We start from the raw sequence: 115,343 nt of genomic DNA, 5'->3' as shown, positions 1-115,343 counted from the left end.
CTGGCAACATTCAACCAGCGTGTTATAACGCTGCTCTTGGTTGTCATCGTTGGCTTCTTTTAGACCTGCCCATTGCTGACAAAGGGCTTCCAGTTTGGCGCCATAAAGAGGGAAGTACTCGGTTCTACTGAGTTGTTCAAGACTGCAAAGTAGTTCTTCTTTACGCAACAGCCATTGCTCTTTAAGACGGGCTTGCTCCTGCTGTTGCTGCTGTTTATTGCGAATAATCCGATAGACGGTTTTATCCCGTCCTCGGATCGCTTTACCGGCTTGTTCTAATAGTTCTGGAGACTCGAGCTTTTCTGCTGCGAGTTGGCGCAGTTGAGTACAGTTGCCATTAAGAATGACTGAAATCAGACTTTGTTGATCGTTGATGCGACGTATCGCATGTTGCTGGATCTCTGCGTTTTCACTGTGCAGGGCAATATGCGCGAGCATATTCTCATCCTGGAGACAGTTAATGCACTCATGTTGCTGGCTGTAGGTATAGCCGGGGTCTAAGATGATTTCGCAGATCCGTTTAGCGACACTACGACGGATATCGGGGTCCACATCATGGGCTAGAATGTCGGATAATAGATCGGGTGCGGCAATTTTTTCGACAGCCGCTAAACGAACTTCAACACTCTGATCCTGCCGGGCAAGTTGAGCAAGCACTTCACGGTGCTCGGTGTTACCAGGGCTTAATCGGTGCACTGCGCGAATGCGAACAGTGGCTTTATTGTGCTGCCAACGGGGTTTGAAAAACTTTGCAAACATTACATCGATCCTGCAAGGGCCACTTAAAAACAACGGTACTGGTGGCAAAAGGCCGTATTCTACCGGCGTTTAGCGGTGCAGGAAAAGCCTTGACAGAAAAGAAATAACGTCTCTTTACGGCGACGGCGGTGGTTGTTTGCCTGTCTGTGGGGCTTCACAGTGGTTTATCGAGGTAAAATTTATTTACGGTTATTTTATTATTTCGACTTCGCCATCAACGTAAACCCAGTGATTATCCTGTTTTCTAAAGAATGAGCGCTCGTGAAGATCAGCTTTTTGCTCAGAGGTTTCAAAATGGGCTATAAATTCCACGATACCTTCTTGATCATCCGGCTGTCCCGCCTCGGTGTTAAGGATCTTCAGTCCGGTCCAGGTGGTGGCTTTTATTTGTTCTGTAATCAGTGCGGCATCATCGGGGTCGCGGTGTTCAATCGCGGTGGTGCTGATGAGATAATCGACGGCTCCAAGAACGAAAGCAGTATAGCGTGAACGCATCAATGCTTCGGCGGTGGGCGCCGGTTTATGTCCTTCAATGGCCGCTTCACAGCAGAATGAAAATGGCTTATTTGAGCCACAAGGGCAGGCAAGCGTGGTATCTTTATGATCGTGAAGCATATGGGCCCCGGCTAAGATAGAAATCAACTATTGATAGGCTATTATAAGGGGCGCAAAAATTAAACCTATTGATCAAAAGCATTAGCCGGTAATCCGGTATAAAGGCGAATAGAATGGCGGCATCCTCAACACCCACCTTTTTCTGGCATGACTATGAAACGTCCGGCGCGGACACAAAACGTGATAGGCCGCTGCAGTTTGCCGGTATCAGAACCGATCAGGAGCTGAATATCATCGAAGAGCCGGTGATGTTTTATTGTAAGCCAGCAGAAGACCTGTTGCCCCATCCACAAGCCTGTTTGATCACCGGTATTACACCGCAAAAAGCGTTACAAGAAGGTTATTGCGAAGCTGAGTTTATGGCTATGGTACACGAACAGTTAGCCCGCCCTGGCACTTGCGGCGTAGGGTATAACAGTATTCGTTTTGATGATGAAATTACCCGTTATGCACTGTATCGCAATTTTTTCGACCCCTACGGGCGTGAATATCAGAATGGTTGCTCCCGTTGGGATATTATCGATATGTTGCGATTGACCCGGGCACTTCGTCCTGAGGGTATCGAATGGCCGGTATACGAGGATGGACGCCCGAGTATGCGCCTCGAAGATTTAACCAAAGCCAATGGTATCGATCATGGCAATGCCCATGATGCCTTAGCAGATGTGTATGCCACGATTGCGATGGCTCGCTTGGTCAAAGAGCGGCAGCCCAAGTTATACCAATATGCGCTGAATAATCGTGATAAACGGACCATTCAGGGGCTGCTGGATGTTATGACGATGAAGCCGGTACTGCATATCTCATCTATGTATCCTTCTGAGTGGGGTAATGCGGCTGTGGTCGCTCCCCTTGCCCAACATCCGACTAATAAGAACGCGGTGTTAGCCTTTGACCTGCGTTGTGATCCGACCCCCTTGCTAAGCTTGCCAGTAGATGAAGTGCGTCGGTTAATCTACACCCGGGTTGAGGATCTGGCCGAAGGTGAACAGCGTATTCCACTAAAACAGATACATACCAATAAATCGCCAATTATTGCTCCGGCGTCGATGTTAACCGCAGCAGAGGCAGAACGGTTAAATATCTCGGGTGATCTGTGTCGTACGCACCTAGCGATGTTACGTAGCAGCTCTGATTTGAAGCAAAAATTGGCCGAGGTGTTTTCCGCCGCGGATTTTGCAGATGATTTTGACCCAGACCATATGCTTTATAGTGGCGGGTTCTTCGGGGATGCCGATAAGAAGAATATGGAGATCATCAGAAGTACCCCACCGGATCAATTAGCTACGCTGGACTTGGCGTTTCAAGATACCCGGTTGGAAGAGATGTTTCTGCGCTATCGTGCCCGTAACTATCCCTTTAGTTTGCATGAAGAGGAACGGGCCCGTTGGGAAGAGTTCCGCCACCTGCGGCTGCTTGGGCCTGATAATGGCGGCCATCTGACGATGACAGAGCTCTTTAGTCAATTGAATGAGCTATATCAACAGCCGGATCTATCGGCCTCTCATAAAGAGATTCTTGAAGAATTGGCGTTGTATGCTGAAGCGATCTATCCGATGGATGAGGTGTATTGATGAACTCTTCTGTTAGCGCAAAGACATTCGCCCTGTTGACCTTGGTGGTCAGCGCGAGTGTTATGGCTGACAGAAAAGAGGATCTTATCAACCCGATCGCATATGACGTGGTTAAGCCTGACGGCTACATGGACTCGCCAGTGGATCCCGAAAACGTGTATAAGTATCGGCGGCGGGGTTATGTGGATAGTGAGCCGATGTCTGAAATTAAGCCCTACGACATTCCTGAACGACAATTGCCGCCCCCGACAGTGGTGCCCTACAGTGAACCGGCAGAGGTTGAACGGGTGGTTAGCGTAGAGCAAAAACCGCCGCCATTAACCGGCGAAGATAAGGTTTTTGCTCAAATTGCGCGTGATCAGTTAGAGATAAAATGTGCGCTGGATGATTCTTTAGCCGATTGTGAAGGCATTGAAATTGAGGTTAGGCCGGGGCCACAGGAAAAGAAACCCCGCTCGCGCAGGGTTATCGATCGTCAGCTTCAGGCCTCTGGCACAAACTGATGGGTTTGTTTGAGTTTACTAATATCAGCATCACAGATGGTTCTGAGTGCTTGCTGATCAACGCCGTCACGGTGCTGTTCTCCGAAGGAACGTACCGTTAGGCGTCGTAGAGGCAGTTGCTGATAACATTTATCTAAGTCTTCCCGTGTTAGCTCATTAATGGCGCGGGTCAATTGCGCCCGACTATCAAAATTGAGTTCTCCCCGATCAATCTCATGCCAGTAGCGTTCACTGAGCTCCGACATGCGATTTTCTTTCTTGTTGATGCGTGAGATAACACTTCGCTTAAACGCTTCGAGTTGCTGTTCATCCATGGCGGCCAAGGTGGTTGCTGTGGTTTGGATGAACTGGTCGATCTGTTGCTCTAGTCCGATGGGGTTGGTATTGGGTGATTGAATCACAAAGGCTAGTCCGGGGGCTTTACGCATCGGCAGGGATGTCTCGAAGACCACATAACCGAGTTGTTGCTCGGTGCGTAAGCTGCTGTAGAACGGCGCGGATAGCATCTCAGCTAAGAGGGCGTATTCAGCCCGGGTTTTCATATCGCTACTCTCACCTTGGAAATAGACACTGATAGCCGAGTCATTATGCTCTAACGGTAACGTCTGGGTGAGTTGCTGTTCTTGTTGCAACTGAATAACCGGTAGTGCATGACCGCTGGCCGAGGTTTTAGCCGATGGCAGGGCAGTGGTGACGGTATTGGCCATCTGTAAGGCTTCTGCCGCAGTCAGGTTGCCGTGTGCCAACATACGCACTTCAACTTGATCGAGTAGCTGCGGCACAAAGGCTTGTAAACGTTGTAAGGAGACCGTTTTGAGGGCCGCTAGTTTTTTATCGGTGCTCCAGCTTTGCAGCAGTAGGTTATAGATTTCGCCGAGAGTTTGGTTAAAGGGCTTATCTTTACGGCTGTTCTCCAGTTCTTGGGTATATTTCTCTTTCAGCCGAGCAAAGCTAGCGTCAGTAAACTGTGCCTGTTGCAGGCTAGTCATAACCTGTTGCAGCAGCTGTTGCTGTTTATCATCATAGCCAGAGATACGAACACTCAAACCCCGCATATGAGGGTAGATCTGGGTATTTAGGCCCGCCAGCGAAGCATCATAAAAGGTTTCATTTAGCTGATCATTGATGAGCTTGGTAAAGAGTGCGGTCATGACCGCGTTCTCCGGCGTTTGGTTAGCCTGTTCTGAAATAATCGAGAAGAAAAAGTCTACTTTTGGCAGTTTGAAGGTCGCATCCTGTTTATGCCAGAGGGAATAGCCATCTCGTTGCAGAATTCGTTCGGGCCGTGACTGTTCATGCTCGAGGGGTTTAAGAGTGAAATTATCGGCGATAAAGGGGTTAAGCTGACGTACCTGTAAGGCCGGGTCAATAGACGGGTTTTGCCACTGTTGCAGGCGCTCGGGTGAGATTGGCGTAACACTGTACTCAGCCTTAAACCAAGGATCTTGTTGATCGGTTTCGAGGTTTTTAGCTTGCAGAGTGATGAGTAGGTTCTCTGGGGTTAACTGCTCTAGAATTTGATTAATTAAGGCCGGTTCAAACTTTTCCATCAAATAGTCGGCGCTGATAACGGCATCGGCAGGGTAGAGTTGTAAATTGTGTGCCAGCCTGGCGACTTCATGAATCGGCTCTGATTGTTCTTTGAAGCGGAAGCTGATATTGCTGAGTTGTTGCTCTTCTTGATAAAGGGCCGCAGATATTCCCTGCTGTTTTAATAGCTGAATCGCCGCAAAGGTGGTTTCGATAACCTGATTATAGTGGGCAAGGCCTTCGTCTGTGAGTGAAATTGATAATTCGATTGAGGATTGATCTGGTAGATCGGTGCCGCGGTATGCGCTCAGACCATTGACCCAACCTTTCGCTTTAAGGGCAGAAAAAAGGCTGCCTTTGCCTTCATAGCCAAGCATCGAGGTAATAAAGTGGGCGGGCTTTTCGCGATAATAGGCGCGGGTGGCCTGAATCGGAAAGGTTAACGTGAGTTGTTGGATATCTTTCAGCGTTTTAATATTCTGCTGTTCCGGCAGGTTGGTATATAGCGGAACGGCGGATAGAAAGGGGGTGGTATGACGATTTTTAACCGCTGAAAATTTTTCTTCGACGAGCTGCTTTAGTTCTGAAACCGGCGCCTTGCCCAACACCACAACGGACATCATATTGGCAGAATAGTAGCGTTCATAGAAGGCGATAAGATCATCTCTGAGTTTGCCATCCTTATTTGATAGTGTCTCTAGGCTACCCACAGCAAATTGGCTCATACTGTGCTGAGGGTTGATCAGATGTTTGCCAGCCGAGTATCCCCGCCGACCGTCGTCGCGTAATTTTGATTGATATTCGGAGTTCACCGCATGGCGTTCACGGTCGACATATTTTTCAGCAAATAAAGGCTCGACAAAAAAGCGTGAGAAGCGATCCAGTGCCGGGGCTAGCTGATCGGCTTTAATATCAAAAAAATAGTTGGTGTTCTCGAATGCCGTAAAGGCGTTGTGATTGCCACCATGATTACTGATGTATTCCTGATAACTACCCGCCTGCGGATATGTTTTGGTGCCTAGGAAGAGCATATGTTCAAGAAAGTGAGCCAGTCCGAGACGGTTTTTTGGATTCGCATTTGAGCCCACATTAATATTGACGGAAGCGGCCGCTTTATCGGTGGTTGGATCTGAAATGACCAGTACTTTCATCTCATTTGGTAAGGTGAAAGCAAGGTAGTCGCGGTTGTCCGTAGGGCTTTTTTGGATGGCAGCGTAGGCGGTGTTGACGGTAAACAATAGCAGCAAGAAAAGGCTGTAAACGATATTTTTATTATGTCGGGTGTTGCGCATACACTCAGGCCTCTGGATGTTAAAGCGGTCGTTAAAAATACAATCTAAACGTCTATCTAATCATGGCAACCTTACGATGCCTGCAAATGGCATAACAGGGGGGACGCGAAGAGGGTCGCTCGATAGCGTTTGCAGATCTAAAGCTTTATATCGTCTTGCGATACTGCTTTAGTCGATTCGCTATGCGCCTCGCCTCGGTCATAAAAATCATTATCCTTAAGGCCCTGTTATTTATAGCCCTTTCTGTTATATATCATTGTTGTCTGGTTATATATACCAACGGTAACCAAATTGGACAGAGATTTTCTGACTAGGTTCGATTGTTTCTTTATTCGCTTAGGATGTTTTACAATCATCTCAGTAAGTTTTTGTTGTTATAACTGTTTTTTACACGGTGGATGGATTCTATGAATCGCGAAAAGGTGATTTACGCTTTCTTTATAGTGCTTGCCTTAACCATGAACTTCGGTTTTTTTATCGGCGAAATCGATGATCCGGCACATCATAATGTGTTTGAATTTTTTGCCGCTATCGTTATCAGCATCATCTGTACCGTACTGAAGTTTGGTGACCGTACCCATCTGGGCGCACTGATGATGGCGACGAGTTTGGTTGCCGATCTGCAGTTGGTTATTGCTGCCATGATATGGGGTTACGGGTCTCAGTTATCGGCGAACGGCGTTACCCCTGAGATGTTTAGCAGTGTGATTTCGATGTCGGGTGGCGCATTGTTGGCTAACATTGTCTCGGTGATTCTGCTGATGGTTGAGACCATTGTCGTGCGCCGTTAATCGTTCGCCGTTATGAACGATATCTTCTATTTGATGTTACGCCGCTTGCGGCACCCATTGATAACGCTGATTGTTGTCTATTCGGTGTCGATTTTAGGCTTTGTCATGGTGCCCGGTCAGGATGATCAAGGTAACCCTTGGCGCATGGATTTTTTCCACGCGATCTACTTCGTCAGTTTTATGGGGTCTACCATTGGTTTTGGTGAGATCCCCTATGCCTTTACCTCGGGACAACGAGCGTGGACCTTAGTTACCATCTACGGCACGGTGATTGCGTGGTTATACTGTATTGGTTCATTACTGGCTCTGTTTCAAGAGCCGGTATTTCGCCGTATGTTACGACGTCGCTCATTTGCGAATGAAGTGAAGCACTTTAACGAGCCATTCTATCTCGTATGTGGTTATGGTATCACCGGCAGTGCCATTATTAAGAAGCTCTGCGATCGAGGGGTTCGTTCAGTGGTCATCGATATTGATCAAGAACGGATCGATGAGCTGGAAATTGATGGCCTCGTATTAAGGGTGCCAGGGTTATGTGCCGACGCTTCCTTACCCGAAGCGTTGGATGATGCTGGCTTACAGCATCCCGACTGCATCGGTGTGCTAGCATTGACCAATGATGACAATGTTAACCTGTCGATCTCTATTGCGAGCAAGCTGTTAGTGCCGCAGCGGATCGTTGTCAGCCGCACCGAATCAGACGTGAATGCCCGCAATTTAGCCTCGTTCGGCACCGATCATATTATCGATCCTTTTAAGGATTATGCTGAATACCTCTCGCTGGCGGCCCACGCGCCCTATACTCATTTGGTTTATGATTGGCTGGTCAACCCCTTTCATAGACCCTTATCGAGTGTTTATAAGAAAGCCAGTGGTCTGTGGATTATTTGCGGCTTAGGGCGCTTTGGTAAGGCGCTGTACAAAGAGTTTGCTCGGCAGGATGTCGAATTGGTGCTGTTGGATGATGATGCGACCCAGCTCAAAGGTTATAACAATACCGTGATCGGTTTAGGCACGGAGGCGACTACGTTGCAGAGCGCCGGTATTATGGATGCCGTGGGTATTATCGCCGGAACGCACAATGATGCGGATAATCTGTCGATTATTATGACGGCCCGGGAAATGAATCCTAAATTGATTACCGTGGTACGTCAGAATCTAAATAGTAATACCTTGATTTATCAAAATTCCAAAGCTGATTTTATTATGGAGCCGGGAAGGATTATCGCTAACCGGATACTGGCTAAACTGAAAACACCTCTGCTGCCTGCTTTTATTGAACAGATGAAGCAGCAAGATGATGTTTGGGCGCATACCTTGTTAAATCGGATGAGCAGCGTCGCCTCGGATGAAGAGTTAGATAGCTGGTCGATCACGGTAAGCCCGACGACAACCCCGGCGATCTGTGCGATTACCGCGGAAGGGCTCGAAGTGAAGCTGAGTAATCTGATGAAGGATCCTCGCCATCGCAAAGATCAGCTCCCCTGTTTCCCCTTAATGTTTAGCCGTGACGGTGAGCGTAAACTGTTACCGGGTGAATTGATGGTGCTGCAAGAAGGTGATGAGATACTCTTTTGTGGGCTTGCCGAGGCGAGCAACCAGATGAGCTGGAGTATCAATAATTACAATATTCTGTTTTATCTCCAGACCGGTGAAGAGCCGAGTCATAATCTGTTGGCCAAACTGTTGAAGCGAATCTAATGCCATATTTCCTATTGACTATGACGGTGCTTTTTTGGGCCGGTAACTTTGTGACTGCCCGAGGTATTCATGCTGATTTTCCTCCCCTGACAATGTCGTTTATGCGCTGGGGCTTGGCGCTATTAATTATTCTGCCTTTCGTACTGCCACGTTTACGACGTAAGTGGTCAGTTATTATGCCTAACTTGCCGATTCTGGTGGTTTTATCGGTATTGAGTGTGGTTTGTTTTAACTCATTTATCTACCTAGGGGTGCAGACCACTCAGGCGACGAATGCCACCCTAATGCAATCGGCTATTCCGATTATTATTTTGGTGATTACGTCGCTGTTTTTGGGCGAGACGGTGGTGCGTCGCCAGTGGTTAGGCGTCTGTATCTCGCTGGCCGGGGTGATAATGCTGGTGGCCAAAGGCGATCCTGAAGTATTGCTCACGTTCTCGTTTAATACCGGTGATTTATGGATTTTGGCCGGGGTGCTGAGTTGGTCGGCTTATTCGGTGATGTTACGCCTGAAACCGATTGAATTAGATGGCTTCACCTTTTTTGGTTTTACCGTGGTGGTTGGTGTTATCGTGCTCTTCCCGTTTATGTTATGGGAGTATTTTGCCGGTGCTCGACCGAGCTGGAATGAACAGACGGTCTCGGCAATTGTCTACATGGCGATCTGTCCATCGATACTTTCCTATATATTCTGGAATCGCGGGGTTGCTCAGTTAGGGCCTGCCAAAGCGGGGTTGTTTATCCATCTAATGCCGCTGTTCGGTTTAATTCTGTCAGTTATCTTTCTCAATGAAGCCGTGGAACCTTTCCATTTTATAGGTATGGGGCTAATATTCAGCGGCATCTATCTAGCGATCATTACCGGTCGCAACCATAATGATAAAAAGTCACCGGCATAATTGATAACTAGCCGAGTGGTTTATTAAAACGAAACGAAGGAGTTTCTATGCGTACACTGTTGGTTCCATTTTTTGCACTGATTATCAGTTTTGGTCTGATCGTCCCTGATGCTGAAGCGAAACGGTTTGGTGGTGGTTTTAGTTTTGGAAAATCCTATTCAACCCCTAAACGCGTTCAACCTGCAGCACCAACGCAGCAAAAAGCCGCACCAACAGGAAGTAGTGCAAATGCTGCAGGTCAGCCTCGTCGCAGTGGTTTCGGTGGCTTGATGGGTGGTTTGTTAGCCGGTGGCTTACTCGGTGCGCTGTTTATGGGTGGTGCCTTCGATGGCATTCAATTTATGGATATCCTGTTAATCGGTTTGCTGATCTTTGCCGCAGTGAAAATTTTCTCGGCGATGAAAAAACCGGCTCAACCGCAGTATGCCGGTGCTCAGCATCGTCAGGCAGCGCAAGAAGCTGACGCAACTGAGACAGCGGATACATCAGAACCGGCTGCCTACCAAAGCGCGCCTGCGGCCAGCAGTGCTAGCGGTATGGATTTTGCCACAGAGCTGCAGCTGCCCGAATGGTTTAATGAACAGGCATTTTTGGAAGGGGCTAAAGGTCACTTTAGTCATCTGCAGAATGCTTGGGATAATAGCGACTGGGATGATATTAAGACTTACACCACGCCTGAATTGCTGGCAACACTGCAAGCGGAGCGGGCAAAGCAAGCGGATGGTCAGAAGACCGAAGTTGTCTCGGTTATGGCAGAGTTGGCGAACTTTATCGATAACGGTGATCATGTTGTCGCGTCGATTAACTTTTATGGCTGGCTGAAAGAAGACAGTGATGAAACCACCGAGTTTAGCGAAATCTGGCACCTGCGCCGGGATATGGATGGTGCGGATACCAATTGGGTGATTGTTGGTATCCAACAGCCCTGATTGAGTAGGTCAATGCTTTACAATAAGGCTTAACAGCAAGCCTAACTAAAAAACGCAGCCATGAGCTGCGTTTTTTGTTTTGGCGGAAACTAGCGGCTAGGCTTCTTTGCGAGTAAATACCCAGGTATCATTTTTAGATAATGCTTCATCATATTGATAACCGGCTAAATCAAACTGCTTTAGCTGTTCGGCATCGACAAGCTTATTTTTGATCGCGTAACGGCACATCAATCCGCGCGCTTTTTTGGCGTAGAAACTGATGATTTTAAACTGCCCATTCTTCCAATCTTTAAACACCGGCGTAATGATACGAGCCTGTAATGATTTAGGTTTAACGGCTTTAAAATACTCATTAGACGCGAGGTTAACCAGTACCGCTGGTTCGCTAGCGTTAGCGGCTAATGTTTGGTTTAGGTCATCGGTAACGATATCGCCCCAGAAACTATACAGGTCTTTGCCGCGAGGGTTACTTAGCTTAGTCCCCATTTCTAAACGATAAGGCTGCATAAGGTCTAAGGGTTTGAGCACCCCATAGAGCCCGGAGAGAATACGCAGGTGCTGTTGCGTAAAGGTCAGATCATCATCGCTGAAGTCTGCTGCATTCAGGCCGCTATAAACATCCCCGTTAAAAGCTAGCAGTGCCTGTTTGGCGTTCTCTTGGGTGAAGGGTTCGGACCAGCTTTCATAACGAGCCACATTGAGTGCTGAGAGCTTATCGCTGAGCTTCATGAGTTCAGCAATATCCTGTACCGAGTAACCCCGCAGTTGCTCTATCAGTTGTTGAGACTGATCTAGGTGTTGTGGCTGTGTGGCGCGATCGCTGATGGCCGGGGTATCGTAATCAAGATTTTTTGCAGGTGAGATAACCAGTAGCATAGTATTTTCATGTCATTGTCTGATGATGTCTTGATCCTAAACTAAAAAGGCCAGCTCTGGAAAGAGTTGGCCCAATTAGTTCTGTTTATCAGCATGATAGTTTTAGCCGCAGGGTTGGGAATGTAGCCGAGTATTCAGCTCATCTACCACTTCAGTCCAGTCTGAATCGATGTCTAGGCACTCTTTGATAAAGTCAGCCTGACTATCGTTCCAGAAAGTTGCTTCGCTCAGTTTTACATCTTGGCTGAACAGTGTATGCGTGCGAATAAATTGATCGATATAGGCATCATCACTGGGCATTCCCAACTGGGCAAACAGGGCATTCATCGTATGTGTTGATCTGTCCATTGTGACCTCTGTTGTAACATTTCAGTTAACATACCGTTGAAATTCAGTGTCTCAAGTTTTGATCACCATTGTGGCGTTGTCAAAGTCCTTTGGCGGTTATCTCGCTAAGGCTTGATCTAGCCCTTGCCGTCAGGCAACTCCGCAGGATTACTTGGGGCGTTGCGCTTAGGTTGGCTGCGTTTTTGTTTCTCATCCAGTTTGATATAGATGGCTAATGAGCCAAAGGTGCCAATCGCTACGAGAATGGCGATGATGTAAGGATTGGAATTCTCGTTGCCAACCGCACGGGTATACATCGCAGAAACTAACATGCCGCCAACAAAGCACAGTGCGGTCATAATAATGTTATTCACAATCGTGCCCGGTTGGTAATTGGGCGCGCGCTTGAGCATTAGAAACAGTGTTATGAGCAGTGAGCCGAGTACAATCGAGGACGGGATAAGCGATGACATAGTGATTCCTTACATAAGAGATGGCTATTTGTACCACTGATCAGTGTTTGAAAAAACCCTCAGGCGTCATCTCAACCGCGATTACCTAGGCCAGAGGGCGAATTTTCTTGTATTATAGAGCGCAATTTTCGTTAGCTTCAGTATAAAAGATAAGCAGATGACCAAACAGACCGTTCTGACAGGGATTACAACCTCTGGTACTCCACATATTGGTAACTATCTAGGTGCCATTAAGCCAGCCATCGAAGCGAGTTTGAATAGCAATAATAACAGCTATTTTTTTCTCGCCGATTTTCATGCACTGATTAAATGCCACGATCCAGAGCGGGTTGCCCGTTCTACCCGTGAAATTGCCGCGACCTGGCTAGCATTGGGCTTGGATATCGATAAAGCCACGTTCTACCGTCAGACCGATATTCCTGAAATTACCGAGTTGGCTTGGATTCTCACCTGCATGACCTCAAAGGGGTTGATGAACCGAGCGCACGCTTACAAAGGTTCTGTTGATGTAAACCGTGAAGCCGGACGTCAAGATGATGACGATATCACCATGGGGTTGTTCAGTTATCCTATTCTAATGGCCGCCGATATTCTGATGTTTAACGCGGATATTATTCCGGTAGGTAAAGATCAGATCCAACATATTGAGATGGCGCGGGATATTGCTGGCCGTTTTAACCACACCTATGGCACGCTGTTTAACCTGCCGGAAGCTCAGGTTGATGAGCAAACTCAACTGATTCCCGGGTTAGATGGTCGCAAGATGTCTAAGAGTTATGACAACACCATTCCGTTGTTTAGTCACTCGGATGATCTGTATAAATTGATTAAACAGATCAAAACCGATGCCCTGCAACCGGGCGAGCCAAAAGACGCGGATAACAGCACCATCTTTCAGTTATACAGTAACTTTGCATCGCCGGCAGAACAGGCGCAGATGCGGACTAAGTTTGACAACGGTATTGGCTGGGGCGATGCCAAAAAAGAGCTATTCGAATATTTGGACAGCTACCTGAGCCATCCGCGAGAGGAATATAATCGTCTCATGGGCGATCTTGGTTATGTCGAAGAGCAGTTACTGAAGGGCGCGGACAAAGCCCGCCAGTTTGCTTCGCCAATGCTGGAAAAAGCTCGTGTTGCTGTCGGTATTCGACCCTTAAACTGGCAGGGCGCTGCGAATCAGCAACAGGAAGCTAAGCAAGAGAAAGAGCAATCGGCAGAGCAGATCGCCCGTGCTGAAGAGGGGCGTCGTCGCGCGATTCTGATGCAATTGAAACCATTACTGGACCGGGTTGACAACGCTGCTGACAAGGCCCAAGAAGCCGCTTCACTGTTAGCCGAAAAAGAACAGCAAGTCGCTGGTTTGAAAAAGAAAGCCAAACAGAAAGCTCAGAACGAGCTGGACCTGCTGCGCGAAGAACTGGCAGGCTTACTCGGCTAATAACGCTCGTTAGATTGAAAGGAGAAGGTTCCATGTTGACTACCCTGATATCAGTATCAGCGTTGGCTGATCGGCTGGATGGTAACGATATGACAACGGTCGTATTGGATTGTCGTTCATCGCTCATGGACCCTGCTCAAGGTCGACGGTTCTATGGGGAAGGTCATATTCCTTCGGCCGTTTTTATCGACTTAGAAACTGAGCTATCATCCCCCATTACTGCGCAGAGTGGCCGTCATCCATTGCCAGATTTTACCGCGCTAGCAGCGATACTGCGTTGTGCCGGTGTCAATTCAACCACTCAGGTTGTGGTTTATGATGATTGTGGTGGGGCGATGGCCGCGCGTGCATGGTGGTTAATCCGTCTGCTTGGCCATGCGGCGGTAGCGGTATTAGATGGTGGCTATCCCGCGTGGTTGGCTGCAGGTTTTCCAGTGACGGATCAGGTTGCAGAGGTGATACCGGGCGATTTTTCCGGCGTGCCTGATCTAAGTATGATCGAGCCGTTACAACAGGTGGCCGATGTACCCGCGAAAGGGATGCTGATCGATGCCCGTAGTGCCGAGCGTTATCGTGGAGAGCAGGAACCTATTGATCCGGTTGCCGGACATATTCCGGGAGCGGTTAACCGGCCACTGCAGCAAAACTTAACGGCCGATGGGCTGTTTAAGTCGGTGGCGGTATTACAGCAGGAGTGGCGACATTTTATGGGTGATTATCAGCCGCAACAGATCGTTCACTATTGTGGCTCAGGGGTGACGGCCTGTCATAACCTGTTAGCGATGGAACACGCTGGTTTAGTGGGCGCTAAAGTTTACCCTGGTTCTTGGAGTGAGTGGATCCGTGATCCACAGCGGCCGGTGGCAACCGGTGCCGAGCCTCGAAGCTGAATACGCTTAGATGGATTATCAGGCTACCCGTCACTATATGTTAAGTCGTCCCGAGGCTTGGGAGGACTTTCCCTTTTATCCCCATATCGCGGTCATGAAAGTTCGTCATAAAATGTTTGCCACACTGTCGATGGATGGCGATATTGGGCGTATGAATCTTAAGTGTGATCCGGCCGAAGCGCAGATGTTAAGAGATGTCTTTAGTGCTGTTCTGCCGGGTTATCATATGAATAAACGTCATTGGAATACGGTGTTACTCGATGGCAGCATTCCTGCCGGTGAGTTGCAGCGGATGATCGATCGCTCTTATGGTTTGGTGGTGAAGGGGTTGCCCCGTAAAGACCGTTTGCCGCTAGAGCTTCAATATGGCCCTGAACGCTTATATCGCTAACGAGTATGGGGTGTTGGGCCAAGATAAATACCCATAGTCATGTTTTATGGTATCCATTGAAAACCAGTACTTACAATTAGTTAATAGATTTATATACTGAGAGAAAGTTATCCACATAATGGAGTTTTCTATGTCCCGCTTTCAGTCAGGTGTTATTGCTGAGGCAAACAGCGATGCCCAGTTTATTACTCTAAATGTAGTTCGTTCAGCCGATGCGGTGGCGCATGTGCGCAAGGTGCTAGCGGAAATTCCCGCCACGGAAGTTAAATTTAGACAGCAATATCCCGATGCCGATTTACATATCACGGTTGCCATTGGTAGTGAGTATTGGGATCAACTCAGCCCAACGGAGCGCCCGGCTCAATTGACGGCTTTTCCTGCGTTCAGTAATGGGGATATTCATGCCCCTCATACCCCAGTCGATCTGTTATTGCATATCCGTTCTGAACGTCATGATCTTAATTACTTAGCCAGCGTCATGTTGATGCAGCGTTTAGGCGCGGATGCCTCATTGGTAGAAGAGATGCATGGTTTTCGCTATTTAGAGATGCGTGATCTGACCGGTTTCGTTGATGGGACAGAAAATCCGCAAGGGGATGATCGGATCAATGTGGCGGTAGTTGGCGATGAAGACCCCGATTTCAGCGGTGGTAGCTATATTCATCTGCAGCGTTTTGAGCACGATCTTGAAGCTTGGAATAAGATCAGTGTTAAACAGCAGGAAGATATCTTTGGTCGCACCAAAGAGGATAATATTGAGTATGCCAGTGCCGATAAAGCCGCTTTTGCACATACTAAACGTACCTCATTGAAAGATGACGATGGCAACTCGATTGAAATTTTACGCCACAGTATGCCTTATGGCGACCTTAACCAACGCGGGCTGATGTTTATCGCTTACGGCTGTTCTCCGGTGCCTTTCACCAAAATGCTTGAAAGTATGATTATGGGCGACGATGCCGGTCACCATGATCATTTGATGGATTATACTCAAGCATTAACTGGGCAGGCTTTTTTCGCTCCCTCTGTTGATTGGTTAGAACAGTTGGCTTGAGCCATTTTTTGATATCACCTCATCGACCTAAAAGTGTCATCGGTTTGTCAAATTGATTCCATAGACTACACTTAAGGGATAGCAATATTCTGGATTATCTGGAGATAAAAAAGTGGCAGTGCAAACAGTGTAGTCTACGTAGATAGGCACAATGCGCGTGCTGTAAAAAGTAAAGAGCAATGATAAAAGCGGAGCCGACTATGCAAAATGAGGCGATAAAAAGAACGATTGCGGTGCTGGGCGTTGATGGTGAAAACTTTGAAGTGGATGGCCACTTTGATGGTGATGAACGAAAGGCTCGTTGGTATACGGTAAAGAAACTCAGTGATGGTCAGGTCTTTGTTGACCATCTGCCAACCTTCCCAAGTCATGATGAAATTCGCAGAATGGTGTCTTAAATCGGTGTTATTTAGCTGATGAAATGCTAAATATAACCACTAAAAAACCGGGCAATCGCCCGGTTTTTTTTATGATAAAAAAGGTTTACTGTACGGTTTCGTTGTCGCTGAAAGTGCCTTCAAAAAGAACCGTTGAAAGGTAGCGTTCGCCTGAATCTGGCAGGATAACCACGATCATTTTGTCTTCATTGCCCGGCTGCTCTGAAACCTTGAGGGCAGCATTCAGGGCTGCGCCACAAGAGATACCGGCCAAAATACCCTCTTTCAGCATCAATTGACGGGCCGTTTCGATGGCATCTTCGTTGCTAACCTGTTCAACCTGATCAACGATGGACAGGTCAAGGTTCTTCGGCACGAAGCCTGCGCCAATGCCCTGAATTTTATGCGGTGAAGGTTTCAGTTCTTCGCCGTTCATCGCTTGAGTAATAATCGGAGAGGCCGTGGGCTCAACGGCCACACTGGTAATCGCTTTACCCTGCTGCTGTTTAATGTAGCGAGAGATACCGGTGATGGTACCGCCGGTGCCAACGCCCGCGACCAGAATATCGATCTGACCATCGGTATCATTCCAGATCTCCGGGCCTGTGGTTTGCTCATGGATCTGTGGGTTGGCTGGATTTTCAAACTGTTGCAGCATCAGGTGTTTATCCGGATCACTGCTAACAATCTCTTGGGCTTTATCAATGGCGCCTTTCATCCCTTTAGCCGGTTCAGTCAGGACGATCTCGGCACCGAGTGCTTTCATTAACTTACGTCGCTCGATACTCATTGACGAGGGCATAGTGAGTTTTAGTTGATAACCACGAGACGCTGCTACAAAGGCTAGCGCGATACCGGTGTTGCCTGAGGTGGGTTCGACCAGTGTCATCCCCGGCTTGAGCGAACCATCTTTTTCGGCGGCCCAGATCATGTTGGCACCAATACGGCATTTAATTGAACCCGCAGGGTTACGGCTTTCCAGCTTGGCATAGATTTTTTTGCCGGGAGCTAAGCGGTTCAGATGGACCAGTGGGGTTTCACCGATCGTCAGGGAGTTATCTTCAAATATTTTCATATAGGTACCAGTAACGACTCATCATCGGCCGCTGCAGCGCTTAGTCAGTAGGCGCCTGTCGACCGCACGTAAAAGATTATTAATCGGATTAAGCTTATTTCCTTAGGGAATAAAAAAATGTTTTTCTATATCCAAACTGGCACTGATTTAAGCGCAATAATCGATATATATCAAGTATAAGGATTGAGGCTTGTCGTGGGTCTAGGCTTGCTTTGCTGTCTTTGTTTTTCAGCAGGTCGGTAGGGTGATAATTGATGCCCGGTTCATTTAACCTTTGAGTTTATCGGTTTAAATATTAGCAAATTCTGATATGGTGTCGTTTTTATCCTCTACCGCCTAAGGTATTTAGATAAGGTATTCAGATGCGTTTATTGATGACACTGATTGCTCCACTGCTGGGGTGGATCGCTTTCCGCCTATTCCATTTGCGATTTATGAAACGCTCCCGCGCAAAACACCAGTTAGTGATGAAACTGTTTCGCTATGCCGCCGATTATGGCAGCGTGCGCGCTTTATCGGTTTATGGCCATTTACTGTTTTTCCGAGGTGAGGGCATGACCAATCGGATACAGGGGCTGATCTATCTCGAGCGAGCGGCCGACAAAGGCGATAGCAAAGCGGCCTATCAGTTAGCTAAAGTGTTTGAAGAGGGTTATCAAACCTATCCCGTTGATCCGATTAAAGCGGTTAAATATTATCGTCAGGCGGCGCAGAGCGGTCATGTCTTGGCGATTAAGCGCATGGTGGATATCTTCACTCACGGTGAGCTGGAATAGGCTGAGTCAGGCGCTGAAGCGGCTCAGTGGTTGAAGAAACTGGAGACGGGAAGCGCTTAGTAACAATTCGGTGTTTGCTCTATGGCCGGTCATGCTCTGGGGCACAGTATTATGCTAATCATCATTGACCGCGATCCGGCAGACTATCGGATCGCGGTAGGGTTTTGTTGATATGGCTCAGGTTATCGGCTTTAAGGTTTTTTCAGTTCGGTGGTAAATGTGAGGGACGTTTGGCTATCAGCAGGGACGTCGACCTGCCAACGTAACTGGCTAGCATTAACGCGGTCATAGGGGTGATTACTCTCGTTCACCTTCCAGTCATAATGAAAGTTCGCGGTAATCTCAATGGTTTTAGCTTGGTCGCTGCTGTTACTGATTGCCAGTTGGTAACCGGTGAGGTAACTATCATAGGTTTTTTTAAACTGGGTTTGTTGTTGCTTAATACTTAGATCAAAAGCCTTGCCAATCGGCAGATTAATCTTTTGCCCTTGGCTGCTGTTGGCGATGGCGGCACTGCCAATAAAGTGGCGTGCCCCGTCAGCATCGGGACTAAACACGCGAGCGGTGCCCGCAGGAAGAGGAAATCCTAATCCCTCTTTTTGGGTATTTAGAAAGCTAATATTGATATCTGGTTTCTGCTCAAGGATCTGACGATCCAAGGATGGGGATACCTGAAATTGATAGTGATAACTTTTGCTCGCTTTCACATGATCAGCACTGATTAAACTGACCTGCTTGGTTTGTCCATTCAGTAGGCTGGCGCGTTGTGGCAAGCGATATAACTGATAATCTTGAAAAGATTGTGGTGCGCCGCTATCGGCCATTGATTCGGCCATCAGCATCACCGTTTTTTGTCGTATCATCGGCGCTTGAGTCTGATTAACTTGGCCTGCCATCAAGAGAACTTTCGTATTGCGAAAATCGACCCCGGTATGGTTATTGAGGGTAGCAAGGCCATCAAGTTTAAGTCGGTCCCCAGTGCTGTTGAGTATCAGTGCATAATCCATCTGCCAGCTTAGCCCCTGGGTCAAGTAGGTCAGCACGGCATCGCTTGCTTTGGTGGTGCCTGCGGAACGAATCTCTAGGCTTGGGCGAGCCTGCATTCCTTCAGGTAGGGTAGGGAAAATAAAGCGCCAGCCCTGTTGGTTAACCGGCAAGGTTTCGATATGACCGTTTTGTTCGATCAGCGCTTGGTTGCCATCGGCACTTAACAGACGTGCGGCGCTGACGGTTTCGGTGCCGGTAACGCTGTTAAAACGTGCTAATTGAATCATTTTACCGCTATAGGCGTTTAGCAGCGCCGGTACTGAGATTAGATGATTATTGAGGTTCTGTTCGAGAATCTTACCGGCATTTTCAACCTGTAGGGTTTGCCCCATGATCTGGTGGCTAACATCCCGGATATAGAGTATTTGGCCCTCATTAATCGGGGGCAACGCGCGCACGTCCCTGACCAGTCCGAGGTTTTGGTTGTATAGCGTGATCGATAGATCCTGCTGTTTTTGCGCATCAACCGTCAAGGGAGCGGCTGTGGCTTGGGTTAATAGTGTGCTTAGGGTCAGTGTGGCGACCACTCCCGCACTAACGTGTGTTTGGTTAAACATCAACTATTCCTCAGTTGTATTGTTAGGCAGGTCGAGAGCGATGCGGAACCCCCAGCTATTTTTGCTGCTTTCCGGTAAATAACGATAGCGGCTGGATGAACGGATCACTCTGCCAATATCAAACCAGGAGCCGCCGCGCATCACTCGGAAATTACACTCACCATCGATCATGGCTGAGCCGTCATCCGGGGTGCCAAAATAGGAATCTTGATAGCAGTCCTCGACCCATTCGTCGACATTACCGTTCATATCATGAATGCCCCATGAATTGGGTGGGAAAGACGCCACCGGTGCGGTTTTTTTACCATCCCATTCGGTGCCACACTCGCCACACACAGCACGCTGCGGTTCTAATTTGTCACCCCACCAATAGTTGGTGTCGGTATTGGCCCTCGCGACATACTCCCATTCGGCTTCAGTTGGCAGGCGGTAAGGTTGTCCCGTTAACAGGGCCAGCCACTGCACATAGGCTTTGGCATCTTTCCAACTGACATTGATCACTGGGCGGTTACCGCGCCCCCAACCTTCATCGTCGGGCAGTGGGCGCCCCATTGTTCGAGCATAGTAATCGTAATCATTAAAGGTAACTTCATTGCGTGCGAGGGCGAACCGGTGGCTGATGGTCACCTTATGTGCGGGTAGTTCATTATCATCCCCCACCAATTTTTGATCACCCATGGTAAAACTATCTCGGGGGATAATGATCATCTGCGGGCCTTTAAATCCATCCTCTAATTGATCGGTGAAGACGGTTAGCTTATCCGGGTCGGAAAATTTCACGCTCAATAGCTCTTTATGCAGACTGTTAACTTCATTGATTTTCTCATTGAGTTCTGCTTGAAGGGCATCGGTTTCCAGGGAGCGCTGTTCCCGTTCAACACGCAGGGTGCTTTGCAGGTCGGCAATATCGGTTTGGACTTTCTGTAATGCTGCTTGGGTTTGATTCAGTGCTAGCTCGACTTTATGGGTGTTGTTAAGGCCTAAAAAGAAGGCGATGCTGAAACCCAATAAAAAGCCGAACCCGAAAATGAGAACAGGCACTGCCCAACGGGGCATGCTTAAACGCCATCGGCGGCCTTTGCTTTCCTCGGGTTCTAGCAGTGGAGCGGGGGCTTCCTCGTCATCATTGTCTTCTTCTTTGGGTTTGTCGGCGGCATCGAGAATCTGTTTGAGTAATGTACCTGCCTGACTAGGGCGGTTCTCAGGATCGGTAGTTAAGCCTGTTTGTAACAGGGCCCACTGTTCTACATTGAGGGAGGTCGGTTTTTTAAGCTCTTTACGTACCCGAATGGATTCATCATCACTGACGAGAAAGGGCGCTTTACCACTGAGTAGTTGATAGGCGATGCAAGCAAAAGCGTAAATATCCGCTTTCATTGTGACCGGCGTCGGATGAAATGACTCGGGTGCTTGATAGGCTAAATGAGAGGAGGGGGTGTTGCTCATTTCACCGGTAGTGATCATCGCTTCATCAAAGGCAAAATTGGCCAGCTTTACCCCACCTTGCTTGTTGATAAAGATCGACTCAGGGCAGATTGCTTTGTGTGCCTGTCCGGCCCCTGCGTGGGCATTATCAATCGCGGTTGCCAGTTGCTGTAACAGGCCTTTCTTTTGATTATCTTTGAGTTTGCTAATCTGGCCACTGTTAATCAATTTATCCAGTGTCAGGCCATCCATCAGTTCCATGGCAAAAAATAGCAGCACCCCTTTATGACGGAACATACCGTAATATTCTGCCAGATGTGGGTGTCTGAATTTTTTACTGAGGACGATATGCTTTTGTGCTGAGTCGATAAAACCCTGATGTTTCAATAACGAGGGGTCTAAGATCTGCAGTGTGACAGGCACTGAACGGCTGGTGGATAGATCTTCTGCATACCAAAGTTGGCCAAACCGGTTAGGTTGTAACAGGCTGGTCAGTTTGAACTGATGATGATCCGGGCCAATGATCTGATCCGGTTTGAGTCCGTCGTAAATCGGTTCTAGTGAAGTCGCCATTGCATGCACCCGTAATCGAGAATCCTCGCGGTTTTATTCGATAATAGAGTATGACTAACAAAGAGTTAAGTGTCATTGTCATTTAGATACAAGGAACGGGTTGGCGGTTTGCCAGGGTAACGGACTGAGCGGCCCTGAAAAGGCCGCCTTATTGATTACTCAGTAACCAGCGGTGGGAAGCTTTTGATCAGTTCATCAACGGCTTTCATTTGAGCGAGATAAGGCTCTAGTTTGTCTAATGGCAAGGCGCAGGGGCCATCGCACTTAGCCTTAGTTGGATCAGGGTGGGCTTCTAAAAATAGACCCGCAATCCCTTGGGCTAAGCCGGCTCGGGAAAGCTGCGCGACCAGTGCTCGTCGGCCATCGGCGGAGTCACTGCGACCACCGGGCATTTGCAATGCATGGGTGGCGTCAAACATGATGGGATACCCCATCTCTTTCATAATAGAAAAGCCGAGCATATCTACGACCAGATTGTTATAGCCAAAGCTGCTGCCGCGTTCACACAGAATCAGGTTACTGTTGCCGGCCTCTTCACATTTGTTAAGGATGTGACGCATCTCTTGTGGTGCAAGAAATTGAGCTTTTTTGATATTAATCACTGCGCCGGTTTCCGCCATGGCCTGCACTAGATCGGTTTGACGGGATAGAAAGGCGGGCAGTTGAATAATATCGCAGACTTCGGCTACCGGAGCCGCTTGATGGGGTTCGTGAACATCGGTGATCAAAGGAACATTAAAGGTCTCTTTAATCTCCTGTAGGATTTTCAGACCTTCGTCTAGGCCAGGCCCGCGAAAAGAGGTCAGTGATGAGCGATTAGCTTTGTCGAAAGAGGCTTTAAATACATAGGGGATGTTGAGCCGACGGGTGACTTCAACATAATGTTCTGCGATCTGCATCGCTAGATCTCTTGATTCCAATACATTCATGCCGCCAAACAGAACCATCGGCATCTCGTTTGAGATTGAAATATCCCCGGCTTTAACCACTTTCTGTTGCATATTTACAAATCCTGATCAGTTTTTTATACGGGTTTGATTATACGTCAATCTGCTCTGATTGTAGGGTATATTTATAGTCAGTAGGTTTAAACAGATAATTAATGGAGGCGCGTATGGCGCAGTCAGCGGGGCTGAACGATGAGGCGTTTGAGTGGTTAAAGCGTTTGCTTGAATCGAGTCACAGTGTCCAGCTGGCTACGCAGGGGGAGGCCGGACCAGAAGCCAGTTATGCACCCTTTATTTTGTTTGAGGATGAGCTGTATATCTTTATTAGTCAGTTGGCTGGCCATACACAAAATTTAATAGATTCATCGGCAGTGGGGGTTATGTTGATTGAGGATGAAGCTCAAAGTCGTAATCAGTTTGCCCGAAACCGGCTAGCGCTGCACTGTCGCGCTGATGTAGTCGAGGTTACTGCGCCCGAGTATGAACCGATAATGCAGTGGTATCGGCACAGGCATGGCGCCACCGTAGATCTATTACGCAGCTTGCCAGACTTTATGTTATTTCGCTTGAAACCACTAAAAGGACGTTTAGTTATCGGCTTTGGTCGGGCATTTAACGTACAGCTGCCCGGCTTTCAATTACAACCGATCACGGCCAAACAACCCTGAAAATAAGGGCTCGTTGGTGGGGCTTCGATAAGCCGGTGTGGGTGCTTTAGGTTGGCATCGTTTTAGCCTTCCATCATGTAGATAATCACCGTTTTGACCAAAAAGGCCGCCAGCCCTAGCCCTAATGCAAAGAACAGCACGATGGTGCCAAACTTACCAGCATTCGATTTTTTGGCGAGATCATAGATGATAAAAAAGATGTAAGCGGCAAAGATGGTGATGCCGACGTTGAGAGAGATCGCTTCAATTTCTGCCAGGCGCACGCTGAAATCCTTGTGTGATAAATGAGAAAGGCCCCGGATTCTACCGATTCAGGCCGGCAGAGTGCAATCGTATGGGTACAAAAACGTTCGATTGACTGGATATATTCGCTCTAAGCTTATGCGTGCCGTTGTTAGTGAGTGATGTAGCGCTAAAAAATAACGCCTTATGCCCAGCCTACACATCATGCGTGTTTGCTGTGTTACCGTACAGACCTCCTCGCATAATGGCAGGCAGGCTTAGGGTATCCAATAAATATGATTAGTGCTGATGAATAACCCCGTGGTGGGTTATTCATCGGCGCGGTTTATTGTCTAGGTTGGCACAACAATCGGTTAGACTGATTTTTTGTATAAGGTATAGGTAGTGAAAAGGGTGGCAATAATGGCGAATGGGCCAACCACCATTAGTGCTTCAGCCATGGTGATGCCGAATAGTAATTCTGGGGTCCAGCCGCAGAGTTCCCAGGGTTCAAAAACGGCGGGGAACCATTTATCCAGTGCGAACCAGTCGGGCAAGCCCGAGCCCATGGAGCAACTGCCATCAATCAGGTTGCGTTCAATAGCAAAGGTCATCCAAGAACGTTCAGTGAAGCCTATCGACACGATGACGGTTAGCAGGCTGATCAGCAGGCTTAGAGGGCGGCGCTTATGGCACAGTAGCCCCGCAATACCGAGGATAATAAAGGCCATGACCCAGATGCGGATATGGATGCACAGAACACAGGGACCGTAGTTTAGGCCGTATTGGAAATAGAGTGCGACAGCCTCCATGATGAGCCCGCCAAAAATCATGGCTAGCCAGTACCATTGGCTGCGTACAAAACAGCTGAGAGCGTTGAGCATTGAAAATCCTGTTCATAAAAAAGTGAGAGATTATTGGTCTGATGCTAGATTATAAAAGAAGTTCAGCTAGCGGTTTAATATTACCTCGACAACCGATTGCAGCGATAGCGCCAGTTGTTGATGTTGTTCCAGATCGAGGTGAATTCCATCCTTAAGGCTCGCGCTAATAACGCTGCCGGTATCAAAAAAATCACAGTTATGCGTTGCTGCGACCTGTTGTAACGCGTCATTAAACCCAACCCATTTGTGCTCGGCGCCGTTGAATTTAGCTGCGATGCTCCCTTTGGGTTGGATAATGGGCGGTGGCGCTAAGATTAAAATATCTGCTATTGGCATGCCGGGCTCTATCGGAGCTTGACGAATATTCTGCACCAGCGTGGCAACCCCTTGGGCGGCCTCGGCTGCGGTAAAGGTATGAGGGCTCTGAAAGTCATTATTACCGAGCATGATAATGACTAATGCGAGTGGGGTGTTTATTTCGATTGTTTGTTGTATACCGGCGGCACCATTGCGCCCGGGTTTGAATGGATCCTCGAGTACCGTTCGGCGCCCGTTGAGGCAATCTTCGATAACACGGACTGGCTGATGTTCATCATTGAGGCGTTGTTCGAGTTTACCGGGCCAGCGTTGTGAAAAGTCGAACCGATGACGCGTATCAGGAATAATCCCCCAGCTGAGTGAATCGGCGTACACCAGAATCTGCTTCATTGGGGGCTCCTCGATTTTATTCCTGAAAGTGTATCTGGCTATTAAAGGCGATAATCACACGATCTTTCTGGCCGAAATAGGGCATTGCGGCATGTTTGAGGTAGGAGGGGAAAATAACCACTTGGCCTTCAATTGGTGAAAAATCCCAACTGCCAGTGCCGTTGAGATAAGCGGTACCTGCATCAAGGTATTGGTCTGCACCGTGGCGCGGATCATAAAAACGGTTGATACCATTGCGGCTATTGATATCACACTCTCCGGCGTCGATATAATAGATACCACACCAAGAACAGTTAGGGTGTGCGTGGGTGTCGTGGTAGCCACCATCCTCGGTAATATGAAACCAAGATTCGACAATGTCGGCTCTAGCCTGAGCGCCTTCAGGCCAGAAGGATTCATTAACAGCGCTGGCAACAGTCACGAGCATTGCTTCAATAAACTCGCGCAGCTCTGAAATTACCTCATCTGGTCGCTGTAACAGGTCGAGGGTGCTTTCATAAAGAGCGTGTTTTGCCGTGGGTGCAACCTCGCTCTCTATCGCCTGTTGTTGGTTATCCCGCAAGTGGTAGATAAGTTCTAGCAGCGGGGCACGGATATCACTGTGTAATGGGTTCTGCACAGTAAACATCTGGGTTTCCCAGACACTGATATCTTCGATAAGGACATCCGGTTGATGCATAGTGGTCTTATTCAGCTGTATTAAGAATGTTCATGAGTGCATGTGCATGATCTGCTGCTTCATGGCCGAGGGGGGTCAGGTAGCCACCATCAAATAGCGTGATCAGCTTTTTATCAAACAGACGCTGAGTCGCTTCCACTAATGCGGGTGCGGCAACGTCGTGATGCACTTTAAGGCCCTGATGATCACTGCTTTGGCTAAAGCGAATGAGCATGTTAACTTCTTCTAAAATATCGTTTGTATAAGGCATTATGTAAGTCTCCGTGCTATTACATTTTTCCCACACATTGGCACAGGATAACGGTGAGGTACAGAGGGAGAGCTAATTAATCTGTCAGATATTGATTTGAGGTGTTGTTTTAGGGAAGGGGTTGCGTCTTGAATCGCGGTAAATTTTGTTGCGATTGGCTTGTGTTGTCTTGATCGAAAAATCACCAGGTTATTTTCGGGCCGTTGCGCAAAGAGCGCGCAACGTTGTCTTCGTTCGCAAGCTCACTTCGCTCGAACCACATCGGCGGCTCTCACCCACCCCCTAATTCTCATAAATCCTAGACATAAAAAGCCTCGTTATAAACGAGGCTAATTTATTTTTAATGAGATGGTGGTGGGGGGGGATTATTCCCCTTCGGGCCGTTGCGCAAAGAGCGCGCAACGTTGTCTGCGTTCGCAAGCTCACTTCGGCTCGAACCACATCGGCGGCTCTCACCCACCCCCTAATTCTCATAAATCGCAGACATAAAAAGCCTCGCTATAAACGAGGCTAATTTATTTTTAATGAGATGGTGGTGGGGGGTGGATTCGAACCACCGAAGCTCGCGCGTCAGATTTACAGTCTGATCCCTTTGGCCACTCGGGAACCCCACCACAGAGAGCGCGTATACTATTGATTTGTGGGGCTGCTGTAAAGCGAAAAGATGATTCTTTTTTAGATTAGCTAAGGTCTTTTCTGTGATTATTAGAATTAATCAACATGTGCTTTTTAATTAAAATTTTTCTTATTTTAGGGCTGTTTTCTACAATGCCGATGGCACGGGCTTTTGACCTATTTTTACGGGTCGACTACGCCCATGGAAGGCTAAAATCAAGAGTTGTAATTTTGTTGTTTATCACTAGCCTTTATACCAAGGTCTGTAGTGACATAAAGGACTGAGGTGGATACAAAAAACCCTCTTACTCGGGAAAGTAAGAGGGCGGTATCTGAAAAACAACCGAGGTGATCGAAAGTTCTTACAGATGTTTGGCTAAACGAAGTATAGAACTTTGAGCCTCTTTTTCAAGAGGAAATAGCAGATGAAACGCTTATCTAAGTTTTGTGCGCTATACTTGAAAGCTATGTCATTTCTGAGGCTGTTTGGTCTCATGAAAGGTATGGTGCTCTCGCTTATTGATTGGTTCTAATGCGGAAGTCAAAGAGGGGCGTGTGAATCGGCCCCTCTTTTTTATTGGACTTTAGCGGAAGGAAAGGCTGGGGTTAGGCCTACTTATTCAGTACAACAGGTCTTCTAACATAATAGCTTTAGAGCTTTATTGTTTTGTACTGGCAGAGGCATATTCTCTTGTCGGTACTTTTTCCAGTTTCTTCGTTAGCTAATTCTGTGAAAAAAGCCGCGCATACTATTGACTTGAGCGGGTTCTGTAAAGGGTAAAAGTCATAATTTCATGTCTTAAGAGCAGTTTTTTTTGTAATTATTAGAATTTATTAATTTGCCGTTTTTAATTAAAATTTTTCTTATTTTAGGGCTGTTTTCTACAATGCCGATGGCACGGGCTTTTGGCCTGTTTTTACGGGTCGACTACACCCATAAAAGGCCAAAATCAAGAGTTGTAATTTTGTTGTTTATCACTATATTTAGTGGCTGTTATTTAGGTGCGCACTACATGTAGTGTGACAGTGGCCGTGTCAACACAAGCCTTTAGCGCCGTGTTGGGTACATCGCTCAACTCGATATCTTTACTACATTCTTTATTAGAACTCCGCCGCTGGAAAGGTTCAGTGAAGAAAGCTTATTTTTTCATATTTGGGAACGCGAAATGCAAGACATATTGGTAACGAAGCGGGATGGTCGACAGGAAAAGCTGGACCTTGAAAAAATTCACCGAGTCGTTATCTGGGCCGCTCATGGCCTTCAGAATGTCTCAGTTTCACAAGTAGAACTCAAAGCTCACATTCAGTTTTACGATGGTATTAAAACCGCTGATATCCATGAAACCCTGATTAAGTCAGCGGCAGACCTTATCTCAGAGGATGCGCCTGACTATCAGTATCTGGCTGCCCGTCTGGCTATCTTCCATTTGCGTAAGCGTGCCTTTGATAGTTTTGAGCCTCCCCACCTTTTAACCCATGTGGCTAAGATGGTGGATGCCGGTCGTTATGATAAGCACTTACTAGAAGATTACAGCGAAGCAGAATTTAACCTGCTTAACGAATACCTCGATCATGGTCGGGATATGAACTTCAGCTATGTTGCTGTTAAACAGCTGGAAGGTAAGTATCTGGTTCAGAACCGGGTCACCCATGAAATCTATGAGAGCCCTCAGATCCTTTATATGCTGGTGGCCGCTTGCCTGTTTGCTAACTATCCGAAAGATACTCGGTTAGAGTATGTGCGTCGTTTCTATGATGCCTGCTCACTGTTTAAACTGTCGTTGCCAACGCCGATTATGGCTGGGGTGCGTACTCCTACTCGTCAGTTCAGTTCTTGTGTGCTGATCGAATCCGGTGACTCACTCGATTCGATTAATGCCACTGCCAGTGCGATTGTTAAGTATGTTAGCCAGCGGGCTGGGATCGGTATCAACGCCGGCCGTATTCGTGCACTCGGTAGCCCTATCCGTGGTGGTGAAGCATTCCACACCGGTTGTATTCCTTTTTATAAGTATTTCCAAACGGCGGTAAAATCCTGTTCACAGGGTGGTGTTCGTGGTGGTGCGGCAACGCTGTTTTACCCGCTTTGGCATCTCGAAGTTGAATCTCTGCTGGTGTTGAAAAACAATCGGGGTGTAGAAGAGAACAGGGTGCGTCACCTAGATTATGGTGTGCAGCTAAACAAGCTAATGTATACCCGCTTGATTAAGGGGGGCGATATCACCCTCTTTAGTCCCCATGAAGTGCCAGGGCTCTACGATGCCTTCTTTGCCGATCAGGCCGAGTTTGAACGTCTGTATGTGAAGTATGAGCAGGATGAATCTATTCGTAAGAAGACCATTAAAGCGATTGAGCTGTTTGGTATTCTGGCATCAGAACGCGCCTCTACCGGTCGCATCTATATTCAGAACGTGGATCACTGTAATACCCACAGCCCATTTGATGCCAAGGTTGCGCCCGTTAAGCAGTCTAACCTCTGTCTTGAAATTGCGTTGCCAACGAAACCGTTGAACGATATTAATGACCCAGAGGGCGAGATCGCCCTGTGTACACTGTCTGCCTTTAACCTTGGCGCTTTGGATAATCTGGATGAATTGGAAAATCTAGCCGATCTGATTGTACGGGCACTGGATAGTCTGCTGGATTATCAGGACTACCCGATCAAGGCGGCTAAAATTGCCTCGATGAATCGTCGTACGCTAGGCGTAGGTGTTACTAACTTTGCTTACTACCTCGCTAAAAATGGGGTTCGTTACTCTGATGGTTCGGCTAACGGTTTGGTACATAAGACATTTGAAGCTGTGCAGTATTACCTGTTGAAGGCATCGAATCAGTTAGCGAAAGAGCAGGGGCCTTGTAAGTTATTCCACGAGACTAATTACGCTAAAGGGATCTTGCCGACCGATACTTATAAGCGCGAAGTTGATGAGTTCTGTGATGAGCCATTGCACTACTTCTGGGAAACGCTGCGTGAAGATATCCGCGAATTTGGCCTGCGTAACAGTACCTTGACCGCCTTGATGCCTTGCGAAACCTCTTCTCAAATCACTAACTCAACCAACGGTATTGAACCGCCACGTGGTTATGTGAGTGTGAAAGCCAGTAAAGATGGTGTGATGAAGCAGGTTGTGCCGGAATATGCCGAGCTGAAAGATGATTACGAACTTCTGTGGCAAATTCCTAATAACGAAGGTTATCTGCAGCTGGTAGGCATTATGCAAAAGTTTGTCGATCAGTCTATTTCGGCAAATACTAACTACGATCCTGCTAAGTTTCCGGGCGAAAAAGTGCCGATGAAACGGTTACTTCAAGATCTGTTAACCGCTTATAAATACGGTGTTAAAACTCTCTACTACCATAACACCCGTGATGGTGCGACCGACCAACATGATGATATGACCGGTTGTGACAGTGGTGCTTGCAAGCTATAGGCTTGTAAGGCTCCACGTTAATCAATTTCAGGCCCGGTGGTTATCCACCGGCAATCAGTTTTGACCCTGTTAGCAGGGTAAGAGTAATGACGCGACATGCTATATTCAACGTTTGATCCGACTTTCAACGATGCCACTAAAGAGCCGATGTTTTTTGGCCATAACGTTAATGTCGCCCGTTACGACAAACAGAAATACCCAATTATTGAGAAGCTAATCGATAAGCAGCTATCTTTTTTTTGGCGTCCTGAAGAGGTCGATCTTTCGACTGACCGTAAAGACTTTATGGTGATGCCGGATCACGAGAAGCATATCTTTCTTAGTAACCTGAAGTATCAGACGCTGTTGGATTCTGTGCAGGGACGTTCGCCTAACATTGCGTTCCTACCGGTGGTATCGCTGCCTGAGTTAGAAACCTGGCTAGAAACCTGGTCTTTCAGTGAAACGATCCACAGTCGTTCATATACCCATATCATCCGTAATATCCTGACCGAACCGTCAGAGGTGTTTGACGAGATCGTGACCAACGAAGAGATCGTCAAGCGGGCACGTAGCGTGACCCGTTTATATGATGAGTTCATCGAATTGGTGAACGTCTATATGATACAGGGACCGGGTGAGCACCTTATTGATGGCAAAACCTACGATACTAGCCTGTATAACCTTAAAACCAAGCTGTACCTAACGCTGGTCTCGGTAAACGTGCTCGAAGCGATTCGCTTCTACGTTAGCTTCGCTTGTTCGTTCGCCTTTGCTGAACGGGCCATTATGGAAGGTAACGCCAAAATTATTAAATTGATTGCTCGGGATGAGGCACTGCACCTCACGGGAACTCAGTTTATGCTTAATATGTTGGCGTCCGGTGCCGACGACCCTGAGTTCAAGACGATCGCTAAAGAGTGTGAGCCTCAGGTGTATGAGATCTTCCGTGAAGCGGCTGAGCAAGAGAAAGAGTGGGCGGGTTATCTCTTTAAAGATGGCTCAATGATCGGTCTTAATGCGCGTATTTTGTCAGATTACGTTGAATATATTACCAATGTGCGGATGAAAGCGCTCAACCTAAACGAAATGTTCCCAGCGAAGCAAAATCCACTACCTTGGATGAATGCGTGGCTGGTGAGTGACAATGTGCAGGTTGCACCTCAGGAAGCCGAAATTAGTTCCTATCTAGTGGGAGCGATTGATAATGAAATGGGTGAAGATGACTTCGATGGTTTCGACCTCTAAGGAAAAGGTCATGTCTGGAATACCGAGAATAAAGGTCAATAATCACAGCACCTTCTATTATCAGTATGAATACTCCTTGCTGGACGCGTTGGAAGCTCAGGAAATTCCTGCGCCTTATAACTGTCGCGGCGGCTACTGTGGTTGCTGCCGGGTGCGTTTGATCGAAGGCGAGGTCGAAGAAGTTCAAGATGCACTGTATGACACGGTAGGTGATGAGATTCTTGCCTGTTGTTGTAAACCGGTATCCCATGTTGAAATTGAGCTACTAGAAGATTGATCGATTTAATCCTCTAAATTCTTGTCGCTGATTTTTTAAGCTTAAGTTATCAGCTAGAACTATCATTTCCTGCTCGCTAGTTGCGTCGTGCGACGCCGATGCGATAGCGGCCATTCTCTTTTTATGATCTAAAATTTCTTACCGAATGAGTCTAAAGGGCTACCAGTGGATAACAATATGATGCCATCGGATAGGCAAATTTTAGCCAGCGTAGCGCGAGGTTAAAAAAGGCGAGGCTTAAAAGTTCTTCACAGCTTAGAGTTGCCAGCGATGATAGTGTATCAATGTTGTTAAGTTATACCGTCTTGCGGGGGGAGCTAGAGCCTAACTTATTGAAAATAAATAGAGTTGTTCTGTTGTGATGCTTTTATAGACAATTTTCTTGAAGCCCCGTACTATCACCTTCCCAGCGACTTACCAAAAAGTAATGCACTGAGTTATCCACAGAATTTGTGCATGACAAAAAGCTTGAATAAGTGACAGTTTATAAGCAACGGTTGTGTGGGTGCTGATGGTAATGCATGGATGTGTCGGTTGACAGTGCAGCCTTAAGGCCAAGCCTCTAGGAATAAGCATCTAGTAAGAATAAGCCTCTAGGAATAGACCGATAGCAATGTAAAGCTAAGTCGCTAAGATTTAGCGGTGCTAGACCCTGCTGATGAGATTGAGTCTCTGTCGTGTTAGAGGCGCTTCAGACATTTTCAGTTAACGATCTTCTGAACCGAGAGCTAAACTTCGGTAGAATAGACACTACTTTTGTACCCGATCATATTTCAGGCGCCGTATTGATGAACAGAAAAAAGAAGATAAACAGTATTTTGAAAAAGCGGGCGAAGAAAGCCAATGCAAAAGTTCATGTATCGGGTAAGCCGCGTTATATCTCAAAGGATGAGCGTGCCAAAATGGACCCGCAGGATGCTGAACAATGATCGAGAATACCACCGCGGGTACGCAAAAAAATAATCCTCTGCATGGGGTTACCTTGCAACAGATCGTGACTGATCTCGAAGCTGAATATGGCTGGGAGGAGTTAGGGCGACGGATTAATATTCGCTGCTTTCAGAGTGACCCGAGCATTAAGTCGAGTCTGAAGTTTTTACGTAAGACGCCCTGGGCCAGAGAAAAGGTGGAACAGTTGTGGCTTCTGTTGCAGAAGGGCAAAACTGTTTGGGCTAGCACTAAGGCTTAATCGTTAAGCATTGACGCCTTATAAAAAGGGTTGGATTATAAACAGGCCCTTTAGCTGCGTTGTTATCTGCACAGCGCGATATATATCATTATCCTTCATCTTTGTCGCACGCTCTGCTTAGTTCTGTAAGAGCCGGGCGTCTACGCGTTTTAAACCTTCGTTATTCTTATTGCCCAGCACTGCGATCCAACCTTAATGCTTGTCACGTTGCCGTCGAGTGAATAGTGACTGAGAGTCTTTATTACGGGGTTGGAAGCAGCGTTATTTTTCGCTTGGTTGGTATTGAGTCCAAGCTTACCTATTTTCTCTCGTTACATTGGCAATGTAACCGGTCATCCAGTTTCCCAGTTTAAGGCTCATGGGGGCGTTTGAACTCACCGTTTATTGGGGTTGTATTTGGTGTGAATTTGTACGTTTTACCACTTGCATTTAGGTAAACATTTTCGTCTATAAGTGGCGCTAAGTCGCTACATAAAAATAGTTAGTAACTACTCTCTTTATACACGGCGAAAGCAGCGCTGTAGCTAAATTGCAATATTTAATTCACAGCAAAATAAAATCTTTTACCCAGCCGGGTTAAAGTTCGCTAAAAAGTTTTATAAATTCCTGTTGAAATACGTAACTTATTGAAAAATAATAAGTTAAATTTGTGTGTCGTTTATGTGTACGATTTGTGTCAGGGCCAATAACCACGGGCGTTTTAGCCATCTGCCCCAATACTATTAACAGTTTTATCCACAGAAAATGTGTACAACTAGTCCGGTGTATAACCGCTCCATGTTGGCCGCATCCGTCGAGTATCGATGTGGCTAAATAGCTACTAAATGAATCCTTCTTGACGCTTAGATTTGCGCTGATCCAGATCAATTATTATGTACATTAAAGCGACTAGAGTTTAGTCATTGCCGGTGAGTCAGGTTTATCGGTGAGGGAGGATTTATGGATGCAATTTCAGAGCTTCAAATAGGGACCCAGCCAGCGCTGATTAAAGCAACGGCACAAGGAGTGAGTCAGCTCAGTCAAAAATCTTTTCAAGCAGTATCTGCCCAAGTGCATAGTGGCAAGACGATTGACTGGGTTAACCAGCAGTTTGAATGTAATGGCCGGTTTCCGGCACGCTGTACATTGAATGAAACCACCAATTACGCAATCACATTGCTACATGTGCAGGCTTACAATGATTGGTGTAAAGCGGTGTCGGCCAATGGCGCCGTCAGTGCTTGGGTAGATGACTGGCTTAGTGGGGATGAGATCACGCAGTTACGGGAGTATAAAGGTTCACACTGATCAATATTGTTTTGCTTTGAGAGTGGGTTAAAGAGAGGGTTATTCTACCTTCTCTTTATATTCACACAGGTCTTCAATCAGGCAGGAGCCACAACGGGGTTTACGCGCGATACAGGTATAGCGTCCATGTAGAATAAGCCAGTGGTGGGCATCAATAAGAAACTCTTTTGGCACAAAGCGCATGAGTTTTTTCTCGACTTCCAATACATTTTTGCCCGGTGCAATTTTAGTGCGATTCGCTACTCTGAAAATATGGGTGTCTACTGCCATTGCTGGCTGCCCGAAGGCGGTGTTGAGCACGACATTAGCGGTTTTACGACCCACGCCCGGTAAAGCTTCAAGATCTTCCCGATTATCTGGCACGATGGAGTCGTGTTGCTCGATCAATATTTTACAGGCTTTGATTATATTCTCGGCTTTGGCGTTATACAGGCCGATGGTCTTTATATATTGCTTTAAACCATCCACACCTAATGCGTAGATCGCTGACGGTGTATTAGCTACCGGGAACAGCTTACGGGTGGCTTTATTGACCCCTACATCTGTTGCTTGAGCTGATAGCGTAACGGCCACTAATAGCTCGAATGGACTGCTGTATTCAAGCTCGGTCACTGGGTGTGGATTGGCTTCACGTAGGCGAGCAAATATTTCGTAGCGTTTGGCAGCGTTCATGGATTAACATTCGTTAGCAGTTGTCGGGAGCCGTATGGTATCGGGCTGAGTGGGTTCGGGCAAGCTCCGGCTCTTGGGCAAGGTTGTCTTGTTAGCATCCAATACTGCGCTAATCTTAATCAAACGGGTGCATCAAATCAGTGTTGGTGATGAAAATCGTTCAGCGTTGCTCTAATACCTCTGTGATGATAGCTATCAGTTGGATGACTGAGATATAGTTAACAGCGGTGTTTATTGACTTGGAGATTGTCTATATGGTGAGTGCTTCGCCGTTAGCTGAGGATAAAAAACTGTTGGTTATCTATCGGGTTGAACCCGGATGCTTGGGCCCCAATGGTAAAAACTTAGTCGATGCTTTCTGTCGCTTTGCCCAGTTAAATAGCCAATCACAGGATGGCGATATTATAAGATTGAATATCGTGCCGAGAAACAGTAAAACACTGCCTGAAATAGAATATAATGTGGTCGGCAAGAGATTAAGCTATGCTCAAGCTGTACGGTACTTAGCGTTGTTCGGTAAAAGCCTTGATGGATTCGAAGGCCATTTGGGTGAAAGGATTGCATTATTTATAGAGGATTTTATGAGTCGGCAGTGATCGTCTCATCGATACAGCTTCTTTACACCTCAGCTGATACGTTTAGCCACACGATTAAATGGTATTGAGAACCCATACCAGTCACCCTTATGGAATTACAATGAAAAAGACGTTTCACTTAGCGCACCCTAAGCTCACCGTTCCGCGGCATGTTGATGCGATTAAGCATGAAGTTAAAAAATATTTAAAAAGAGAGCGCAACAAGGCGCTACCCGAAAATGCTGATTTCTGGGATTTTGATTGCCGTTTCGGCGATGATGAAGCCACTAGTTCGGTTATTCATTCATCTGAGATCTCGAAAAAGATCTCTGAAGTTGAAGCTAAAAACCAAGAATCGTTCTATTTAGAGATTCTGGTTAAACCCGGTTACCGCACTGAAAAGCCTGATCAGGCTGAATAACGCGATAATTAGCTAAAGAAAAGCGACCCAGTGGTCGCTTTTTTTGTCTTTACTCGATGGCAATTATCTTTGCTATCGGTAGGGTAGTGAATGCTCTGTCATCGGTGATGCGTAAAGCTACTCAGGTGGCAGATGATGGCTTGCCGTTGCCTTTAGCGATGCTCACCTAATAATCCACTTGCTTCGCCCTTATCTCGTTTCGCCGCTTTTTTCTCTTTGGCGGTCATGAGTGGTTTTTTCTTCGACTCTTTTTTGCTGTTCTTATCTTTGCTCATGTTAGTGCTCCAGGAAATATTGAATATTTACAGAACAACCACCATTACTCGTTTTAACCGAACGATTAGGCGCCACAGAGAGGTGCCGGATCTGTTAAATGGATAGAGTAATCATGGAGCTTTTGAACTTAGCCGAGGCTACACAGGAAGGATTGTCATGATGTGCAGGAAGGACAGACCATCATAACACGCAAAGGGGCGGGCCGTGAGGATCATTCACTGCTCGCTGCGAGACCTAGAATTGCAGGGCTCGCAGCAAGTCATTGGATCTAAGAGATATTACCGGTTACCCGTACCCGGCGGGTTTCACCGCTTGGTTCCGTAGGGGCGGCAGGTGCTTTACGTTTTTCTTCTAAGCGCTTATCGATAATATTTTTCACGGCGATAAGCAATCCCATACCAACAAAGGCTCCCGGTGGTAGGATAGCGAACAGAAAGCCGACATAGTCTTCGACAATCACTATTTTCCAGCTTTCAGCTGCCGGACCAAATAGTAATTGCATATCGCTGAACAGTGTCCCTAGGCCAAGAATTTCGCGCATCCCCCCCAATACCATCAATACCAAGGTGAAACCAAGCCCCATCATGGCGCCATCGAGTAGCGAAGCGCCGACGGGGTTTTTAATCGCAAAGGCGTCGGCCCGGCCCATAATGGCGCAGTTGGTGACGATCAGCGGAATAAAGATGCCGAGAATCGTGTATAGCTCATAGGTGTATGCCTGCATGAGCAGCTCAATACAGGTAACGAACGAGGCGATAATCATAACGAAAACCGGCAAGCGTACGGATTCAGGAATCAGCTTACGGAACATCGAGATGCTAAGGTTTGATCCGATCAGTACGATGGTACTGGCAAGGCCTAAGCCCATGGCATTAACAACGGTGCCAGTAACCGCGAGCAGCGGACAAAGGCCGAGCAGTTGTACCAAGGCTGGATTGTTATCCCAGAGCCCATCGAGGGTGATTTTTTTATAATCATTCGCCATTTTATTCTGCTCCAGCCGGCGTTGAATTCAGATTAGATCTGGCTTCCAATAGCGCGGTTTTGTGTTCGCGAAAATAGTGAATTGCCCGAGCCGTCGCGTTAACCACGGCTCGGGGGGTAATGGTTGCGCCGGTAAATTGATCGAAGCGTCCGCCATCTTTTTTGACAGCCCAGGAAGGATCGTCATCGCCGTTATAGCGCTGGCCATCGAAGCCATGTAGCCAGGTCGATTTTTTCAGCTCGACTTTGTCGCCCAGTCCGGGGGTTTCTTTATGGGCTAATACCCTAACGCCGGCGACGGACTCATCGGCATTGATACCGACAATCATATCGATATTGCCGGTATAACCATCCGGTGCGGTGACGGGGATAATCACTGTGGTCACCTGACCATTGCGACGCGCCCGAAATAGATCGACCGGTACGGTGCTGCCGGTTAAAGCCGGCTCATTGATCGAGAGGGTATCTTCCAGCAGGTTATTCTCAATGCTGTCTTTGGGTACAATCTGGTACAGTGCTTTGGCACGTGCTTCCCGTTCATTGAGCTTGATTTGATCTTGGGTCGAGATCTGTGTCAGGGCAATAGCGCCAGAAGTGATCACGGCAAAGATGCTCAGCCCGAGTGCGCTGTTGCGGATAGCGGTTAACATGTCCATTACTTCATCCCCCGGTTGGGTTTGGCATGACCATAGCTGCGGGGCTGGGTGTATTGATCGATAAAGGGGGCACAGAGGTTCATTAGTAGTATCGCAAAGGCGACGGCATCGGGGTAGTTACCCCAAGTGCGAATAATAAATATCAGTATGCCTATCCCTACGCCAAACCATAGCTTGCCTTTATTACTAGTGGCTGAGGTGACCGGATCGGTGGCGATAAAGAACGCCCCCAGCATGGTGGCACCGGTGGTCAGGTGGAAAAACGGATCGGGATACTGGGCAGGCATCAAGAGGAAAGACAGGGTTGACAGTAGAGTTAGGCTGCCTAACAGCGCGACCGGAGTGTGCCAGGTGAAGATTTTTTTATATAGCAGAAATACGCCACCCATAAAGTAGGCTGCGCTGACGGCGTGCCAAGCACCGATACCATTGGCCAATAAGGCATTTTCAACCCACATCTCTTCTGTCGTAAAACCACCACGGTGACGCATAATATCCAGCGGCGTCGCCATAGTATGGGCATCGACGGCGGGCCCCGCGGTGCCGAAAATGGCCGCCAAGGTATCGCCTAAGGAAAGCACCGACCAGCCATCACCGATCATCACAAAGGGGCCAGCCCAACTGGTCATCTGTACGGGAAACGATACCAGCAGCAATGCATAGGCAACCATCGCGGGATTAAAGGGATTACTGCCCATACCGCCGTAGAGTTGCTTGGCAATGATAATGGCGACAATAATGCCCACCGTCATCACCCACCACGGGGCGAAGGGTGGCAGTGCCAGCCCTAGTAGTACGGCGGTCACAATCGCGCTGTAGTCGGTTAGGTAAAAGCTGACGGGGCGTTGACGCAACTTAACGCAGATCGCTTCCAGCGCGACGGCCAAGAGGGAACCCCAGAGTACTTGGATCAGCGTGCCCCAACCAAAAAAGAAGGTCATGGCCGCCAGCCCAGGGAGGGTTGCCATCAACACGGTAAGCATCACGTTACCGGTATTGCCTGCCCGGTGTGCGTGGGGTGATGTGATTCGGATCAGTGCCATTCTGTTTACTCAGGTCTGCCGCTTTATTTAACAGAAGGTTTAGTTAAGGAGATCTCACTAAACCTGTGTTTAATATGATTAAAAAAATCCAAACTGACTCTCCTGACTGACATCTTCAGACTGTGCTGTACGACAGCGGTGTCTGGGGAGGTTAGTCGGAAAAACGTTCGAGGGTGGCGTTTAGTTTTTCCGCCTCCGCACGAACGGTGAGCAGTTTTGCTTCTAGGGTTTGTCGCTTGTCTGGTTCTGCCTTGCTCAAGGCCCGTTCCGCTTTCGTCACTGCAGCCCGCGCCATGGCCGCATCAATTTTGAGTTGTTTCAAATTGATGCCCTGTGCCGCTGCCGCCGCAATTTTTTCCGCTTCGGCAGCATCAAAGGAAGCCTTGGCTGCATCGTGGCGTGCTTTGAGTGCTTCGATCTCGGCGATTAGAGCGCTATTGTCCCCGTCTTCGGACTGTTCTGCTAACTGCTTTTCCGCTTTCTTGAGTTTGGTGCGCATAATCGACACCTGTTGTTTCAACGCTTTAACGTCAATAACCGCAGGTGTTGCGTCTGGAGCTGGCTGTGCAGATTGAACGCCGCTGGTGTGCGCGAGTTCATCTTGCAGCTCTTTCAGCTTCGCTTTTAGCTTATCAACGCCGGCGGCCATCTTATCGGCGGCAGGGCTGGCGGATTCCACGGCCGCTTTCCAAGCGTTTTCAGCTTTATCGATTTTGCCTTGCAGAGTGGCGATCTCAGCTTCGAGAGCAGAAGTGTCGATGGTTGTGCTCGGTTGTGCCGTAGCGCGGGCTTGTTGCAGCTCGCCTTCTAGACCGGTTAATTTAACCTTTAGCTTATCAACTCCGGCGGCCATTTTATCGGCAGCAGGGCTGGCCGATTCGACGGCGGCTTTCCAAGCACTTTCAGCCTTAGCGATTTTACCTTGTAAGGTATTGATCTCGGCTTCGAGGTCTGATGTGTCGATGGGCGTGCTTGGTGCGGCAGAAGTGAGAGCTTGTTGGCGCTCAGTTTCAAGGCCGATTAATTTAGCTTTCAGCTTATCAACCCCAGCCGCCATCTTGTCGATGGCTGGACTGGCGGCTTCAACCGCTGCTTTCCAGGCGTTTTCTGCTTTCGTTATCTTACCTTGTAGAGCGGTGATTTCAGCGTCCAGTGCTGAGGTGTCGATAGCAATACTCGCTGAGTTTGTGCCGTTTTCGGCTGCTTTGTAAGCCGCTTCAGCCTGGGCTGACTTTTCCTGTAGAGCGCTAACCTGGGCTTCGAGTGCTGCAATATCACCTTCGCCACTGGATTGCGCGGCACTAAGTAGTTTTTCAGCTTTCTTCAGCTTGGTTCGGGCGATGGCAGCATTGCTCTTTAACTGCTTCAGATCGGTCACGGGAGGCGCGGCGCTTTTTGTCGGTGCGTTTTGTGCTTCGCTGTAGGCTTTTTCGGCCTGATCTGATTTCAACTGCAGTTGCTTTAGAGTGTTCTGTAGGGTTTCAATGCCGTCGAGCCCTTTGTCTTGGGCGTTAGCCAAGGCTTTTTCCGCTTTTTTGAGCTTCGTACGGGCGATTGCCGCATTACTTTTAAGTTGCTTCAGGTCAGGGATACCGGCATCAGCGGTACTCGTGGTTGATGAAGTCGTTTTGCTCAGGGCTGCATCCTTCTTCGCTGCTTGAGCCGCAGCCGCTTCGATCGCCCGTTGTTTGCGGCGTTCCTCTTTCTCGATTTTGTCTCGTTCTAGGCGGGCAACACGAGCTTCAAAACGAATACGTGCATGGTCTGCTTTACGCTGCTCGTCATCTTCTTTGCGGATCTCGGCCTTAGCAAAGCGATAATACTGTACCAGCGGTATGTTACTCGGGCAGACATAGGAGCACGCACCACACTCGATGCAGTCAAATAGGTTGTGATGACGCGCTTTATCAAACTCTTTGCCTTTGGCGAACCAGTAAAGCTGTTGCGGTAGCAGTTCTGCTGGGCAAACCTGTTCACACATACCGCAACGAATACAGGCTTGTGCCGGCGGTTGCGCTGGCATCTCATCGATACTGGCAGCGATCAGGCAGTTAGTGGTTTTGATGACCGGAATCTGCTCATTGGTGACGGTAATACCCATCATCGGTCCGCCGATAATCAGCCGCTGCATAGCTTGGCGATTAACATCAGCGTTGTTTAGCAGGTCGGCTATCGGGGTGCCAATACGCACTTCATAGTTCTGTTTATGGGCCGCGGACTCACCGGTGACGGTAATAATTCGAGATATCAGCGGCTCACCATGGGCAACGGCGCGGTAGACCGCCGTCGTCGTACCAACGTTCTGACAGACAATGCCTACATCGGCAGGGATCTTTCCGCTAGGCACTTCAACGCCAGTCAGTAGTTTGATCAGTTGCTTTTCACCCCCGGAAGGGTATTTCGTGGGGGTAATCACGATATCGAGATTTAGGTGGCTTTTATCCAATGCGGCATGCAGCGCACGAATCGCTTGAGGTTTGTTGTCCTCGATGCCAACCATGATATGCAATGGTTTAAGCAGATGGGCGATAATTTCAATACCACCAAGAATTTCATCTGCCCGTTCTCGCATGAGCATATCGTCGGCGGTAATATAGGGTTCACACTCGGCGGCGTTGATGATCAGTGTATTGACGATATGATCATCGCCGAGGTGTAGTTTTACATCGGTTGGAAAGCCTGCGCCACCCATACCAGCGACACCGGCTCGACGGATATATTCGATCAGTTCAGGCTTGGACAGTTGGGTGTAATCCGCTAGTCCCTGATGTTCGATCCATTGATCTTGACCGTCTGATTCGATAATCAGGCAACCGGCATCCATGCCCGACATATGGGGGACAGGGTGCGGCTCGATCGCTACCACGGTGCCAGAAATTGAGGCATGAATATTAGCGCTGATACGGCCGATCGCCTCGGCGACTAACTGTCCTTTTAAAACATGATCGCCGACATTAACCACTGGGTCTGCCGGTAAACCGATATGCTGCTGTAGTGGCAAAACCACCCGAGTTGGCAACGGTGCCAGTGTAATGGGTGCACCGGTGGACTGTTTCTTGTTCTCTGGTGGATGAATGCCGCCATGAAACTGATGTACGCGAATGGTATTTTTCATCCCTTAACCTCCAGCGCAATGCCCGGCTGACGGTCGGTGGCGATCAGTTCAATACCGGGTTTAGGGGCTGGCCACTGCCAGTTATTGAGGGTCGTTTCGAGGGGTAACATATCAATACAATCAACAGGGCAGGGTTCAACACAGAGGTCGCAGCCGGTACATTCCGAGACAATGACGGTGTGCATCTGTTTAGCGGCACCCAGAATGGCGTCTACTGGGCAGGCCTGAATACATTTGGTGCAGCCGATACACTCATCTTCACGGATATAGGCGACTTTTTTGATCGGCTCTTCTGCATTTTCAGCATCCAGCGGCAAAACTTCGACATCCAGCAAGTCAGCGAGGGCTTCAACGGTGCTTTGCCCTCCCGGCGGGCACTTGTTAATGGCTTCACCGTTAACGATCGCTTCCGCATAGGGGCGACAACCGGGGTGGCCACACTGGCCACACTGGGTTTGGGGCAATAGGGAGTCGACCTGATCAACCAACGGGTTGCCTTCGACCTTAAAACGAATAGAGGAATAGCCCAGCAGTATGCCGAACACTAGACCCAGCCCTAACAATACCAGCACGGCGACTAATACAGCGCTCACGGTAACTCCTTAAAACTGAACCAGACCGGTAAAACCGAGGAAGGCGAGTGACATCAGGCCCGCAGTGACCATACCAATAGCCGTTCCCTGAAAAGGAACGGGGACATCGGCAACGGTGATGCGCTCCCGCATAGCGGAAAATAGAATCAGGGCGAGGGAAAAGCCCACTGCGGCACCAAAACCATAAACGATTGAATCGACAAAGCCGTTCATCTTTTTGATGTTTAACAGTGCGACACCCAGCACCGCACAGTTGGTGGTGATCAGAGGGAGAAAGATACCCAGTAATTTGTAAAGCAACGGGCTGGTTTTACGCACCACCATTTCAGTGAACTGCACCACCACGGCGATCACGAGAATAAATGAGATCGTTTTCAGATAGGTGATTTCAAGCGGGGCAAGTAAATAGGTATAAACCAGATAGCTGCACACCGATGATAGGGTAAGAACAAAGGTCGTTGCTAGGGACATCCCCATCGCTGTTTCGAGCTTGTTGGACACGCCCATAAAGGGACAGAGGCCAAGAAACTGAACCAGTACGAAATTGTTCACAAGAACAGTGCTGATAATAATTAACAGATAATCAGTCATAATACTCGTTACATCATCGCCGGCATTTGCGTACCGGGGCTGCCTGGAAATTAGAAAGTGCTAAAGTTTACCGATTTTAGCGACTTTCCGGTATAGCTTTATGGTTGATGTGTCACAACTTTTGTGGATCTGCATCATAGAAAACCGCATCTTAAAGGGCCGAATGTTTTGGCGAGGCATTATATCAGGCTAATCCGTTAATGCTTAATGGATCTTAGCAATCTGTAAAATGCATGGGATAAAACCAAACCGGGTCTAAACAATGTTTAGCCCGGTTAACATTCAGTCCACTTTGCGTTGGCTCAGATAGCGCCGTTATCGCGTAACTGCTCCAAAATTACATGGGTTTGCGTAGCAATCGATGTTTGTCCGCTCAGGGCTGCGCTGTCGAGATCAACCTGAATTGAGCCTTCTGGCAGTTGAGTGGATGCATCGGTCAGTACCAGCAGGCCATTATCATTAAACAGGGCCGCGATTTGGCCAACCTCTCCAGGTAGGCTGCCATCGTTCAGCAGGACAGAGATCGCCCGTCCCTGATTGAACAACTGTCGCTCAAGGGTATATAGCAGAGTGTTGCGCTGTTCTTGAGTGCCACCCTGAATCGCTAGTGTGATCGCTTTTTGCCCAAAACGCTGTTCCCGCTCGGCTTTACTAATGCTCGCATTGTGGCTGATCTCATCATTATTGAGGTCATTAGCGTCAGAATCTGCGACAATCATCCCAGCCGCGACCGTGATGTTGTTCAGGCGGTCGATAACAATAAAAGAGCCGGTAGTGTGGTGGGAGCGGTAATCATCAGTGACGATTGAACGTTCCAGAGTGATCTCACAACGGCCGATTTCGTTCAGCTTCAGGGTTGCCGCCGGATGCTGTTGTTGCGTATTAACATCGACACAGTGACGAATACTGCTGACACCGCCAGCGACGGTTTGTGTTGCTAGCTTAATATCGTATTGACGACCCGGCACCAGTTCCTGTTCTGCCATCCACACCAGCATGGCATCGAAGCGGTTGCCGACTTTGATGTTATCGCTGCTGTGTACGATCATATCACCACGGCTAATATCGATCTCATCTTCCAATGTTAAGGTGACGGACATCGGCGGAAACGCTTCTGGCAATTCACCATCGAACGACACAATCGACTTAACCCGGCTGCTTTTACCTGATGGCAGAACTGTCACTTCATCACCTGGGCGGACAATACCGGACCCCAGTGTGCCGCAATAACCCCGGAAATCGAGGTTAGGACGGTTGACATACTGTACCGGGAAGCGCAATTCGTCGAAGTTTTGATCATTAGCGATCTGAATGGTTTCCAGATACTCCATCAGCGGCGCTTCTTTATACCAAGGCATATCGCTACTTAGATTAACGACGTTGTCGCCTTTTAGGGCTGACATCGGTACAAATTGGATATCGTTGAGATCAAGATCGGCAGAAAAATCGAGATAATCCTGTTTGATCTCTTCATAACGCGCTTCGCTAAAGTCGACTAAGTCCATTTTGTTGACGGCAACGATGGTGTGCTTAATGCCCAGCAAAGAAACGATAAAGCTATGACGCTTGGTTTGCACCTGCACACCATGACGGGCATCAATCAGGATGATGGCGAGGTCACAGGTTGATGCACCGGTTGCCATGTTACGGGTGTACTGCTCATGCCCCGGGGTGTCGGCAATGATGAATTTGCGGGTAGCGGTCGAGAAGTAGCGGTAAGCAACATCGATGGTGATGCCTTGCTCGCGCTCGGCCTGCAAGCCGTCAACGAGGAGTGCTAGGTCGAGTTCTTCGCCAGCATTACCCATTTTGGCATTATCAGAGTGCAGGGCGGCTAATTGATCTTCATAGATCATTTTAGAGTCGTGTAGTAGGCGACCAATCAGGGTTGATTTGCCGTCATCCACGCTACCGCAGGTGAGAAAGCGCAATAATTCTTTGTTTTCATGTTGTGCCAGATAAGCTTCGATATCGCTGGCGATCAGATCGGACTGATGACTCATGATTGTGTTCCGTATTCTTAAATTCTGTACAGTGCAGTAAAAGATCTATTCACGGGGTATAGCGGCTGAGATTCAATGAGCCGGCTATGCCTCCGTCTTAACTGAGGGAAATGATGCTATACCACCCTCGGTTAAGCGTATTAGAAGTAACCTTCCATCTTTTTCTGTTCCATGGAGCCTGCGCCGTCGTTATCAATAACCCGACCTTGACGTTCTGATGTGGTGGTTAACAACATCTCCTGAATAATCTCAGGTAGGGTTTGTGCGGATGATTCAACCGCCCCGGTGAGAGGGTAGCAACCTAAGGTGCGGAAGCGGACCATCTTCATTTCAGGCACTTCGTTCTCTTCAAGCGGCAGACGGTCATCATCGACCATGATTTCTACGCCATCGCGAACCACAATCGGGCGTTCTGCAGCAAAGTAGAGCGGCACAATAGGAATGCCTTCAAGATAGATATATTGCCAGATGTCCAGCTCGGTCCAGTTGGACAGTGGGAATACCCGGATGCTTTCGCCTTTATCAATGCGAGTATTAAAGGTGTTCCACAGTTCTGGGCGCTGGTTCTTTGGATCCCAACGGTGATTCTTATCACGGAAAGAGAACACTCGCTCTTTGGCGCGAGACTTTTCTTCATCGCGACGCGCGCCACCAAAGGCCGCATCGAATTTGTATTTGTTCAGTGCCTGTTTAAGGCCCTGCGTCTTCATAATGTCAGTATGTTTTTTCGAGCCATGGGTGAAGGGGCTGATATTCATATCAACACCTTCCTGATTGATATGCACAATCAGATCCATACCCGCTTCTTCCGCCATCTTATCGCGGAAGCTAATCATCTCTTTAAATTTCCACGTGGTATCTACATGCATCAAGGGAAACGGCGGTTTGCCTGGGTAGAAGGCTTTGCGAGCTAGGTGCAGCATGACCGCAGAATCTTTACCGACGGAGTAAAGCATTACCGGGTTTTCAAACTCCGATGCAACTTCGCGAATGATGTGGATGCTTTCTGCTTCCAGCTGACGCAGATGGGTCAGTCTGTGTTCCGGCAATTGACTCATATTGATTAGCTCTTCTTACATACCTGAAAAATGTCGAGGTGGCGTGGGGATGATAAATCCTATTGGATTTAGACAGCATCAATCGCGCGGCACCGTATATTGGCGGCCATTATGGCAGAACTATCTTTAAAATCAAAAAGAATATGTTGGAATGTTTTAGTAACTTTTTGGAATAAGCTGGGATTTCCTGTATAACACCAAGCTTGCCAGAGGGGGGTATGGAGTGAAGCACTGTGTGCTAATATTGCTTATACAAAAAAGGAATTAACAAATTAATAATTATTATTTTACGTTATAAGAAGCGGTCGCTATTATAGCCCACTCTGAATTTGCGGTATTCCGTCTGAAGCACGACGGGTAACTTTTGTAAGGCAGCTGAGAACGTTGATGGAAATAGCATACAGCTTTGCCGGCCTAGTGGTTGGTTTTATCGTCGGTCTAACGGGAATCGGAGGTGGCGCATTGATGACGCCAATTTTGATTGTCGGTTTTGGTATTCCCCCGGTGACGGCGGTCAGTACCGATTTGATCTATGCGGCGATCACCAAGTTAGGCGGCAGTGTTTCCTATGCCCGGAAAAAATTGGTTGAGTGGCGGGTGGTGTTTTTACTGCTCGGTGGTAGTATCCCCGGTGCGCTGCTGACACTGTATTACCTCGATGGTTTAGATGGCCTCGAGCAAATTGAACACCTAATGAATATTACCTTGGGTGTATCACTGGTGTTGACCTCGGTAGCGGTGTTTTTTCGGGCGAAGATTCGTGCCTCAGTGGTCAAACTGGAAGGCACACGTTTTGAGAAACATGGGCGGCGATATCGTCCCTATGTGACATTGCTAGTGGGGATTGCCTTAGGTGGCTTAGTGACGCTTTCATCAGTAGGCGCAGGCGCCTTGGGCACCGCGATGCTGATTTTGCTTTATCCACGGATGACCATGCAGACACTGGTCGGGACCGATCTGGTTCACGCGGTGGTGTTAACAAGTATTGCTGGTGCGGGTCATTACGGTATGGGCAGTGTCGATCTTTGGCTGCTCTTATGTCTGGTAATAGGTTCATTGCCGGGGGTGTTTTTGGGCAGCCATTTTGGTAGCAAACTGTCTCCTAGGGTTATCCAGCCAATTATGGGAACCCTGTTATTAGCCATCGGTATGCGTTTTGTTCTGGTTGGCTAATAGCTGGATAGTCTGAATTAAATAGAATTTCTGAATTGTAATTTTTATAGGGTGAGGGCCGGCTAGCCGGCGGTAATAGACATGTATCAATATAACGAACAGGATCAGACTCTGATCAATGCGCGGGTTGAGCAATACCGCGATCAGACCCGCCGTTTCTTGGCTGGTGAAATTCCCGATGAGGAATTCCGTGGCCTGCGCCTGATGAATGGCCTCTATATTCAGCGCCAAGCGCCGATGCTGCGGATTGCTGTGCCATATGGCCTGATGAACTCTGTACAGCTGCGTAAACTGGCAGATATCACCCGTAAGTATGATAAAAATTACGCCCACTTTACCACACGGACCAATGTTCAGTTGAACTGGCCGAAGCTGGAAGAGGTGCCGGATATTCTGGCTGAATTGGCTGAAGTGCAGATGCACGCGATCCAAACCAGTGGTAACTGTTTACGTAACACCACCACTGATCACTTTGCCGGGATTGTTCCGGAAGAGATTGAAGATCCACGTCCTTGGTGTGAAATTATCCGTCAGTGGACTACTTTCCACCCTGAGTTTGCTTACCTGCCGCGTAAGTTCAAAATCGCTGTGACCGGTGGCCCTGAAGATCGGGCGGCATCTCAGGTTCACGACATAGGCCTGCATTTGATTAAAAATGCTGACGGTGAAGTGGGATTTGAAGTGTTAGTCGGTGGCGGCCTTGGCCGTACCCCGGTGATTGGTAAACGGATCCGTGAGTTTTTGCCCAAGCGAGATCTATTGACCTATCTCGAAGCGATTTTGCGGGTTTATAACCTTAATGGTCGTCGGGATAACAAATATAAAGCGCGTATCAAAATTTTAGTCAATGCGTTAGGTATTGAAGAGTTTAGCAAGCGTGTTGAAGCAGAATGGGACATCATTCGCGAAACCGAGCTAGCGCTGACCGATGATTACATCACCAAAATTAAAGGCTATTTTGAGCCTCATCCTTATGCGGTTGATGCGGTCGATGGGTTGTCTGTGCTGGAAAATCAACTCGCCGATAATCTTGAATTCCGTGCTTGGTATGAACGTAATACCCGCGAACATAAGATCGCTGGTTATCGGGCGGTGGTTATTTCGCTAAAACCTCATCTGAAACCGCCAGGTGATATCACCGATGTGCAGTTGGATGCGGTGGCAGATCTAGCCGATACCTTTAACTTTGGTGAGATTCGCAGTACCCACGATCAGAACCTAGTCTTCGCCCATGTGGCCGCCGGTGATCTGTACACCCTCTGGCAGTCATTACGTGATCTGAATTTGGCACGCGCCAACATTGGCACCCTGACCGATATGATCGTCTGCCCAGGCTTTGACTTCTGTTCACTCGCGAATGCCCACACACTGGGTGTGGCTGAGCAGATCAATGCAAAGTTTGATGATCTCGATTACCTTTATGATATCGGCGATATCAAACTGAATATGTCCGGTTGTATCAATGCCTGCGCCCATCACCACGTGGCACATATTGGTATTCTCGGGGTTGATAAAGGCGGTGAAGATTATTATCAGATCACCCTCGGTGGTTCATCTCGCGAAGATGCTTCACTGGGTAAGATTATTGGTAAATCAGTACCTCAAGCTGAGGTTGCCGATACTGTTGAAAAGATCCTGCAAGTGTATGTAGAAAATCGCCTAGAAGAAGAGCGTTTTATCGAGACCGTACGACGTATAGGTGTTGCACCGTTTAAGGAGAGAGTTTATGCCACTGTTAATTAATCGAGCGGTTGTTGAAGACAGCTGGTTACTGGTTGACGAAGATAATCTGACGGCTCATATCAACGAAGATATTGTTGTTCCCTATGAGCTGTTTGCACAGCACCTCGACTCATTGCTTAACGCGAAGGGAAAACTCGGTGTGCGTATTAACGGTGATCAAGATCTTGATCTACTGTTGCAACACCTGACTGCTTTGTCTTTGGTGGCGATTGAGTTTCCGGCCTTTACCGATGGTCGGGGTTTTAGTTTTGCGCGGATATTGCGTCGTGCAGGCTTCACCGGACAGATCCGTGCCGAAGGTGATGTCAGTCGTGATCGTCTCGATCATATGCAGCGTTGTGGCTTCGATGCTTTTGCTATCCCGGCTGATCGCTACAGCGATGATATTCTCAACGCATTTGGCGAGATTCCAGTCCATTATCAGGGCAGTGCCGATGATGAGCGGCCTATTTTCCGCCAGTAACAGACTAGGATATCAGTCATGAGTGAGTTATTAACCGCAGAACTGGACGCTAAAGTTGCCCATACCATTGCGGTACTACAGCAGGCCGCGGCGGAGTATTCAGATACCGGTCTTGTGTTTGCCAACAGCCTTGGCGCGGAAGATGTGGTGATTACTGATCTGATTAGTAAACATACGCCACAAATTGGTATGTTTGTGCTCGATACCGGTCGTTTGCCGGAAGAAACACTGAAGTTGCTCACCGATGTGCAGGCGCTTTACGGTAATCTGAAGGTGCAGGTTTACTATCCTGACGCGGCCGATGTCGAAGAGTATGTGCAGACTAACGGCGTCAATGCTTTCTATGAAAGTCAGGCGATGCGTAAAGGCTGCTGTTTTGTCCGTAAGATTAAACCGTTGAAGCGGGCACTGGCTAATCGAGAGGCTTGGATCACCGGCCTGCGTCGCGAGCAATCAGTGACCCGTGATGAGATCGGTTTTAAAGAGTTTGATGAAGGCAACGGCATCGATAAGTTTAACCCCTTAGCGGATTGGACTGAGAAAGAGATCTGGGCCTATATTCGAGCCAATAAAGTGCCTTATAACGCGTTGCACGATCAGCATTATCCGAGTATCGGTTGTGCCCCCTGTACCCGAGCGGTTGCCGAGGGCGAAGATGTTCGCGCCGGACGCTGGTGGTGGGAGAACCCTGAAACCCGGGAGTGTGGCTTACACCCTGGCACCCCGGTGGATCACTCTGTTGAGGCTAAACCGGTCAATATTATGGATTTTCTCCCTAAGTAAATTCAACCTGTATCACTTAAAAGAGCCCGCTATTAGCGGGCTCTTTTCTGCATCGCTTTTTTGTATGCTATTTTAGATAGCAGTATTTCCTTAATATCTTTATATCAGGTTATTTTACCGCGCTTGCTGAGGACGACACATTGGACTATTTGCCGTTATTTTTTAAGCTGAACGACCGGACAGCTCTGTTAGTTGGGGGTGGCCAAGTGGCGCTGCGCAAGGCGAGTCTGTTAACTCGGGCCGGTGCGCGAGTGATTGTAGTGGCGCATCGGGTCGAGCCGGAGCTGGTTGAGCTGATTGAGCAGCACAATGGTCAGGTTATTGTTGGGGAATATCACAGCGGTTTATTGACCGATGCTTATCTGGTGATTGCCGCGACCGATGATGATCAGCTTAACGAGCGGGTTCATTTTGATGCGGTTGAACGGCATATTCCGGTTAATGTTGTTGATAATCAGCCGCTGTGTACCTTTATTTTCCCCGCGATCGTTGATCGCTCGCCCATCGTGATTGGTATCTCTTCTGGCGGCGAGTCGCCGGTGTTGGCTCGCTTGTTGCGGGCTAAGTTGGAAACCTGGATTCCGCAAGGCTATAGCCGGTTGGGTAAGTTGGTGGGGCAGTTCCGCCAGCAGGTGAAAGAGACCTTTAGTCATGTCGATCGTCGTCGCATCTTTTGGGAAAAAATCTTGCAAGGCCAGGTGGCCGAAAAGGTGTTTGCCGGGCGTGATAAAGAGGCCCGAGCGTTGTTAGAATCTGCACTAGAGACGGCTGATCCTGATCATCAGGTCGGTGAAGTTTATCTGGTCGGTGGTGGCCCGGGTGATCCTGAATTACTGACGTTTAAAGCGCTCCGGCTGATGCAACAGGCGGATGTGGTGCTCTATGATCAGTTAGTATCGCCCGCCATTGTCGATCTGTGTCGTCGAGATGCCGACCGTATCTTTGTTGGTAAGCGACGTGATAACCACGCCGTTCCCCAGGATGATATTAACGAGCTACTCGTTAAACATGCTCTGCAGGGGCGCCGGGTGCTGCGCTTGAAGGGGGGTGATCCTTTTATCTTTGGTCGCGGAGGGGAAGAGCTCGAAACACTCAAACAGCATAATATTCCGTTTCAAGTGGTGCCGGGGATTACCGCCGCCAGTGCCTGTTCAACCTATGCGGGTATTCCACTGACACATCGCAACTATGCACAGTCTGTTCGATTGGTAACGGGCCAGTTGAAAAACCGCACCTCCGATCTGAATTTTGACGAGCTCGTGCATCCCAACCAAACCATCGTATTTTATATGGGGCTGCACACGTTGCCCTCACTGTTTCAGCAGTTAATCGCCCATGGTAAACCGCCAGAGACGCCGGCGGCGATTATCTCCAACGGCACTCGTGCGGATCAGCAAGTGTTAACCGGTACCTTAAGTAGTTTGCCGGAGCTACAGGCACAGGCGAAACTGCCGGCGCCCGCGTTGATTATTGTCGGTGAAGTAGTGCAGTTGCATGACAATCTGGCATGGTTTGGCGAGGAGGTTTTGCATAATCACGGTTTAATTCTGCCGGATGCCACGATGGTCTAAGGGCTTGAGTTTATGCTGAATGATGCCGAATAAACGGACGATAGGTGAGTAATAACTATAATAACAGTGTCTATGGCGTGGAGGCAGGCATTGTGCAGGAGCAACAAACGACAGCATTTAGCCCTGAGTTTATTGATCAGTGTATTAATACACTGCCTTTATTACCCCGCGTCGCGACTCAACTAAAGCAGTTGAGTCAGGAGTCGGTTGATTTTTATCCTAAGATTGCTGAGCTGGCTGAACATGATCCTCTATTGGCGACTAAAATTCTGTGTGCCGCCCATACAGTTCCCTGTGGGCCGCTCAAGCCGGTTTATAATATCGAAAAAGCCCTTGAGCGCATCGGTGTATTCAATACCCTCAAGCTGATCGATAAGCTGAGCCTTATCGATCCCGATATCATTATGCCGGATGAGCAGTTCAACTGGCGTCACTCGATTGAAGTGGCCGTCTACAGCCGTTTTTTGGCTGAGAATATCAGTGCATTCAATGTTAGCAGTGATCTGGCCTATATGGCTGGCTTAATCCATGATATCGGTCATTTTGTACTCCTGCATATATCCTTGAATGCGGGTGAAAGCAGGGATACTCTGAGTTGGAATACAGCGGATGAACAGTCCGAGCTGGAACAACAACACTACGGTTTTAATCATGCTGATATGGGCTATCGGGTTGCCCAGCGTTGGAATCTGCCGCGCACGCTCACTAATATGCTACGGTTTCATCAGCACTATGATCTGTGGGCTTTTAAAACAGTATCGGTGGCGTTTAAGCAGTTGCTAACGATCGTTCAATTTGCCGATGCTCTCAGTGTTTTAACGATGCAAAATCCAGAATGGCCTGCCTGGTCGACTACCCAGCTTAAAGGCGCTATAGAAGATCATTGTATCCATACAAGTTGGCCGCCGATTGAGTTTCCTCTTGAACGTCTGATTGAACAATTGCCGGCATTGTCGGAGCAATGTCAGTGGCGCTGACCACTGGCTATTTCTGCGCGAGTTGAGTTTGTTTATTTCGTTGCTGACGTCAACTTATGTGTTACGTGTGTTCGCCTACAATTTTGTTCTGCGGTTGGTTAAAGACTGTTTGGTCCGGAGTGAGGGGTAGGTCTATCTGGAAGTGAGCCCCGTTGTTATCGGGCAGACTGCGTATATGGCCCTGAAGTAGCTGGCTGACTAAGTTATACACAATATGCATACCTAAGCCGCTGCAGCCTTGGTTGCGTTTGGTGGTCATAAAGGGCTCAAAAAGTCGCGTATGCCAGCCGTCAGGAATTCCCGCACCATTATCTCGATATTCAATGATCATCCGCTCGGCATAAGGGGTGATGGTGATCGATATTTTGCCGCCGGTTTGGTTATCAAAACCGTGTAATAAAGAGTTAAGTATCAGGTTGGTAAAAATCTGGTAGTAACTGCCTGGATAACTGTTGAGCATCAGCAGCGAGGGGCCCTGTACACTAATCTCAGGGTTAGACTGCTTCAATTTGGGTCTCAATGAGTGCTGGATTTCATCAAGGTATTGAATCAAGTCAAAGCGGCGGCGTTGCTCGCTGGCCTGATCGACCGATACTTGCTTGAATGAACGGATGAGTTGAGCGGCACGTTCTAGATTTTGGCAGATCAATTGACTACTTTCGACCGCCGTTTGAGCGAGCGGATTATCTTGATGCTGCTGTTGATACAGTTGTGCTTGATCGGCAAGAAAGGAGGCGGCGGTGTAGCCGATGCCAATCGGTGTATTAATCTCATGGGCGACCCCGGCGACTAAACCACCTAATGCCGCCAACTTTTTCGATTCGACCAGTTGCTGCTGGGCTTCTTGTAATTTTTCCAGTGTCGCGCGCAGCTCTTCGTTACTCTGTTCTAACGCTTGGGTGCGATCAAGTACACGCTGTTCCAGTTCGGCGTTTAAGCGGGCCAGTGAACGTTCTGCATCCTCCCGTTTGCCCATATCAATCAGCATGGCTTGACGCATGCTGTTCATCGAATTGGCGACCTGGCTCAGTTCGTCTTCACGCTGGCGTGGTTTACGTTTCAGCACCAGCGGGGTATTTAGTTGATCGAGTTTGAGCCGTTGGGCGTACTGCGCCATGGTACTGAGGTGGCGGGTAACCAACTGATTAAACAGGGCCAGAATAAAGATCGATACCAGAAAGGTCTTGATGCCTTGGGAGGCGAGAATCAGTAGCACTTTATCCGCGAGGCGGCGGTACACTTCATCAAGACTGACGATGAGGGTCAGATCGCCCACGTTAACCGCTTCGTTGCTGCTATCGGTGTAGTTTAGGACGTAATGCCGTTCGACGGTTGCGCCGACATGGGGTTTATTACCGGCGGTATATTGATCACCAAACTGGGATTTGAGTTCCAGATAACGGACATCGGGCAACTGCAAGATACCATCTAATTGCACCTGAATCTGAGTCGGGCTTATCTCCCATAGGCTGTTGGCGAGGCTGTTAAGTGAACTGGCTTCAATCTGTTGTAAGCGTTCCTCGATGGCCGATCGTTCATAGCGATAATCGAGCCACAGTTGGGTGGCGGTGGCAATCAGCGTAATGACGGAGCTGTAAAGCAAAATCGCTGTCAGCAGGCGTAGCCCCAACGGTTTTTGGTTGCACAGTTCATAAAAACGCTGGCTTAGAGGTGATCTATTCAACCGGCTCACCGAACATTAATCTCAGCCCTTAAGCCGATAACCTTGCCGACCGTGCGGTTCCAGTTAGCGGCACATTCGGGGCCACAGCGCTGCGTCCAGCGGGGTAAGATAACGTCTTTGGCAATCTGGTCACGAATGGCGAGATCTGTTTCGGAAGGAGCAACGAGCGTCATATTACCAATGTCGCCGATCGGGCAAGGCCCGCTCGATAAACAGGTCAGCGCGCTGTCATCGACGGTCGCGGTTTCCTGCCACATGTTGTCCGTGAGGGTGGCAACCTCCTGTTGCAGTAACGCTTTTTGAGGGGGACTTAAGCGGTTCCACTTATCCAAGTTCATGGCTCCGAATGCCAGTCCCCAGCCGACTCTGAGGGTAAAACCATAGGGTGTTTGTGAATACAGTTTGGCAGTATAAGCGGACATGCTGCCGGTGATGACGCAATCGATTTTGTGCTTGGCCAGTGCTTCAGGTACATCATGATAGGGCACACTAACCGGAATCGCGCCGGCTCCGTCAACGAAGTCAGCAAGGGTTTTTAAGAAGACTCTGATGCGCCGCCCTTGCAGATCCTTAATGTTGTTGACCGGCTCCGTACACCAGATCATCTGGCTTGGAAACGGATAGAGCATCATTAACTTAGCATTGTATTTCTCGGAAAACGCCCGCTCTAACGTCGGGAAGTAAGCATTCGCTACTTTTCGTTGGATGGCTATATTCTGCACCAGTGAGGAGAGATCGGCGCCTTCGAATATTTCACTTTCTTCCATGGTGTAAGCGGGCAAACCAAAGGCGAAATCGAACACGCCATTCTTTAGCAGACGCATGATCTCGAAGCCCCGTACACCGAGTTCATCCTGCGGCTTTATCTCACCAACAATTTGTCCCTCGGACACTTCGGCAATATGTTGATTCCAAAAAGGCCCTTCATGTTTTGGGTAGTTATGGAAATAGCTCCAAGTACCCACGGCTTTGATAATGATGGTATCGTTAGCCACACTTAAACGGCTGATGCCGCTGATGACTAGGCCGATTAACAGTACCGCTATGTAGTGTTTAATGGTTTTCATATCTGCCGTTTTTTATACACAGGGGGCGCTCGATGCGTCATGTCGCCTAGCCTATTATGATAAGGGTTGAGTATAACCTACTGTCTTAGGCAGGTGAGGTGGATTTTTAATTAACCGCTGAAATAGCTATTATTCAGTATCGTTTTATTATGGCGTCCTTTTTATGAAAAGTGGTTATAAGTTAGGTATTCGAGGACGTTTTTTCTTAGCCTTTGGTGCCTTGAGTGCGCTGACCCTGTTGGCAACGATTATTAGTTGGATCTCCTTTGACCGTTTAGGGGATGAACTGAGCCGTTTGGTTGAAGGCAATATCCAGACCCTCAGTCTGATCTCTGATTTAAAGGAGGGCGGCACCAAAATAACCCTTATGGCGCCGACCCTGCTGGCGGTAGAGGATGAAGTGAGCCGTCAACAAATCTTGGCGGATCTTGATCTCAATATCACCATGATGAAGGGCTTGTTACCGTTGATTGCTGCGGTGACGCCCGACCCGCAACGGCAAGGCTCTTTGCTGAAACAGATAACAAAGCTGCAGATGACCCTGTCAGAACTCGATCAGAATGTTGTCAATAATCTCGCCATACAGCAGCACAAAGCAAAGGAAAATCAGCGTCTTCGATGGGCAGGTGCGAGTTTCCTAGCGGATATCAAAACGGTCACTGAAAATGCGCAGCTGCACCTGTTTAGTCGTATTAATGAGAATTATCCCGATGGCTGGGCGGTAACAAACTATTTTGGTAACGCGTCGGTGCGAGAGATCAATACTGATTTGCAACGTTTGTACCGTATTGAGGCGGACGTCAATTTGCTGACTAACTTAGTTGATCGCGCTGGGCACTTGCCAGACCTTAATTCCCTGATCGCGACCCAGTTGCATTCCGCCGATATTGTTAAACGCATCCAGCAAGATTTGCAGGCCGTGAATGAACTGTATGCGCTGCAAAATCTAAAACAGTCGGTGGACAATATTGTGCGGTTGGCTCAGGGAGAGGGGAATATTTTCACCATCAGGCGTGAAGAGCGACTGACGGGGCAGGCTGGTGAACAGTTGTTGCTAGCGATCAGTCAAGAACTGGATGATTTAAATCAGCTGATTGCGGTGCAGACCGCGAATACCGAAGCCGCGGCGCAGAGCTCGGCTAATAATGTGCGAGCAACGATCAAGAAGGGGCGCGTGTGGATGCTGCTGTTGGTGGCCATGAGCTTAATGTTATCTATTTTGATTGTTTGGTTATACGTTGGCCGAAATATGGTGGCCAGAATCACCAGTTTAGATGCCAGTATGCGTTCAATTGCGAGTGGTAATCTTGATCAGCAGGTGGTTGTTAAAGGGGGCGATGAGATTGGCACAATGGCGGGCTCGCTCGTTAGCTTTAGGGATCAGCTCTCTAATCTGCAAGAAGAGTTGGTTCAGGCGGGTAAATTAGCCGCCCTTGGTCAGCTCTCGGCGGGTATTGCCCATGAGATTAATCAGCCGTTATCTGCCATTGGGCATTACTCCCACAACGGCATTCGTTTTCTTCACGCTGGCAAGCTGGAGGAGGTCGAGAAAAACCTCAATCAGATCTCTAACCTAAAGAAACGTGCGGCGATCATTATTACCCGGCTGAAGTCATTAGCTCGACCACAAAAAGAGAATCTGGTGGCGGTTGAACTGCAACAGGTGGTGGATAATGTGTTGCTGATGTTGGCAGGGGATGAGGTCAGAAAGCTAACCGATATCCACGTTACCTTTGAAGCCCAGCAAAACTGGGTCAATGCCGACCCGATCCAGTTGGAGCAGGTGGTTTTGAACTTGGTTACGAACGCTTTGGATGCCATACATGAGCAACCGGAGAAGCAGATCAATATTGATTGTCGGCATCATAATGATTGGTTAACCATCCATGTCAGTGATAATGGCCCGGGTATTAGTCGTGAGCTGCGGGAGCAGATCTTTGAGCCGTTTTTTACCACCAAACGTCGGGGGCAGAGTCTTGGGCTCGGGTTATCGATCTCCTATAACATCATTAATAGTTTTGGTGGCAAGTTGAGCGTCGATCTTGAACCCCGTCAAGGTGCCTCATTTTCTATCCAGTTACCCGAATATCGGAGAAGTAAGTCATGACCTCATCGACCTATGATGGCCAGATAATCGTTATCGATGATGAAGAGATCGTCCGTGAATCGATGATTCAGACGCTGCAGCTAGAGGGCTATAACGCCCAAGCTTTCGAAAACCCTTTGGAGGCTATCGCTGAATGTTCGTTAGGCTGGTCCGGTGTGGTGATCTGCGATGTGCGGATGGGGAGCATGGGTGGGCTTGAGGTATTGCAGAGAATAATCGACGTGGATGCCGAAATACCGGTCATCATGTTTAGTGGCCATTCGGATATCGCTATTGCGATTCAGGCCATTAGAATGGGGGCTTATGATTTTCTGGAAAAGAATGACGACCCCCAACACCATCTGAATACTGTTCAGCGTGCTTGGAAGAAACGCCAGCTGGTGTTGGAAAACCGTGCTTTACGGCAAGTGGTTGAAGGCCAGCATGAAATTCATAATCGCTTAATTGGTCAGACCGCTAGCATCACGCGGCTGCGGGAAACCGTTATACAGCTGGCTCAGGTGGATGTTGACCTGATCATCAATGGTGCGACGGGTACCGGTAAGGAGGTGGTCGCCCGCTGTTTGCATGACTTCAGCCCGCGAGCCAATAAGCCATTTGTTGCGCTTAACTGCGGTGCGCTGGCGGAAACGCTGATAGAGAGTGAGTTGTTTGGCCATGAAGCCGGCGCTTTTACCGGGGCGAATAACAAACGTATTGGTAAAATCGAGTATGCCAGCGGTGGAACCCTGTTTCTCGATGAGATTGAAAGTATGCCGGCTTCGTTGCAGGTGCGTTTAATCCGGGTGCTGCAAGAGCGAGTGCTGCAACGATTGGGAGGGAATGCGGATATTAAGGTGGATATCCGGGTGCTCGGCGCCTCGAAGGTTGACCTACGGGTGGCGGCAGATGAAGGCTCTTTTCGAGAAGATCTGTATTACCGTTTAAATGTTGCCAGTATTGATATTCCCAGCCTCGATCAGCGCAAGCAGGACATTCCCTTTTTGTTCAGTCATTTTGCCGATCTGGCATCTCAACGTTTTAATCGCGATAGTCAGCCGATACCGGAATCCCTTCTGTTAGCGCTCGCTTCGCGGACTTGGCCGGGGAATGTGCGTGAACTGCGTAATGTGGCGGAACGCTGGGTCTTGGGTCTGGGGATTGTTGATGACAATGAACCGGCCCCTATCGACAGCGATGGTCAGTTGGATGAGATGGTTGCCTGCTATGAAAAGCAGGTAATTACGGCGGCATTAAAAGCCAACAAGGGGCAAGTGGAGCTAACCGCCGATAAACTGGGTATCCCACGGAAGAAGCTCTATCTACGTATGAAGAAACACGCTATCGAGCGAAGCGACTTTATCAGCGATTGAGTCAAAAGTGACTCATTGGCTTTAAATTAGTTGAGTCAAAAGTAACTCATTAGTGTTTGTTTGGCTTGTTTTAGGTTTATCTAACTAATTGTATTTTAACTATTTATTTTATTTTTATCTGTTTGGTATAGCTGTTGCTTTAGTCAGTGTTAGTTAATGGTCGTTAATGCCACTGCTATCGCAAGCTAACCTGTACTTGGAGAATAAAAATGAAATATGTAATTAAGCGAGCCGCTGTACTCTGTGCCTCTGTCGTGATGTTGGGTTCAGCCAGTATGGCCTCAGCCGCATCTCAATGGCATATGCCAACCCCCTATGGGGATGCAAACTTGCCGACAAAGATTGCCTATCAATTTGCTGAAGAGATCAAAAATAAGACCGGGGGTGAGTTAGATATTGTAGTGCATTCCGGTGCTTCGTTGATCAAACACCCAGAAATCCCACGCGCGGTCAAAACCGGTCAGGTACAGCTTGGCGAAGTCTTTATTGGCATCATGGGTAATACCCATCCGGTGTTTAAGCACGATAATATTCCGTTTCTGGCGACCTCTTTCGATAGCGCTGAAAAACTCTGGAAAGCGGCTAAGCCTGAAGTTGAAAAGCAACTGAACAAAGAGGGCATGATGCTGCTGTATACGGTGGCATGGCCTGCTCAGAGCCTCTATACCAAAGCCCCGGTCAACTCATTAGCCGACCTTGAAGGTTCAAAAATGCGCGCCTATAGCCCGTCGACCTCGCGCTTGGCTGATCTGATGAATACTTCACCGACTACCGTTCAGGTGCCGGAAATTCCACAAGCCTTCAGTACCGGCATTATCGACGCGATGATCACCTCACCGTCTACCGGCGTGAATGGTCAAGCATGGGATTATCTTAGCCACTACACCGATATTCGTGCTTGGATTCCAAAGAACATCGTGGTGGTAAATAAGCGTGCGTTTAAACGTCTCAATAAAGATACCCAAGCGGTCATTTTAGCTGCGGCGGCGAATGCCGAAGCGAAAGGCTGGGTCGGTGTGCGGGAGAAAGCGAAAGAAGACACGAAAACCCTAGCCGACAACGGTATTGTTGTGACTGAACCTTCTGCCGAGTTAATGAGCGAGTTGAATAAGATCGGTGCAACCATGATCGAGGAGTGGCAAGCCGAAGCGCCTGAAATCGAAACTATTTTGGCTAATTTCAAACAGTAATTTTGCGACCAATAAGCCCTGTCATACTGGCAGGGCTTCCAGGCAATAGGGGAGTACTATGCGTTCTCTACTGAACAAGCTTTATCTGGCATCCGGGTATCTATCGGGAGGCTGCATTGTCCTGATTACGCTGATTATCACCGCCCAAATTGTCGCTCGGTTATTTGGCTTTATTGTGCCGTCAGCCGAGGATTTTTCAGGCTATGCACTGGCCGCCGCTACCTTCTTTGGCTTGGCCTATACCTTCCGTGAAGGGGGGCATATCCGAGTGACGTTGGTGATTCAGAACTGGCGCAAAGGGAGCCGATATTATCAGGAACTGTTAGTGCTGCTATTGGCGCTGACGCTGGTGAGTTTTATGTCTTTCTATGCGGTTCATATGGTGTGGGAATCCTACATTTTTGAAGAGGTGTCGTCCGGTTATGTATCGGTACCTATCTGGTTACCTCAGGTGCCTGTTGCGTTGGGAATCTTGATGTTGAATATCGCGATTGTGGATGATGTTATCGCCTTATTAAGGTGTCAAAACCCGTCCTACCAAGTACAGGAAAATGAACTGCAACTGGAGGATGTGTAATGGATATCACCGTGATAGGCATCACGCTTGCTGTGTTTATGTTGGTTATGCTGGCGTTGGGTTTTTGGGTCTCACTGGCGTTATTCGGGGTGGGCATCCTAGGGCTGTTTTTATCGGGCAATGATCAGATCGGCCTGTTATTTGCGACCTCTACTTGGGGCGCCAGTACCTCGTGGTCATTGACGGCACTACCGCTGTTTATTTGGATGGGCGAGATACTGTTTCGCACCCGACTGTCGGAGGATCTGTTCAAAGGTCTATCGCCTTGGTTAAGCGGTCTTCCTGGTAAGCTGCTACACGTTAATGTGCTCAGCTGTGGCATTTTTGCCGCGGTGTCTGGTTCATCGGCGGCGACAGCGGCGACCATCGGCCGCATGACGCTGCCGGAATTAAAGGCACAGGGCTATAGCGACCGTATGGCGGTCGGCACCTTGGCGGGGTCGGGCACCTTAGGGCTATTGATTCCTCCGTCGATAATTTTGATTGTTTACGGTGTGGCCGCGGAAGTTTCCATTGGTCGTTTGTTTATTGCCGGTGCGTTGCCGGGATTATTGTTGGTCACGCTATTTATGGGCTATACGGTAATTTGGGCGTTGCTGAATAAAAACGAACTGCCACCGCATGATAAAACCCATGTTTCACTGGCGGCAAAGATTAAAGCGCTGCGTTTACTGCTGCCTATTTTGTGTCTGATTGGCTTTGTACTGGGGTCAATATACGGTGGTTTTACCACCCCAACTGAAGCGGCGGCGTTAGGGGTTATTGGTGCACTCTTTTTAGCGGCTGTAACCGGTTCATTAAATGCACAAAGCTTTGGGGCGAGTTTGACTGGCGCGGTTAAGAGCTCCTGCATGATTGGGATGATTCTCGCCGGGGCGCACTTCCTCACATTGGCGATGGGTTTTCTCGGTATCCCTCGAGCTTTGGCCGAATGGATTGGGCATATGTCGTTGTCACCGGGCATGCTGTTGATCTATTTGACGGTGCTGTTTGTTGCTCTGGGTTGCTTTCTCGATGGTATCTCGGTGGTGGTGTTAACGGTGGCGGTGGTGTTGCCAATGGTTCAGCAGGCCGGTATTGATCTGCTTTGGTTTGGTATCTACATCGTGTTGGTGGTTGAAATGTCGCAAATCACCCCGCCGGTCGGTTTCAATCTGTTCGTTATTCAGGCATTAACCGGTAAGAATATTTTATATGTCGCTCGTGCGGCACTGCCGTTTTTTCTGCTGATCATGTTCGCGGTGGTATTGATCTATCTGTTCCCGCAGATCGTTACCTATTTGCCGATGTCTATGAGCCAGTGAAGCTTAGAGTCAATTAAACTTAGAGCCAGAGACGATTAACAATGCTGCGGCACTATGCTGCACCGTTGAGCTATAAAGCGGTTGTCCTCCACTATTTACATCAAGAGAGTGACAACCGGTTTTTTTATTGAGGAGGAGTCTGTGTGTTGTCAGTGGTTTATTCGCCGTGTTTCCATCTTATTAAGCCTGTTTGGCATACAAGGAGGTTTAATTGGCATGAAAGGGGGTTATTAAAAGTGCTTGTCAGCTATATTGTATTAGTATCTTCTGGGCAGCTCTCTGTCTGAACTTATATAAAATAATAAGAAGGTTTAAAAATGCCTGATCGCTCATCTGATAAATCAGTGTTGCTTACGCCGCTGAATGACTTAGTTATCGAAAAACTCCCAGCAGAGATGGCCAGTACAGCGGTCAATTTCGCTCATTACTACTACCAGACGTCGACCTATGATGAGCTCAAAGAGCGCTCATTAGATAATCTCTATGGCTCAACCATGTCCTGTTGGCAGTTCCTGCAAAGCTTTGCAGGCAGCGAGCCGAAAGTGCGGGTGTATAACCCTGATCTTGAGCAGTTTGGTTGGTGGTCACAACATACTGTGATCGAGATTGTACAACAGGATATGCCATTTTTGGTTGACTCTATACGCATGGAGTTGAACCGTCGTGGGTTGGGCATTCATACCGTTCATAACGCGGTGCTTCACGTTGAGCGAGATGAGGGCAAATTGGTCAGCATTGTTGATGCTGATCATGAAGCGGCCCAGGCGGAATCGATTATCTATTTGGAAATTGACCGCACCAGCGATCCGGTTGAATTAAAAGCGATACTCACATCATTGTTGTTGGTACTCGAGAATGTCCGTATTGCGGTTGCTGATTACGACTTGATGCAGACACAGGCTCAGACTTTGCTTGATGAGTTATCCCAAGCATCGGCCCAGCCCGATGATGTCGAAGCTCAGGCATTTTTAAGTTGGATGCTCGATAATCATTTTACCTTTCTCGGTTACGATGAGCTGAGTGTCGAAGGTGAACGTGTGCGTCGTTGCGAAGGCAGCGAGTTAGGCACCTTAAAATTACATAAACATGCCGGCCAGGGGCATTCGAGCCTGCTGGATGATTTACGTGATGATGAACGGGATTTTCTCTTAGAGCCTAGCCGGCTAATGTTTGCGAAAGATTATCATTATTCTCTAGTGCACCGACCGGCCTATATGGACCGAGTGGTCATTAAGCGTTTTGATGCGCAGGGGAATGTCATTGCTAAGTGCCGTTTCCATGGGTTGTATACTTCATCAGTGTATTCCGAACCGATGCTGATGATCCCGGTGATCCGCCGTAAAGCGGAAGCGGTGTTGAAACGTGCGGGTTTTGAGCGTCGTAGTCATAATGGCAAAGAGCTTCTGCAAATCATGAGTGATTTGCCCCGTGATGAGCTGTTTCTCTCCAGTGAGCAAGACCTGCTTGATACGGCGATGGGTATTTTCAGCTTACACGATCGCCGCAAAGTAAAACTGTTGGTGCGTAAAGACCGCTGTCATCAATTTATTACTTTTCTCTACTATGTCCCGCGAGATATTTTTTCCACGGCGTTGCGGCTGCAGGTTCAGGACCTGCTGGTAAAGGCTTGTCATGCGGATGAGGCTGAATTTACCACCACCTTCAGTGAGTCTATTCTGGCACGGGTGCAATATGTTCTGCGTATCGATCCAGAGACGGCTGACGCTCTTGATCTGTCTCAGTTGGAAGCGGATGTGATTAATATTTCCCGTGACTGGCGCGATGAACTGCATTCAGCACTGACGGGACTCTGTGGCGAAGAGCGGGGCAATCGACTGCATAACTATTATGGTCATGCCTTTACCAGCGCTTACCGAGAGCACTTCCCGGTTTTGAGTGCGGTATACGATATTCAACGTATCGAAGCCTTGAGTGATACTAACCCGGTGACCATGAGCTTTTACCGAGTGCTGGAGCAGAGCCAAGATGTTTTGCGTTTTAAATTGTTCCACGCAGATGAGCCGTTGGTACTGTCGGATGTGATCCCGGTGCTGGAAAATCTCGGCATGCGGGTGATCGGTGAGCATCCTTATGCGGTGAGCCGTAGTGATGGCAAGCAGTTCTGGATGCATGATTTCACCCTGATTAGTCAGGGGGCTGAACCGGTTGTGCTGGAAGAGGTGAAAGATGTTTTCCATGAGGCCTTCGCTAATATTTGGAGCGGTTGTGCCGAAAATGATGAGTTTAACCATCTGGTCATCGGCGCTAACCTGAATTGGCGAGAAGTGGCGATGCTGCGAGCTTATGCTCGTTATAATAAGCAGATTCGGTTCGGCTTCTCACAATCCTATATCGCCGGTACACTGGCACGACATATCCATGTGACTAAGTTGCTGGTGACTCTGTTTCGGGCGCGTTTTGATCCGAGCCGTTGGGGCAATCCTAAAGCTGAGGCGCTGGTGGAGCGTATTAGCAACAGTATTCTCGAAGCTCTAGAGAAGGTGGACAATCTCAATGAAGATCAGATCCTGCGACGCTTTCTTGAGTTAATCAAAGCCACCCTGCGTACGAGCTATTTTCAGCGTGATTCCGCCGGTGAGTTGAAGGACTACTTTGCCTTTAAACTCAACCCTCGGGCGATCGCTGGTATTCCTCAGCCTCGTCCCATGTTTGAAGTGTTCGTCTATTCGGCGCGGGTTGAAGGGGTGCATTTACGCGGCGGTAAAGTTGCCCGTGGCGGTCTACGTTGGTCGGATCGATTAGAAGATTATCGTACCGAGGTGCTGGGGCTGGTTAAAGCGCAGCAAGTGAAAAACTCGGTGATTGTGCCGGTCGGTGCGAAAGGCGGCTTTGTCGCGAAAAAGTTACCCACAACCGGTGGCCGTGAAGCTTTTCAGGCGGAAGGTATCGCCAGTTATCAGATCTTTATCTCGGCGTTGCTGGATATCACCGATAATTTGGTGGGCGGCGAAGTGGTTCCGCCCATTGAAGTGGTACGACATGATGAAGATGATCCCTATTTTGTAGTGGCGGCCGATAAAGGCACCGCGACTTTCTCTGATATTGCTAATGCTATCGCCGAAGAACGCGGTTTTTGGTTAGGCGATGCTTTTGCGTCCGGTGGCTCACAGGGCTATGACCATAAAGGTATGGGCATCACGGCACGGGGCGCATGGGAGTCGGTTAAACTGCACTTCCGTGAACTCGGCAAAGATATTCAATCGGAAGACTTTACGGTGGTTGCGATTGGCGATATGGCCGGAGATGTTTTCGGTAATGGGATGCTGCTGTCCGAACATATTCAGCTCTGTGCGGCCTTTAACCATCTGCATATTTTCATCGATCCGACCCCGGATGCCGCCAGCAGCTTTATTGAGCGTAAGCGTCTATTTGAGCTGCCACGTTCTAGCTGGGAAGACTATAACAAAGAGCTAATCTCCGCCGGCGGTGGAATCTTCTCCCGTGGGGCTAAGTGGTTGGATATCAGCCCGCAGATGCAAGCCCGTTTTGATATTCAGGAGAGCCGCTTATCACCTAATGACCTGCTTACCGCGCTGTTGAAAGCACCGGTTGATCTGATTTGGAATGGTGGGATTGGCACCTATGTGAAAGCCTCCCATGAGAGTCATGCCGAGGTGGGTGATAAGGCCAATGATGGCCTGCGTATCAATGGCAATCAGCTGCGTTGTCGGGTGCTAGGGGAAGGCGGTAACCTTGGTTTTACTCAATTAGGTCGGATAGAGTTCTGTGCTAATGGCGGTAAATCCAATACCGACTTTATTGATAATGCCGGTGGTGTGGATTGTTCCGACCATGAGGTAAACATCAAGATACTGCTGAATGAGGTGGTTGCTAACGGTGATATGACCGTCAAGCAGCGTAACGCCTTGCTGCGTGAGATGACCGATGAAGTCGGTGATCTGGTGTTGCAGAATAACTATAAGCAGGCACAGGCGATCAGTATCGGCCATAGCCATGCGCGTCGTTCGATGGATGAATACATTCGTTTGATCCATCGTCTCGAGGCCTCGGGTAAGCTGGATCGAGAACTCGAGTTCATGCCTTCCGATGAGCTACTGCAGCACCGTAAACAAGCCCAAGAGGGATTAACCCGACCAGAACTCTCGGTGTTGATCTCCTATGTGAAAGCGGAGCTGAAAGAGGCGTTGAGCGAATCCTGGATTACCGAGGATAGCTACTTGAGTCGTGAGGCGGTCTCGGCCTTCCCGCAACGGCTGGTGAATGAGTTTGGCCTTGAGATCTCGCAGCACCGACTGCGTTCTGAAATTATCGCCACCCAAATTGCCAATGGCATGATCAATAGCATGGGGATCACCTTTGCGGATCGGCTCTGTCAAATTAGCGGTGCTGGTTTTGGTGATGTCGCGGCGGCCTTTGTGATCGCCCGAGATGTGTTTAATATCGATGCCCTGTGGCACCAGATTGAATCCTTGGATAACCAAGTGGATTCGGCGCTACAACAGCAGATGATGGCGGATGTTATTCGTTTAATACGGCGTGCCACCCAGTGGTTCCTGCGCTATCAACGGCCTTTGGATGTCACCGGTGCGGTGGATAAGTTTAGTGAGGGTGTCGCGACGCTGAGCGGTCAGCTATCGCAGTTGCTCAAAGGTGAACCGCTTAACCTCTGGCAGCACAAGCATGATCAACTCACGGGCGCAGGTGTGCCTGGCGATCTGGCGGCGATTGTTGCCGGTGCCGACAGCCTCTACGCGTTACTCAGTGTTATTCGGTCAGCCGAACAGACTGGTAAATCACCACAGCAGGTTGCACAGATTCACTTTGATCTGGGTGAGCGGCTGCAGTTGCAATGGTTTGATGAGCAAGTGAAAGAGCTTGCGGCGAGTAACCATTGGGAGTCGATGGCACGGGATGGCTTCCGTGAAGATCTGACCAGCCATCAGCAAGCGATTACAGTCAGTGTGTTGATGGCCGCCGATGGGACGGCATCCGACGCTGAGTTAGATGGTGATGCGCTAGTTGAACGTTGGCTGAGCAGTAATGATCGTCTGTTAGATCGGTGGCAGTCGCTGCTGAACGAAGTGCGAGGTAGTGCACAGCAGGATTTCGCGATTATTACCGTGGCAATCCGTGAACTGTTAGAGCTGGCTCAGGCGCAGTAATACTAAATGGGCAGGGGGCTACTGTTAGCCCTCTGCTACTATTAAGTATGAAATATGAGTAAAACTGAGTTAATACCCACAGGCTTGGCAACAAGCGAATAATATTAATAATAAACGTGCAGAATTATGAAAAATGCTAACGCGCTTTTAGCGATAAACACGCTGCAATACGCACTTAATATCAAACAGATGGCCGCCGATAGCTGGTGGGTTTATCGTCATGAAATTAGTGGTAACGGCACACTCAAACCGATGTCTCGGGTGGTCTTCTTTGGTCGCACCCGAGATGATGTTGAGCGCTGGGTCGATACCCAACGACAAGAAGCAACGGTGTATATGTTGTCTGACAACTAGCCTGTCGTTGCCGATATTTTTGCCGATCAACCTCGGTTGCCTGAGGGGCCATCGGTACAGGAGCACTAGGAGGGCGGGGTCTGTTTAAGGCCCAGTCTTCCGCCATCTAAGGTCGGTCACTGAAGGCCGTCGGTTAGCGTTTGCTATGCGATTGAGAATATCGTCTGACGCTTTTGGCGTACTTAATCTTCGGCCTACTCAATCGTTGACGCACTAAAGCAACGTTACTTGGCAGTTAATGGTACCGCGCTCATCTGGCTCGCTTAAGCGTCCCTGCAGTTGCTGACACAAGCGTTGCAGGTGGTTTTGCAAACATTGTGACCAGTGGCTCGATGGAAACACGGGCTGACCATCGTTTAAGCTGACGCTGATGAGTAGTTGCCCTTGCCGCGCGGCTGGTTGCAGGCTGAGTTTCAGGTCGGCCCCGTTGGCTTGCAGAATCGCCAGTTCAATCGCGCTAATGAGTATCTGCCTTATAAGGATAGGATCACAGTGAATCTCTGCGGCTAGCGCGGTATCGAGTTTGTAATCTAATAGCCAGCCATCTTGGCGACTTTGGGGTAAAAAAGTATGCAGTATCTCATCCATCAACGGTGCTAAGGCTACTGTGTCGGCTTGAGTGACTGATGTGCCGGGGTTGAGCATGGTGATGCTATTATCCAGCCGCTGATGATGGGCATGCAGGCCCACGGCTAAATCATTAGCCACCGGGTTGAGATCCATCTGCTGTAATCGTTGGCTCTGTTTGAGTAGTGGCCGCACCTGTTGATTTAACTGTTGTGATATTGTTGCAAGACGTTGCTCATCGGGGGCGCTAGAAAGATTGTCTTGGGTGGCTTGAGTGCGGGCATTCTTGATATCACGAAACGATCTCAGCGCCACAACCACTGAGGTCAACAGACGGGAGGCTGACAGCTCTGCTTTGCTTAAATAATCGTTGATATCATAATTGACGATGACCTGTGATTCGGGGGCATAACCGGGGTGTCCGGTCCGTAGGATGACCCGGATATCCTGATTATTGAGCTGGTTGCGGATATATTCGACCAGTTGTAATCCTTCGTCATCGTTCTCCATCACAACATCGAGTAGTGCTAGGGCAATATCCGGGTGCGCGGCTAATTGTGTGCGCGCTTCGTAACCACTCTTGGCGCTGATCAATTCAATTGGCCGTTGCTCAAATACATACCCGCGGAAAATCATGCGGGTAATGCCGTGAATACCTTCTTCGTCGTCAACGACCAATACTTTCCATGGAGTCATAAATTACTACATATTAGTGCTTTGCGTGAACGGCTATTTTGCCAGTAAAGGTGAGTAATGTGCTAGAAAAAGCAGCCAGTTTCCGCTAAACAGACGGTTAAGTTTATCTCGCTTCTATTTGAGCGCGTCATTGTATACCACTCTTTCGGCTTTTCTCGCGGCAGTATTGTGACAGTGGCTGCTTTTGAGCCTGATCACAAGTCACCATAACGGTTATAGCGCAGCGTGGGTTAATAGCTAATGCTATGTCATACTATATCTACCTATTCTGGCGAGTCGTACTTAACAACGAGATCGCTGATTAAGTGCCAGCTAATCAACTTATTCAATTGTTATGCCAATGGAAGCTCCAATGAGTGAACCGCGCAGCTTAATGAATTCACCCGATGAAGACTATCAACTGACTCATTCGTTGCCTTCTCGCTCGGTGATACCGCTGATTCTATCTCTGTTTGGTATCAGCCTCGTATCGATTATCGGCTTGGTGATTATGACCTTCGTTAGTATGGAAGGGCTGACGGAGGATAACTTTAAACTGCGCGTCAATACAGCCTTTGATATCGAAGCGATGCGTCAGCAAACGGTGTTGCAGGAATATTCTTTTTGGGACGAAGCGCATCAAAAGCTGATCGTTGAACGTGATGAGGATTGGGCGGAGGATCATATAGGCGAATACCTACAGGATAATTACGGCATCGATCTGGTCTGGGTGTTCACCGCCGATATGAAAACCGTCTTGACCTTTAAGGATGGCGAGCGGGTGACGATCAGCGCTTCTGAACTGCAACATAGCGATTTGCAAACCCTGGTACAGGCTGCGATTGATAACGATATGCCACATATTACGAGTGGTTATCGCGAGTTTTTTGGCTCACCCTATCTCGTTAGTATTGGTATGTTTCTGGATGAGTCTGACGATCAAAAAAGAGGTGATGATGCTTTTATGTTGTTCGCAGATCGCCTTGATAGGGAAAAAATTCAGAATGTCGGCGATGTCTATCTGTTGCCTGGTTTACGTCTATCCACGGAACCCAGTAGTGAGAATGCTGGCTCTCTTGAGGTGTCTTTATATAATTCAAAAGGGAGGGCGCTAGCGAGTTTAAACTGGGATGAGGCCTCTCCCAGCGAGAAGTATTTTGTTCAATTGCTACTCCCGGTCGTACTGATTTTTATCGTGATGTCTTGGCTCACATGGCGGTTGCTTGCGCGTGAATATGCCAATCGTCAACTTTATTCATCCCATTTGATTGAGTTAGCGACGAAAGACTTTTTAACCAATATTAGTAATCGTCGGGAGTTTTATCTTCGGGCTAACCATGAGATCAATCGTAGTCACCGTGAGCAGGCACCTTTAGCACTACTCATGATGGATCTTGACCACTTTAAGAAAATCAATGACTCCTTAGGGCACAGCGCCGGTGATGATGTGCTCGCAGAGTTTGCCGGGCTAGTGCAGGAGAATATCAGAGAGTTTGATATCTTCGGGCGTGTTGGCGGGGAGGAGTTTGCCGTGCTGCTGGTGGCTGCTGATCTGGCACAAGCAGAGGAAACGGCGGAGCGAATTCGGCGCGTTATCAGTGAGCATGCATTCCCCAGTTTGTTGGGCAGCTTCCTTCAATGTACCGTGAGCATCGGTGTTGCTGTTTGGGATGGCGAAGAAGCACTGGATCGTTTGATGGTTCGCAGTGATGAAGCGCTTTACGCCGCCAAGGATCAGGGGCGCAATCGAGTCAGTGTTGCTTGAATTAAACCGTATGGTGATGCAAGGCTGATTCAAAGGCTTAGTGCTTAAGCTGATTTAACTGTTCAACTTTTGCCTGAGCGCCCCATTGTGCATAAATATCCCGGCTTTTATCGCGACAGAACTGTGCCAATCGCTGCTGTTGTTGCGTCTGTAAAAACGCCCCGTAGCGCTCATAGCACAGCGCTGAATGATAATTCACGCCGTGCTGTTCTGCACAGGTGATCGCCTGCTCAAATAATGGATAAGGGTCTTGATCTAGCAGGCGGGCTTTTTCGGCTTGTAGTAATAAGCGTTGGGTATTGAAATTTTCGGGACAGTGGGTGGCCCACAGCTCGAAGCGAGACTCGATCTGCTCAACTTCAATCCGTCGGCGGGGCAGCAGTGCTTGTTGTTGCTGGGCCAGCATTAGTCGCATCATCGCGGTGCAAAATAGGGCTTCACTGACACAGAAATAACCGGGCAGATCATTTTCCAGTCGAGCTTCCCAAGCGTATAAATCAGGCCATAGGTGCTGTTGATTGAGCAAGAAGGCGGCCATAATCGAGCTGAAGCCTTGCCACCCGTGTTGATAGTCGAGCTGTTGCGGCAGTGGCTTTTGACCACTGAGTTGCTCCATTAGCAGTAATGATGATGCCTGTAAGCGGGCCGCTTGATGGGACTGCTGCTGTGTTAGCATCTGTTGATAATGCTGACGACAGAGGCTTAGCTGCTCAGTTAAAGAGCGGCTGGTTAGAATCGATAGTTGATGTTGTAGTAGCCGAGATTCACTCTGCACCAGCCAATGGCCGTGTTTTTCGGCTAAGGAATCGATCTGTTGCAGCGGCTCCTTGGTCTGACGAAGGGGGGTAAACCAGTGCTGTACCTGACTGGATTGTATGAGCGCCGCATGGGTGGCGATATCGGTGTCGGGCTCGGTGTTCGAAGGTAAGGCTGTGGTGGCGATTAAACCACCAAACTCATGCGCCAGTTGCATCCCTTGCACCGAGAACATCTGCGCCAGTCGAACATCGGCGCAGAACCAACTGGCCACCCAGGCGTAACTAACAAAGGCAAATGCCGTCAGGTGGCTACGACCCTGTTGCAAGCTTAGTGCGGTCATCAGGCCAATGGCGCAGGCGGCCAACAAAGGCTGGCCCTGTCGACGGGCGATGAGGCTGATTTTTTCTAGCAATTGTAGCTGCAGTTGATCTGTTTCGTCGGTTAGCGGTGTTAGTGGCGGTATGAGTCGCTCACCTATTAATTCGCTGATCGCTTGGTGTTGTGATAATAGCAGTAACAGCTGTTCATTTTCGTTGTCGGGTAGAGGTGTGTCAGTCAGTTGCTTGAGGCTTTCCTGCAGATGGTTTAACGCCTGTGCATACTGATCACGGTGCAGACAGATCTCGGCGCTCATCAAGGCTGATTTGATCCGCGCCACCGGTTGAACTTTATCATTCGGCAGTTGTTGCAGGCATTGATTTGCAAGCACGACTTCGCCGGCCAATAGGTGCAGTTTGGCCCGTTGTAGCAGTAGTTGGTGCTTCTTCTTGTATTGATCCCCACGGAGTAGGCGATAGGCGTTAGACAGATAACGGCTGGCGCTGCCAAACTGCTGTTCATACTGGGCGAGGGTGGCGGCGCGGATATTGAGTCGGCGCAGTTGTTTTTTCTGCTTGGGGTTCGTCTGCTGATATGCCCGGTTGAGATGCAGTAATGCGGGTGTAATCTGCTCTAGGGTAAAGTCAGCGGGGATACGCGCCAATAGTGTGCTGCCGCACTGGTGGTGCAGTTGGCATTTTTCTGCTTCATTGAGCCGCTGATAGATGGCGCTGCGAATCTCTGGGTGGCTAAAGCGACAGGGGCTCTGCCCATCCGGCGAACCTAGATCGCGGTGTGGATGCGGACGGTCAGCGGTGCTGGCGGAGCCTAAATCAATTAAACCGAGTTGTTCCGCAGGCCATAGATGGATCGCTAACCGCGCCACCTGATGCTGGGTCATCTGTTCTAGCTCGGTGAGGTTAAACTGTTCGCCGAGCAGTGCCGCCCATTCCAGTAGTTCCAGCGTAAAGCGGCTGAGTTGGTCGATCCGCTGCTCAATGCGTTTACTTCGCAGCCGATGGTTACTCTCTTCAAGCCATTTGGTTTGGCTATTAGCCGAGGTTGTTAGTGAGGAGGTTTCGATGACCGCCAAGGGTTTAATCTGCTGCCGGTAATGACTAGGGGCGACGCCCATCCAACGTTTAAAGGCTTTCTGAAAGGCCGATTGATTGGAAAAACCTAATTGAAAGGTGATCTCCCCAAAACTTAAACGGCCCTGCTGAATTAGCTGTAGACAGACTTCACGGCGAGTTTGATCATAAATATCTTGAAAGTTTGTGCCCAACTGCCCGAGTTTTCGCTGCAGCGTGCGTAAGCTGAGGCCGACCGCCTCGGCGATCTGTTCGCGCCTGACACAGCCTTGCCCCTCCGCCAGTTGGCGGCGGATCAGGTTGCGGGTCTGCGCGGTCAGGGCACTTTGCTGGGCTGATTTACTCAAGAGTGAATCGGCGAACTCCCGGTGTAACTGGTGCATTTCGGGGTTGGCGTCTAGGCAACCTAAGGCGAGGTAATCACTGGCAAATAAGAGCTGGTTACGGGGGGCATCAAAACGCACCTCGGCCGCAAAAAACTGTTGATAGGGCAGTGGGTTTTCCGGTTCGGGGAAGGCCAGTTGCACCAGTCTTACCGGGACCTGATGACCGGTTAAGCGACGCGGCCAATTGATCATGCAAGCCAGTAGATATTCAACCGGTGGCAGTTCTGGGTCATTCAGTTCGAGGGAGAGCAGGGTGCCATCAACGGTTTGTTCCATCTGAATCAGTGCGCCCTCAAGCAGCACCGGAAGGTAGTCGGTTAGGGCTTGGTAAGCTTTGCCCAAGGTTTCAGCGGATGACATGAGAAAGCCAATGGAGCCGAGCATTCGCGGTTGGGTCGCTTCGCCTAAATTTAGGGCGATACGAGGGTTATCGGTCGCCTGTGCGAGGGCCTGTAATATTTGGCCATAGGCTGAGGTTGGAAAGCGCGCATCTGGCTTGGCTAATTCCGCCGATGTGAGTGCGGCGATATCGAGTATCTGTGCTTGATCCAGCCTAAAATGTTGGATGAGCTGCAGTACGGGTTCTAAAAGTTTAGCAGAGGCAGTGGTTACGGACATTCGCGTAGATCTGGCATGGCTGGACGTATTTTGACGGTACTGTTAGGCGATAAGATTAACATAGCCTGTTTTTAAAGTATGTTCCTGCGTGCCGGTTAACAGCGGCCTTAACGGTAGCGGCTAATAATGGCGTCAATTTCGCCGGATGCCCGTAGTTGTCGAATAGAGTGGTTGATCAGATCAATATCCTTCTGTGGCACGGTTTTTTTACTGAACATTAAGTGTATCTCATCAATACTGGCGTTCCAATCTAAAGTCGTTATCTGCGCTTGCAAGCCGAACTCTTTGATCAGTTCTTTACCGTTATACAGATCATTGAGGACAATATTGGTGCGCTGACTATGCAACATCTTGAAGAGTTGTTCATATTTACTCAGCTGTTGGACGGGCAGGGCGTCTTTTATTTGATCCCACGCTTCACCATAAAATGCGCCATGTATCACTGCTGCACGGGGTTTTAAGCTGGCCAGTTGGGTAAAATTTTCTGCCGCGTTCCAGATAGAATATTCATCTTTACGAACAAAAATAGCCGTGGTTTCCGAGCGATAAGGTTCAGAAAAATAGGCCCATGGGCGCCGGTCAGCGGTTTTTGATGCGCCAATGGCGAGATCAAGCTCACCGGATTGAATATAGCGTTTAGTGCGCTCCCAAGGAATTTTTTTAAGTTGATAGGCACAACCGGCGTTATCCATGATCGCTTTTAGTAGCTCAATATCGATGCCGGTTACCTGTCGGTCTTTTAGCATTTGATAGGGCTTCCATTCCAACCAGGCAACGGAGAAGGTTGTTTGGCAAGCGGCATGAACAGTAAGGGGGCTAAGCAAAATAAGCAGTAGCGCCCGGGTGAGCATCTTCATAATAACAGTGGGATAGTTCACAGAGATGCCTAAATAGAGTCGAGTGGCCGCTTAGGCTTGAGAGAGCATGAGCGTGTTTCGATCTGATTATAGGGAGGAGGGGCCTTGCCTAGCAACCGTCTTTTTTCGGCGCAACGGGTTCTGTTTGTGACTAATCGTAAAAGCCCGTGCTGTTACCAGCACGGGCTTTAGTTTACATCCGATATGAGTCAGAGATGAAAAGGGTTATACCGTTTCAGCTTTTTTCTTCGGCGCTTTTTTAGCCGCGGCCATTTTCTTCTCGTAACGTTTTTCCCAGAAAGTGGCGTTTTTAATACCGAGTTTCAGCGGATTAAAGGTGTAGTGCTCGACGCCTGCTTTATGTTGCGCTTCATAGTCATTCAGTGCTTTTAGCGCAGGTTTAGACATAAAGAAGATGATCAGGATGCCGGCGATGTTCAGCCAGGCCATCAGGCCAACACCGATATCACCGAGTCCCCATGCTAGGTTGGCTGTTTTAACCGCACCATAGAAGGTTGCAGCCATCAGTACTAGCTTCAGTGCACCAACCATACCTGGGATTTTAATTGTCCGCTGGATATAGGCGATGTTGGTTTCGGCGATGTAGTAGTAAGCCAAAATAGTGGTAAAAGAGAAGAAGAACAGGGCAAAGGCAATAAATGGATTCCCCAAGCCAGGCAGCACGCTTTCGATCGCTTTCTGTGTGTACAGTGGGCCGTTGGCAGCGATATCCGCGCCGAGGTTCTGTACCAAGAAGGTATCCCCTGCACCGTGTACGTTGTATGCGCCGGTAATCAGGATCATGAACGCGGTGGCAGAACAGACAAACAGTGTGTCGATGTAAACTGAGAACGCTTGAACCAGACCCTGTTGTGCCGGGTGTTCTACGGCTGCCGCAGCGGCCGCATGGGGGCCAGTACCTTGACCGGCTTCGTTGGAGTAAACGCCACGTTTAACACCCCAGCCAATGGCTGCGCCCATACCCGCCATCGGTGTAAAGGCATCTTGGAAGATCATGCCGATAATACCTGGCAGCATATCGATGTTCAGTAAAACGATAACGCCAGCGATGATGATGTAAGCCAGTGCCATGAAAGGCACAACAATCTGAGTGAAGCTGGCAATACGTTTAACCCCACCAAAGATGATGAAGCCTAGGATCAGCACAACAATGGTGCCTGTAACGATTTTGGCAAAGCTCAGGGTGCCCATCGCTGTTTCGATCATTTGTCCGGAACCAAAGGTCGCTTCAACCGCGTTGCCGATACTGTTGGACTGAACGCCCGGTAGGAATACACCACAAGCCATGATGGTAGCGATGGCAAAAATCCATGCAAACCATTTTTGTCCCATCGCTTTTTCAAAGTAGAACGCGGGGCCACCACGGTATTGGCCTTCGTGCTCTTCTTTGTAGATCTGAGCCAGTGTTGATTCAGTGTAAGCGGTTGCCGCGCCGAGGAAGGCAACGACCCACATCCAGAAAACTGCACCCGGGCCACCAAAACCGATGGCGGCTGCCACACCCGCAATGTTACCGGTACCGACACGACCTGAAAGTGATACGGCCAGAGCTTGGAAAGATGAAATACCTTTTTCAGAGGCTTTGCCTGAAAACAGTAGTACCCACATTTCACGGAACATACGAACCTGCACAAAGCGTGTCAGGATGGAGTAGAAAAGACCTGCGCCAAGGCACAGATAGATCAGAGCGGGACTCCAGATAATGCCGTTTGTGAAGTCGACAAATGCTTGCATGTGTAAATATCTCCGAAAGCAGCGTGCTGTGCACGAAATTAGAATTATTGTCTTGCTGTTTTATCCACGGGTTAAGGTGGATGGCTTTTAGCGGCGTTTGGCGCGAAATAGGTTGCGCACGAATAGCTTGCTAAAACTGCCGAAAGAAAGATCCATTTTCTCTATGGCGTATTGGATATAACCAGAGCACTGGTTAGAAGATAGCCCTATGATGCAGCCCGGTGTTGCATCCCCGATTGGCGATAACGCCATAAAGGGATGCAAGATGTGCCGAGTTTTCATCGCTTATCTGCATGCTTAAAACTTTAGTGGGGTTGTCTGGGAGAGGGAATATCCTGTCGTGCCTTGTTTACCTCCTTCTGTGTCAAATGCTGTGTTGCGCTGTTTATCGATGAGTTTGCCAATCGGGCAAGCAGATCGGCTCATTGGCTGAAGGTCTATTTAATACGGCTGATCAGGCTTAACTTTTTAGCTTATTAGGCCTATGGTGAGCACCGGATAGAGAGTTGATTATAAAGGGTGTTGTTATGTCAAAAGGCCATTCAAAACATCAAGAAAGGGATCATAGTCTGTCGCTGTTTGGCAAAGACTTGGTACGCCGTTGTGGCTCTAAATGTGAACTCTGTGAGGCGCACGGTGTGAAATTGGGCATTTATGAAGTGCCGCCAGAGGCCGTAGAGCCTGATTACGATCACTGTATTATGATTTGTGAAAACTGCAGTGCCCAGTTAAATCGGCCGAAAAAGATCGACCCCAGCTATTGGCGCTTTCTTGCTACGTCGATGTGGAGCACGCTGATGCCTGTCAAAGTGATCTCGGTAGTGCTGTTGCAACAGCTGGCAAAACAGCAGAGTTGGGCCGCCGCCCTCTTAGATCAGCTGTATATCGAACCTGAGGAGCAGGCTTGGGTGGATCAGATCGATCTGTTTTCAGGGCGGTGATTCATAGTGAAACGGCTGATGATGATTTTTTCATTATAGATTTCAGTTTTGCGGGCGATAACTGAGTAATTGAATCATAAAATGGGTCCCGGCGATGTTTAATCCCAGTTCATTTCCTTTCGTTATTAATCCAGCATTGAGTCATTCTTCTGGCTCTCAACAGAGCAGTGTCTCGACGTTTTCCGCCGCTGAAAAACTGTCAGGGCTAGCCGCGAATAATGGCGTCGCCGCAACGCAACAAAGCTACTCGTTGTCAGAGCGCTTTAGTCGGGATGATAGTTTTACCCTCAGTTTGACCACGCAGGATGGCGATCAGGTTGAAATAACCTTTAACAGTGAAACACGTTACCAGTCTGACTATGCCCAACGCAGCAGTCAGGGGCAGCAAGAGCAACGCTATAGTATCGATAAAGCACAAAGCAGTGAGTTTGGTTTTAGCGTGGCTGGCGAGCTGGATGTGGATGAACTGGATGCCATTGCTAATTTGGTGCAGGATCTATCATCGCTGGCGGCGAACTTTTTTAATGGTGATCTGCAAACGGCTATGCAGCAAGCCGGTGATCTGTCGTTTGATTCAACCCAGTTGGCACAGATGGATCTCTCGATGCAGCAGTCGATGGAGTACCGCGCGGTTGAGCAGTATCGATCGGTGCAGTCGATAGGTGAACCCTCGGCGGCCGTTACTGAAAATGGTTTAATTCCCTTTGTTGAGCAGTTACAAGGGTTGGTAAATCGTAGTGAAACCTATATCGAGAGTGCTTCGAGCGTGTCGATGAAACTATTGGTAACGCTGGTGGAGCATGACCTGCGATTTACCAGTGCCAGTGATGTTGAACAGAGCAGTATGAAAGAGAATCTAGCCCAACTGAGTGATCGGGTTCATCAGGATCATCCGAGTCATCATGGCGAGCATAAAGCCTCGGGTGAGCGAGAACACAATAGTGGGCAGGATGAACTCAAGCACGAACATCGGCATGACGCACATGAGTCGGGTCGTGCTCGCCATGAGGGACAGACTATAGACAGTGATCGGGCTGCGGTTGAGCCGACCGATATCATCGCTTAATTCCATCTTGTTATAACGCCATCTTCTTGATGGCGTTTTTTTGCCTGAAATTCTATATCTGGCTGTTAGAATAGCCGCTTCTGTTTATCGCTAACCCGGAAGCACTCTACCGATGACCACTCTCCCCGTTTCAGATGTCCTGGATCAGCTGAATAGCGCTTTGAACGAGCATCATGATGTAGTGCTCGAAGCGCCACCAGGGGCTGGTAAAACCACGCTGGTGCCGTTAGAACTGTTGCGTCATCCACTGCTGGTGGGACAAAAAATTCTATTGTTGGAACCGCGTCGACTTGCTGCACGTATGGCGGCGGGACGGATGGCCGAACAGTTGGGTGAAACGGTGGGAAAAACCGTGGGCTATCGGGTACGGATGGATTCAAAGGTCGGCCCGCAGACCCGTATTGAGGTGGTCACCGAAGGTATTCTTACCCGGATGTTACAAGATGATCCTAGCCTTGAGGGTTATGGTTTGGTGATCTTCGATGAGTTTCATGAACGCAGCCTGGATGCGGATTTTGGTTTGGCGCTCACCTTGCAAGGGCGAGAACTGTTCCGCGATGATCAGCCCCTTAAATTATTACTGATGTCGGCGACACTGGATAAGCGGGTGATTGAACAATTACTCCCTACGGCGCCTCTGATCAGTAGTCAAGGGCGCATGTATCCGGTTGAAATTCACTATCTGGGCGCTGTCGGTCGTGAACAGCGTTTAGAGCAGCAAGTTGCCCGTGCGGTGTTACAGGCGTTGGATGATGAGCCGGGCAGTTTGTTGGTGTTTTTGCCCGGTCAGCGAGAGATTCGACGGGTAATGAGTGCTCTGGCGGGGCAGTTGGCTAACAATATAGTATTAGCGCCTCTCTACGGGGATCTTAGTATTCAGGCGCAGCAGCAGGCGATTGCCCCGGCTCCCGCAGGGCAGCGCAAGGTGGTCTTGGCAACTAATATCGCCGAAACCAGTTTAACCATTGAGGGAATTCGGGTTGTTATCGACGCCGGCTTAAGCCGTGAAGCCCGCCTAGATCCTGCTAGTGGCATGACTCGGCTGCATACCTGCCGGGTGTCACGGGCCGCGAGTATTCAGCGTGCAGGCCGGGCAGGGCGGATGCAGCCCGGTTGTTGCTATCGGCTTTGGTCCCAAACCCAGCAGGAGCAGTTAGCGCCCCATGCCACCCCTGAGATTATGTCTACCGATCTGACGGCACTGGCGTTGCAATTAGCCCGTTGGGGCGTGGATGATCCGGCGGAGCTTCGCTGGCTTAATCCACCACCCGACGCGGCGTTGAGTCAGGCGCGGGACCTCTTGGTGCGTTTACGGGCGTTAACGGCAACCGATAATGGGTTTCAATTGACCGGCGCCGGCGAACTGATGGCGCGACTGCCACTGCATCCTCGGCTTGCTCACCTTTTGCTGGTGGGCTGGGAAGCCGATGCCGCGCAGCTAGCCTGTGATGTGGCGGCACTGCTGAGTGAGCGTGATCCTCTTAATGGCGATGCAGATTTCGCTCGCCGCCTGAGCTGGTTGAAGGGTGAGAGTCACTGCGATGCGCGGCTAAAAGGGGCGTTACAGCGGACTCGGCAGCTCAGTCAGCAGTTTTACCGACTCTGCTGTCAGCATTTAAAGGGCCTGACTCAATCCTCGTCTGGACTATCGCCATCGGCACTGGTCGGAGTCTTGATCGCTCAGGCTTATCCGGATCGTATTGCCGCACGGCGGCCATCCGGTCGTGACTATCAGTTAAGTGGTGGTCGGGCCGTACGCCTCAACGATGCTGATCCGTTGGCCAAGCATCGTTGGCTGGCGGGAGCCAACTGTGGCGGTATGCAGGGGCAGAGCGCCGACCGTGTTTTTCTCGCTAGCCCGCTATCGGAAGCACTATTTGAGACCGCCTTAGCGGGATTGGTACAGCAGCAGACGGTGGTTGAATGGGATCGTCAGCAGAACCGTATGTGTTGTGAATTACAGTGCCGTATTGGCGTGTTAGTGGTGCGGCGGGAAGTATTACAAACTATCCCTTTGGCGGAGAAAAATCAGGTTCTGATCGAGCAGGTTCGCAAACAGGGATTAGCGTTGCTACCTTGGAGTGATGGGATAGACCGTTGGCGGCAGCGGGTTAATTTTCTTTACCAAGCACAACCCGCAGGCGGCCCGTGGCCTGACCTATCGGATCAAGCGTTATTGGCTGGCTTAGAGCAATGGTTAGCGCCCTATCTTGATCCTGTTAATCATTTAAATCATTTTTCCCGCCTAGACCTGGCCGCGATCCTACAGGGGTTACTGCCTTGGCCGCTGCCCAATGAACTGGAGAAATTGGCACCGACGCGATTAACACTGCCCTCAGGCCATACGGCGGCGATTGATTACAGTGACAACCCACCGGTGTTGGCGGTGAAGTTACAGGAGATGTTTGGCTCAACGGATACGCCGGTAATCGGTTATGGGGTGGCGTTAAAAATACACTTGCTGTCCCCGGCTCGCCGCCCATTAGCCGTGACGCAGGATCTCGCGAGTTTTTGGGCGAATAGTTATTGTGATGTCCAAAAAGATATGAAAGGGCGCTACCCGAAGCACCAATGGCCTGACAACCCTCAAGAGAGCCGCCCGGGGGACGGTATAAAACGAAAAATTCGCAAATAATCGGTCGAGGCCTTTAATAATTTTCAAGATACCCCTGTTTTTGCTGTACTAGTATCTAGTTACTCTGCACTGACAGAGGGTTATAGCCCCAATCCGTTGGGGTCACCAAGAGAGAGTATTAACGAGCTTACATGCTTCATGTCGCCCCGCCAGCGCGGGGCTTTCTCATTGGCTTAAGTGTCGTCATAGACAATCGCTAATGGGCTTTTTGAGATGAGCTTTTGGTGAGCTTATTGAGGCGTAACAATTCGATCGTGCCTCTTCATCACCATTGTCGTTTGCTAATCAGTCAGCTGAAAATCATTGGTAATGGATGTGCCTGAGCTTTGCTAGCGTTTATCGTTATTTGATCACTAAATAAACTAGTTTGAATATCTGGGCTTTAAATATTCATAAAAAACGATGTTTAAGGCTTTTTTGATGCTTGTTTGTTGCGGTGCGGAAAAAAATGACCCGGCGGGCGCCGGGTCGAAGTAAGCCAAATTAGTGGCTCAAAAAGCAAAGTGCAACTACAATATAGCGAATTTTTTGTGCAATGCAAAATAAATTTGGTAAAGTTTTTATGACATCGTACTTTTCATGGATATCTCGCCCGCTTTGTTTGAATACCAGATTAAGTCTTATGTGATCACAATTTGATCGTTGTTGTTACTTTCATCGTCGTTTGTTAGGGAGGGCAACGCGTTGTCTTGTGGATATGGGGCACGGCTAGACACGGGGAGATTCGGCCTATGGGGTAGGCGCTTATTAGCGGTGGCCGTGGGGAAGGGGTTAAAGGCTCAGGGAAGGGTGAAGTAAAAACCTTCGGCTCGACTGATACCCCTTAGTGAGATCATCGGCTCATCTTCAAACAGCATTGCATCACCGGCTTCTAAAATACTGCCATTCACTTCTAGTTGGCCGCGAAACAGGTATAGAAATCCGTATTCAGAGGTCGGTAAGCCATAACTTTTGTGCTGCAAGCGAAATTGATACATCTCGGCTTGCTGGCCTATTTGTAGGGAGTCTTCCCGACCATCGGCTGAGACAATCAGTTGCACACCTTCACGGCTAAGCAGTTTACGCCATTGATAGCGCGGTGTTTGACCGGTTTTTTCAGGTACGACCCAGAATTGCAGCATTTTAAGAGTGGTTTCGAGGGAGGCGTTCTGCTCTATGAATTCAGTGCCCGTGCCGGTGCTGAGCAGTTGTAGGCTGCGGCCTTCGAGTAACTTGCGAGTTCCAAGGGAGTCTGTGTGTAGGTTTTTACCGTCTAAAATAACAGAGATAACTTCCATATCGACATGGGTGCTCGGGTCGATGGCTGCGCCGGGATGAAGGAGGTCTTCATTGGCGACCCGTAGCTCGGATATGCCCATCCAGTCTGGATCGAAATAACTACCAAAAGAGAAAACATGTCGAGATTCAAGCCAGCCGAAATGGGCATATCCCCGGTCTGAAGCGCGTTTTATTCTGATCATGTGGGTTCGCAAGTCGAAACAGTTCCCGTTAGTTTTACCCTGTCAGCGCCGGGCTGTAAATACGGTGATGAGTTTTCTCTTGTTACCGATCAGGATAAAATGCTGTTTTTATGGGGAATCATATGGAACAACTGTTATCTTTTAGTGCCGCTTTTTGGTTGTTAGCCGGGCTGGGCGTATTAATCACTGGGATCTCTAAATCCGGCTTCGCTGGTGGTGTTGGGGTGATTAGTGTGCCATTGATGTCGTTGTATATCGGGCCGGTGCAGGCTGCGGCTATCATGTTACCGTTGCTGATTCTAATGGACTTTTTCAGTGTACGAGCCTGGTGGCACAGTAAACGGGTTGATCTACTGAAGGTTATGGTGCCTGGGGCGATCGTGGGTATTTTGGTCGGTTATTGGCTGTTCGGTTATCTGAACGATGATATTTTGCGCATGTTATTGGGCGTTTTATCGATTGGTTTTGCCCTCTGGGGCTTACTTAAAGGTTCACGGCTGGGGCGCAGTAATTCACCGGTGATCGGCTATATTGCCAGCACAGTTGCGGGATTTACTAGTTTTGTCGCCCATGCCGGTGGGCCGCCGATGAACTTCTATCTGCTGCCAATGAAACTCCCTCGAGAGCAGTTTTTAGGTACTGCGGTGGTTTTTCTAGCGACTGTTAATTTCGTTAAACTTTTTGCCTATGGCGCCTTGGGGCAGATCAATACGGACAACCTGTTAGTTGGGCTCGTGTTGGCGCCCATTGCTTGGATCGGCACGCGATTGGGGTTAGTCATCCATAAGAAGCTGGATGATCAGTTGTTTTACCGAATTATTTTATGGATGTTGCTGATTATCGGTGTGAAATTGATCGCCGATGGGTTTTAGTAAGCTCTTTGGTAAGTACTTTGATACGCTGGTAAATAAGTTTTTAGTCAGCATAAGCGCAGAAACATGTTTTAAGCCAAGGGGGGGATGCCGGATGGTCTATCCGGCGGTGAATTTGTCCTTTTAATCGGTCAGGGTGCCTTGTTGATACGCACGAATGGCTTGATCGATCTCCGCCTGAGTATTCATCACAAAAGGGCCGTAATGAACCATCGGTTCATTTAATGGCTGACCACTTAATAACAACGCCCCGGCGCCTTCCGCTGAACACAGTTGCAGTCTGTCGGCAGCGCTTACCTTGGCCATCTGCGAGGTTGCCAGTGGTTGGCCGTTGATACTCATCTCACCTTGATAAACATAGATGAGTAAGATTCGCTCGGCGCTATGTTCAAGGCGAATATCACTGTTTGATTGAAGACGCAGGTCGGCCACGGCGGCGTCACCGGGAAGCTGTTGTAATGGCCCGCTGAACGTTTGGGACTGTCGGTCGGCTGCTATTGTGTCATCTACGGCGCTTATAACGCGGTATTGCCCCGCAATCACTTTTAGCTCGGCTTTTGTTAAGGGCTGCCAAGGCAGTTGTTCAGGGTTGATATCCCGCCAGTCGGCCGGTTTCATTTTTTGTTCGGCGGGTAAGTTTATCCACAGCTGAAAACCGTGCATTAAGCCATCTTGCTGCAGCGGCATCTCTGAGTGAATGATGCCCCGTCCGGCAGACATCCATTGTGCCCCACCGCTTATAATTGCGCCTTTATTGCCTAGATGGTCTTCATGTACAAAGCCACCATGACGCATATAGGTGAGGGTTTCGATGCCCCGGTGTGGATGAGCGGGAAAGCCGGAGCCGTAGTCATCCGGATTATCCGAACGAATTTCATCGAGCATTAAGAAAGGATCGAGACCGTTATCACGAAAGCCGTGAGCACGCTGTATTTTGACGCCAGCACCGTCGGATGACGGATGGCTCGGGATGATGTGAATGGGCATATGGGGTCTCCTGCGATGCTGCTATCGGTCGAATCAAATCAAGCTATGGCTTTATAATAATCCTTTATTATGGAATAAAAATCGGTATAAATAGCGTTATATATTCTATTTATTAGAAAGGATTTGGTGTGAAAGTAACTTTAGAACAGTGGCGTATGCTCAAAGCGGTGGTTGATCATGGTGGCTTTGCCCATGCGGCGGCGGTTGTGCATAAGAGTCAGTCGAGCATTCATCATGCGATTCAAAAGATGGAGCAGATGCTGGATGTAAAGCTGCTTGAAGTGAAGGGCCGTAAAGCTTATTTGACTGATGCTGGCCGTTTACTGTTGCACCGGGCGGAGCATCTGTTGGAATCTGCCGCTAATATTGACTCGTTAGCGGCCAGTTTACATGCAGGCGCTGAAGCGGAAATATCGATAGCGGTGGATCAAATATTTCCGCCGGAATATATCGGCACTGTGCTGCAGAGATTTTCTAATGAATATCCAAACACTCGCATTCAGCTCTATGAAACTGTCCTTTCCGGTGCCGCAGAAGCATTGATCAAGGGGCAGGTTGATTTGGCCATTGCGGGGGCCGGGGTTGCCCACTTTATGGCCGAACCGCTGTTTACGGTGGATTTTATGGCGGTTGCCTCACCCGAACATCCTATCTTTAGGCGCTATAGCGAAGCTCAGCCACTACAGCTCGACGATCTAATGAATTATCGACAACTGGTCACCCGAGATTCGGCGCTGGAGCAGCAGGTTGATTCCGGTTGGCTGCAAGCTGACGAGCGCTGGACGGTGAGTAATATTGCGACCTCTATTGAGATGATTTGCCGGGGTATGGGGTTTGCTTGGGTGCCGGTGACGCGTATCAGTTGTCTCTTGAGCCAAGAGGTACTTCGGCCGATACCGTTAGCCGTCGGTGGTCGTCGGCGGATAACTTTACAACTTTACTATGCCAAACATGATCAAGGCCCCGGATTACAGCGAATTGCCGAGCTATTACATCAGTGCTGCGAGGAAGATGTTTCTAATTTATCGAACACAAAGTCCGAAATTAAGTAATTTTATTTTAAAAAATAGAAAGCTAATATGGAGGCATTACTTAACACAGACGCTTAGGATGACTCATGAACTACTCCGCAACCGCTTCATTATTCGCTCGTTTAGGGCTGGCCGCTATTTTTATTATGGCGGGATTAGCCAAACTCACAGCCTATGAAGGCACTGTCGGCTATATGGAGAGTGTCGGGGTACCCGGTGCGCTGTTACCGCTGGTGATTGTAACTGAGGTGTTTGGCGGATTGGCGATTTTATTGGGCTTGCTGACCCGCTTTGCCGCGGCTGGGATGGCGCTCTTTACCCTGGCATCAGCACTGCTGTTTCACTTTGACCTGACGGATCAAACTCAATCCATTATGTTTTGGAAAAATATGGCCATCGCCGGTGGTTTTCTGCTGCTGCTTGCCCATGGACCAGGTGCGTACAGTGTTGATCACTGGCGACAGAGCACTAAGGCTTAAGTGCTAATAGGCTGTTTGATCGGCGATATCGTCATTAACCTTATCGTTGTTAACAGAATAGTCATCACCGGCAAAAACCGTTTGAGTGGTCGGCGACAAGTGAGGGGGGAATAGAGATGGGATTATTAATCGCAGGCAAGTGGCATGATCGTTGGTATGAAACTAAGAACTCAAAAGGCGAGTTTGTGCGTGAACAGGCGGGCTTTCGGAATTGGATTACTGCCGATGGTAGCGCAGGCCCTTCCGGAGAAGCCGGCTTTAAAGCCGAGCCGGGGCGTTATCATCTGTATGTGTCATTGGCGTGCCCTTGGGCTCATCGGACCCTGATCTTTCGTAAACTTAAAGGGTTAGAGACGCTGATTAGTGTGTCGGTGGTCAGCCCGCATATGCTGGATCAGGGTTGGAGTTTTGATCGCGCCAGTGGTTCTAGCGGTGATGATCTCTATGAGTCGGCCTTTATGCATCAACTGTATACCCGGGTGCAGCCAGATTATACCGGTCGAGTAACAGTACCGGTGTTATGGGATAAGCAGCAACAAATCATTGTGAGTAACGAATCAGCGGAGATTATCCGTATGTTTAATTCGGCATTCGATGAGCTGACGGGGAATCCCCTAGATTATTGGCCGGCAGCGAAACGGGTTGAGATTGAGCAACTGAATGAATGGATCTACAACGATATTAATAATGGCGTCTATCGGGCTGGTTTTGCCACGACTCAAGCCGCTTATGAGCATAATGTAACAGCCGTGTTTGATGGTTTGGAGCGGGTCGAAACCATATTGGCGCACAAACGTTATCTCTCCGGGGACTCGTTAACCGAAGCGGATTGGCGTTTATTTACCTCCTTGATTCGCTTTGATGCGGTGTATCACGGCCACTTTAAATGCAATCTCAAACAGTTACGGCAGTTTGTCAATATCAGTGGTTATATGCGTGAGTTGTATCAGCTGGAGGGGGTCGCCGAGACGGTCAATATTGAGCAGATTAAACAGCACTATTACTATAGTCATCCGACGATTAATCCTACCAGAGTGGTGCCGTTGGGGCCTGAGCTTGATTTTAATGCAGCCCATGGGCGGGATAAGCTATAAAACAAAAAAATCCGGTCGTCATTGGGTCGACCGGATTTTAGTGTGCTTGTGCCGCTGATTTAGATGCGAGCGGTATCCGCGTCAGTCGATTTATTGTAGACCGACTCGTCTAACTCATTTTCGCTTTTGCCAACGAGAACCGAAACCATCAGGTCACCACAGACATTCACGCTGGTGCGTGCCATATCCAAAATGCGGTCGATACCGGCGACAATGGCAAGTCCTTCGATGGGCAAACCAACAGTGGTTAATACCAATGACAGCATGATCAGGCCTGCGCCTGGTACACCAGCGGTGCCGATAGAGGCCAGCGTTGAGGTCATGATGATTAACACATAATCAGAAAGCGCTAGATCCACACCAAACGCTTGGGCAATAAAGAGTGCACAAACACCTTGGTAGAGCGCGGTGCCATCCATATTAATGGTTGCGCCAAGGGGCAGAATAAAGCTTGAGATGCTTTTGGAAACGCCCATCTCTTCCTGTGAGGCTTTGATGGTAGCAGGTAGGGTGCCTGAACTACTGGTGGTCGTGAAAGCAACCGCCGCAGGGTTGAGTAAACCACGCAGATAGGGAATTGGGCTAAGGCGACCGACGATGCTAACCAAGCCGGTGTAGAACACCAGCACATGAATCACTGAACCGATATAGACCACGGCAATTACTTTAATCAGCGGCAAGAGAATATCCATGCCGTATTTACCTGCGACCCAAGCCATCAGGCCGAATACGCCGTAAGGGGCTAATTTCATCACCATTTCGGTCAGTTTGTACATCGCTTCTGCGAGACTTTCGAACAGTTTAATAGCGGGTTCCGCTTTCTCACCGCTCATGGTCAGGGCGATACCTAATCCCAGCGCAAAGACGATAATTTGCAGGATGTTACCGGCTGCCAGTGCGTTAACCGGATTTTTCGGAATCATATTGAGTAGGGTTTGTACCAGTGTCGGGGCTTCTTTGCCCACGGCAGCGGTATCGGTGATGACCATATTGAGCCCTGCGCCGGGGGTGAAAATAGTGGCTAGGCCAAGTCCAATAGTGATCGCGGCAGCAGTGGTGCCCAAATAGAGAATGACTGATTTAATACCGATGCGGCCCATTTTACGGGTGTCTTGCATGGACGTTACACCGACCACCAGAGAGCAGAATACCAGTGGTACGATCAACATTTTAATGGCGTTAATAAACAGGGTACCGATCGGTTTAAGCATCTCGGCATCGGGTCCCATGATCGCACCTGCGGCAACGCCGAGTATCATTCCGACGAGTATTTTTTTCCATAGAACCAGGCCGCTCCAGAATCCAGCGCGGTTGTCAGTCGTGTTGCTATTTGGCATGAGTCTTATCCTTTGTATAGTTATTGTATCGGCGCAATGAAGCGCCTTAGGCTTATGTCGTGGGTTAGGTTATTTTTGCCGACGTTGTGGGTTAATCATGTTGCTCGGGGTAAGTAGATCGTGCAGCGCTTCTTCACTCATTAAGGCTTCCTCTCTGATCAGTTCCAGCACACCACGGCCACTATCGAGGGCCGCTTTGGCAATCCGGGTAGCATTGTCATAGCCGATGTACGGCACAGCGGCGGTAATTATTCCGATGCTTTGGTCAACCAGTTCTTGGCAGCGTTCGCGGTTGGCGGTGATGCCTCGCACACAGCGGTTTTTCAGCATATCCATCGCCTGCGTTAGCATGCGGATGGATTCGAGAATGTTATAGGTGATCAGCGGTTCCATTGCGTTAAGCTGTAGTTGACCGGCTTCAGCCCCCATGGTGACGGCCAGATCATTGCCGATAACCTGATAGGCGACTTGGTTCATCGCTTCGGGAATAACGGGGTTTATTTTGCCGGGCATGATAGAGCTGCCGGGTTGCTGTGCGGGCAGGTTAATTTCTGACAGGCCGCAACGTGGACCCATACTCAACAGGCGTAGATCGTTGGATATTTTTGAGAGTTTTACCGCCAGACGTTTCAGCATGCCGGAAAACAGAACAAAGGCACCCATATCAGAGCTGGCTTCTACTAGGTCAGAGGCGCGTTTGAATTCGAAACCGCTAAGTTCGGAGAGGTTGTTGACGGCAAGCTTGGCGTATTCGGGGTCAGTATTGATGCCGGTGCCGATCGCGGTGCCGCCGAGGTTAATCTCTTTGAGTAGTTCAGATAGGCCGGCAATGCGGTCAATATCTTCGCTCAGGGTGCTAGCGTAGGATTTGAACTCTTGCCCGAGGGTCATAGGCACCGCGTCTTGCAGTTGGGTGCGCCCCATTTTAATGACATCGGCGAATTCATCACCTTTGGCCGCAAAGGCATCCCGTAACGAGGCCAGTGCTTTCACCAATACACCGTGCTTTAGCAAAATCGACAATCGTACCGCGGTAGGGTAGGCATCATTGGTCGATTGCGACATATTGACGTCATTGTTGGGGTGTAGGTAGCGGTATTCGCCCTTGGCATGGCCCATCTGCTCGAGCGCTATATTGGCGATGACCTCGTTAGCATTCATATTGGTGGAGGTGCCTGCACCGCCCTGAATCATATCAACCACGAACTGATCATGATGTTGACCGGCCAATACGGTTTTCACTGCATTCTCTATTGCCGAGGTTTTTTTATCATCGAGCAGTCCGAGGCTATTATTGGCTCTGGCGCAGGCCAGTTTGACCAATGCTAAGGCTTCAACGAGCTGAGGGAAGTGGCTGACGGGAATGCCGCTAAGGTCGAAGTTTTTCTGCGCTCGTTGGGTTTGAATACCATAATAGGCGTCGGTAGGAACCAACGCTTCGCCTAGTAGATCTTTCTCTCGGCGACCATTTTCTTGATGGAGTACCTGTATGGTTTCAGCCATGTTGCTATCCTCGAGGATTCTTATTCTGTAACCGGTGTCCTAATGGCACCTGTGCTTACAATGTCTGTTAATTCGTTCTGTTTAATTCAAACCATTACCATCAATTCCGCAGTACCGTCGATTCAACAGTACAAGTGCGGGACGATGCACAACGATTGATAGGTCTTACATAGCAGGGAAGATGCCAACAGGGCGTAATTTCTGTAACACGTTGTTTTTGAGGGTATAAATTTTATTTTTTATCGGCGATTAAAACCTCGAAGGGGTATAACGAAAGGCATAGAATTAGACTTTGATGGATGGCTAATGCATATAAATCATATAGTTAAGGCTGTTAATCTGGGTTATAACCATAGCGAAGGTTATAGGGGTTTAAGAGCCATTAATAAGAGGGAAGCCGCTTCGATCACGGTGTGCGAAGCGGTGTATCAACGAGCGAGGAAGGCAGTTTAAAGTTGTTTCTTTTTTAACCGTTTGCTGAGGGCTGGTTGAGAAATGCCCAATAATCGTGAGGCCAGTGATTGATTACCTTGGGCCCGTTCCATGGCCGCTTCGACCAGTAATTCTCCCACTTGTTGTAGCGTGGGCAGGGGTTGATCGGGATTAAACAGTGGGTTACCGGCATCGCTATCCGGTTCGCTTGGGGTAATCTCTTGGTTGAGAACCCGACGGAAGATATCCATGGAGAGCATTCTAGAGCGGTGCTGCGTCATGGCGTCATAGGCCAACGCCCGAAGCTCGCGAATATTGCCCGGAAAATCATAATTAGCGAGTAATACCGGCAGCTCTTTGGGAATGGTGGGTTTGTTCTTTTGTAGCTCTTCGGCCGCTTGGGCGAGAAAATATTCTAGCAGTAGGGCGATGTCGCCTTTACGTTGCCGTAGCGGGGGAATAGCAACCTGATGGATACGCAAACGGTAATAGAGATCTTTACGGAACTCGCCGGATTGTTGCTTAGCTTCTAGGTTTTGATGGGTGGCGACCACTACGCGGGCGCGAATTCGTTTGGGTCGATCGCTGCCCAAAGGATAGTATTCTCCCTCTTGTAGGAGGCGCAGTAATTTTACCTGAGATGCTAGACTCAGATCACCAATCTCATCGAGGAATAGGGTACCTCCCGCCGCTTGTTCAATCATCCCCGCCCGGGCACTATCGGCCCCGGTAAATGCGCCTCGCTGATGACCGAACAGAGTGTCAGCAAAGACATTGTCGTCTAACCCGGCGACATTGACGCTGACTAATGGTCCACTGGCGTTACTTAGGGTGTGCAGGGCATGGGCGATCTGCTCTTTACCCGTGCCGCTTTCCCCCATAATCAGCACCGGCTGACTGCTGGCAGCGATGGATTCTAGGTATTGAAACACCGAACGCATCCCTTTGTCTTGGGTAATGATATCGGCGAATACTTCGGGTCGTTCTAAGGTGTCGGTGAGAAAGCGTTGCCGCATGGCTTGGCTTTCGTGGCGCATCTCTTGCAACTGAATCGCGCGTCGCACCCCTTCGATCAGTCGACCCTCTTCGGTGGTCTTAACGAAATAATCAAAGGCGCCAAGGCGAATACATTGAACGGCGGTTTCCAACTGGTTTAAACCGCTGATGATAATCACCCCGACTTCCGGGTGTTCTTCGACGATCTGCTGCAGCAAGGCTTCACCGGATAGATGAGGCATGGTTAGATCGAGCAGTACGAGGCCGATAGGCTCTTGCTCAATCATGGTCATCACCTGTCGGCTATCTTCGCAACGGTAGATATGATTGATTCCGCCGAGGCGTTCGAGGGCAATGCTCAAGCTACGCAAAAAAGACGCTTCATCATCCACCAGTAACACGCCAAAGCTGGGGTAGCGACGGTTATTCATAGGCTGTTGGCTCCTGGATTGAGAGGATCAGTAGAGTGACCAGCGTACCCTGACCGGGGGTTGAATCGTAGATCAGGTTGCCGCCGTGTTCTTGAATAATACTGGTTGAAACCGATAGGCCCAATCCAGTGCCGCCCTGTTCACGTTTGGTGGTGAAAAAGGGATCACTCAGGCGGGGCATATTTTCTGGCTCGATACCGCAGCCTTGATCTCGGACTTCGAGGCACAGGGTTTGTTCTTTGCTGCGGTAAAAGGTTCTGATGCTAATACTTTGCTCGGTTGAATCGAGCGCCTGACAGGCATTAACGATCAGGTTAATAATTACTTGCTCGATCCGTTGCGCATTGCCTTTAAAGGGTGGCAACTGTGCGCCATAGGCGACGCTAAAATGGTTGGTTGAGCTGCGAATGGTGTTATCCACCAAACGGATCGCCGTTGCGAGCACCTCATTTAGGTCGACGGTTTCGCTTAAGTCGGCAGGACTTTGTCGGGCAAAATCCCGCAGATCATCGACGATCCGGCGAATGCGTTGTGTCCCCGCCAGCATATCATCGAGCATCGGAGTAATTTCATCACGCATACGGCTGTAGGTCAGCCCGCCCATATAGAAATCACCATGGGTGCGGTAGTGGGTTTCGAGAATCTCTTCTAAGTCTTGATAGACCTCTTTGAGCACCGGCAGATTTAATAACAATAGACTGCTAGGATTGTTGATCTCATGGGCGACACCGGAAACTAAAATCCCTAATGAGGTCATTTTGTCGGCTTGTAATAGCTGCTGTTGCTGTAGTTTCAACTCGGCAGTACGACGGCTGACCTGCCGGGTTAACATGCGGTTCCAGATAACAATCCCGCCGAGCACGATCAATAGCAGGGCGCAGATCAGCGCTGCCGCCTGACCAATTCGCTTCCAGGGTAAGCCAGTATTTTCCAGTGGGCCGAGCCAGCGATCATAGATAGCCTGCTGTCGGCCGGTGTTCTTTAGAATGGCGAGGCCTTCACTGAACTGGGATAGCAGTTCTTCATTGTTATGCAGCACCGAGTAACCATAGTGTTGTGCTCCGAAGGGTTTGCCAACCGGAACGATATTCGATAGTGCTAACTCTTTACCCAGGTAGAGGCCGGGTAGATTGGCCACGAGAGCATAGTCGTGTTGCCCTGAGGCGAGTAGACGCAACGCTGCCGTATGGGTATCCACCAGTATTAGCTTAGCGCCGACATCATTTTGCCGTAGGTAATCGTGCATAATGCCACCCCGCTGAACGATCACCTCATAGCCTTGAAGTTCGGCCAATTGAGAGACTTTTGGCGTGCCTTTGCGAGCAAAAATAGATTGATGAACGATGGCATGGGGAGGCGAGAAACGATATTTTTTCGCCCGGTCATCGGAATAGATCATCCCCTGCATGGTATCGATCTCACCCTTTTCAAACTGTTTACGCAGGGCATCCCAATCCCCCAGTTGGATCTCGATATTCATGCCCATGACTTCGGCAATCGCCCGGGTGAGTTCGGTGTTATAACCATCGGGTTCACCGGCTTCATTGATAAATTCGTAGGGGGGATAGTTATAATCACCGCCTACCCGGATCACCCGATCTTGATCGGCAGCCTGGGCTGTATTGATGAGTAGTACTAGTACTACAAGCATGAAGCCGCTATGGCGAAAGATAGCGCCAGGGTCTGTCGTATTTACGGATAGCGTCATAGGTGGCCGCATAAACTGTTTGGGGTTAATGAACGGTCGGTTATTAAAAAGGAACCGAAGATGAAACGCAAAACAGGATTGAGTCCTGTATGAGCTTCGCTAAGGTTATTGGCCTTAAGCTTGCTAGCATAACCTTTAACCGAGACCGCTGTATAACGCGATAACCTTCGCAGGTCTGCAATGCTGCTTGCATGCGCAGCAACGTTACCAGTATTGCTTGGCGAAGCGCTAATCGAGCCGCTTCTTAAAACGCAATGATGCCACCGTTAGTCCCGCGATAGTGAACAGTGCCAACCAATACATATCAGCACTCATCTGAGTGACGGCGACATCTTTCAATACCACCCCGCGAACCAGCCGCATAAAGTGGGTCGCCGGTAGTGCCTCAGCAATATATTGCGCCGCCAGTGGCATCCCCTCATAGGGAAACATAAAGCCCGATAATAGGATCGAGGGCAATAGCACGAAGATTGTCATCTGTGTTGATTGCAGTTGGTTGGTGGCAATAGTGGAGATAATAAGCCCCAGTGTGAGGCTAGCGGTAATAAAGAGTAAGGTGGCCACCGCCAGCTGTATAGGGCTGCCATTCATCGGCACATTAAAGAGTAAGCGGCCTAATCCGAGAATGATGCCGACTTGGATGGCTCCGATAAAAATATAGGGGACGATTTTACCGACCATTAATTCGATGGGTCTTACCGGGGTTGTGATCAGCATCTCCATATTGCCCCGTTCTCGTTCCCGCACGATCGCGGCAGAGGTAAACATAATCATCGTCATGGTGAGGATGATCGCCGCTAATCCCGGCACAATATTAACCACGGAGCGCTGTTCAGGGTTGTATAACAGTGTGACTTCAAAGGTGGGTGTTTGGCGGTTGCTGGGTTTATCCAGCAGTTCTGTTAAAGGCATGCCTCGTAGACCTTTGATCGCACCGGCAACAATGGTGTCTGATCCATCAACGAGCCATTGTGCCACCGGGCGACTGGTCTCAGCATCGGTGGCTGATGGTGAGCCTAGACCGACACTGGGACTCCGTACGAGCCGTTGACTAACATCCTTTGGAATAATCAACACGGCGCGAACATCGGCACTGGCGATTGCGGTTTCCGCATCGGGCAGATTACTGAAATGGTGGGTAAAACTAACCACCTGTGTGGCACTGATCGTTTGGATCAGCACGCGACTCAAGCTGGTTTGGCTGTAATCGATAACCCCCACGGGCAGGTGTCGCACATTGGTATTGATGGCATAACCAAACAGCAGTAGTTGGATGAGCGGAATCATGACGATCATACCGAAAGTCATTTTATCCCGTTTTAGTTGCAGCAGTTCTTTAGCGGCAATGGCCTTGACCCGAACGAAAGGGTTCATTGTTTCAGTCTCCCGCTGCCGGTGCAGGTGACAAAGACATCCTCTAAACTTGGGCGCACCTGTAAGAGTTGGTCCTGTGTTTTGATGGCCGGCTGTTGTGTTAAAAACTGGATTGGATCGGCTACTGAGTTTTTAATCAGCACCCGTAAACGGGCCCCAAGCTGCGCCGCGGAGATAACGTCAGGCAGCGCGATGAGACTTTGTTTCAACTGCCGTAGATTTGCCGAGCTAATTTCCACAACGCTGGCCCCCATGTCCTGCATTAATTGCGCGGGACTGCCATCGGCTCGTTTGATACCGTTTTCTAAAATGGCCAGTTGATGGCAGCGTTCTGCTTCATCCATATAGTGAGTTGAAACCAAAATGCTGGTGCCCTGATCGCTGAGATCAAACAGTTGCTCCCAGAACTCACGGCGGTTTTCCGGATCGACCGCTGAGGTGGGCTCATCGAGAAAGAGCAGTTCGGGCTTGTGCAGGGTAGCGGCGGCTAAACTGAGCCGCTGTCGCTGTCCTCCGCTCATACTACCGGCCAGCTGTTTGGCTTTATCTTGTAGACCATAAATACTGAGCAGTTCTTCAGTGCGTTGTTTTTGCAGACGCGCGCTGAGACCGTAAATACTGGCAATAAATTTTAGGTTTTCCAGCACGGTTAGGTCATCGTAGAGGGAAAATTTCTGCGTCATATAGCCAATATGTAGTCGCAGCTTTTCAGCATCATCGGGGAGGTTATAGCCGAGTACTCGAACTTGGCCCGCACTGGGTTGTAATAGACCGGTTAGCATACGAATAGTGGTTGTTTTACCACAACCATTGGGACCGAGAAAACCGTAGATACGACCTTTCTCAACGGCTAGGTCGAGGTCCTGTACGGCCAGTGAGTCACCGAAGCGGCGGCTTAATTTTTCCGCCTGAATCACATAGCTTGGGGCTGCGGTCATGGCAGTTCAACCTGAGTCGGTATGCCATTCGGGAGGTTCGCTTGGCTATCAGGGAGTTGTACTTCTGCGAGATACATCAATCGTGCCCGCTCTTCCTGATTGAGTGCGTAGTAGGGGGTAAATGCAGGTTCGGTGGCGATCCAGCTTAATGTGCCGGTGATCGCTTCTTCAAGACCATCCACATGAATCGTTAGTGAGTCGCCAACATTAAGGTTAATCCGATAGGGCTCGGGAATATACACCCGTGCATGGGGCGCTTTACCGGCCAGTACAATCGCCAGAGGGCTGCCGGCAGTGACCCGTTCGCCGAGGTTCCAAGGAAGGTTATCGAGAATACCGTCACGGGTGGCAATAATGGTAAGATCGGCCAGCCGCTTGGTTTGAATCGTCAAGCTTGCTTGGGCCGATTTTAAACTGGCTTCAGCCGCCCGAAGATCTTCTTCTCGAGTACCATTGGTGAGTAATAATAGTGCTTCTTGAGCGCTTTGTAAGTTTGCCTGGGCGGCGTCTTTAGCGGCAAGTACCCGGTCGAGTTCCGCTTGACTTACCAGTTGCTGCTGCTTGAGGTTAAGAATGCGCCGGTAGTTAGCGCGGCTTTCGATCAGCGCAGCTCTAGTGCCGGCAACTCGAGCCGTGGCGGCCGCGACTTCCTCCTCTCGTGCTCCGTTTCTGAGTTTTTCTAAGTTTGCCTGCGCCCGGGCAACCTCAGCGGTGGCTTTGTCCACTTCAGCTTGTTGCAGGGTGTTATCGAGTTTAACCAGAATGGTGCCTTTAGAAACATGGCTACCGGGTGCAACGGGCAGCTCAACAACGATCTCATTGGTGGTGGCTGTATGGGCGATACGGTCGCGTTCTAAGGTGCCAAGAGCTAGAGGCTGCGAGTTACCATCACAGGCGCTTAATAGGGGTAATAGCAGACAGAGAAGGTAACGCATGATTTTGGCCTTTTGTGAGGTTGGCAAAGCACGGACATAATATAAAAACATTCGTAACCTGTTAATAATAGAACGATAATCTTAACTATTGCAGCTATTACTGCAGCTATCTTAAATTAGTTGAATGTTATCGCTGCATTGAGGCGATGAAATATTTACTCGCTGCTTCATGTGCTAGGTTGCTCGGCGCCAGCTAGCGGTGTGGATTGATAGTCTTTATGGTTGATGGCCAATGGGATGATTGAAAGGGGGGGATGTCGAAGGTTATTCTGCAAGGTTTTATTATCGTTCCAGAAGAGGATTTAGCGGCGCTGAAGCAAGCACTGCCGGAGCACGCCGAACTTACCCGTGATGAGCCCGGCTGTTTACTGTTTGAGGTCGAGCCTCACGCCAGTGACCCATACCGTTTTGATGTCTATGAGGAATTTGTTAGTCAAGCGGCTTTCGATTTACATCAACAAAGAGTTAAACAATCTCGCTGGGGCGCGGTGAGTGCCCATGCCATTAGGCATTATGAAATTATCGGGTAAGCTTGGGCGAGTCGATCAATATGGCAGATAACCGCTGGCGTCGAGCCGGTTTAGCATAGGCTAAATGGTTCTGGAATACGATTAATCACTGTCTTAGGAGCGCTGCATGAAAGGAAGTTGCTTGTGTGGAGCCATTCAATATGAGTTATCGGCTTTAGATATGCCGATCATCTTCTGTCACTGCCACCGTTGTCGTAAAGCTCATGCCGCGCCGTATACAGCGACCGCAGGGGTAATGAAATCGAACTTTCGTTGGCTACAAGGCGAAGATAAACTGTCGAGTTTTGAATCGAGTCCCGGGAAACTAAGACGTTTCTGTTCTGTGTGTGGCTCACACCTAGTTGCGGAGCGGTTAGGGCAGCCACATGTTATTTTGCGAGTGGCGACATTGGATGACGATCCCGGGGTTAAACCGCAGGCTCATATTTGGCAGCAGGAGGATGTTACCTGGCTTGAACCTGATAATATTCCCTGTCACGCCACTTGGCAGCCAGAGCGGTGATTCATGCTATGCATATTCGCTAAGGGAGATGCACGTAGAGCAGGTGCTAGGACAGAGCCGAGCTATCGCTAATTTAAAATCAGGCTGTTAACGCTGTTTTCATCGACTATCAGCCAACTGACTTAATCATTGAGGAAAATCTATGTCTAGCCGTGTGTATGTATTAGCGCAATTCAAGCCGAAAGAGGGTAAAGAAGCCGAACTGTTTGAAGTATTAAAGGCGCTGGAGCCTGATGCTTACCGAGAAGAGGGGTGCGTTCAATACCGGGTAACCCGTCAAATTGATCACCCGAGTGCGACGCGCAATGACTACCCTATTGTGTTCAATGAAATTTGGCGAGATGCCGATGCTTGGGCTGCTCACGGTAGACGGAAACAGATTCAAGACTTTTTTACAAGCCAGGTTCAGGCTGATACCGGGATTGTCGAAGATGCGCTGGTGACCGCTTATACCGATGAGAGCGTTGATTTTGATGCGCCGGTGTTTGTCTGAGCCACGCGGCTAAATCGGCTACCTGTCGTTTGCGCCAGTAGATTTTTTAACGGGTCGGCGGCTATTCTGACAGCCTAATCGATAGCGGATTAAACCTGTTGATAATACAAGAAAAGCAGGTTTAAGCGTGCGCTAATGGAATCGCAAACATTGATGAGGTTGATGATGAATAGTAAGAGCAAAAAAGTCGTTAAAATTACCCTGATGGTCAGCCTGATTGGCGCTATTGTTATCCCTTCGGTGGCGAATGCAATGCGTTGTCGTACCTGTACTGAAGCTGAGTGTAGCTATCTGGCGGATAAGTATAATGGTGGTCACTATCGTATGAAAAGTGATGGTTGTTACTACATCCTCGGTCCTGATCAAGATAAGCAAGACGCATTGAATGAACCGTTGATGAGCCAAGAAGGTAGTATCGCGGTTAAAAAGCCGATGAGTGCGGTGGGCCGGGCTGAAAAAACGTCGGCGTTGGAAGCCAAAAAAGCCACCAAACTCAATATTGCTGAACCTGCACAGTGATCGTAAATAAAGCTTGTGAGTGATAAAGGACAGCCGTTACTTTAGTGTTGCTTTGCTCCTTGCTTGGTTTATGAATAAATAGGCTGAGCAGATCAATGGCGCGCTATAATGGCTTTTTCTCACAGGTATTTTGGTTTTTATGCTTCAAGCAATGGTTGGCTTTCATAAAGATGATGAAGATGACTGGGTCGCTGAATTAGCGTGTGGCCATTTTCAACATGTTCGGCATAAACCGCCTTTTATTAACCGGCCTTGGGTGGTTACAGAAGCGGGGCGGCTTGATAGGCTTGGGGCTTGTTTGAAGTGTAAAAAGTGTGATCTAGGTGAACCGCAGGATGTTTTGCTCTAATACATGGCTGAGTCTATGAATCAGTCACTTGCTGATGAGCTGATCAGCATGATGAATGATGATCAGCGCCTATTGCAACAGCTGTTTGAGACGGGTGAATTGCCCACTCATTCCTATCACCCCGCGATAAAAGCGTTACATGAGCAACACACTGCTCGACTAAAAACGATCATCCATCGCGATGGTTGGCCAGGGATCGCATTGGTCGGTCTTGAAGGGGCTAAAGCGGCATGGCTGGTGGTGCAACATTCAGTCTCTGATGAAGCCTTTATGTCCAGCTGCGTTGAGCTATTGCAAGCGGCGGTTGCCCGAGAGGATATCGAGGCGTGGCAATTGGCCTTCCTGCAGGATCGAGTGCTGACATTATCGGGTAAACCACAGCGCTACGGCACTCAATTTGATGTTGATGAACAGGGTTGGCCAACTCCTTACCCAATTGACGCCGTTGAGAAGGTGAATGAACGGCGCGCGGCACTGGGGCTGAACTCATTAGAGCAGCGTCACGCGCAAATGATGGCGCAAGAGCGTCAGCGTCGTGTTCACGCTCAAACGAATGATTCGTAATTTGCATTTAGTCATCACTTGGCTGTCTTTGATGTGCTGATAATCGTTAAGATCCTTCGAGGTTGGCGCGGATCATTCGCGATGGGTGAAACCCTTGAATCTGCTGAAACCTTCTACGCTAGACAATCATTCATGGAGAGTTGTACATTTTAAGGCTAGGCTAGAGAAACGCAGGTCAATATCGGTTGTATATGATGATTTTTGCCTATAACTATAATTATAAATAGAAGAGGTTTATGGAAAATTCGTATGAAGCCTTAAGTTTGATCTTAGATTCAATCACTGAGCATCTTGTGGTGATCGATGATAACGGCATTATTCAATACACCAATAAAAGCTGGTCTGAATTTGGCAATAGCAACGCCTGTGCTATTAGCGGTGACTGGCGGGGCGTGAATTACATCGAAGAGTGCGATAAAGCGTCCGTTATGGGGGATGATTTTGGCACTAAGGCGAAAAAAGGTATTTTAAGCGTTATCAAGAATAAGGTGCCGTTTTTTTATTTTGAATACCCCTGCCATAGTCTTGATCAGAAGCGTTGGTTCACGATGCGTGTCACCGCGTTGAAAATGGCTGAGAGAGACTACTTCGTTATCTCCCATCAAAATATTACCGAAAGAAAATTAGCCGAAGAGGAAGTGCGAAACCTTGCGCGACTCGATGGACTCACCGATATCCCTAATCGTCGTACCTTTGACGAATTTTTACATAATGAATGGCGGCGTTGCTTGCGGCTCAATAAGCCTATCTGTCTCGCGATTCTCGATTTAGACCATTTCAAACTACTCAATGACCTCTATGGACATCAGATTGGCGATGAGTGTTTGATGCAGATTGGTCAACTGCTTAAAGAGTTTGTCAGTCGTCCCGGTGATATCTGCGCTCGCTATGGTGGTGAAGAGTTCGCTCTGATCTGGAGTGATACCCCTTTAGAGCAGGCGGAACGATTATCAAATGAACTGCTGAGCAACATCATAGCGCTGGGTATTCCTAATGAGGGATCGCCTACCGAAAATTATCTGACGGCGAGCATTGGACTGGCAATGAGTGTTCCTACAGAGGGCAGCAATGAACGTGAGCTCATTGGTCTGGCCGATAGCATGCTTTACCGGGCGAAAAAGAGCGGTAGAAATAAAATCGAGCGGTGTCGCGATCGAGCACAGTAGCCAAGTTAACATTAATCTAGCCTCCATCCGTTACCCGCAAACGGGCAGTTCTAAAGATGTTCGTTCGCAGTTGGGTCGGTCAATTCAATCCCCATCAGCTCGACTTAGCTGTCATCAGTACTCGTCATATCACTCATTTTATAGCCGTGTCTAAGGTGATAGACGCGAGGCGCGTTATCGGCACCGATGGAAAAAATTCCGCCGAGATTACATAGGCATGGCATAATCCAGCGTTATTGCAGTGAGCCTGTTAAAGGCCATCGTTGTATATCTACATTGAGCTTGGGTTGCGTTGCTGCAGAGCAGATCGATTTAAACAGGTTTGATACGCATCAATCGCGATGCCGTTTCAAAAGGAGAAGTTGTTTGGATAATGCCAGAGGTAGTATCTTCATGGTGGTCGCAATGGCGGCATTCGCGGTTGAAGATATGTTGATAAAAGCTGCCGCCAATACTATGGCAATTGGTGTGATATTGATGCTATTCGGTTTAGGTGGCATGTTGATTTTTATTTTTTTGACCTGGCGTCGTGGAGATGCGGTTTTTCATCCCGCTATCCTGTCTCGGCCGATTTTAATGCGGGCGGTTTGTGAAGTCGTTGGACGTATGAGCTTTGCACTGGCTATTACCCTCACGGCCTTGTCCAATGCTTCCGCTATTCTTCAGGCGACCCCATTAATCACCATGCTCGGAGCCGCACTGTTTTTTGGTGAGCGGATCGGTTTAAAACGTTGGTTAGCTGTGTTAGTTGGCTTTGTCGGGGTGTTGATGATTATTCGTCCCGGAATGGAAGGCTTTGAAGCCGCCTCGCTATTTGCCGTGGTGGCAACACTCGGTTTTGCGGGTCGAGACCTATCTACTCGGGCAGCCCCCGTGGTGTTATCGAATATGCAGTTGGGTGTGTATGGCTTTTTTGTCTTGATCCCCACAGGCTTCGTGTTACAGCTCTATAGTGGCGATACTTTACAACTGGATGGTATGGGGTTAGTCCAAGTGGGGGGCGCTATATTGTTTGGTGTATTAGCATATAACGCGCTGACTATTGCTATGCGCACCGGCGATGTTTCGGTGGTCTCCCCGTTCCGTTATACGCGTCTATTGTTTGCCCTGCTGTTAGGGGTGTTTGTGTTTGGTGAACGTCCCGACATGATGACCTTGCTGGGCAGTTTATTGGTTGTTCTGAGTGGTGTGTATACATTGATACACAGTCGACGTATTGCGGTGAAGTTGAAAGAACCGGTAAGTTAATGCTGAGCGGTTAAAGGCTCGTACGATTGCTTAGCACCTTTTTAGTTAGGTAGATATCATGCTATTAAAAGCGCTGCTGATTGGGTTGTTGCTGTTGATTGCAGAAGTCATTAACGGCAACATTCGGGTTCGTTTGTGGCATCGTCAATTCGGTAAGCAGCAGGCCAAGCAGTTGAGCTTTGTATCCGGTGTGGCACTGATCTATACTCTTTGCTGGTTTACCTTGCCTTGGGTATCACCGAGGGATTTTACCGATTGTTATCGTGTTGGTCTTGTTTGGCTGTTGATGATGTTATTGCTGGAAATCTATTTCGCCAAGCAGGTGTTTAAATTAAGCTGGACTAACATTATTGAAGATTTTAACCCGCTGAAAGGTAATCTGCTGAGTCTGGGGATGCTATTACTTTTCTTTAGTCCGGCGGTTGTGTTTAGTCTGCAAAGCTAAAGGCTGTCGAATCTCTTATCGTGATTCGGCAGCCCAAGAGCGTGGATGGTCTTATTCCTGCAAAAACTGGTTTTGGGTGCGGAATTCGTGGGCTTCGTAAGTGCCAAGGTTACGCATCTCTTTGGTAAAAAAGGCCAGTTCCTGAAGTGCATACTGCATCATACGATCATCCGGGTGACCTTCAACATCTAGGTGAAAACTCGCGCCTTTAGTCAGCCCGTTACGGATATAACTTTCCAGCTTCACCATATTGATGCCATTGGTGGCAAACCCGCCCAGCGCTTTATAGAGTGCGGCTGGAATATTGCGCACGGTAAACATCAGAGAGGTGATGTAGGCGGTATCGGCTTTGCGTTCCGGGATGCCCTGTTCTCGGGAGAGAATCAGAAAGCGAGTGGTATTACCGGTAACATCTTGAAAATTTTCTTGTAGGATATCAAGATCGTACAGTTCTGCTGCGAGGCTTGAGGCGATGGCGCCGTGGCTTGGATCGGGGTTTTGCGATAGTTCATAGGCAGAACCAGCGGTATCAAAGCCGGCAATGGGTTCGATATTCAGCTGCTTGATATGGCCGTCACACTGAGCCAAAGCTTGAGGGTGTGATGAAACCGTTTTCAATTGCTCGATTGAACCGCCTTTCACCCCTAGTAGACAGTGGCTGACTGGCTCGAAATGCTCGCCAATAATGTGTAACTGGCTTTTGGGCATCAACCGATAGATCTCTTCGACCCGTCCGGCGGTGGAGTTTTCCAACGGAATCATCGCTAGCTTAGATTTGCCTTGGTCTACCATCAGCATTGCTTCAACAAAGGTTTCACAGGCAAACGCTTCCATCTCCGGGAAAACCCGGCGACAAGAAAGGTGAGAATAGGCGCCTTCGACGCCCTGAAACGCGATGATGTTAGGTGCAGATGACATGGGGATTCCGTTGTCGATATTAATAAGGCGGTAATTATGTCATAGATTTTAATATTTGCAGTGAGCAGACCGAAGTTTTTCAGTAATATGGCGGCAACTAATTTTGCCCGTTTAATTTTACCCGCTTAATGTGAGAGCTCGATGACTCCGGAACGCACCGCTAAACTTATTCAGACCCTAAACCGGCGGCAGCCTGATTTGACCCTGATTACCGATCAGGTGCATAAGCCTCGCAATATCGCGGCGCTGATTCGTACCTGTGATGCGATTGGTATCTCCCGCATTCATACCGTTAGTCCAAAAGAGGGGTATGAGTTTACCGGCACCACGCGGGGCAGTGATCGTTGGGTCGCCAGTGAAAACCATAATAGTATCGGTGAAGCGGTTGGGGCGGCTAAGGCCCAAGGGATGAAAATCTATGCCGCGCACTTTTCCGATCGGGCGATTGATTATCGGGATGTGGATTTTACCGTTCCCTGTGCCTTATTGATGGGGGCCGAAAAAGACGGTGTGAGCGATGCTGGTGCCGCATTGGCAGATGAGCATATCTTGATTCCGATGATGGGCATGGTTGGTTCGCTGAATGTGTCGACGGCGGCGGGTATTATTCTGGTTGAGGCGCAGAATCAACGTTTGCAGGCGGGCTTGTATGAGCAGTCTAGGCTTGACCCTCAGGAATATAGCGATACTCTGTTTGAGTGGAGTTTTCCTGAGTTGGCTGATTTCTGCCATAAAAAAGGTTTGGACTATCCGCCGTTGGATGAGTTGCTAGCGTTACAGGATGCGCCTGCGTGGTATCAAGCGGTCCGTGAGGGACTAGCGGCGAAACGGCAGTGGTAGCCTGAGTTTATTCCCCGTGAGTTTATCTACTGAGGCCTATTGGCCTCGCTGTTGCCAACTCGCTTCGTTTGATATGACCCCCTACGCCTATAATCGGAGAGAGTGAGTGCAGTTTCCGCGTTTTTTCCCACTTGCCCTGCTGATGCTGTTGCTGTCTTTGATTGGCACCACGCTGGTCACACAGTTTGTCCGCAACTGGGCGTTGAATGATTTGCAGGAGAGTGGCGAGAGCCAGCTGCTGGGGATTATCAGTCAAACTCGCTCGGAATTAGCGGAATATCAATATTTGCCTTTTCTCGTGTCGCAGAGTCGAGAGGTGGCGGAACTGTTACAGCAACCTTCCGCTGATCAAGCCGCGCGGGTAAGCCGTTACCTTGAACAAACGAACCTTGTGGCCGGTACTACGGCACTGTTTGTTTTGGATGAGGAAGGGCGTCCTCAAGCGTTTAGTCACTGGCGAGCGCAACAGGATTTCTATTCGGTTAGCCATGATCAACAGGCCTATTTTCTCCAAGCATTAGAAGGGTTGCAGGGCTTGCATGTGGTGCTTCCCTCGGCCGACAACGACGGCGCAGTGTATCTTTCAGCCCCGGTTTATGTGCAGCGGGAGTTACTGGGGGTGGCTACCGTGCGGATCAATTTGGCGCTTTTGCAGGCGGGGTTGGAGCAGAACAGTCAGTATCTGTTTAGTCGCAATGAACATATCCTGATGGCGAGTCAGCCCTTTCAGTCGCAAAAGCAGTTGCGCGATGTGTTTGTTAAACGGCAAACATCACAGCTTTACGATGGTTCTGATATCACGCTAGTCGAACTCGCGACGGGAGATAAAGGCATTCTGCAAACGGTCACCTTGGATGACCTTGGTTGGCAGGTGTCGGTATTTAATGATCTGGGTGAAGTGACTCGGATTCAACGGAATGCGAGCCTGTTTACGATCGCTTTCTGTATTGTTGTCTCGCTAGTGGTTTTTTTGCTGCGCGAGCGACAGCTTAAACATATCTCTCGGCGAGAAACACAGCAGGCGCTGGAACGCAGTGAAGCGCGCCAACGGGATATTATTAACAATGCCCATGTGGGGATGATTACCCTGGATAGCCAGGGATTAGTGCTGTTTATTAACCCCATGGCGATGCAGCAGTTTGGCGTTTCGATGCCGCGCATTCTTGGTACCTATATCGGTGAATTGATTGAGCCGGAAGTTTTTCAAGGGGTGATGAAGCGGGTATTGAGTCGTTTAGGCACACGGGGTTTTGCTCAGGTGACAGCAATGGAGACGGTGGGGAAGCGTTCCGATGGTAATAGCTTCCCAATGCTGTTTTCAATTAAACAGATGAAGCGGGAATCAACCGAACACTATCTGGTGACGGTGATCGATATTACCCAGCGTAAACGACTCGAACGCGCATTACGCAAGGCCAATGATGAACTTGAGCATCAGGTGCAACAGCGGACGCAGGCGCTTAGAGAAGCGCAGGATGAGTTGGTACAGGCCGAAAAAATGGCGGCGCTCGGGCGTATGTCCTCTGCGGTGGTGCATGAGCTAAACCAGCCTCTCACTGCACTGAGAACCTATATTGCGATCTGTCGTAAATTGATTGAGCGGCAGGAAACTGAACAGCTAGATAGTAATCTACAGCTGATTAACGATCTGATCAGCCGTATGACGGTGCTAACACGACAGTTGAAAACCTTTGCCTATCAGAAGCCGCAGCATCTCTCGCCGGTTGATCCGGTATTGGCTCTCGATCAGGTGATTAATCTGTTCCGTGGACGGATGGAGCGAGAGCATATTGAATTGCTTTACCCCAACACCGATCTACAGGTGCAGGTGAGTGGTGATAGTGCTCGGCTAGAGCAGATTTTTGTTAATCTCATTAGTAATGCTTGTGATGCACTGGCGGGTGTCAGCGGAGCACAGTTGACGATTAATCTCCGTCAGGATGCCGACACGGTCAGTATTGAGGTGGCGGATAATGGCGCGGGTATCAATGAGCAAGATCAGCGACAACTGTTTGAACCCTTTTTTACCACTAAGCCGATTGGTGAGGGCCTGGGATTAGGGTTGTCGATTATTCGCTCGATTATCCGCGATCTGCAGGGGGATATTCGCGTCAGTAGCGAGCCAGGGCACACCTGTTTTACCGTGACCCTGCCATTAATTTTGGCTGAGGAGTGAACATGAAGAGAGGTCAGGTTTTGCTGGTGGATGATGATCCATTGATCCGCCAATCAACATCTCAATGGTTGCAAATGGCAGGCTTTGACGTGATTACCTGTGATCGTGCCGTCGAAGCCTTAACCCATCTGGATGAGCATTTTCCCGGCGTGGTGGTCAGTGATGTCAAAATGCCAGAGATGGATGGTCTGGAATTTATGCAGCAAGCCCGTTCGATCATTCCAGAATTGCCGGTTATTTTGATCACCGGCCACGGGGATGTGGATATGGCGATTGGCGCGATGCGTGATGGTGCCTATGATTTTATCGAAAAGCCCTTTGTCCCTGAACGTTTAGTCGAAACCATTAATCGCGCCTGTGAAAAACGCTTGCTAGTGCTGGAAAACCTGCGCTTACAGCAAGACTTAGCATCTCGGAGCGGCATCGACGGTAAGATTATTGGCATCTCACCCTCTATCCAGAAGCTGCGACGGGATATTCTTAAATATGCGGCGCTGAATACCAATGTCATTATCTATGGCGAAACAGGTAGTGGTAAAGAGCTGGTGGCCCAGTGTCTGCATGAGTTTAGCTTGCGCAGTGAACGCAACTTTGTGCCGATTAACTGCGGCGCTATTCCTGAAAATTTAATTGAGACGGAGCTGTTCGGCCATGAAGCGGGGGCCTTTACTGGCGCCGCGAAAAAACGTACCGGTAAGTTTCAACACGCGGATGGTGGCACCCTGCTGTTGGATGAGATCGAGAGCATGCCGGCCAACTTACAGGTGAAAATCCTGCGTAGCATTCAAGAGGGGATGATTGAACCGCTAGGATCAAACAAGCAGGTGCCGGTGGATCTACGGATTATCGCGGCGTCTAAAGCCGACCTCTCAGTGGAAGAAAATTTCCGTCAAGACCTGTATTATCGCCTGAACGTCTCCTGCCTCTATCTTTCACCGCTGCGTGAGCGCACCGAAGATATACCACTGTTATTTGAATACTATGCTCGTCAAGCGGCGACCCAGCATGGCCGGGAATTACGAGCGATCACCCGACAGGATCTGACCAATCTGCAACAGTATCCTTGGCCGGGTAATGTTAGGGAACTGAAAAATATTGCCGTGCGTTACGCAATCGATGACACCTTGCCGGTGGCGGACCTGATCTATCCTGAGGCTGCGATCGAACCGATGGGTAGTGAGCGGATGGAAAGTGGGTTACCACTGGCAGCTCAGGTCGCTAATTTTGAGTATAAAGTGATCTGTGATGCGTTGCGGCAACATAATGGCAATATCAAGGCGGTGATGGAGGTGCTTGATCTACCGCGGCGAACACTGAATCAAAAGATGGTTAAATATCAAATCGACCGCGCTCAGTTTATCGACGATAGTAAAGAATAAGAACGGTGTGACGGCTCTGTTACACCGAATCATCCTCAATAAGCAAAAAATTGCTTATTGCCCCTCCATTGCTACAAATCTGTGCTTAACTTCAGGGTGAAGCACGAATTAAGTCGCGGATTTTGTCGCTCAGGCGCTCAATGTACCGGGTTATAAGCAATATATTGCTTATGCTTGATCGTCGCTATAGGCAATATTTTGCTTATTGAACTTCTTTATTAAATTGCCGGTTGATAAATAACTATTATTTATCAACGATTTATATTTTTTATTTGAAGTTGGCATTAGCATTGCTTATACAGTAACAACACTAACAATAAATTTTAAATCCCGAGTGAAGGAATCCAACATGCAAAGTAGTAAACGAACTCTGATTAAAGGTATTGGCCTTGCTGTGACATTAAGTGCCGCTTTGGGCGGTGCTACAATGGTACAAGCAGCAGATAATCGCTCTTATATTCTTGCAACCGCTTCTACCGGTGGAACCTACTATCCTGTCGGTGTGGCGCTGGCAACACTGACTAAAGTAAAACTCGAACCTAAACATAAAGTGTCGCTGTCCGCGATTAACTCTGCCGGTTCCGGTGAAAACATTAAATTGCTGAGCGAAAATGAAGCTCAGTTTGCCATCCTTCAAGGTCTTTACGGCGCTTGGGCTTGGAACGGTGAAGGCGCATTTGCGGCCACCGGTGCGAAGAAAAATATCCGTTCAGTCTCTATGTTGTGGCAGAACGTTGAGCAGTTTGCGGTTAAAACTGATCTAGCAAAAACCGGGACGATTGATGATATTGCTGGCCTTGATGGCAAGAAGTTCTCTATCGGTAAGAAAAACTCAGGAACAGAAGGCTCCGGTCTGCAGATTCTGGGTGGCTTAGGAGTTAACGCTGATAGCCTAGATATGGCTTACATGGGTTATGGCCCAAGTGCAGACGCACTGCAAAACGGCACCATCGTGGGTATGAACATTCCGTCGGGTGTGCCAACCTCGGCGATTACCCGTGCATATGCTGCGCTGGGTAGTGATATGACCGTGTTGGACTTTACCGATGAGCAGATCAAAAAAGCGAACGGTAACTACCAGCTGTGGACTCGTTATGTGATCCCTGCGAATACATACCCAGGTCAGGTTAAAGATATCAACACCATGGCTCAGCCTAACTTCTTGGCGGTACGTGATGACCTGTCAGAAGACGACGTTTATCTGCTAACCAAAGCAATCTATGAAAACCTGTCATTCCTCAATGGTATCCATAAAGCCACTAAAGCGATGTCGCTAGAAAAAGCGATTGCCGGCTTGCCTGTACCACTGCACCCAGGTGCTGCGCGTTACTACAAAGAAGTAGGGCTGACTATCCCTGCACACCTTATCGCTGAGTAATCAGCGTCGCTGAATCGTTCAGCGAACCTGCCGGGGTCGATTATGGCCCCGGCTTACGTTTTACGTTCACCGTCAACGGGATACCGTTATGAGTTCTATTGATACCCATACTGATCAGGAAACGGCTGCAAAGCTAAAGAGTCTGGAGCTGGTTCAGCGTCCGGAACATTCACTGACAGGCCGTTTTATTTACTGGATCGGTGTAGTATTTGCACTGGCACATATCTATTTTAATACCCTCAGTACCGTTTCTGAACTATGGGTGTCTGCCATCCATTTTGGCGGTTTTGCGATGCTTTGTGCCCTGATGGTGCCAGCGATACGCAGCAATACTGCGGCGGGCCGTCGGGTAGCTCTGATACTGGATATCTTATTAGGCTGTGCGGCGATTCTCTGCACCCTCTATTTGATCGGCTTTGAGGATGCACTGTACGCCCGTGGCGTTAAGTTTGATGATCTCGACTGGGTGTTCTCGCTGTGTGCCATCTTTATCGCATTGGAAATGGCACGTCGTACCACCGGTTGGTTTATCCCTTGTATGATCTTGTTTGCACTGACCTACGTGTTTTGGTGGGGACAGTACATCGACGGAATTTTTGGTTTTCCCGGCCTGAGCTTGGAAACCCTGCTATATCGTAGTTACTTCTCTTCGGAAGGGATGTTCGGCCAGATCGCGCGAATTTCCTGGACCTATGTGTTTATGTTTATCTTGTTTGGCGCTTTCTTGGTGAAATCCGGTGCCGGCGATTTTATTATTGAACTGTCTCGCTGTGCTGCGGGACGGATGGTGGGCGGTCCCGGTTTTGTTGCCGTACTCGGTTCTGGTTTGATGGGCTCTGTTTCAGGATCATCGGTTGCCAATACTGTTTCCACTGGTGTTATTACTATCCCGCTGATGCAGAAAGCCGGTTTTCCCGCGCGTTTTGCTGCGGGTGTTGAAGCTGCCGCGTCTACCGGTGGTCAGTTGATGCCCCCCGTGATGGGTGCCGGGGCTTTTATTATGGCCTCTTATACACAGATCCCGTATGTGGATGTCATCTCTGTTGCTGCGCTGCCTGCGCTGTTGTACTTCCTGTCGGTGGGCTTTTTTGTCCGGGTGGAAGCGATGCGTAGCCAAGCTCAAGCGGTCGAGCTTGATACGCGCCCGATCGGTGAAGTATTCCGTGATGGTTGGCACTACCTATTGCCGCTAGTGGTCTTGGTGAGCCTGCTTATCTATGGCTTTACGCCAACCTATGCTGCCGGTATCTCTATTATTTCGGTCGTCGCCGCCTCTTGGTTATCGAAGCACCCGATGGGGATTAAAGATATCTTCGATGCTCTCGCGCAGGGTTCCAAGAATATGGCGACAACGGCGATGTTGTTGATTGCCGTCGGCTTGGTGGTCAATGTGGTCGCCATGACCGGTATTGGTAATACCTTCTCGCTGATGGTCGCTGATTGGGCGAATGGTAGTCTGTTAATCACGATTTTGTTGGTGGCGCTGGCGTCATTGGTGCTGGGAATGGGCTTGCCGGTTACTGCTGCATATATCGTATTGGCAACGCTATCGGCCCCAGCGCTCTATAACCTGATCGCTGAAATGCAACTGATTGAGATGATGGTTGATGGCACCTTGCCTGAGGTTGCTCGGACGATCTTCATGTTGGTCGATATGGATAAAGCAGCGTTGCTGGCGGAGCCGATGAGTAAAATCGATGCTCAGCAGTTGTTGGCGATGGTTCCCGGTGATTTCAAAGGTCAGCTACTCGAACAAGCGATTGATCCCGCCCGTTTGGCCATGATCTTGTTGGCAGCCCATATGATCATCTTCTGGTTATCCCAGGATTCCAATGTCACACCTCCTGTTTGCCTAACAGCCTTTGCTGCCGCGGCGATCGCTAAAACACCGCCGATGGCGACCGGCTTTACCGCTTGGAAAATAGCCAAGGGGCTGTATATCGTACCGTTGCTGTTTGCTTACACTAACTTTATCGGTGGCACCACGGCAGAAGTAATGAGTATTTTCTTCTTCTCGGTGTTCGGTATATACGCTTTGGTTGGCTTTATGGAAGGCTACCTCGAAAGTCCGCTTAACCTGCTGCTTCGGTTGATATCGGGTGTGGCTGGGATGCTAATGCTGTGGCCTCATGGTGAATGGATGATTAGCACGGTGGGCCTGTTGGTCTTCCTAGCGCTGTTTATCTACAGCCGTTATAACCGTAAAGCGGAAGACGGAGTTGCTGTAACCGCCGGTTAATCACTGCTCTACAATCAAAAACCGGCCTATAATGGCCGGTTTTTTCTTTTTTGCAGCAAATAGTGAGCATTGTCACTTATTCCATGGGCGACAATTTGGTAAATTAGCAACTAGGATGCTGATTCCTTGTAGCTTGCGAGCAGGTATAACTTTTGTTTCCGCCTGTTCTAATGCTATTGTCAGTAGAATTAAAGCCGGTTTGATTTATAGCTTTCGACAGTGGATTGTTATGGTCGCCAGCTTTCGCTTAATTCCGGGGGGGAATTAAGTCGTACAAATGTTATGAAGACGCTTTTAAAAGACGCTTCTGGCTCGCGGTAGGGACTATGTTAATAAAACCGAACTTAACACGATTACAGCTGTTTTTTCGTTTACCCACTCTCCTTGGCGTGAGTTCCGCGCTGCTCTTTTCACCTCTCGCTACCGCAAATGACGCCAATCAGGACTGTTATCAGCTTTTTGCCGCAGCAAAGTATGAAGAAGCCCGCAGTCAGTGTCAGGAACTTGCCGAACTCGGTGATGCCAAGGGCGCATTCTTATTAGCGACGATGTACTACCAAGCACTGGGTACTGGCCGTGATGACCAGCGGGGCATATTCTGGGATCAAGTGGCGGCAGAAAAAGGCCATCCAGAGTCTGCTTATCGCTTGGGACTCGCCTATCAAATTGGCCAAGGGGTTAGTCAGAGTAATAGCTTGGCTCGCCATTGGTATCAACAAGCCGCACTGGCGCAACATGCCAAAGCACAAAAGCTACTCGGATCAATGTTTGAATCCGGTTCAGCAGGCGAAAAAGATCAACACCGGGCCTATCAGTGGTATCTCAAAGCCGCCCAACAGGGGGTTATGGGCGCACAACTGAAGGTTGGCACCATGTTACTAGAAGGACGCGGTGTTGAAGCAAACCGGGCATCGGCTCAGCACTGGATCCGTAAGGCTGCTGAGGCGGGTAATTCCAATGCTCAGGTCGCGATGGGGGTTATTCTGGCGGAAGTGGACCCCGATGAAAGCCTTAGCTGGTACCAACAATCAGCCGATCAGGGTAATGGCTTAGCATTACAAAATTTGGCCCTGGTGTATTACGCCGGTCAAGGGGTCGATGCTGACCATGAGAAGGCGGCCGCTTTAGCGCAGCAGGCATTAGATGCTGGAAATACCGAGGCGGCTTCGTTATTAAATCTGATTCGCCTCGAAACAGAACAGAAAAAAGTGGTTGAGCTTCGAGCTGAGAAGCAACAGTTAACCCGACAGATTCGTGAGTCTATCCCGGACAATGGCTCCGGTGAGCAGCAATTATTATTGGCAACCTTAGAGGTTGATGGCGTTTTGCCGGAGGCCGCTAAAGCAGATCAAGCGGCGATAACCAGTACCAAAGCGGATGCTACCGTCTCTTCTGACCAGCCGAGCGTTGTAGTCGAGGATGGCGCCGCAACAGTCGCGACTAAGCCGAAAACGCCATGGGAGCCCAGCAATCAATATGCGCTGCCTGATGGCTGGGTGATGGATCAACCGACCCCTCATTTCACTATTCAGCTGCTTTATGGCACTCATGAACGGGGCGTTCTTAACTATATTGAAAAACATAAATTGCCGGACAGTGTTCGCTATTTCCGCACCCAACGGGAGGCGGGGCTGTATTATGTGTTGGTGTATGGTAACTACAGTACTATCACCGAGGCCCGTGCTGCCTTAGCAGAACTTCCTGAAATGGTTCGTAAGAATCATTGGATGCGTGAATTTAAACGGTTACAGGAGCTCTACGTTGCTCCCTAATTGGATAGCGGTATTCAAAACGACAGCGTTATGATGACAGGCCTCGAAGAGGCCTGTTTTAAATTGATCCACTTTTAGCCTTGTTATCCGGATGATATATGGCCCGTATTGTTTTTTCTCTGTTGAGCCTTTTTCTCTTCTATTCGACAGCTGTGCGTGCTGAAGATCAGAGTTGTCGCACCTTTTATCAAAACCAACAAACCCGAGAAGCGCTGCATCACTGTATGCCATTGGCGGCACAAGGGGATGGTGAAGCTAGTTTCATCCTGTCTAGTCTTTATAGTCAGGGGTTTGAAGGTGGGTCGTCAGATTTGCAGCAGGCATTGCGCTGGCTAACTCGTTCTGCCGAGCAGGGTTATGCACCGGGCTGTTACAACTTGGCGGTACTCTATGAACGGGGAGATGTGGTTGCGCAGGACCTTAGTGTTGCGTTTCGGTGGTATCTTCAAGGTGCAAAATTAGGACATCTTGCGAGTCAGTTAAAAACGGGTATTGCTTACCTTAAAGGTAACGGCACTAACCAAGATTATGCCGAAGCTAAAAGCTGGTTAACTATGGCGGCTGATCGAGGCGATCAGAGTGCTAAGATCACCCTCGCGACACTACTTAAGGCGACGGAGCCAGAGCAGTCGGTAAAACTCTTTCGCGAAGCCGCACAGGGGGGGAGTCACTTTGCTTTTTATCAGTTAGCGCTGCTCTACCGTGAGCCACCTTCCGGCTTGACCAAGGATCTGCCGCAAGCGCTTCATTATGCGTCCGAAAGTGAGCGTTTAGGTTATGCTCCAGCAGTCGATCTTGTTGAAAGTATTAAACAGCAGCAGGTATTGGAAGAGGCTCATCGGATCGCACTTGCCGAGCATGGAGGGGCGTTAGTCTCCGATACTGAACTGCCAGAGTCTGCCTCGGTGGCATCAACAGCCACAGTGGTGGAGCCGTTATCCAACACCATTGAGCAAGCGGATGCCCAGAAGCGCGAATTAAATACAGTGGCGCTAAATGCCGAAGCTCAGAAAGCTGAGCTTAACGAACGAGCGTTGAAAGTTGCAGCAGAAAAAATGGCTGCGCAGAAAGCCGCCGCAGCACAACAGGCTGCGGATGAGAAAGCCAAGGCCGACGCTATCGCCGCCAAGCAAGCAGCGGAGGAGAAAGCTAAGGCCGACGCAATTGCAGCTAAACATGCAGCGGATGAGAAAGCTAAGGCCGACGCTATCGCAGCTAAACAAGTTGCGGATAAAAAAGCTAAAGCCGAGGCTATCGCTGCCAAGCAAGCAGCGGATGAGAAAGCTAAGGCCGACGCTATCGCAGCTAAACAAGTTGCGGATGAGAAAGCTAAAGCTGAGGCTATCGCTGCCAAGCAAGCAGCGGATGAAAAAGCTAAGGCCGACGCTATCGCTGCCAAGCAAGCAGCGGATGAAAAAGCTAAAGCCGACGCGATTGCAGCTAAGCAAGCGGCCGATGAAAAAGCGAGGGCCGACGCGATTGCAGCTAAGCAAGCAGCGGACGAGAAAGCTAAGTCTGAAGCTATCGCAGCTAAACAAGCGGACGATGAAAAAGCGAAGGCCGCCCCTATCGCAACCAAGCAAACTGTCGATGGTGCAGCGGTGGGGTTACATGATTTTGCTTGGTTAAAGTCACAGCCTGGAAAACGTTATGTCCTACAGCTAGCGCAATTGAGCAGTGATGACTCAGTGAAGGCCTATATTGCTAATAATCAACTGAAAGGTAAGGTCAATTATTTCAGAGCGGTGACCGCTGGTGGTAATAAGTATGTGGTGCTGTATGCGCAGTCGGCAGCCTCGTTAGTTGAAGCTAAAGGTATTGCTGCCGCTCAATTGCCTAAAGAGTTATCGGGTATGGTGTGGTACAGAACCTACCGGGCTATCCAGCGTGCCTATAAACCAGTTGATTAAGATAGTGGGTTTAGGTGGTGCGCTAGAGGCACTCAGTAGATTTGTCTGCACTGGCTCATTTAAATCGTTTGAATCAATGGTTGTTTTTAAGCTAAAGGGATTTTAAATGTTTCAGGAGGTTAAGCTGCTCGTTGTCGTAACCATGATGTTGTTTTCAAACGTGGTTTTTT

At 49.0% G+C, this 115,343-nt stretch carries 99 protein-coding genes, 1 tRNA gene and 1 other RNA gene (1 of these 101 running past the window's edge); 58 read left to right on the top strand and 43 right to left on the bottom strand.

Annotated elements, in window-relative coordinates:
- Both ACN0T0_RS12050 and ACN0T0_RS12045 read right to left on the bottom strand, forming a co-directional pair.
- A protein-coding gene (locus ACN0T0_RS12050; protein ID WP_417226394.1) for a DUF349 domain-containing protein crosses the window boundary here: on the bottom strand, positions 1-759 show its 5' end (the start). It extends 1,908 nt beyond the left edge of the window; the window shows 759 of its 2,667 coding nt (coding positions 1-759); it begins with the start codon at positions 757-759; its stop codon lies beyond the left edge, outside the window.
- Between the two features lie 189 nt (positions 760-948).
- Complete coding sequence (locus ACN0T0_RS12045; RefSeq protein ID WP_417226393.1) at positions 949-1,374, bottom strand: YchJ family protein; 426 nt, start codon at positions 1,372-1,374, stop codon at positions 949-951.
- Between the two features lie 113 nt (positions 1,375-1,487).
- Here ACN0T0_RS12045 and sbcB point away from each other — a divergent pair, with 113 nt between their 5' ends.
- Both sbcB and ACN0T0_RS12035 read left to right on the top strand, forming a co-directional pair.
- Entirely contained in the window at positions 1,488-2,948 is a 1,461-nt protein-coding gene (gene sbcB / locus ACN0T0_RS12040; RefSeq protein WP_417226391.1) for an exodeoxyribonuclease I, read from the top strand.
- Positions 2,948-3,451: a hypothetical protein gene (locus tag ACN0T0_RS12035; protein ID WP_417226390.1), complete on the top strand. Its 504-nt coding sequence runs from the start codon at positions 2,948-2,950 to the stop codon at positions 3,449-3,451. Before sbcB ends, ACN0T0_RS12035 begins: the two co-directional genes overlap by 1 nt.
- Here ACN0T0_RS12035 and ACN0T0_RS12030 read toward each other — a convergent pair.
- Entirely contained in the window at positions 3,430-6,273 is a 2,844-nt protein-coding gene (locus ACN0T0_RS12030; protein WP_417226388.1) for an insulinase family protein, read from the bottom strand. The two genes, ACN0T0_RS12035 and ACN0T0_RS12030, sit on opposite strands and share 22 nt — an antisense overlap.
- Before the next feature lie 407 nt (positions 6,274-6,680).
- On the opposite strand from ACN0T0_RS12030, the gene ACN0T0_RS12025 reads away from it, so the two are divergent.
- From ACN0T0_RS12025 to ACN0T0_RS12010, 4 genes are read left to right on the top strand one after another with little or no spacing between them, the layout of a single operon-like run.
- Positions 6,681-7,064 carry a DUF6394 family protein gene (locus tag ACN0T0_RS12025; RefSeq protein WP_417226386.1) on the top strand — a complete coding sequence of 128 codons (384 nt, stop codon included), beginning with the start codon at positions 6,681-6,683 and terminating at the stop codon, positions 7,062-7,064.
- A 12-nt stretch (positions 7,065-7,076) separates the two neighbouring features.
- Positions 7,077-8,765 (top strand): potassium channel family protein, encoded by a 1,689-nt coding sequence (locus tag ACN0T0_RS12020; protein WP_417226384.1) that lies wholly within the window; start codon positions 7,077-7,079, stop codon positions 8,763-8,765.
- Complete coding sequence (locus ACN0T0_RS12015; RefSeq protein WP_417226382.1) at positions 8,765-9,664, top strand: DMT family transporter; 900 nt, start codon at positions 8,765-8,767, stop codon at positions 9,662-9,664. Before ACN0T0_RS12020 ends, ACN0T0_RS12015 begins: the two co-directional genes overlap by 1 nt.
- Positions 9,665-9,711: 47 nt before the next feature.
- Entirely contained in the window at positions 9,712-10,593 is an 882-nt protein-coding gene (locus ACN0T0_RS12010; protein ID WP_417226380.1) for a Tim44 domain-containing protein, read from the top strand.
- Between the two features lie 96 nt (positions 10,594-10,689).
- On the opposite strand, the gene yaaA is transcribed toward ACN0T0_RS12010, so the two are convergent.
- From yaaA to ACN0T0_RS11995, 3 genes are all read right to left on the bottom strand, one after another.
- Positions 10,690-11,469, bottom strand: a complete 780-nt coding sequence (yaaA, locus tag ACN0T0_RS12005) for a peroxide stress protein YaaA (protein ID WP_417226378.1) — start codon at positions 11,467-11,469, stop codon at positions 10,690-10,692.
- Positions 11,470-11,571: 102 nt separating this feature from the next.
- Complete coding sequence (locus ACN0T0_RS12000; RefSeq protein ID WP_417226376.1) at positions 11,572-11,817, bottom strand: DUF2789 domain-containing protein; 246 nt, start codon at positions 11,815-11,817, stop codon at positions 11,572-11,574.
- Positions 11,818-11,933: 116 nt separating this feature from the next.
- Positions 11,934-12,269: a hypothetical protein gene (locus tag ACN0T0_RS11995; protein ID WP_417226374.1), complete on the bottom strand. Its 336-nt coding sequence runs from the start codon at positions 12,267-12,269 to the stop codon at positions 11,934-11,936.
- 157 nt (positions 12,270-12,426) lie between these two features.
- Between ACN0T0_RS11995 and ACN0T0_RS11990 the strand changes: the two genes are divergently transcribed.
- The 5 genes from ACN0T0_RS11990 to ACN0T0_RS11970 all read left to right on the top strand — a co-directional run bounded on the left by ACN0T0_RS11990 (position 12,427) and on the right by ACN0T0_RS11970 (position 16,443).
- Positions 12,427-13,710: a tryptophan--tRNA ligase gene (locus ACN0T0_RS11990; protein WP_417226373.1), complete on the top strand. Its 1,284-nt coding sequence runs from the start codon at positions 12,427-12,429 to the stop codon at positions 13,708-13,710.
- A gap of 32 nt (positions 13,711-13,742) precedes the next feature.
- Entirely contained in the window at positions 13,743-14,600 is an 858-nt protein-coding gene (locus tag ACN0T0_RS11985; protein ID WP_417226371.1) for a sulfurtransferase, read from the top strand.
- A gap of 10 nt (positions 14,601-14,610) precedes the next feature.
- Positions 14,611-14,991: an MmcQ/YjbR family DNA-binding protein gene (locus ACN0T0_RS11980; RefSeq protein WP_417226369.1), complete on the top strand. Its 381-nt coding sequence runs from the start codon at positions 14,611-14,613 to the stop codon at positions 14,989-14,991.
- 130 nt (positions 14,992-15,121) lie between these two features.
- The gene (locus ACN0T0_RS11975) at positions 15,122-16,045 is read left to right on the top strand and encodes a Dyp-type peroxidase (protein WP_417226367.1); all 924 of its coding nucleotides are present in this window, start codon (positions 15,122-15,124) and stop codon (positions 16,043-16,045) included.
- 200 nt (positions 16,046-16,245) lie between these two features.
- Complete coding sequence (locus ACN0T0_RS11970) at positions 16,246-16,443, top strand: hypothetical protein (RefSeq protein WP_417226365.1); 198 nt, start codon at positions 16,246-16,248, stop codon at positions 16,441-16,443.
- Positions 16,444-16,528: 85 nt separating this feature from the next.
- Here ACN0T0_RS11970 and cysK read toward each other — a convergent pair whose 3' ends face one another.
- The gene (gene cysK / locus ACN0T0_RS11965; protein WP_417226364.1) at positions 16,529-17,497 is read right to left on the bottom strand and encodes a cysteine synthase A; all 969 of its coding nucleotides are present in this window, start codon (positions 17,495-17,497) and stop codon (positions 16,529-16,531) included.
- Between the two features lie 362 nt (positions 17,498-17,859).
- Here cysK and ACN0T0_RS11960 point away from each other — a divergent pair, with 362 nt between their 5' ends.
- Positions 17,860-18,273, top strand: coding sequence for a tetratricopeptide repeat protein (locus tag ACN0T0_RS11960; protein WP_417226362.1), 414 nt, complete (start codon positions 17,860-17,862; stop codon positions 18,271-18,273).
- A 191-nt stretch (positions 18,274-18,464) separates the two neighbouring features.
- Here the strand turns inward: ACN0T0_RS11960 and ACN0T0_RS11955 are convergent, their stop codons facing one another.
- From ACN0T0_RS11955 to kdsA, 3 genes are all read right to left on the bottom strand, one after another.
- Positions 18,465-19,877, bottom strand: coding sequence for a DUF4139 domain-containing protein (locus ACN0T0_RS11955; protein WP_417226360.1), 1,413 nt, complete (start codon positions 19,875-19,877; stop codon positions 18,465-18,467).
- 3 nt (positions 19,878-19,880) lie between these two features.
- Entirely contained in the window at positions 19,881-21,875 is a 1,995-nt protein-coding gene (locus ACN0T0_RS11950; RefSeq protein ID WP_417226358.1) for an SUMF1/EgtB/PvdO family nonheme iron enzyme, read from the bottom strand.
- 155 nt (positions 21,876-22,030) lie between these two features.
- Positions 22,031-22,876, bottom strand: coding sequence for a 3-deoxy-8-phosphooctulonate synthase (gene kdsA, locus ACN0T0_RS11945; protein WP_417226356.1), 846 nt, complete (start codon positions 22,874-22,876; stop codon positions 22,031-22,033).
- 113 nt (positions 22,877-22,989) lie between these two features.
- Between kdsA and ACN0T0_RS11940 the strand changes: the two genes are divergently transcribed.
- On the top strand, positions 22,990-23,490 hold the full coding sequence (locus tag ACN0T0_RS11940; RefSeq protein ID WP_417226354.1) for a HugZ family protein: 501 nt from the start codon (positions 22,990-22,992) through the stop codon (positions 23,488-23,490).
- Between the two features lie 62 nt (positions 23,491-23,552).
- Here ACN0T0_RS11940 and ACN0T0_RS11935 read toward each other — a convergent pair whose 3' ends face one another.
- The 7 genes from ACN0T0_RS11935 to ACN0T0_RS11905 all read right to left on the bottom strand — a co-directional run bounded on the left by ACN0T0_RS11935 (position 23,553) and on the right by ACN0T0_RS11905 (position 26,847).
- Positions 23,553-23,753, bottom strand: coding sequence for a DUF2788 domain-containing protein (locus tag ACN0T0_RS11935; RefSeq protein ID WP_417226352.1), 201 nt, complete (start codon positions 23,751-23,753; stop codon positions 23,553-23,555).
- Positions 23,754-24,086: 333 nt separating this feature from the next.
- On the bottom strand, positions 24,087-24,596 hold the full coding sequence (locus ACN0T0_RS11930) for a disulfide bond formation protein B (RefSeq protein WP_417226350.1): 510 nt from the start codon (positions 24,594-24,596) through the stop codon (positions 24,087-24,089).
- 66 nt (positions 24,597-24,662) lie between these two features.
- Complete coding sequence (locus tag ACN0T0_RS11925) at positions 24,663-25,304, bottom strand: SGNH/GDSL hydrolase family protein (RefSeq protein WP_417226348.1); 642 nt, start codon at positions 25,302-25,304, stop codon at positions 24,663-24,665.
- 16 nt (positions 25,305-25,320) lie between these two features.
- A complete protein-coding gene (locus tag ACN0T0_RS11920; RefSeq protein ID WP_417226346.1) occupies positions 25,321-25,983 on the bottom strand; it encodes a TIGR02466 family protein in 663 nt (220 codons plus the stop codon).
- Positions 25,984-25,990: 7 nt separating this feature from the next.
- A complete protein-coding gene (locus ACN0T0_RS11915) occupies positions 25,991-26,233 on the bottom strand; it encodes a TIGR02647 family protein (protein WP_417226344.1) in 243 nt (80 codons plus the stop codon).
- A 349-nt stretch (positions 26,234-26,582) separates the two neighbouring features.
- A non-coding RNA gene (locus ACN0T0_RS11910) (RtT sRNA) lies at positions 26,583-26,710 on the bottom strand.
- Positions 26,711-26,763: 53 nt separating this feature from the next.
- Positions 26,764-26,847 (bottom strand) — tRNA-Tyr (locus tag ACN0T0_RS11905).
- 1,167 nt (positions 26,848-28,014) lie between these two features.
- Here ACN0T0_RS11905 and nrdA point away from each other — a divergent pair.
- The 6 genes from nrdA to ACN0T0_RS11875 all read left to right on the top strand — a co-directional run bounded on the left by nrdA (position 28,015) and on the right by ACN0T0_RS11875 (position 34,259).
- Entirely contained in the window at positions 28,015-30,279 is a 2,265-nt protein-coding gene (gene nrdA, locus ACN0T0_RS11900; protein ID WP_417226342.1) for a class 1a ribonucleoside-diphosphate reductase subunit alpha, read from the top strand.
- A 96-nt stretch (positions 30,280-30,375) separates the two neighbouring features.
- Positions 30,376-31,506, top strand: a complete 1,131-nt coding sequence (gene nrdB, locus ACN0T0_RS11895; RefSeq protein ID WP_417226340.1) for a class Ia ribonucleoside-diphosphate reductase subunit beta — start codon at positions 30,376-30,378, stop codon at positions 31,504-31,506.
- Positions 31,507-31,516: 10 nt separating this feature from the next.
- A complete protein-coding gene (yfaE, locus tag ACN0T0_RS11890; protein ID WP_417226338.1) occupies positions 31,517-31,783 on the top strand; it encodes a class I ribonucleotide reductase maintenance protein YfaE in 267 nt (88 codons plus the stop codon).
- Between the two features lie 788 nt (positions 31,784-32,571).
- Complete coding sequence (locus ACN0T0_RS11885; RefSeq protein WP_417226336.1) at positions 32,572-32,712, top strand: DUF2986 domain-containing protein; 141 nt, start codon at positions 32,572-32,574, stop codon at positions 32,710-32,712.
- Positions 32,709-32,972: a VF530 family DNA-binding protein gene (locus tag ACN0T0_RS11880; protein ID WP_417226335.1), complete on the top strand. Its 264-nt coding sequence runs from the start codon at positions 32,709-32,711 to the stop codon at positions 32,970-32,972. Before ACN0T0_RS11885 ends, ACN0T0_RS11880 begins: the two co-directional genes overlap by 4 nt.
- A gap of 939 nt (positions 32,973-33,911) precedes the next feature.
- The gene (locus ACN0T0_RS11875; protein ID WP_417226333.1) at positions 33,912-34,259 is read left to right on the top strand and encodes a hypothetical protein; all 348 of its coding nucleotides are present in this window, start codon (positions 33,912-33,914) and stop codon (positions 34,257-34,259) included.
- Between the two features lie 39 nt (positions 34,260-34,298).
- Here ACN0T0_RS11875 and nth read toward each other — a convergent pair whose 3' ends face one another.
- Complete coding sequence (nth, locus tag ACN0T0_RS11870; protein WP_417226331.1) at positions 34,299-34,931, bottom strand: endonuclease III; 633 nt, start codon at positions 34,929-34,931, stop codon at positions 34,299-34,301.
- A 239-nt stretch (positions 34,932-35,170) separates the two neighbouring features.
- Between nth and ACN0T0_RS11865 the strand changes: the two genes are divergently transcribed.
- Together ACN0T0_RS11865 and ACN0T0_RS11860 are read left to right on the top strand one after the other, a co-directional pair.
- Complete coding sequence (locus tag ACN0T0_RS11865; RefSeq protein ID WP_417226329.1) at positions 35,171-35,527, top strand: hypothetical protein; 357 nt, start codon at positions 35,171-35,173, stop codon at positions 35,525-35,527.
- Positions 35,528-35,627: 100 nt separating this feature from the next.
- A complete protein-coding gene (locus tag ACN0T0_RS11860; RefSeq protein WP_417226327.1) occupies positions 35,628-35,927 on the top strand; it encodes a DUF6172 family protein in 300 nt (99 codons plus the stop codon).
- 152 nt (positions 35,928-36,079) lie between these two features.
- Here ACN0T0_RS11860 and ACN0T0_RS11855 read toward each other — a convergent pair whose 3' ends face one another.
- The 9 genes from ACN0T0_RS11855 to cysD all read right to left on the bottom strand — a co-directional run bounded on the left by ACN0T0_RS11855 (position 36,080) and on the right by cysD (position 46,246).
- Complete coding sequence (locus ACN0T0_RS11855; RefSeq protein ID WP_289847218.1) at positions 36,080-36,202, bottom strand: hypothetical protein; 123 nt, start codon at positions 36,200-36,202, stop codon at positions 36,080-36,082.
- A 269-nt stretch (positions 36,203-36,471) separates the two neighbouring features.
- Positions 36,472-37,188, bottom strand: coding sequence for an electron transport complex subunit E (locus ACN0T0_RS11850; protein WP_417226325.1), 717 nt, complete (start codon positions 37,186-37,188; stop codon positions 36,472-36,474).
- Position 37,189: 1 nt separating this feature from the next.
- Positions 37,190-37,843, bottom strand: coding sequence for an electron transport complex subunit RsxG (rsxG, locus tag ACN0T0_RS11845; protein WP_417226323.1), 654 nt, complete (start codon positions 37,841-37,843; stop codon positions 37,190-37,192).
- Positions 37,843-38,886: an electron transport complex subunit RsxD gene (gene rsxD / locus ACN0T0_RS11840; protein WP_417226321.1), complete on the bottom strand. Its 1,044-nt coding sequence runs from the start codon at positions 38,884-38,886 to the stop codon at positions 37,843-37,845. Before rsxD ends, rsxG begins: the two co-directional genes overlap by 1 nt.
- A gap of 151 nt (positions 38,887-39,037) precedes the next feature.
- Positions 39,038-42,001: an electron transport complex subunit RsxC gene (rsxC, locus tag ACN0T0_RS11835; RefSeq protein ID WP_417226319.1), complete on the bottom strand. Its 2,964-nt coding sequence runs from the start codon at positions 41,999-42,001 to the stop codon at positions 39,038-39,040.
- Positions 41,998-42,594, bottom strand: coding sequence for an electron transport complex subunit RsxB (gene rsxB / locus ACN0T0_RS11830; protein ID WP_417226317.1), 597 nt, complete (start codon positions 42,592-42,594; stop codon positions 41,998-42,000). Before rsxB ends, rsxC begins: the two co-directional genes overlap by 4 nt.
- A gap of 9 nt (positions 42,595-42,603) precedes the next feature.
- Positions 42,604-43,185, bottom strand: coding sequence for an electron transport complex subunit RsxA (gene rsxA, locus ACN0T0_RS11825; protein WP_215951799.1), 582 nt, complete (start codon positions 43,183-43,185; stop codon positions 42,604-42,606).
- 302 nt (positions 43,186-43,487) lie between these two features.
- Positions 43,488-45,188, bottom strand: a complete 1,701-nt coding sequence (gene cysN, locus ACN0T0_RS11820) for a sulfate adenylyltransferase subunit CysN (RefSeq protein ID WP_417226315.1) — start codon at positions 45,186-45,188, stop codon at positions 43,488-43,490.
- Between the two features lie 140 nt (positions 45,189-45,328).
- The gene (gene cysD, locus ACN0T0_RS11815) at positions 45,329-46,246 is read right to left on the bottom strand and encodes a sulfate adenylyltransferase subunit CysD (RefSeq protein WP_417226313.1); all 918 of its coding nucleotides are present in this window, start codon (positions 46,244-46,246) and stop codon (positions 45,329-45,331) included.
- A 387-nt stretch (positions 46,247-46,633) separates the two neighbouring features.
- Here cysD and ACN0T0_RS11810 point away from each other — a divergent pair, with 387 nt between their 5' ends.
- The 6 genes from ACN0T0_RS11810 to ACN0T0_RS11785 all read left to right on the top strand — a co-directional run bounded on the left by ACN0T0_RS11810 (position 46,634) and on the right by ACN0T0_RS11785 (position 52,956).
- Positions 46,634-47,419, top strand: a complete 786-nt coding sequence (locus ACN0T0_RS11810) for a sulfite exporter TauE/SafE family protein (RefSeq protein WP_417226311.1) — start codon at positions 46,634-46,636, stop codon at positions 47,417-47,419.
- Positions 47,420-47,500: 81 nt separating this feature from the next.
- On the top strand, positions 47,501-49,162 hold the full coding sequence (locus tag ACN0T0_RS11805; RefSeq protein WP_417226309.1) for a nitrite/sulfite reductase: 1,662 nt from the start codon (positions 47,501-47,503) through the stop codon (positions 49,160-49,162).
- Positions 49,146-49,625: a DUF934 domain-containing protein gene (locus ACN0T0_RS11800; RefSeq protein ID WP_417226307.1), complete on the top strand. Its 480-nt coding sequence runs from the start codon at positions 49,146-49,148 to the stop codon at positions 49,623-49,625. Before ACN0T0_RS11805 ends, ACN0T0_RS11800 begins: the two co-directional genes overlap by 17 nt.
- Before the next feature lie 18 nt (positions 49,626-49,643).
- On the top strand, positions 49,644-50,408 hold the full coding sequence (locus ACN0T0_RS11795; RefSeq protein ID WP_417226305.1) for a phosphoadenylyl-sulfate reductase: 765 nt from the start codon (positions 49,644-49,646) through the stop codon (positions 50,406-50,408).
- Between the two features lie 140 nt (positions 50,409-50,548).
- A complete protein-coding gene (gene cysG, locus ACN0T0_RS11790; RefSeq protein ID WP_417226303.1) occupies positions 50,549-51,979 on the top strand; it encodes a siroheme synthase CysG in 1,431 nt (476 codons plus the stop codon).
- Between the two features lie 44 nt (positions 51,980-52,023).
- Positions 52,024-52,956 (top strand): HDOD domain-containing protein, encoded by a 933-nt coding sequence (locus ACN0T0_RS11785; RefSeq protein ID WP_417226301.1) that lies wholly within the window; start codon positions 52,024-52,026, stop codon positions 52,954-52,956.
- A 61-nt stretch (positions 52,957-53,017) separates the two neighbouring features.
- On the opposite strand, the gene ACN0T0_RS11780 is transcribed toward ACN0T0_RS11785, so the two are convergent.
- Entirely contained in the window at positions 53,018-54,640 is a 1,623-nt protein-coding gene (locus ACN0T0_RS11780; protein WP_417226299.1) for an ATP-binding protein, read from the bottom strand.
- A 5-nt stretch (positions 54,641-54,645) separates the two neighbouring features.
- Positions 54,646-55,707, bottom strand: coding sequence for a TRAP transporter substrate-binding protein (locus ACN0T0_RS11775; protein WP_417226297.1), 1,062 nt, complete (start codon positions 55,705-55,707; stop codon positions 54,646-54,648).
- A gap of 163 nt (positions 55,708-55,870) precedes the next feature.
- Between ACN0T0_RS11775 and ACN0T0_RS11770 the strand changes: the two genes are divergently transcribed.
- The 7 genes from ACN0T0_RS11770 (at position 55,871) to ACN0T0_RS11740 (ending at position 67,735) form a co-directional block, all read left to right on the top strand.
- A complete protein-coding gene (locus ACN0T0_RS11770; protein WP_417226295.1) occupies positions 55,871-57,814 on the top strand; it encodes an ATP-binding protein in 1,944 nt (647 codons plus the stop codon).
- Entirely contained in the window at positions 57,811-59,166 is a 1,356-nt protein-coding gene (locus ACN0T0_RS11765) for a sigma-54-dependent transcriptional regulator (protein WP_417226293.1), read from the top strand. Before ACN0T0_RS11770 ends, ACN0T0_RS11765 begins: the two co-directional genes overlap by 4 nt.
- 209 nt (positions 59,167-59,375) lie before the next feature.
- On the top strand, positions 59,376-60,356 hold the full coding sequence (locus ACN0T0_RS11760) for a TRAP transporter substrate-binding protein (RefSeq protein WP_417226291.1): 981 nt from the start codon (positions 59,376-59,378) through the stop codon (positions 60,354-60,356).
- 58 nt (positions 60,357-60,414) lie between these two features.
- Positions 60,415-60,933 (top strand): TRAP transporter small permease, encoded by a 519-nt coding sequence (locus tag ACN0T0_RS11755; protein ID WP_417226289.1) that lies wholly within the window; start codon positions 60,415-60,417, stop codon positions 60,931-60,933.
- Positions 60,933-62,237: a TRAP transporter large permease gene (locus ACN0T0_RS11750; protein ID WP_417226287.1), complete on the top strand. Its 1,305-nt coding sequence runs from the start codon at positions 60,933-60,935 to the stop codon at positions 62,235-62,237. The genes ACN0T0_RS11755 and ACN0T0_RS11750 overlap by 1 nt, the downstream gene beginning before the upstream one ends.
- A 317-nt stretch (positions 62,238-62,554) precedes the next feature.
- A complete protein-coding gene (locus tag ACN0T0_RS11745; RefSeq protein WP_417226285.1) occupies positions 62,555-67,381 on the top strand; it encodes an NAD-glutamate dehydrogenase in 4,827 nt (1,608 codons plus the stop codon).
- Positions 67,382-67,507: 126 nt separating this feature from the next.
- Positions 67,508-67,735, top strand: a complete 228-nt coding sequence (locus ACN0T0_RS11740) for a hypothetical protein (RefSeq protein WP_417226283.1) — start codon at positions 67,508-67,510, stop codon at positions 67,733-67,735.
- A gap of 213 nt (positions 67,736-67,948) precedes the next feature.
- Here ACN0T0_RS11740 and ACN0T0_RS11735 read toward each other — a convergent pair whose 3' ends face one another.
- On the bottom strand, positions 67,949-68,998 hold the full coding sequence (locus tag ACN0T0_RS11735; RefSeq protein WP_417226281.1) for a response regulator: 1,050 nt from the start codon (positions 68,996-68,998) through the stop codon (positions 67,949-67,951).
- Between the two features lie 352 nt (positions 68,999-69,350).
- On the opposite strand from ACN0T0_RS11735, the gene ACN0T0_RS11730 reads away from it, so the two are divergent.
- Positions 69,351-70,742, top strand: coding sequence for a diguanylate cyclase (locus tag ACN0T0_RS11730; protein WP_417226279.1), 1,392 nt, complete (start codon positions 69,351-69,353; stop codon positions 70,740-70,742).
- Between the two features lie 37 nt (positions 70,743-70,779).
- On the opposite strand, the gene ACN0T0_RS11725 is transcribed toward ACN0T0_RS11730, so the two are convergent.
- From ACN0T0_RS11725 to ACN0T0_RS11715, 3 genes are all read right to left on the bottom strand, one after another.
- Positions 70,780-73,914, bottom strand: a complete 3,135-nt coding sequence (locus ACN0T0_RS11725; RefSeq protein ID WP_417226277.1) for an AraC family transcriptional regulator ligand-binding domain-containing protein — start codon at positions 73,912-73,914, stop codon at positions 70,780-70,782.
- A 107-nt stretch (positions 73,915-74,021) separates the two neighbouring features.
- Entirely contained in the window at positions 74,022-74,792 is a 771-nt protein-coding gene (locus tag ACN0T0_RS11720; protein ID WP_417226275.1) for a substrate-binding periplasmic protein, read from the bottom strand.
- A gap of 204 nt (positions 74,793-74,996) precedes the next feature.
- Entirely contained in the window at positions 74,997-76,526 is a 1,530-nt protein-coding gene (locus ACN0T0_RS11715; protein WP_417226274.1) for an alanine/glycine:cation symporter family protein, read from the bottom strand.
- Between the two features lie 527 nt (positions 76,527-77,053).
- Between ACN0T0_RS11715 and ACN0T0_RS11710 the strand changes: the two genes are divergently transcribed.
- The 3 genes from ACN0T0_RS11710 (at position 77,054) to hrpB (ending at position 81,168) form a co-directional block, all read left to right on the top strand.
- Entirely contained in the window at positions 77,054-77,467 is a 414-nt protein-coding gene (locus tag ACN0T0_RS11710) for a phnA protein (RefSeq protein WP_417226272.1), read from the top strand.
- Between the two features lie 94 nt (positions 77,468-77,561).
- Positions 77,562-78,533, top strand: a complete 972-nt coding sequence (locus ACN0T0_RS11705; RefSeq protein ID WP_417226270.1) for a hypothetical protein — start codon at positions 77,562-77,564, stop codon at positions 78,531-78,533.
- Positions 78,534-78,645: 112 nt separating this feature from the next.
- A complete protein-coding gene (gene hrpB / locus ACN0T0_RS11700) occupies positions 78,646-81,168 on the top strand; it encodes an ATP-dependent helicase HrpB (protein ID WP_417226269.1) in 2,523 nt (840 codons plus the stop codon).
- Between the two features lie 779 nt (positions 81,169-81,947).
- Here hrpB and ACN0T0_RS11695 read toward each other — a convergent pair.
- Entirely contained in the window at positions 81,948-82,628 is a 681-nt protein-coding gene (locus ACN0T0_RS11695) for a pirin family protein (RefSeq protein WP_417226267.1), read from the bottom strand.
- Between the two features lie 122 nt (positions 82,629-82,750).
- Between ACN0T0_RS11695 and ACN0T0_RS11690 the strand changes: the two genes are divergently transcribed.
- Entirely contained in the window at positions 82,751-83,500 is a 750-nt protein-coding gene (locus ACN0T0_RS11690; protein WP_417226265.1) for a sulfite exporter TauE/SafE family protein, read from the top strand.
- Between the two features lie 123 nt (positions 83,501-83,623).
- Here the strand turns inward: ACN0T0_RS11690 and ACN0T0_RS11685 are convergent, their stop codons facing one another.
- Positions 83,624-84,487 carry a pirin family protein gene (locus tag ACN0T0_RS11685; RefSeq protein WP_417226263.1) on the bottom strand — a complete coding sequence of 288 codons (864 nt, stop codon included), beginning with the start codon at positions 84,485-84,487 and terminating at the stop codon, positions 83,624-83,626.
- Positions 84,488-84,615: 128 nt separating this feature from the next.
- On the opposite strand from ACN0T0_RS11685, the gene ACN0T0_RS11680 reads away from it, so the two are divergent.
- From ACN0T0_RS11680 to ACN0T0_RS11670, 3 genes are all read left to right on the top strand, one after another.
- Positions 84,616-85,539: a LysR family transcriptional regulator gene (locus tag ACN0T0_RS11680; RefSeq protein ID WP_417226261.1), complete on the top strand. Its 924-nt coding sequence runs from the start codon at positions 84,616-84,618 to the stop codon at positions 85,537-85,539.
- Positions 85,540-85,604: 65 nt separating this feature from the next.
- Positions 85,605-85,997, top strand: coding sequence for a DoxX family protein (locus tag ACN0T0_RS11675; protein ID WP_417226259.1), 393 nt, complete (start codon positions 85,605-85,607; stop codon positions 85,995-85,997).
- Positions 85,998-86,113: 116 nt separating this feature from the next.
- On the top strand, positions 86,114-87,091 hold the full coding sequence (locus tag ACN0T0_RS11670; RefSeq protein WP_417226257.1) for a glutathione S-transferase family protein: 978 nt from the start codon (positions 86,114-86,116) through the stop codon (positions 87,089-87,091).
- Between the two features lie 59 nt (positions 87,092-87,150).
- On the opposite strand, the gene ACN0T0_RS11665 is transcribed toward ACN0T0_RS11670, so the two are convergent.
- The 7 genes from ACN0T0_RS11665 to ACN0T0_RS11635 all read right to left on the bottom strand — a co-directional run bounded on the left by ACN0T0_RS11665 (position 87,151) and on the right by ACN0T0_RS11635 (position 96,745).
- Entirely contained in the window at positions 87,151-88,428 is a 1,278-nt protein-coding gene (locus ACN0T0_RS11665) for a dicarboxylate/amino acid:cation symporter (RefSeq protein WP_417226255.1), read from the bottom strand.
- Between the two features lie 69 nt (positions 88,429-88,497).
- On the bottom strand, positions 88,498-89,931 hold the full coding sequence (locus ACN0T0_RS11660) for an aspartate ammonia-lyase (protein ID WP_417226253.1): 1,434 nt from the start codon (positions 89,929-89,931) through the stop codon (positions 88,498-88,500).
- Positions 89,932-90,380: 449 nt separating this feature from the next.
- Complete coding sequence (locus tag ACN0T0_RS11655; protein ID WP_417226251.1) at positions 90,381-91,790, bottom strand: sigma-54-dependent transcriptional regulator; 1,410 nt, start codon at positions 91,788-91,790, stop codon at positions 90,381-90,383.
- Complete coding sequence (locus ACN0T0_RS11650) at positions 91,783-93,498, bottom strand: transporter substrate-binding domain-containing protein (RefSeq protein WP_417226249.1); 1,716 nt, start codon at positions 93,496-93,498, stop codon at positions 91,783-91,785. The genes ACN0T0_RS11655 and ACN0T0_RS11650 overlap by 8 nt, the downstream gene beginning before the upstream one ends.
- 228 nt (positions 93,499-93,726) lie before the next feature.
- Positions 93,727-94,872 carry an ABC transporter permease gene (locus tag ACN0T0_RS11645; RefSeq protein WP_417226247.1) on the bottom strand — a complete coding sequence of 382 codons (1,146 nt, stop codon included), beginning with the start codon at positions 94,870-94,872 and terminating at the stop codon, positions 93,727-93,729.
- Positions 94,869-95,810: an ATP-binding cassette domain-containing protein gene (locus ACN0T0_RS11640; RefSeq protein WP_417226245.1), complete on the bottom strand. Its 942-nt coding sequence runs from the start codon at positions 95,808-95,810 to the stop codon at positions 94,869-94,871. The genes ACN0T0_RS11645 and ACN0T0_RS11640 overlap by 4 nt, the downstream gene beginning before the upstream one ends.
- A complete protein-coding gene (locus ACN0T0_RS11635; protein WP_417226243.1) occupies positions 95,807-96,745 on the bottom strand; it encodes an HlyD family secretion protein in 939 nt (312 codons plus the stop codon). Before ACN0T0_RS11635 ends, ACN0T0_RS11640 begins: the two co-directional genes overlap by 4 nt.
- 254 nt (positions 96,746-96,999) lie before the next feature.
- Here ACN0T0_RS11635 and ACN0T0_RS11630 point away from each other — a divergent pair, with 254 nt between their 5' ends.
- From ACN0T0_RS11630 to ACN0T0_RS11590, 9 genes are all read left to right on the top strand, one after another.
- The gene (locus tag ACN0T0_RS11630) at positions 97,000-97,275 is read left to right on the top strand and encodes a putative quinol monooxygenase (protein WP_417226242.1); all 276 of its coding nucleotides are present in this window, start codon (positions 97,000-97,002) and stop codon (positions 97,273-97,275) included.
- Positions 97,276-97,381: 106 nt separating this feature from the next.
- Complete coding sequence (locus ACN0T0_RS11625; protein WP_417226240.1) at positions 97,382-97,777, top strand: GFA family protein; 396 nt, start codon at positions 97,382-97,384, stop codon at positions 97,775-97,777.
- 142 nt (positions 97,778-97,919) lie between these two features.
- Positions 97,920-98,270 (top strand): putative quinol monooxygenase, encoded by a 351-nt coding sequence (locus ACN0T0_RS11620; RefSeq protein ID WP_417226238.1) that lies wholly within the window; start codon positions 97,920-97,922, stop codon positions 98,268-98,270.
- Positions 98,271-98,435: 165 nt separating this feature from the next.
- Positions 98,436-98,789 (top strand): hypothetical protein, encoded by a 354-nt coding sequence (locus ACN0T0_RS11615; RefSeq protein WP_417226236.1) that lies wholly within the window; start codon positions 98,436-98,438, stop codon positions 98,787-98,789.
- Positions 98,790-98,928: 139 nt separating this feature from the next.
- Entirely contained in the window at positions 98,929-99,138 is a 210-nt protein-coding gene (locus ACN0T0_RS11610) for a DUF3565 domain-containing protein (RefSeq protein ID WP_417226234.1), read from the top strand.
- Positions 99,139-99,153: 15 nt separating this feature from the next.
- Entirely contained in the window at positions 99,154-99,702 is a 549-nt protein-coding gene (locus tag ACN0T0_RS11605) for a DUF6624 domain-containing protein (RefSeq protein ID WP_417226232.1), read from the top strand.
- A 236-nt stretch (positions 99,703-99,938) separates the two neighbouring features.
- On the top strand, positions 99,939-100,868 hold the full coding sequence (locus ACN0T0_RS11600; RefSeq protein ID WP_417226230.1) for a diguanylate cyclase domain-containing protein: 930 nt from the start codon (positions 99,939-99,941) through the stop codon (positions 100,866-100,868).
- Positions 100,869-101,234: 366 nt separating this feature from the next.
- Complete coding sequence (locus tag ACN0T0_RS11595; protein ID WP_417226228.1) at positions 101,235-102,116, top strand: DMT family transporter; 882 nt, start codon at positions 101,235-101,237, stop codon at positions 102,114-102,116.
- A 58-nt stretch (positions 102,117-102,174) separates the two neighbouring features.
- On the top strand, positions 102,175-102,561 hold the full coding sequence (locus ACN0T0_RS11590; RefSeq protein ID WP_417226227.1) for a hypothetical protein: 387 nt from the start codon (positions 102,175-102,177) through the stop codon (positions 102,559-102,561).
- Positions 102,562-102,612: 51 nt separating this feature from the next.
- Here the strand turns inward: ACN0T0_RS11590 and ACN0T0_RS11585 are convergent, their stop codons facing one another.
- A complete protein-coding gene (locus ACN0T0_RS11585) occupies positions 102,613-103,479 on the bottom strand; it encodes a prephenate dehydratase (RefSeq protein ID WP_417226225.1) in 867 nt (288 codons plus the stop codon).
- A gap of 141 nt (positions 103,480-103,620) precedes the next feature.
- Here ACN0T0_RS11585 and trmH point away from each other — a divergent pair, with 141 nt between their 5' ends.
- From trmH to ACN0T0_RS11550, 7 genes are all read left to right on the top strand, one after another.
- On the top strand, positions 103,621-104,319 hold the full coding sequence (trmH, locus tag ACN0T0_RS11580; RefSeq protein ID WP_417226223.1) for a tRNA (guanosine(18)-2'-O)-methyltransferase TrmH: 699 nt from the start codon (positions 103,621-103,623) through the stop codon (positions 104,317-104,319).
- A 106-nt stretch (positions 104,320-104,425) separates the two neighbouring features.
- Positions 104,426-106,495 carry a sensor histidine kinase gene (locus ACN0T0_RS11575; RefSeq protein ID WP_417226221.1) on the top strand — a complete coding sequence of 690 codons (2,070 nt, stop codon included), beginning with the start codon at positions 104,426-104,428 and terminating at the stop codon, positions 106,493-106,495.
- Positions 106,496-106,497: 2 nt separating this feature from the next.
- A complete protein-coding gene (locus ACN0T0_RS11570) occupies positions 106,498-107,874 on the top strand; it encodes a sigma-54-dependent transcriptional regulator (RefSeq protein ID WP_417226219.1) in 1,377 nt (458 codons plus the stop codon).
- A 349-nt stretch (positions 107,875-108,223) separates the two neighbouring features.
- Positions 108,224-109,252 (top strand): TAXI family TRAP transporter solute-binding subunit, encoded by a 1,029-nt coding sequence (locus ACN0T0_RS11565; RefSeq protein WP_417226217.1) that lies wholly within the window; start codon positions 108,224-108,226, stop codon positions 109,250-109,252.
- An 88-nt stretch (positions 109,253-109,340) separates the two neighbouring features.
- Entirely contained in the window at positions 109,341-111,491 is a 2,151-nt protein-coding gene (locus tag ACN0T0_RS11560) for a TRAP transporter permease (RefSeq protein ID WP_417226215.1), read from the top strand.
- A gap of 326 nt (positions 111,492-111,817) precedes the next feature.
- Positions 111,818-113,263: a hypothetical protein gene (locus ACN0T0_RS11555; protein WP_417226213.1), complete on the top strand. Its 1,446-nt coding sequence runs from the start codon at positions 111,818-111,820 to the stop codon at positions 113,261-113,263.
- 98 nt (positions 113,264-113,361) lie between these two features.
- Complete coding sequence (locus ACN0T0_RS11550) at positions 113,362-115,173, top strand: hypothetical protein (RefSeq protein ID WP_417226211.1); 1,812 nt, start codon at positions 113,362-113,364, stop codon at positions 115,171-115,173.
- Positions 115,174-115,343: the final 170 nt, after the last annotated feature.

Origin of the sequence: Amphritea sp., from assembly GCF_048266285.1 — a bacterium.
Taxonomy (GTDB): domain Bacteria; phylum Pseudomonadota; class Gammaproteobacteria; order Pseudomonadales; family Balneatricaceae; genus Amphritea.
The sequence above is the reverse complement of the archived record's forward strand: the minus strand, read 5'-3'. Positions and strand labels throughout refer to the sequence as shown.

Bases quoted from the DNA above. Each gene is read 5' to 3' on its own strand.
- ACN0T0_RS12045 (WP_417226393.1), bottom strand. From the start codon at position 1,374: ATGCTTCACGATCATAAAGATACCACGCTTGCCTGCCCTTGTGGCTCA.
- sbcB (WP_417226391.1), top strand. From the start codon at position 1,488: ATGGCGGCATCCTCAACACCCACCTTTTTCTGGCATGACTATGAAACG.
- ACN0T0_RS12035 (WP_417226390.1), top strand. From the start codon at position 2,948: ATGAACTCTTCTGTTAGCGCAAAGACATTCGCCCTGTTGACCTTGGTG.
- ACN0T0_RS12030 (WP_417226388.1), bottom strand. From the start codon at position 6,273: ATGCGCAACACCCGACATAATAAAAATATCGTTTACAGCCTTTTCTTG.
- ACN0T0_RS12025 (WP_417226386.1), top strand. From the start codon at position 6,681: ATGAATCGCGAAAAGGTGATTTACGCTTTCTTTATAGTGCTTGCCTTA.
- ACN0T0_RS12020 (WP_417226384.1), top strand. From the start codon at position 7,077: ATGAACGATATCTTCTATTTGATGTTACGCCGCTTGCGGCACCCATTG.
- ACN0T0_RS12015 (WP_417226382.1), top strand. From the start codon at position 8,765: ATGCCATATTTCCTATTGACTATGACGGTGCTTTTTTGGGCCGGTAAC.
- ACN0T0_RS12010 (WP_417226380.1), top strand. From the start codon at position 9,712: ATGCGTACACTGTTGGTTCCATTTTTTGCACTGATTATCAGTTTTGGT.
- yaaA (WP_417226378.1), bottom strand. From the start codon at position 11,469: ATGCTACTGGTTATCTCACCTGCAAAAAATCTTGATTACGATACCCCG.
- ACN0T0_RS12000 (WP_417226376.1), bottom strand. From the start codon at position 11,817: ATGGACAGATCAACACATACGATGAATGCCCTGTTTGCCCAGTTGGGA.
- ACN0T0_RS11995 (WP_417226374.1), bottom strand. From the start codon at position 12,269: ATGTCATCGCTTATCCCGTCCTCGATTGTACTCGGCTCACTGCTCATA.
- ACN0T0_RS11990 (WP_417226373.1), top strand. From the start codon at position 12,427: ATGACCAAACAGACCGTTCTGACAGGGATTACAACCTCTGGTACTCCA.
- ACN0T0_RS11985 (WP_417226371.1), top strand. From the start codon at position 13,743: ATGTTGACTACCCTGATATCAGTATCAGCGTTGGCTGATCGGCTGGAT.
- ACN0T0_RS11980 (WP_417226369.1), top strand. From the start codon at position 14,611: ATGGATTATCAGGCTACCCGTCACTATATGTTAAGTCGTCCCGAGGCT.
- ACN0T0_RS11975 (WP_417226367.1), top strand. From the start codon at position 15,122: ATGTCCCGCTTTCAGTCAGGTGTTATTGCTGAGGCAAACAGCGATGCC.
- ACN0T0_RS11970 (WP_417226365.1), top strand. From the start codon at position 16,246: ATGCAAAATGAGGCGATAAAAAGAACGATTGCGGTGCTGGGCGTTGAT.
- cysK (WP_417226364.1), bottom strand. From the start codon at position 17,497: ATGAAAATATTTGAAGATAACTCCCTGACGATCGGTGAAACCCCACTG.
- ACN0T0_RS11960 (WP_417226362.1), top strand. From the start codon at position 17,860: ATGCGTTTATTGATGACACTGATTGCTCCACTGCTGGGGTGGATCGCT.
- ACN0T0_RS11955 (WP_417226360.1), bottom strand. From the start codon at position 19,877: ATGTTTAACCAAACACACGTTAGTGCGGGAGTGGTCGCCACACTGACC.
- ACN0T0_RS11950 (WP_417226358.1), bottom strand. From the start codon at position 21,875: ATGGCGACTTCACTAGAACCGATTTACGACGGACTCAAACCGGATCAG.
- kdsA (WP_417226356.1), bottom strand. From the start codon at position 22,876: ATGCAACAGAAAGTGGTTAAAGCCGGGGATATTTCAATCTCAAACGAG.
- ACN0T0_RS11940 (WP_417226354.1), top strand. From the start codon at position 22,990: ATGGCGCAGTCAGCGGGGCTGAACGATGAGGCGTTTGAGTGGTTAAAG.
- ACN0T0_RS11930 (WP_417226350.1), bottom strand. From the start codon at position 24,596: ATGCTCAACGCTCTCAGCTGTTTTGTACGCAGCCAATGGTACTGGCTA.
- ACN0T0_RS11925 (WP_417226348.1), bottom strand. From the start codon at position 25,304: ATGAAGCAGATTCTGGTGTACGCCGATTCACTCAGCTGGGGGATTATT.
- ACN0T0_RS11920 (WP_417226346.1), bottom strand. From the start codon at position 25,983: ATGCATCAACCGGATGTCCTTATCGAAGATATCAGTGTCTGGGAAACC.
- ACN0T0_RS11915 (WP_417226344.1), bottom strand. From the start codon at position 26,233: ATGCCTTATACAAACGATATTTTAGAAGAAGTTAACATGCTCATTCGC.
- nrdA (WP_417226342.1), top strand. From the start codon at position 28,015: ATGCAAGACATATTGGTAACGAAGCGGGATGGTCGACAGGAAAAGCTG.
- nrdB (WP_417226340.1), top strand. From the start codon at position 30,376: ATGCTATATTCAACGTTTGATCCGACTTTCAACGATGCCACTAAAGAG.
- yfaE (WP_417226338.1), top strand. From the start codon at position 31,517: ATGTCTGGAATACCGAGAATAAAGGTCAATAATCACAGCACCTTCTAT.
- ACN0T0_RS11885 (WP_417226336.1), top strand. From the start codon at position 32,572: ATGAACAGAAAAAAGAAGATAAACAGTATTTTGAAAAAGCGGGCGAAG.
- ACN0T0_RS11880 (WP_417226335.1), top strand. From the start codon at position 32,709: ATGATCGAGAATACCACCGCGGGTACGCAAAAAAATAATCCTCTGCAT.
- ACN0T0_RS11875 (WP_417226333.1), top strand. From the start codon at position 33,912: ATGGATGCAATTTCAGAGCTTCAAATAGGGACCCAGCCAGCGCTGATT.
- nth (WP_417226331.1), bottom strand. From the start codon at position 34,931: ATGAACGCTGCCAAACGCTACGAAATATTTGCTCGCCTACGTGAAGCC.
- ACN0T0_RS11860 (WP_417226327.1), top strand. From the start codon at position 35,628: ATGAAAAAGACGTTTCACTTAGCGCACCCTAAGCTCACCGTTCCGCGG.
- ACN0T0_RS11855 (WP_289847218.1), bottom strand. From the start codon at position 36,202: ATGAGCAAAGATAAGAACAGCAAAAAAGAGTCGAAGAAAAAACCACTC.
- ACN0T0_RS11850 (WP_417226325.1), bottom strand. From the start codon at position 37,188: ATGGCGAATGATTATAAAAAAATCACCCTCGATGGGCTCTGGGATAAC.
- rsxG (WP_417226323.1), bottom strand. From the start codon at position 37,843: ATGGACATGTTAACCGCTATCCGCAACAGCGCACTCGGGCTGAGCATC.
- rsxD (WP_417226321.1), bottom strand. From the start codon at position 38,886: ATGGCACTGATCCGAATCACATCACCCCACGCACACCGGGCAGGCAAT.
- rsxC (WP_417226319.1), bottom strand. From the start codon at position 42,001: ATGAAAAATACCATTCGCGTACATCAGTTTCATGGCGGCATTCATCCA.
- rsxA (WP_215951799.1), bottom strand. From the start codon at position 43,185: ATGACTGATTATCTGTTAATTATTATCAGCACTGTTCTTGTGAACAAT.
- cysN (WP_417226315.1), bottom strand. From the start codon at position 45,188: ATGAGTCATCAGTCCGATCTGATCGCCAGCGATATCGAAGCTTATCTG.
- cysD (WP_417226313.1), bottom strand. From the start codon at position 46,246: ATGAGTCAATTGCCGGAACACAGACTGACCCATCTGCGTCAGCTGGAA.
- ACN0T0_RS11810 (WP_417226311.1), top strand. From the start codon at position 46,634: ATGGAAATAGCATACAGCTTTGCCGGCCTAGTGGTTGGTTTTATCGTC.
- ACN0T0_RS11805 (WP_417226309.1), top strand. From the start codon at position 47,501: ATGTATCAATATAACGAACAGGATCAGACTCTGATCAATGCGCGGGTT.
- ACN0T0_RS11800 (WP_417226307.1), top strand. From the start codon at position 49,146: ATGCCACTGTTAATTAATCGAGCGGTTGTTGAAGACAGCTGGTTACTG.
- ACN0T0_RS11795 (WP_417226305.1), top strand. From the start codon at position 49,644: ATGAGTGAGTTATTAACCGCAGAACTGGACGCTAAAGTTGCCCATACC.
- ACN0T0_RS11775 (WP_417226297.1), bottom strand. From the start codon at position 55,707: ATGAAAACCATTAAACACTACATAGCGGTACTGTTAATCGGCCTAGTC.
- ACN0T0_RS11770 (WP_417226295.1), top strand. From the start codon at position 55,871: ATGAAAAGTGGTTATAAGTTAGGTATTCGAGGACGTTTTTTCTTAGCC.
- ACN0T0_RS11765 (WP_417226293.1), top strand. From the start codon at position 57,811: ATGACCTCATCGACCTATGATGGCCAGATAATCGTTATCGATGATGAA.
- ACN0T0_RS11760 (WP_417226291.1), top strand. From the start codon at position 59,376: ATGAAATATGTAATTAAGCGAGCCGCTGTACTCTGTGCCTCTGTCGTG.
- ACN0T0_RS11755 (WP_417226289.1), top strand. From the start codon at position 60,415: ATGCGTTCTCTACTGAACAAGCTTTATCTGGCATCCGGGTATCTATCG.
- ACN0T0_RS11750 (WP_417226287.1), top strand. From the start codon at position 60,933: ATGGATATCACCGTGATAGGCATCACGCTTGCTGTGTTTATGTTGGTT.
- ACN0T0_RS11745 (WP_417226285.1), top strand. From the start codon at position 62,555: ATGCCTGATCGCTCATCTGATAAATCAGTGTTGCTTACGCCGCTGAAT.
- ACN0T0_RS11740 (WP_417226283.1), top strand. From the start codon at position 67,508: ATGAAAAATGCTAACGCGCTTTTAGCGATAAACACGCTGCAATACGCA.
- ACN0T0_RS11735 (WP_417226281.1), bottom strand. From the start codon at position 68,998: ATGACTCCATGGAAAGTATTGGTCGTTGACGACGAAGAAGGTATTCAC.
- ACN0T0_RS11730 (WP_417226279.1), top strand. From the start codon at position 69,351: ATGAGTGAACCGCGCAGCTTAATGAATTCACCCGATGAAGACTATCAA.
- ACN0T0_RS11725 (WP_417226277.1), bottom strand. From the start codon at position 73,914: ATGTCCGTAACCACTGCCTCTGCTAAACTTTTAGAACCCGTACTGCAG.
- ACN0T0_RS11715 (WP_417226274.1), bottom strand. From the start codon at position 76,526: ATGCAAGCATTTGTCGACTTCACAAACGGCATTATCTGGAGTCCCGCT.
- ACN0T0_RS11710 (WP_417226272.1), top strand. From the start codon at position 77,054: ATGTCAAAAGGCCATTCAAAACATCAAGAAAGGGATCATAGTCTGTCG.
- ACN0T0_RS11705 (WP_417226270.1), top strand. From the start codon at position 77,562: ATGTTTAATCCCAGTTCATTTCCTTTCGTTATTAATCCAGCATTGAGT.
- hrpB (WP_417226269.1), top strand. From the start codon at position 78,646: ATGACCACTCTCCCCGTTTCAGATGTCCTGGATCAGCTGAATAGCGCT.
- ACN0T0_RS11695 (WP_417226267.1), bottom strand. From the start codon at position 82,628: ATGATCAGAATAAAACGCGCTTCAGACCGGGGATATGCCCATTTCGGC.
- ACN0T0_RS11690 (WP_417226265.1), top strand. From the start codon at position 82,751: ATGGAACAACTGTTATCTTTTAGTGCCGCTTTTTGGTTGTTAGCCGGG.
- ACN0T0_RS11685 (WP_417226263.1), bottom strand. From the start codon at position 84,487: ATGCCCATTCACATCATCCCGAGCCATCCGTCATCCGACGGTGCTGGC.
- ACN0T0_RS11675 (WP_417226259.1), top strand. From the start codon at position 85,605: ATGAACTACTCCGCAACCGCTTCATTATTCGCTCGTTTAGGGCTGGCC.
- ACN0T0_RS11670 (WP_417226257.1), top strand. From the start codon at position 86,114: ATGGGATTATTAATCGCAGGCAAGTGGCATGATCGTTGGTATGAAACT.
- ACN0T0_RS11665 (WP_417226255.1), bottom strand. From the start codon at position 88,428: ATGCCAAATAGCAACACGACTGACAACCGCGCTGGATTCTGGAGCGGC.
- ACN0T0_RS11660 (WP_417226253.1), bottom strand. From the start codon at position 89,931: ATGGCTGAAACCATACAGGTACTCCATCAAGAAAATGGTCGCCGAGAG.
- ACN0T0_RS11655 (WP_417226251.1), bottom strand. From the start codon at position 91,790: ATGAATAACCGTCGCTACCCCAGCTTTGGCGTGTTACTGGTGGATGAT.
- ACN0T0_RS11650 (WP_417226249.1), bottom strand. From the start codon at position 93,498: ATGACGCTATCCGTAAATACGACAGACCCTGGCGCTATCTTTCGCCAT.
- ACN0T0_RS11645 (WP_417226247.1), bottom strand. From the start codon at position 94,872: ATGAACCCTTTCGTTCGGGTCAAGGCCATTGCCGCTAAAGAACTGCTG.
- ACN0T0_RS11640 (WP_417226245.1), bottom strand. From the start codon at position 95,810: ATGACCGCAGCCCCAAGCTATGTGATTCAGGCGGAAAAATTAAGCCGC.
- ACN0T0_RS11635 (WP_417226243.1), bottom strand. From the start codon at position 96,745: ATGCGTTACCTTCTCTGTCTGCTATTACCCCTATTAAGCGCCTGTGAT.
- ACN0T0_RS11630 (WP_417226242.1), top strand. From the start codon at position 97,000: ATGTCGAAGGTTATTCTGCAAGGTTTTATTATCGTTCCAGAAGAGGAT.
- ACN0T0_RS11625 (WP_417226240.1), top strand. From the start codon at position 97,382: ATGAAAGGAAGTTGCTTGTGTGGAGCCATTCAATATGAGTTATCGGCT.
- ACN0T0_RS11620 (WP_417226238.1), top strand. From the start codon at position 97,920: ATGTCTAGCCGTGTGTATGTATTAGCGCAATTCAAGCCGAAAGAGGGT.
- ACN0T0_RS11615 (WP_417226236.1), top strand. From the start codon at position 98,436: ATGAATAGTAAGAGCAAAAAAGTCGTTAAAATTACCCTGATGGTCAGC.
- ACN0T0_RS11610 (WP_417226234.1), top strand. From the start codon at position 98,929: ATGCTTCAAGCAATGGTTGGCTTTCATAAAGATGATGAAGATGACTGG.
- ACN0T0_RS11605 (WP_417226232.1), top strand. From the start codon at position 99,154: ATGAATCAGTCACTTGCTGATGAGCTGATCAGCATGATGAATGATGAT.
- ACN0T0_RS11600 (WP_417226230.1), top strand. From the start codon at position 99,939: ATGGAAAATTCGTATGAAGCCTTAAGTTTGATCTTAGATTCAATCACT.
- ACN0T0_RS11590 (WP_417226227.1), top strand. From the start codon at position 102,175: ATGCTATTAAAAGCGCTGCTGATTGGGTTGTTGCTGTTGATTGCAGAA.
- ACN0T0_RS11585 (WP_417226225.1), bottom strand. From the start codon at position 103,479: ATGTCATCTGCACCTAACATCATCGCGTTTCAGGGCGTCGAAGGCGCC.
- trmH (WP_417226223.1), top strand. From the start codon at position 103,621: ATGACTCCGGAACGCACCGCTAAACTTATTCAGACCCTAAACCGGCGG.
- ACN0T0_RS11570 (WP_417226219.1), top strand. From the start codon at position 106,498: ATGAAGAGAGGTCAGGTTTTGCTGGTGGATGATGATCCATTGATCCGC.
- ACN0T0_RS11565 (WP_417226217.1), top strand. From the start codon at position 108,224: ATGCAAAGTAGTAAACGAACTCTGATTAAAGGTATTGGCCTTGCTGTG.
- ACN0T0_RS11560 (WP_417226215.1), top strand. From the start codon at position 109,341: ATGAGTTCTATTGATACCCATACTGATCAGGAAACGGCTGCAAAGCTA.
- ACN0T0_RS11555 (WP_417226213.1), top strand. From the start codon at position 111,818: ATGTTAATAAAACCGAACTTAACACGATTACAGCTGTTTTTTCGTTTA.
- ACN0T0_RS11550 (WP_417226211.1), top strand. From the start codon at position 113,362: ATGGCCCGTATTGTTTTTTCTCTGTTGAGCCTTTTTCTCTTCTATTCG.